At 62.4% G+C, this 115,343-nt stretch carries 94 protein-coding genes (1 of these 94 running past the window's edge); 60 read left to right on the forward strand and 34 right to left on the reverse strand.

What is annotated here, in order from left to right; translation table 11 throughout:
* Positions 1-329: 329 nt before the first annotated feature.
* Complete coding sequence (locus M2394_RS11500; protein WP_259172556.1) at positions 330-1,823, reverse strand: CoA-acylating methylmalonate-semialdehyde dehydrogenase; 1,494 nt, start codon at positions 1,821-1,823, stop codon at positions 330-332.
* Between the two features lie 39 nt (positions 1,824-1,862).
* The gene (locus M2394_RS11505; RefSeq protein ID WP_178918493.1) at positions 1,863-3,212 is read right to left on the reverse strand and encodes an aspartate aminotransferase family protein; all 1,350 of its coding nucleotides are present in this window, start codon (positions 3,210-3,212) and stop codon (positions 1,863-1,865) included.
* Positions 3,213-3,337: 125 nt separating this feature from the next.
* On the opposite strand from M2394_RS11505, the gene M2394_RS11510 reads away from it, so the two are divergent.
* The 4 genes from M2394_RS11510 (at position 3,338) to M2394_RS11525 (ending at position 7,074) form a co-directional block, all read left to right on the forward strand.
* Positions 3,338-4,258: a LysR family transcriptional regulator gene (locus M2394_RS11510; protein WP_159962882.1), complete on the forward strand. Its 921-nt coding sequence runs from the start codon at positions 3,338-3,340 to the stop codon at positions 4,256-4,258.
* Positions 4,259-4,338: 80 nt separating this feature from the next.
* The gene (locus M2394_RS11515) at positions 4,339-5,733 is read left to right on the forward strand and encodes a uracil-xanthine permease family protein (RefSeq protein WP_259172559.1); all 1,395 of its coding nucleotides are present in this window, start codon (positions 4,339-4,341) and stop codon (positions 5,731-5,733) included.
* A gap of 87 nt (positions 5,734-5,820) precedes the next feature.
* The gene (locus M2394_RS11520; protein WP_178918491.1) at positions 5,821-6,480 is read left to right on the forward strand and encodes a TetR/AcrR family transcriptional regulator; all 660 of its coding nucleotides are present in this window, start codon (positions 5,821-5,823) and stop codon (positions 6,478-6,480) included.
* Positions 6,481-6,492: 12 nt separating this feature from the next.
* On the forward strand, positions 6,493-7,074 hold the full coding sequence (locus M2394_RS11525; protein WP_259172561.1) for a YigZ family protein: 582 nt from the start codon (positions 6,493-6,495) through the stop codon (positions 7,072-7,074).
* A gap of 66 nt (positions 7,075-7,140) precedes the next feature.
* Here the strand turns inward: M2394_RS11525 and M2394_RS11530 are convergent, their stop codons facing one another.
* Positions 7,141-7,557, reverse strand: coding sequence for a hypothetical protein (locus M2394_RS11530; protein ID WP_178918489.1), 417 nt, complete (start codon positions 7,555-7,557; stop codon positions 7,141-7,143).
* An 83-nt stretch (positions 7,558-7,640) separates the two neighbouring features.
* On the opposite strand from M2394_RS11530, the gene M2394_RS11535 reads away from it, so the two are divergent.
* From M2394_RS11535 to M2394_RS11545, 3 genes are all read left to right on the forward strand, one after another.
* On the forward strand, positions 7,641-7,991 hold the full coding sequence (locus M2394_RS11535; RefSeq protein ID WP_178918488.1) for a MerR family transcriptional regulator: 351 nt from the start codon (positions 7,641-7,643) through the stop codon (positions 7,989-7,991).
* A gap of 25 nt (positions 7,992-8,016) precedes the next feature.
* Positions 8,017-8,703: an SDR family oxidoreductase gene (locus M2394_RS11540; protein ID WP_178918487.1), complete on the forward strand. Its 687-nt coding sequence runs from the start codon at positions 8,017-8,019 to the stop codon at positions 8,701-8,703.
* A 172-nt stretch (positions 8,704-8,875) separates the two neighbouring features.
* Positions 8,876-10,234 (forward strand): 8-oxoguanine deaminase, encoded by a 1,359-nt coding sequence (locus M2394_RS11545; RefSeq protein WP_178918486.1) that lies wholly within the window; start codon positions 8,876-8,878, stop codon positions 10,232-10,234.
* Positions 10,235-10,371: 137 nt separating this feature from the next.
* Here the strand turns inward: M2394_RS11545 and M2394_RS11550 are convergent, their stop codons facing one another.
* Positions 10,372-11,466 carry a calcium:proton antiporter gene (locus M2394_RS11550; protein WP_178918485.1) on the reverse strand — a complete coding sequence of 365 codons (1,095 nt, stop codon included), beginning with the start codon at positions 11,464-11,466 and terminating at the stop codon, positions 10,372-10,374.
* A gap of 194 nt (positions 11,467-11,660) precedes the next feature.
* Here M2394_RS11550 and M2394_RS11555 point away from each other — a divergent pair, with 194 nt between their 5' ends.
* Entirely contained in the window at positions 11,661-12,614 is a 954-nt protein-coding gene (locus M2394_RS11555; RefSeq protein WP_178918484.1) for an adenosine deaminase, read from the forward strand.
* Positions 12,615-12,746: 132 nt separating this feature from the next.
* Here M2394_RS11555 and M2394_RS11560 read toward each other — a convergent pair whose 3' ends face one another.
* From M2394_RS11560 to M2394_RS11570, 3 genes are all read right to left on the reverse strand, one after another.
* A complete protein-coding gene (locus M2394_RS11560) occupies positions 12,747-14,117 on the reverse strand; it encodes an MFS transporter (protein ID WP_259172563.1) in 1,371 nt (456 codons plus the stop codon).
* 47 nt (positions 14,118-14,164) lie between these two features.
* Positions 14,165-14,899 carry a helix-turn-helix transcriptional regulator gene (locus M2394_RS11565; RefSeq protein WP_178918482.1) on the reverse strand — a complete coding sequence of 245 codons (735 nt, stop codon included), beginning with the start codon at positions 14,897-14,899 and terminating at the stop codon, positions 14,165-14,167.
* A gap of 134 nt (positions 14,900-15,033) precedes the next feature.
* Positions 15,034-15,963 (reverse strand): LysR family transcriptional regulator, encoded by a 930-nt coding sequence (locus M2394_RS11570; RefSeq protein WP_259172564.1) that lies wholly within the window; start codon positions 15,961-15,963, stop codon positions 15,034-15,036.
* A gap of 118 nt (positions 15,964-16,081) precedes the next feature.
* Between M2394_RS11570 and M2394_RS11575 the strand changes: the two genes are divergently transcribed.
* From M2394_RS11575 to M2394_RS11585, 3 genes are all read left to right on the forward strand, one after another.
* The gene (locus M2394_RS11575; RefSeq protein WP_178918480.1) at positions 16,082-16,375 is read left to right on the forward strand and encodes a putative quinol monooxygenase; all 294 of its coding nucleotides are present in this window, start codon (positions 16,082-16,084) and stop codon (positions 16,373-16,375) included.
* Between the two features lie 22 nt (positions 16,376-16,397).
* On the forward strand, positions 16,398-17,411 hold the full coding sequence (locus tag M2394_RS11580; RefSeq protein WP_259172565.1) for a zinc-binding alcohol dehydrogenase family protein: 1,014 nt from the start codon (positions 16,398-16,400) through the stop codon (positions 17,409-17,411).
* A gap of 145 nt (positions 17,412-17,556) precedes the next feature.
* On the forward strand, positions 17,557-17,739 hold the full coding sequence (locus M2394_RS11585) for a hypothetical protein (protein ID WP_176999400.1): 183 nt from the start codon (positions 17,557-17,559) through the stop codon (positions 17,737-17,739).
* Between the two features lie 8 nt (positions 17,740-17,747).
* Here the strand turns inward: M2394_RS11585 and M2394_RS11590 are convergent, their stop codons facing one another.
* Both M2394_RS11590 and M2394_RS11595 read right to left on the reverse strand, forming a co-directional pair.
* On the reverse strand, positions 17,748-18,941 hold the full coding sequence (locus M2394_RS11590; RefSeq protein ID WP_259172566.1) for a multidrug effflux MFS transporter: 1,194 nt from the start codon (positions 18,939-18,941) through the stop codon (positions 17,748-17,750).
* An 87-nt stretch (positions 18,942-19,028) separates the two neighbouring features.
* On the reverse strand, positions 19,029-19,226 hold the full coding sequence (locus tag M2394_RS11595; protein WP_176999402.1) for a heavy-metal-associated domain-containing protein: 198 nt from the start codon (positions 19,224-19,226) through the stop codon (positions 19,029-19,031).
* A gap of 231 nt (positions 19,227-19,457) precedes the next feature.
* Here M2394_RS11595 and M2394_RS11600 point away from each other — a divergent pair, with 231 nt between their 5' ends.
* The 3 genes from M2394_RS11600 to cueR all read left to right on the forward strand — a co-directional run bounded on the left by M2394_RS11600 (position 19,458) and on the right by cueR (position 22,528).
* Positions 19,458-19,838, forward strand: a complete 381-nt coding sequence (locus tag M2394_RS11600) for a hypothetical protein (protein WP_176999403.1) — start codon at positions 19,458-19,460, stop codon at positions 19,836-19,838.
* 93 nt (positions 19,839-19,931) lie between these two features.
* Positions 19,932-22,133 carry a cation-translocating P-type ATPase gene (locus M2394_RS11605; protein WP_259172567.1) on the forward strand — a complete coding sequence of 734 codons (2,202 nt, stop codon included), beginning with the start codon at positions 19,932-19,934 and terminating at the stop codon, positions 22,131-22,133.
* Positions 22,130-22,528 carry a Cu(I)-responsive transcriptional regulator gene (cueR, locus tag M2394_RS11610; RefSeq protein ID WP_176999405.1) on the forward strand — a complete coding sequence of 133 codons (399 nt, stop codon included), beginning with the start codon at positions 22,130-22,132 and terminating at the stop codon, positions 22,526-22,528. Before M2394_RS11605 ends, cueR begins: the two co-directional genes overlap by 4 nt.
* A 124-nt stretch (positions 22,529-22,652) precedes the next feature.
* On the opposite strand, the gene M2394_RS11615 is transcribed toward cueR, so the two are convergent.
* Positions 22,653-23,552: a PA4780 family RIO1-like protein kinase gene (locus M2394_RS11615; protein ID WP_178918476.1), complete on the reverse strand. Its 900-nt coding sequence runs from the start codon at positions 23,550-23,552 to the stop codon at positions 22,653-22,655.
* A gap of 124 nt (positions 23,553-23,676) precedes the next feature.
* Positions 23,677-24,954 (reverse strand): acetyl-CoA C-acetyltransferase, encoded by a 1,278-nt coding sequence (locus M2394_RS11620; RefSeq protein WP_259172571.1) that lies wholly within the window; start codon positions 24,952-24,954, stop codon positions 23,677-23,679.
* 113 nt (positions 24,955-25,067) lie between these two features.
* Between M2394_RS11620 and M2394_RS11625 the strand changes: the two genes are divergently transcribed.
* The 4 genes from M2394_RS11625 to M2394_RS11640 all read left to right on the forward strand — a co-directional run bounded on the left by M2394_RS11625 (position 25,068) and on the right by M2394_RS11640 (position 30,996).
* On the forward strand, positions 25,068-26,411 hold the full coding sequence (locus tag M2394_RS11625; RefSeq protein ID WP_259172572.1) for a 3-oxoacyl-ACP reductase: 1,344 nt from the start codon (positions 25,068-25,070) through the stop codon (positions 26,409-26,411).
* A gap of 2 nt (positions 26,412-26,413) precedes the next feature.
* On the forward strand, positions 26,414-27,262 hold the full coding sequence (locus M2394_RS11630; RefSeq protein ID WP_259172573.1) for a MaoC/PaaZ C-terminal domain-containing protein: 849 nt from the start codon (positions 26,414-26,416) through the stop codon (positions 27,260-27,262).
* Between the two features lie 301 nt (positions 27,263-27,563).
* Positions 27,564-29,132, forward strand: coding sequence for a collagen-like triple helix repeat-containing protein (locus M2394_RS11635; RefSeq protein WP_259172574.1), 1,569 nt, complete (start codon positions 27,564-27,566; stop codon positions 29,130-29,132).
* Between the two features lie 181 nt (positions 29,133-29,313).
* Positions 29,314-30,996, forward strand: coding sequence for a ShlB/FhaC/HecB family hemolysin secretion/activation protein (locus tag M2394_RS11640; protein ID WP_178918471.1), 1,683 nt, complete (start codon positions 29,314-29,316; stop codon positions 30,994-30,996).
* A gap of 244 nt (positions 30,997-31,240) precedes the next feature.
* On the opposite strand, the gene M2394_RS11645 is transcribed toward M2394_RS11640, so the two are convergent.
* Entirely contained in the window at positions 31,241-31,645 is a 405-nt protein-coding gene (locus M2394_RS11645) for a response regulator (RefSeq protein ID WP_176999411.1), read from the reverse strand.
* A 59-nt stretch (positions 31,646-31,704) separates the two neighbouring features.
* Complete coding sequence (locus M2394_RS11650; protein WP_178918470.1) at positions 31,705-31,908, reverse strand: Flp family type IVb pilin; 204 nt, start codon at positions 31,906-31,908, stop codon at positions 31,705-31,707.
* A gap of 330 nt (positions 31,909-32,238) precedes the next feature.
* Between M2394_RS11650 and cpaB the strand changes: the two genes are divergently transcribed.
* Genes cpaB through M2394_RS11690 form a run of 8 tightly spaced genes read left to right on the forward strand, consistent with a single transcriptional unit; the run spans position 32,239 to position 39,675 of the window.
* Complete coding sequence (gene cpaB, locus M2394_RS11655; protein ID WP_259172577.1) at positions 32,239-33,174, forward strand: Flp pilus assembly protein CpaB; 936 nt, start codon at positions 32,239-32,241, stop codon at positions 33,172-33,174.
* Positions 33,175-33,193: 19 nt separating this feature from the next.
* Positions 33,194-34,411, forward strand: a complete 1,218-nt coding sequence (locus M2394_RS11660) for a type II and III secretion system protein family protein (RefSeq protein ID WP_178918468.1) — start codon at positions 33,194-33,196, stop codon at positions 34,409-34,411.
* Positions 34,408-35,601 (forward strand): pilus assembly protein, encoded by a 1,194-nt coding sequence (locus M2394_RS11665; RefSeq protein WP_178918467.1) that lies wholly within the window; start codon positions 34,408-34,410, stop codon positions 35,599-35,601. The genes M2394_RS11660 and M2394_RS11665 overlap by 4 nt, the downstream gene beginning before the upstream one ends.
* Positions 35,598-36,872 (forward strand): CpaF family protein, encoded by a 1,275-nt coding sequence (locus M2394_RS11670; protein WP_178918466.1) that lies wholly within the window; start codon positions 35,598-35,600, stop codon positions 36,870-36,872. The genes M2394_RS11665 and M2394_RS11670 overlap by 4 nt, the downstream gene beginning before the upstream one ends.
* 19 nt (positions 36,873-36,891) lie before the next feature.
* The gene (locus M2394_RS11675; RefSeq protein WP_259172579.1) at positions 36,892-37,773 is read left to right on the forward strand and encodes a type II secretion system F family protein; all 882 of its coding nucleotides are present in this window, start codon (positions 36,892-36,894) and stop codon (positions 37,771-37,773) included.
* A gap of 1 nt (position 37,774) precedes the next feature.
* Positions 37,775-38,662, forward strand: a complete 888-nt coding sequence (locus M2394_RS11680) for a type II secretion system F family protein (RefSeq protein ID WP_259172580.1) — start codon at positions 37,775-37,777, stop codon at positions 38,660-38,662.
* Positions 38,663-38,672: 10 nt separating this feature from the next.
* Positions 38,673-39,398: a tetratricopeptide repeat protein gene (locus M2394_RS11685; protein ID WP_178918463.1), complete on the forward strand. Its 726-nt coding sequence runs from the start codon at positions 38,673-38,675 to the stop codon at positions 39,396-39,398.
* 10 nt (positions 39,399-39,408) lie between these two features.
* A complete protein-coding gene (locus M2394_RS11690; RefSeq protein ID WP_178918462.1) occupies positions 39,409-39,675 on the forward strand; it encodes a DUF3613 domain-containing protein in 267 nt (88 codons plus the stop codon).
* Between the two features lie 41 nt (positions 39,676-39,716).
* Here the strand turns inward: M2394_RS11690 and M2394_RS11695 are convergent, their stop codons facing one another.
* On the reverse strand, positions 39,717-40,499 hold the full coding sequence (locus M2394_RS11695) for a response regulator transcription factor (protein ID WP_178918461.1): 783 nt from the start codon (positions 40,497-40,499) through the stop codon (positions 39,717-39,719).
* Positions 40,500-40,625: 126 nt separating this feature from the next.
* On the reverse strand, positions 40,626-41,075 hold the full coding sequence (locus tag M2394_RS11700; RefSeq protein ID WP_178918460.1) for a prepilin peptidase: 450 nt from the start codon (positions 41,073-41,075) through the stop codon (positions 40,626-40,628).
* Positions 41,076-41,147: 72 nt separating this feature from the next.
* Here M2394_RS11700 and M2394_RS11705 point away from each other — a divergent pair, with 72 nt between their 5' ends.
* Together M2394_RS11705 and M2394_RS11710 are read left to right on the forward strand one after the other, a co-directional pair.
* Positions 41,148-41,585: a TadE family protein gene (locus tag M2394_RS11705; protein ID WP_178918459.1), complete on the forward strand. Its 438-nt coding sequence runs from the start codon at positions 41,148-41,150 to the stop codon at positions 41,583-41,585.
* Positions 41,582-44,317, forward strand: a complete 2,736-nt coding sequence (locus M2394_RS11710; RefSeq protein ID WP_259172581.1) for a PAS domain-containing sensor histidine kinase — start codon at positions 41,582-41,584, stop codon at positions 44,315-44,317. The genes M2394_RS11705 and M2394_RS11710 overlap by 4 nt, the downstream gene beginning before the upstream one ends.
* On the opposite strand, the gene M2394_RS11715 is transcribed toward M2394_RS11710, so the two are convergent.
* The 6 genes from M2394_RS11715 to pbpC all read right to left on the reverse strand — a co-directional run bounded on the left by M2394_RS11715 (position 44,314) and on the right by pbpC (position 51,218).
* Positions 44,314-46,263: a pilus assembly protein TadG-related protein gene (locus M2394_RS11715; RefSeq protein ID WP_259172582.1), complete on the reverse strand. Its 1,950-nt coding sequence runs from the start codon at positions 46,261-46,263 to the stop codon at positions 44,314-44,316. The genes M2394_RS11710 and M2394_RS11715 overlap by 4 nt on opposite strands.
* A 213-nt stretch (positions 46,264-46,476) precedes the next feature.
* Positions 46,477-47,034, reverse strand: a complete 558-nt coding sequence (locus M2394_RS11720; RefSeq protein WP_259172583.1) for a DUF4136 domain-containing protein — start codon at positions 47,032-47,034, stop codon at positions 46,477-46,479.
* A 45-nt stretch (positions 47,035-47,079) separates the two neighbouring features.
* Positions 47,080-47,682, reverse strand: a complete 603-nt coding sequence (locus M2394_RS11725) for a DUF4136 domain-containing protein (RefSeq protein WP_176999427.1) — start codon at positions 47,680-47,682, stop codon at positions 47,080-47,082.
* Between the two features lie 24 nt (positions 47,683-47,706).
* Positions 47,707-48,456 (reverse strand): methyltransferase, encoded by a 750-nt coding sequence (locus M2394_RS11730; protein WP_176999428.1) that lies wholly within the window; start codon positions 48,454-48,456, stop codon positions 47,707-47,709.
* Entirely contained in the window at positions 48,449-48,757 is a 309-nt protein-coding gene (locus tag M2394_RS11735) for a MazG-like family protein (protein WP_176999429.1), read from the reverse strand. The genes M2394_RS11730 and M2394_RS11735 overlap by 8 nt, the downstream gene beginning before the upstream one ends.
* Positions 48,758-48,905: 148 nt before the next feature.
* On the reverse strand, positions 48,906-51,218 hold the full coding sequence (gene pbpC, locus M2394_RS11740) for a peptidoglycan glycosyltransferase PbpC (RefSeq protein ID WP_259172585.1): 2,313 nt from the start codon (positions 51,216-51,218) through the stop codon (positions 48,906-48,908).
* Positions 51,219-51,469: 251 nt separating this feature from the next.
* Between pbpC and M2394_RS11745 the strand changes: the two genes are divergently transcribed.
* A complete protein-coding gene (locus M2394_RS11745) occupies positions 51,470-51,763 on the forward strand; it encodes a hypothetical protein (protein ID WP_017527871.1) in 294 nt (97 codons plus the stop codon).
* 137 nt (positions 51,764-51,900) lie between these two features.
* On the opposite strand, the gene M2394_RS11750 is transcribed toward M2394_RS11745, so the two are convergent.
* Entirely contained in the window at positions 51,901-56,799 is a 4,899-nt protein-coding gene (locus M2394_RS11750) for an alpha-2-macroglobulin (protein WP_259172588.1), read from the reverse strand.
* Positions 56,800-57,095: 296 nt separating this feature from the next.
* Here M2394_RS11750 and M2394_RS11755 point away from each other — a divergent pair, with 296 nt between their 5' ends.
* Positions 57,096-58,433: an MATE family efflux transporter gene (locus M2394_RS11755; protein ID WP_178918453.1), complete on the forward strand. Its 1,338-nt coding sequence runs from the start codon at positions 57,096-57,098 to the stop codon at positions 58,431-58,433.
* On the opposite strand, the gene M2394_RS11760 is transcribed toward M2394_RS11755, so the two are convergent.
* The 5 genes from M2394_RS11760 to M2394_RS11780 form a co-directional block, all read right to left on the reverse strand.
* A complete protein-coding gene (locus M2394_RS11760; RefSeq protein WP_259172589.1) occupies positions 58,378-59,271 on the reverse strand; it encodes an alpha/beta hydrolase in 894 nt (297 codons plus the stop codon). The two genes, M2394_RS11755 and M2394_RS11760, sit on opposite strands and share 56 nt — an antisense overlap.
* Before the next feature lie 96 nt (positions 59,272-59,367).
* The gene (speA, locus tag M2394_RS11765; RefSeq protein ID WP_178918451.1) at positions 59,368-61,281 is read right to left on the reverse strand and encodes an arginine decarboxylase; all 1,914 of its coding nucleotides are present in this window, start codon (positions 61,279-61,281) and stop codon (positions 59,368-59,370) included.
* Between the two features lie 143 nt (positions 61,282-61,424).
* Positions 61,425-61,796 (reverse strand): translation initiation factor Sui1, encoded by a 372-nt coding sequence (locus M2394_RS11770; RefSeq protein ID WP_178918450.1) that lies wholly within the window; start codon positions 61,794-61,796, stop codon positions 61,425-61,427.
* A gap of 210 nt (positions 61,797-62,006) precedes the next feature.
* Positions 62,007-62,543, reverse strand: coding sequence for an NUDIX hydrolase (locus M2394_RS11775; protein ID WP_259172590.1), 537 nt, complete (start codon positions 62,541-62,543; stop codon positions 62,007-62,009).
* A 2-nt stretch (positions 62,544-62,545) separates the two neighbouring features.
* On the reverse strand, positions 62,546-63,613 hold the full coding sequence (locus M2394_RS11780) for a DUF2333 family protein (RefSeq protein WP_178918448.1): 1,068 nt from the start codon (positions 63,611-63,613) through the stop codon (positions 62,546-62,548).
* A gap of 299 nt (positions 63,614-63,912) precedes the next feature.
* Between M2394_RS11780 and M2394_RS11785 the strand changes: the two genes are divergently transcribed.
* From M2394_RS11785 to M2394_RS11845, 13 genes are all read left to right on the forward strand, one after another.
* The gene (locus M2394_RS11785) at positions 63,913-65,583 is read left to right on the forward strand and encodes a PleD family two-component system response regulator (protein ID WP_178918447.1); all 1,671 of its coding nucleotides are present in this window, start codon (positions 63,913-63,915) and stop codon (positions 65,581-65,583) included.
* A gap of 1,466 nt (positions 65,584-67,049) precedes the next feature.
* Positions 67,050-67,598, forward strand: a complete 549-nt coding sequence (locus tag M2394_RS30470) for a methyl-accepting chemotaxis protein (RefSeq protein ID WP_405046571.1) — start codon at positions 67,050-67,052, stop codon at positions 67,596-67,598.
* Positions 67,599-67,905: 307 nt separating this feature from the next.
* Positions 67,906-68,361 carry a type II 3-dehydroquinate dehydratase gene (aroQ, locus tag M2394_RS11795; RefSeq protein WP_056860456.1) on the forward strand — a complete coding sequence of 152 codons (456 nt, stop codon included), beginning with the start codon at positions 67,906-67,908 and terminating at the stop codon, positions 68,359-68,361.
* A gap of 24 nt (positions 68,362-68,385) precedes the next feature.
* A complete protein-coding gene (accB, locus tag M2394_RS11800) occupies positions 68,386-68,853 on the forward strand; it encodes an acetyl-CoA carboxylase biotin carboxyl carrier protein (protein ID WP_259172592.1) in 468 nt (155 codons plus the stop codon).
* 17 nt (positions 68,854-68,870) lie between these two features.
* Positions 68,871-70,232, forward strand: coding sequence for an acetyl-CoA carboxylase biotin carboxylase subunit (accC, locus tag M2394_RS11805; protein WP_178918445.1), 1,362 nt, complete (start codon positions 68,871-68,873; stop codon positions 70,230-70,232).
* Between the two features lie 176 nt (positions 70,233-70,408).
* Complete coding sequence (prmA, locus tag M2394_RS11810; protein WP_259172593.1) at positions 70,409-71,287, forward strand: 50S ribosomal protein L11 methyltransferase; 879 nt, start codon at positions 70,409-70,411, stop codon at positions 71,285-71,287.
* A gap of 30 nt (positions 71,288-71,317) precedes the next feature.
* Complete coding sequence (locus tag M2394_RS11815) at positions 71,318-72,586, forward strand: DUF3426 domain-containing protein (protein WP_259172594.1); 1,269 nt, start codon at positions 71,318-71,320, stop codon at positions 72,584-72,586.
* Positions 72,587-72,771: 185 nt separating this feature from the next.
* The gene (gene dusB / locus M2394_RS11820) at positions 72,772-73,785 is read left to right on the forward strand and encodes a tRNA dihydrouridine synthase DusB (protein WP_178918442.1); all 1,014 of its coding nucleotides are present in this window, start codon (positions 72,772-72,774) and stop codon (positions 73,783-73,785) included.
* Entirely contained in the window at positions 73,782-74,102 is a 321-nt protein-coding gene (fis, locus tag M2394_RS11825) for a DNA-binding transcriptional regulator Fis (protein WP_002555375.1), read from the forward strand. The genes dusB and fis overlap by 4 nt, the downstream gene beginning before the upstream one ends.
* Positions 74,103-74,184: 82 nt before the next feature.
* On the forward strand, positions 74,185-75,792 hold the full coding sequence (gene purH, locus M2394_RS11830) for a bifunctional phosphoribosylaminoimidazolecarboxamide formyltransferase/IMP cyclohydrolase (protein WP_178918441.1): 1,608 nt from the start codon (positions 74,185-74,187) through the stop codon (positions 75,790-75,792).
* 166 nt (positions 75,793-75,958) lie between these two features.
* Complete coding sequence (purD, locus tag M2394_RS11835) at positions 75,959-77,251, forward strand: phosphoribosylamine--glycine ligase (protein ID WP_178918440.1); 1,293 nt, start codon at positions 75,959-75,961, stop codon at positions 77,249-77,251.
* A 115-nt stretch (positions 77,252-77,366) separates the two neighbouring features.
* Positions 77,367-80,138 carry a hybrid sensor histidine kinase/response regulator gene (locus M2394_RS11840; protein ID WP_178918439.1) on the forward strand — a complete coding sequence of 924 codons (2,772 nt, stop codon included), beginning with the start codon at positions 77,367-77,369 and terminating at the stop codon, positions 80,136-80,138.
* A gap of 162 nt (positions 80,139-80,300) precedes the next feature.
* Positions 80,301-80,897 (forward strand): MarC family protein, encoded by a 597-nt coding sequence (locus M2394_RS11845; RefSeq protein WP_032890615.1) that lies wholly within the window; start codon positions 80,301-80,303, stop codon positions 80,895-80,897.
* Here M2394_RS11845 and M2394_RS11850 read toward each other — a convergent pair.
* The 5 genes from M2394_RS11850 to cobG all read right to left on the reverse strand — a co-directional run bounded on the left by M2394_RS11850 (position 80,894) and on the right by cobG (position 86,243).
* Entirely contained in the window at positions 80,894-81,673 is a 780-nt protein-coding gene (locus M2394_RS11850; protein ID WP_178918438.1) for a hypothetical protein, read from the reverse strand. The genes M2394_RS11845 and M2394_RS11850 overlap by 4 nt on opposite strands.
* A gap of 236 nt (positions 81,674-81,909) precedes the next feature.
* Positions 81,910-83,547: a precorrin-3B C(17)-methyltransferase gene (cobJ, locus tag M2394_RS11855; protein WP_259172613.1), complete on the reverse strand. Its 1,638-nt coding sequence runs from the start codon at positions 83,545-83,547 to the stop codon at positions 81,910-81,912.
* The gene (locus M2394_RS11860) at positions 83,547-84,278 is read right to left on the reverse strand and encodes a precorrin-2 C(20)-methyltransferase (RefSeq protein WP_178918436.1); all 732 of its coding nucleotides are present in this window, start codon (positions 84,276-84,278) and stop codon (positions 83,547-83,549) included. Before M2394_RS11860 ends, cobJ begins: the two co-directional genes overlap by 1 nt.
* Complete coding sequence (locus tag M2394_RS11865) at positions 84,278-84,904, reverse strand: precorrin-8X methylmutase (protein WP_016972527.1); 627 nt, start codon at positions 84,902-84,904, stop codon at positions 84,278-84,280. Before M2394_RS11865 ends, M2394_RS11860 begins: the two co-directional genes overlap by 1 nt.
* Positions 84,897-86,243 (reverse strand): precorrin-3B synthase, encoded by a 1,347-nt coding sequence (gene cobG / locus M2394_RS11870; RefSeq protein ID WP_259172614.1) that lies wholly within the window; start codon positions 86,241-86,243, stop codon positions 84,897-84,899. The genes M2394_RS11865 and cobG overlap by 8 nt, the downstream gene beginning before the upstream one ends.
* A 38-nt stretch (positions 86,244-86,281) precedes the next feature.
* On the opposite strand from cobG, the gene cbiE reads away from it, so the two are divergent.
* From cbiE to M2394_RS11925, 11 genes are all read left to right on the forward strand, one after another.
* Positions 86,282-87,487, forward strand: coding sequence for a precorrin-6y C5,15-methyltransferase (decarboxylating) subunit CbiE (gene cbiE, locus M2394_RS11875; RefSeq protein ID WP_178918434.1), 1,206 nt, complete (start codon positions 86,282-86,284; stop codon positions 87,485-87,487).
* Positions 87,484-88,203, forward strand: a complete 720-nt coding sequence (locus M2394_RS11880) for a cobalt-precorrin-6A reductase (protein ID WP_259172616.1) — start codon at positions 87,484-87,486, stop codon at positions 88,201-88,203. Before cbiE ends, M2394_RS11880 begins: the two co-directional genes overlap by 4 nt.
* Before the next feature lie 262 nt (positions 88,204-88,465).
* Positions 88,466-88,861, forward strand: a complete 396-nt coding sequence (locus M2394_RS11885) for a DUF2946 domain-containing protein (protein ID WP_178918431.1) — start codon at positions 88,466-88,468, stop codon at positions 88,859-88,861.
* A gap of 46 nt (positions 88,862-88,907) precedes the next feature.
* Positions 88,908-89,390, forward strand: a complete 483-nt coding sequence (locus tag M2394_RS11890; RefSeq protein ID WP_176997065.1) for a copper chaperone PCu(A)C — start codon at positions 88,908-88,910, stop codon at positions 89,388-89,390.
* Between the two features lie 11 nt (positions 89,391-89,401).
* A complete protein-coding gene (locus M2394_RS11895; protein ID WP_259172618.1) occupies positions 89,402-89,803 on the forward strand; it encodes a DUF2946 domain-containing protein in 402 nt (133 codons plus the stop codon).
* A 93-nt stretch (positions 89,804-89,896) separates the two neighbouring features.
* Positions 89,897-91,957, forward strand: a complete 2,061-nt coding sequence (locus M2394_RS11900) for a TonB-dependent copper receptor (protein ID WP_259172620.1) — start codon at positions 89,897-89,899, stop codon at positions 91,955-91,957.
* A 121-nt stretch (positions 91,958-92,078) separates the two neighbouring features.
* Positions 92,079-93,461, forward strand: coding sequence for a PepSY domain-containing protein (locus tag M2394_RS11905; protein WP_178918428.1), 1,383 nt, complete (start codon positions 92,079-92,081; stop codon positions 93,459-93,461).
* A gap of 149 nt (positions 93,462-93,610) precedes the next feature.
* Positions 93,611-95,719: a TonB-dependent siderophore receptor gene (locus M2394_RS11910; protein WP_259172621.1), complete on the forward strand. Its 2,109-nt coding sequence runs from the start codon at positions 93,611-93,613 to the stop codon at positions 95,717-95,719.
* A gap of 140 nt (positions 95,720-95,859) precedes the next feature.
* Positions 95,860-96,648, forward strand: coding sequence for an ABC transporter ATP-binding protein (locus M2394_RS11915; RefSeq protein ID WP_178918426.1), 789 nt, complete (start codon positions 95,860-95,862; stop codon positions 96,646-96,648).
* Positions 96,645-97,592 carry an ABC transporter substrate-binding protein gene (locus M2394_RS11920; protein ID WP_178918425.1) on the forward strand — a complete coding sequence of 316 codons (948 nt, stop codon included), beginning with the start codon at positions 96,645-96,647 and terminating at the stop codon, positions 97,590-97,592. The genes M2394_RS11915 and M2394_RS11920 overlap by 4 nt, the downstream gene beginning before the upstream one ends.
* Complete coding sequence (locus tag M2394_RS11925) at positions 97,589-98,599, forward strand: iron ABC transporter permease (RefSeq protein ID WP_259172623.1); 1,011 nt, start codon at positions 97,589-97,591, stop codon at positions 98,597-98,599. The genes M2394_RS11920 and M2394_RS11925 overlap by 4 nt, the downstream gene beginning before the upstream one ends.
* A 9-nt stretch (positions 98,600-98,608) precedes the next feature.
* Here the strand turns inward: M2394_RS11925 and M2394_RS11930 are convergent, their stop codons facing one another.
* Together M2394_RS11930 and M2394_RS11935 are read right to left on the reverse strand one after the other, a co-directional pair.
* A complete protein-coding gene (locus M2394_RS11930) occupies positions 98,609-103,135 on the reverse strand; it encodes a DUF4329 domain-containing protein (RefSeq protein ID WP_259172624.1) in 4,527 nt (1,508 codons plus the stop codon).
* A gap of 134 nt (positions 103,136-103,269) precedes the next feature.
* The gene (locus M2394_RS11935; protein WP_259172625.1) at positions 103,270-109,158 is read right to left on the reverse strand and encodes a DUF4329 domain-containing protein; all 5,889 of its coding nucleotides are present in this window, start codon (positions 109,156-109,158) and stop codon (positions 103,270-103,272) included.
* Positions 109,159-109,424: 266 nt separating this feature from the next.
* Here M2394_RS11935 and urtA point away from each other — a divergent pair, with 266 nt between their 5' ends.
* From urtA to M2394_RS11965, 6 genes are all read left to right on the forward strand, one after another.
* On the forward strand, positions 109,425-110,690 hold the full coding sequence (urtA, locus tag M2394_RS11940; RefSeq protein ID WP_176997074.1) for an urea ABC transporter substrate-binding protein: 1,266 nt from the start codon (positions 109,425-109,427) through the stop codon (positions 110,688-110,690).
* Between the two features lie 141 nt (positions 110,691-110,831).
* Positions 110,832-112,334: an urea ABC transporter permease subunit UrtB gene (urtB, locus tag M2394_RS11945; RefSeq protein ID WP_259172627.1), complete on the forward strand. Its 1,503-nt coding sequence runs from the start codon at positions 110,832-110,834 to the stop codon at positions 112,332-112,334.
* Complete coding sequence (gene urtC, locus M2394_RS11950; RefSeq protein ID WP_259172628.1) at positions 112,334-113,401, forward strand: urea ABC transporter permease subunit UrtC; 1,068 nt, start codon at positions 112,334-112,336, stop codon at positions 113,399-113,401. Before urtB ends, urtC begins: the two co-directional genes overlap by 1 nt.
* Before the next feature lie 8 nt (positions 113,402-113,409).
* Positions 113,410-114,231, forward strand: a complete 822-nt coding sequence (gene urtD, locus M2394_RS11955; RefSeq protein WP_178918420.1) for an urea ABC transporter ATP-binding protein UrtD — start codon at positions 113,410-113,412, stop codon at positions 114,229-114,231.
* A 133-nt stretch (positions 114,232-114,364) separates the two neighbouring features.
* Positions 114,365-115,063: an urea ABC transporter ATP-binding subunit UrtE gene (urtE, locus tag M2394_RS11960; protein WP_176997078.1), complete on the forward strand. Its 699-nt coding sequence runs from the start codon at positions 114,365-114,367 to the stop codon at positions 115,061-115,063.
* Positions 115,064-115,093: 30 nt separating this feature from the next.
* On the forward strand, positions 115,094-115,343 hold the start of the coding sequence (locus tag M2394_RS11965; protein ID WP_259172629.1) for an urease accessory protein UreD. The gene runs 590 nt beyond the window's last position; the window shows 250 of its 840 coding nt (coding positions 1-250); its start codon is at positions 115,094-115,096; its stop codon lies off the right edge, out of view.

A 115,343-nucleotide genomic window follows, 5' to 3' on the forward strand; every position in this document is an offset into this window, starting at 1 on the left:
AGCGGGAGGCGAATTCTACAGCGTTACACGCTGCTGTCAACACCTCTTTTTCTCCGCTTTCGACCGAGAAGATCGAAACGTTAATAGAGCCAAACAACACTGCTCCACTAACTCCTTCTGGGCCTCGATGAACTGAAGCGACCTGCTATCGAAACCTACTTAACTCATTGAAATCCAAGGAGTTTTCCGTTTCGACTGCGCCGGAAGTGGGGCGAATTATAGGCTTCCAGAATCTGCCGTCAACACCTTTCTTCATATTTCTGTCATATCGGTCAAAAAGCCCCAAAAAACGCGAAAGCCGGCCCCAAGGGGCCGGCTTTCACTGCTGCTTACAAGCTTGGGAACGCAAACTGCGACGCCTCATGACTGGCCCGCTGCGGCCAACGCTGGGTAATTGCCTTGCGACGCGTGTAGAAACGCACCCCATCCGGCCCATAGGCATGCAAGTCACCAAACAGCGACCGCTTCCAGCCGCCAAAGCTGTGATAAGCCACCGGCACCGGCAGCGGAACGTTAACCCCCACCATGCCCACTTCGATCTCATCGCAGAACAGACGTGCCGCTTCACCGTCACGGGTAAAGATGCACGTACCATTACCGTATTCATGGTCATTGATCAGCTGCATCGCCGCTTCCAGGCTATTCACCCGTACTACGCACAGCACCGGCCCAAAAATCTCTTCCTTATAGATGCGCATCTCAGGCGTCACACGATCAAACAGGCTGCCACCCAGGAAGAAACCTTCTTCATGGCCTGCCACGCTCAACCCGCGACCATCAACCACCAGCTTGGCGCCCGAAGAAACACCGTCTTCTATATAGCCACTGACCTTATCCCGCGCCTGGCCAGTCACCAACGGCCCCATGTCCAGACCACAAGACGTGCCCGCACCGATCTTCAAGGCCTTCACCTGCGGCACCAACTTGGCGATCAACGCGTCCGCCACTTGGTCCCCCACGCACACCGCCACCGAAATCGCCATGCAACGCTCGCCGCAAGAACCGTACGCAGCGCCCATCAGGGCACTGACCGCGTTGTCCAGGTCCGCATCCGGCATCAGCACCGCGTGGTTCTTCGCTCCACCCAGCGCCTGCACGCGCTTGCCGCGCTTGGTCGCCTCGGAATAGATGTACTCGGCAATCGGCGTCGAGCCCACAAAGCTCAGCGCCTTCACTTCCGGCGCCTCGATCAGGGCATCTACCGCGCCCTTGTCGCCGTGCACCACGCTCAGCACGCCCTTAGGAAGGCCGGCTTCCTGCAACAGTTGTGCAATCAACAGTGTGGAGCTTGGGTCACGCTCCGACGGCTTCAGGATGAAACAGTTACCGCAAACGATCGCCAGCGGATACATCCACAACGGCACCATCGCCGGGAAGTTGAACGGCGTAATACCAGCGACTACACCCAACGGCTGGAAATCCGACCATGCATCAATGTTCGGTCCTACGTTACGGCTGTATTCGCCCTTCAGAATCTCCGGCGCCGAGCACGCGTATTCCACGTTCTCGATCCCGCGCTTCAATTCACCGGCCGCATCTTCCAGCGTCTTGCCGTGCTCTTCACTGATCAGCTGGGAAATGCGCGCCTCGTTCTGCTCCAGCAATTGCTTGAAACGAAACATCACCTGAGCACGCTTGGCCGCTGGCGTATTACGCCAGGCCGGGAACGCCGCCTTGGCCGCGTCGATCGCCTGTTGAATAGTCTCGCGACTGGCCAACGCCACCTGGTGAATCACCTGGCCGGTGGACGGGTTGTACACGTCGGCGCTACGGCCGCTGTCATTGACCAACTCACCGTTGATCAAGTGCTGGATAAGGCTCATGCAGGGCTCCTGAAAAGTTGTTCTATATAGAAAGAGAAATCAGTCGATCTTGTTCAGCACTTCGCCGACGGCATCGAACAAGCGATCCAGGTCTTGCGGCTTGCTATTGAAGGTTGGCCCGAACTGCAAGGTGTCACCGCCAAAGCGCACGTAGAAGCCAGCTTTCCACAAGGCCATGCCGGCCTCGAATGGACGCACGATGGCATCACCGTCACGCGGGGCAATCTGGATCGCACCGGCCAGGCCGTAATTACGAATGTCGATCACGTTCTTGCTGCCCTTCAAACCGTGCAGCGCATTCTCAAAGTGCGGCGCGATTTCGGCCACGCTCTGCACCAGGTTTTCCTTCTGCAAGAGGTCCAATGCCGCCAAGCCCGCAGCACAGGCAACCGGGTGGGCCGAGTAGGTGTAGCCGTGTGGGAATTCCACCGCGTACTCGGGCGTCGCCTGGTTCATGAACGTCTGATAAATCTCGCTGCTGGCAATCACCGCGCCCATTGGGATGGCGCCGTTGGTGACTTGCTTGGCGATGCACATCAGGTCCGGTGTTACACCGAAGCTGTCGGCACCGAACATCGAGCCGGTACGGCCGAAACCAGTGATCACTTCGTCGAACACCAGCAGGATGTTGTGCTGGTCGCAAATTTCACGCAGGCGCTTGAGGTAACCCTGAGGCGGCACCAATACGCCAGCAGAACCGGCCATTGGCTCGACAAACACTGCAGCAATGTTCGACGCGTCGTGCAGTTCGATCAGCTTGAGCAATTCATCCGCCAACGCGATACCGCCCTGCTCCGGCATGCCACGGGAGAAGGCATTGCTCGCCAGCAAGGTGTGCGGCAGATGGTCAACGTCCATCAAGCCCTGACCAAAAATCTTACGGTTGCCGTTAACCCCACCCAGGCTGGTACCGGCAATGTTCACACCGTGATAACCACGGGCGCGGCCAATCATCTTGGTCTTGGTGGCCTGGCCTTTTAGGCGCCAGTACGCGCGCACCATCTTCACGGCGGTATCGGCACACTCGGAACCCGAGTCGGTGAAGAACACATGGTTCAGGTTGCCCGGCGTCAGGTCGGTGATTTTTTCCGCCAGTTGGAAGGACAGCGGATGACCGTATTGGAAGCCTGGCGAGTAGTCTAGGGTGCCCAGTTGCTTGGCCACCGCCTCCTGGATTTCCTTACGGGTGTGCCCGGCGCCGCAGGTCCACAGGCCCGACAGCGAGTCGTACACCTTGCGCCCCTTGTCATCGATCAACCAACTGCCTTCCGCACCGACGATCAGGCGCGGGTCACGTTGGAAGTTACGGTTGGCGGTGTAAGGCATCCAGTGAGCGTCCAACTTCAGTTGGCTGGCCAGGGACGATGGGGCGTTTTCAGGCATGTTCATCAGCAAAACCTCGCAAGGCAAAAGGCAGCGTCGGGATTGAAACGCGTTGTTGCAGCTAAATTGCCACGGCGATAAAGTCGGTGAAATTCAACTCTTCTAACCTTCAGTCAGGCCTTTACTAAACTATGAGCAGCCGTCGCCCCGACCCCCTCGCCCAAGTCAGCGACTTCGATATTCGTCTGCTGCGCATCTTCCGCAGCGTAGTGGAGTGCGGCGGCTTCTCGGCGGCGGAAACCGTGCTCGGCATCGGCCGTTCCGCCATCAGCCAGCAGATGAGTGACCTGGAGCAACGCCTCGGCTTGAGGCTTTGCCAACGCGGCCGCGCCGGTTTCTCCCTGACCGAAGAAGGCCGTGAGGTCTACCAGTCTGCCCTGCAGCTGTTGAGTGCCCTGGAAAGTTTTCGCACCGAGGTCAACGGCCTGCACCAGCATCTGCGTGGCGAACTGATCATCGGCCTCACCGACAACCTCGTCACCCTGCCCCACATGCGCATCACCCACGCCTTGGCACAGTTGAAGGAACGTGGCCCGGACGTGCAGATCCAGATTCGCATGATCGCGCCCAATGAAGTAGAACAAGGTGTGCTCGACGGCCGCCTGCACGTCGGCGTGGTGCCCCAGGCTAGCGCTCTGTCGGGGCTGGAGTACCAGCCGCTGTACAGCGAACGCTCGCTACTCTACTGCGCAGTCGGCCATCCGCTGTTCTACGCCGACGACAAACAACTGGACGACACGCGCATCGACAGCCAGGACGCCATCGCCCCCACCTTCCGCCTGCCCGCCGAGATCCAGGCCCATTACCAGGCACTCAACTGCACCGCCAGCGCGTCCGACCGCGAAGGCATGGCCTTCCTGATTCTCACCGGTCGCTACATCGGCTACCTGCCCGACCACTACGCCAGCCTCTGGGTGCAACAAGGCCGACTGCGCGCGCTGAAGCCGGCTACGCGTTTTTACGATTTGAGCCTGGCTTCGGTCACGCGCAAGGGCCGTCGCCCTCATTTGGTGCTGGAAAGCTTTCTCGAAAGCCTGGCCGCGACGCGCTAACTCGGGCCTAACGCAGAAAGCTGAGCAGTTGGACAGCTTTTTGCAGGAGCACAAGCACATAGACCTTGAGCTAGCCTGACATGCCTCCAGAATCCACCAGCCCCAGCGACCTGATCTACGGCCTCAACGACCGCCCCAAGCCAATTCCCGCAATGCTTGCCGCGTTGCAGCATGTGCTCGCGGCGTTCGTCGGCATCATCACACCGCCCCTGATCATCGGCTCCACCCTGGGCCTCACTGCCCACTTGCCCTACCTGATCAGCATGGCGCTGATGGTCTCCGGTGTCGGCACCTTCATCCAGGCGCGTAGGCCGTTTGGTATCGGCGCCGGGATGATCTGCCTGCAAGGCACCAGCTTTGCGTTTCTCGGCGCGGTGCTGTCGGCAGGGTTTCTGGTGAAGCAGCGCGGCGGCAGCCCGGAAGACATCATGGCGATGATCTTCGGCGTGTGCTTTTTCGGCGCCGCGGTGCAGATCGTACTGAGCCGCTTCATTGGCCAGTTGCGCCGCGTCATCACGCCATTGGTGACGGGCATTGTCATCACTCTGATCGGCATCAGCTTGATCAAAGTCGGCATCACCGACTTGGGCGGCGGTTTCAACGCCCCGGACTTCGGCGCCCCCACCAACCTGGCCCTGGGCCTGTTCGTGGTGTTGACCATCATTCTGCTCAACCGCTCGAATACGCCGTGGGTGCGCCTTTCAGCCATCATCATCGGCCTGGCCCTCGGCAGCCTGGCCGCCTGGGGCAGCGGCAAACTGGTGCCCCAGGCCTTGCCCGACCTGCCGTTGATCAGCGTGCCGATGCCCTTTCGCTTCGGCTTCACGTTCGACTGGAGCGCTTTCCTGCCGATCGCGCTGATTTATCTGATCAGCAGCATCGAAACCGTCGGTGACCTCACCGCCAACTGCATGATCGCCCGCCAGCCCATCAGCGGCCCCTCTTATATAAGCCGACTCAAAGGCGGCGTATTGGGCGACGGGGTCAGTTGCATGATCGCCGCCACCTTCAGCGCCTTTCCCAACACTACGTTTGCCCAGAACAACGGCGTGATCCAACTCACCGGCGTGGCCAGCCGCTACGTCGGTTTGTACATCGGCGTGCTGCTGTTTTGCCTGGGGTTGTTTCCGCTGATTGGTGCGGTGTTGCAGCAAATTCCAAAACCCGTATTGGGTGGTGCCACCCTGGTGATGTTCGGCAGCGTGGCCGCGGCCGGTGTGCGCATCCTGGCCCAGGCGCCGCTGGACCGACGCAGCATGCTGATCATTGCCACCTCCTTTGGCGTCGGCCTGGGCATCGCCGCCCAACCGAACCTGCTGCACTTGATGCCAGCGCTGGTGCAGAACCTGTTCGACTCGGCCATCACCAGCGGCGGGCTGACCGCCATCGTGTTGTGCCTGCTGTTGCCGGAAGCCAAAACGACCCACGCTGCCGCAAACCGCGCGCCAGAAAGCGACACGCTGGAACCGCTTTGACGGTTTTATTGCATCGGGACTTGTCTGAGGCTTGAGGGTGGGTTATCTGTGCACACGTCGTCTCTATCGATCAGCACGGAAACCTCCATGAGCCTCGAAGTTCCTGCCCACAGCAACCACGCCGGTAAACCCGCCAGCCGCATTCGGCAAAAGAACGAACAAGCGATTCTGCAGGCTGCTGAAGACGAGTTCGCGCGCCATGGCTACAAAGGCACCAGCATGAACACCATTGCGTCGAGTGCCGGGTTGCCCAAGGCCAACCTGCATTACTACTTCACCAACAAGCTGGGCCTGTACATCGCGGTGCTCAGCAACATCCTCGAACTGTGGGACAGCACCTTCAACGCGCTGACCGCCGAGGACGACCCGGCCGTGGCCCTCACTCGCTATATCCGCACCAAGATGGAATTCTCCCGGCGCCACCCGCAAGCCTCGCGGATCTTCGCCATGGAGATCATCAGCGGCGGCGAATGCCTCACCGAATATTTCAGCCAGGACTACCGCGCCTGGTTCAGCGGCCGGGCCGCAGTCTTCCAGGCCTGGATTGACGCCGGCAAGATGGACCCCATCGACCCCGTGCACCTGATCTTCCTGCTATGGGGCAGCACCCAGCACTACGCCGACTTCGCCACCCAGATCTGCCGCGTCACCGGTCGCACCAAACTGACCAAGCAAGACATGGAAGACGCCGGCACCAACCTGATCCACATCATCCTCAAAGGCTGTGGCGTCAAGCCGGCCCTATAAACGAAGCGACTTATGCCTTTCACGCTTACCGGCTTTTGCGAATTTCGTGAAGAAATCCGCAAGAGCCGCTTCATCACCCTCGCCGCGCCGATCACCAGCCCCCAGGACGCCCAGGCGTTTTTCGAGCAGTACAGCGACCTGAATGCCACACACAACTGCTGGGCTTGGAAGCTGGCGGACCAATACCGCAGCAATGATGACGGTGAGCCCGGCGGCACGGCCGGGCGGCCGATACTCGCGGCCATCGAAGCCCAAGGGTTTGATCAGGTCGCGGTGCTGGTGATTCGCTGGTACGGCGGCATCCAGTTGGGCACCGGTGGCCTGGCCCGCGCGTACGGCGGCGGGGCCAACAAATGCCTGCAGAACGCCGAACGTATTGAGTTGATCAGCCGCGTGCCGCTCAGTTGCGCCTGCGGATTCTCCGAGCTGAACCTGGTGAAATTGCGCGTCGCTGAGTTGGGCGGGCTGGTGGTGGAGGAAACCTTCACCGCCAACGGCGTCGAGCTGCAACTGGCGCTTGGCGAAGCGCACATCGACACGTTGCAAACCCAACTCGCCGACCTCAGCCGTGGGCGCATCCTGCTGCAACGCTGAAACTGCCCACATCTACTGTGCACCTGCCTGTGGATAACCTGAGCACATCCGCGTGTAGCCCTTCTGTCATATGGGCTGGCGAGCGTCGATCGTTTTTTGATCAGCGCGTACCGGCAAGATTTGCGCGATGCCCCACAGCACTTCAAATAACAGAATGCCCCACAGGATCGACGTGGCGCCCTGTGTCAGCGCATAGAGTTGCCACGTCGCAAACAGCGCACGGCCAGCGGCGTCGTACAACCCAAACGCACGTTGCGGATCGCGTATGCGCAGCACGGCCCAGACGCACACAATCGACCCGAGCAGGTTGGCCATCAGCACATGGGCGGGCGCGAACGCAGGAAACTCCCCCGGCAGGTTGAGGCTTTGCAACACGCTGTGCAGCGCCAGGAAACTCCAGGGCGTGACAAACGCCGCCGTGACGATCAGGTCGTACCAGGCGCTGGCACGCACCAGGGTTCGGTACTGGTCAATGCTCCACATATTCGCAAGCTCCTTCAATTCAAGAAGCCAGCAGGCTAAAGCCTGGAGTATGCTCCAAGGTCAAGCCCCCACGAGCACGCCCCATGCGTATCGGCGAATTAGCCCAGGCCAGCCAGGTCAGCCGCGACACCCTGCGCTTCTACGAGCAGCGCGGATTGATCGCCGCACAACGCAGCGCCAACGGTTACCGCGACTACCCAGCGGACATGGTGCAACTGGTGCTCTATATCAAGACCGCCCAGCGCCTGGGCTTCAGCCTTGGGGAAATCGGCAGCAGTGTCGCCGCCCTGTGGCAGGCACCGGACCCCGACAGCGCCGTCACGCAACTGCTGCAAGACAAGCTCAACCTGATCGAAAACCGCATCACCGAACTCGGCCAGCTGCGCAACGAGTTGCAGCAAAGGCTCGGGCAACGTTGTCCACTGAACCCGTGAACCTCCACTCCAAAGGAAGCCCTTCATGTCTACGCCAAAAACCGCACTGATCATCGGCGCCTCGCGCGGGCTGGGCCTGGGCCTGGTCAAGCAATTGCTCCAGGACGGTTGGGATGTGACCGCCACCGTGCGTGACCCGAACAAGGCCGACGCCCTGAAAGCCGTTGGCCCGGTGCACATCGAGAAACTCGACATGGACGATCAGCAAGCCGTGATCGCCCTGAGCCAGCGCCTCAAAGGCCAGACGTTCGACCTGCTGTTCGTCAACGCCGGCGTCAAGGGCCCGGCCAACCAGGAACCGGGCCACGCCACCCTCGCGGAAGTCGGCCAACTGTTCTTCACCAACGCCGTGGCGCCGATCAACCTCGCACAGCGCTTTGCCGGGCAGATCCGCAAGGACAGCGGCGTGCTGGCGTTCATGAGTTCGGTGCTGGGCAGCGTGACAATTCCCGACGGTTCGGACCTGGCGCTGTACAAAGCCAGCAAGGCCGCCCTCAACTCCATGACCAACAGCTTCATCACCCAATTGGGCGATCACACCCTCACCGTACTGTCGCTGCACCCGGGTTGGGTGAAGACCGACATGGGCGGCGAAAATGCGCACATTGATGTCGACACCAGCGTGCGTGGCCTGGTGGATCAGGTGAATGCGTTCACCGGCAAGGGCGGCCACCACTTCATCGACTACAAAGGCGACACCATCGCCTGGTAAATGTTGGGAATCAACAGGTGGGAGGGAGCTTGTCCCCCTCCCACATTGACCGCTGGACCCGCCTGCGAACTACACGTAATCTAGCGCATCGCCCTCACCGGCGACCCTGGATCAGCAGACAGGGCAACACTGAGCTGGCAAACCTGAACCCATCATTCAGAGGAGCCGGCCAATGCCTGCGACCCGTATCCTGTTAAAAAACCCCCTCGCGATTTTCACTGCCAATGGCCTCGACGCCCGTGGCGGCCTGGTGCTGCAAGACGGTGTGATCACCGAAGTGCTGTCCCTGGGCCAGGAACCTGCCCTCCCCTGTGACCAGGTGTTCGACGCCCGCGAACATGTGATCCTTCCCGGGTTGATCAACACCCACCACCACTTCTACCAAACCCTGACCCGCGCTTGGGCACCAGTGGTCAACCAGCCGTTGTTCCCGTGGCTGAAAACCCTGTACCCGGTCTGGGCGCGGCTCACTCCGGAAAAACTCGCACTGGCCACCAAAGTTGCCCTGGCCGAACTGCTGCTCTCGGGCTGCACCACGGCGGCGGATCACCACTACCTGTTCCCCGACGGTCTGGAAAACGCCATCGACGTGCAAGTGCAAAGCGTGCGCGAGCTGGGCATGCGCGCCATGCTCACCCGCGGTTCCATGAGCCTTGGCGAAGCCGACGGCGGCCTGCCTCCACAGCAAACCGTGCAACAAGGCCAGGTTATCCTGGACGACAGCCAACGCCTGATCCACACGTACCACCAGCGTGGCGACGGCGCGCAAATCCAGATCGCCCTGGCGCCCTGCTCGCCGTTCTCGGTCACCCCGGAAATCATGGAAGCCAGCGCCGAACTGGCCAACAGCCTCGACGTGCGCCTGCACACGCACTTGGCAGAAACCCTCGACGAAGAAGACTTCTGCCTGCAGCGTTTCGGCCTGCGCACCGTGGATTACCTCGACAGCGTCGGCTGGCTCGGCCCGCGCACCTGGTTGGCCCATGGCATCCACTTCAACCCGGATGAGATCGCCCGCCTCGGCGCGGCCGGCACCGGCATTTGCCATTGCCCAAGCTCGAACATGCGCCTGGCCTCCGGCATCTGCCCGACCCTGGACCTGATCGCTGCCGGCGCCCCCATCGGCCTCGGCGTGGATGGCTCGGCCTCCAACGACGCGTCGAACATGATCCTCGAAGCGCGCCAGGCCCTGTACATCCAGCGCCTGCGCTATGGCGCCGAGAAGATCACGCCCGAAGGCGTGCTGGGTTGGGCCACCCAAGGTTCGGCGCAGTTGTTGGGGCGTACGGATATTGGTGAACTGGCCGTGGGCAAACAGGCCGACCTGGCGTTGTTCAAGCTTGATGAGCTGCGCTTCTCCGGCAGCCACGACCCACTCTCGGCCCTGCTGCTGTGCGGCGCCGACCGTGCCGATCGGGTGATGGTGGCGGGTAAATGGCGAGTCATCGACGGCCAGGTCGAAGGCCTCGACCTCAAGGGTTTGATTGCCGATCACACCCAGGCCGCAAGAGCCTTGATCGCAGGAACGTGAGCCTGGCGCAGCTCTAAGTGTGGGAGCGGGCTTGCTCGCGAAGGCAGTGGTTCAGCCAACTCATGTGCTGACTGACACGCCGCTTTCGCGAGCAAGCCCGCTCCCACATTGGGACCTGTTGAGATCAATAAATGCGGTTACAAGCCCAGCAGCGACAGCATGATGAAGGTCGCAAACAACACAAAATGCGTCATCCCTTCGATGGCATTGGTTTCGCCATCGTTGAGGTTGATCGCGCTGACAATCAGCGTGATGAACACCATCACCGTCTGCACCGGCGTCATCGCCATCTGGAACGGCTGACCCGTGTAGAGCGCCATGGCCTCCATCACTGGCACCGTCAGGATCACTGTCGACAACGACGCCCCCAACGCAATGTTCACCACCGACTGCATGCGGTTGGCCAACGCCGCGCGCAATGCCGTCAAAATTTCCGGCGCCGCCGAGATCGCGGCCACCACGATCGCGGTGATCACCGGCGGTGCGCCCGTGCCTTCCAGCCCCAGGTCGAGGGTCTTGGACATCACCTCAGCCAACGCGCCAATCACAATCACCCCAAACACCAATGTCGCGATGGAGAACGCCAGGTTGATCGGCGGCTCCGGGTGTTCTTCTTCCGGCTGTTTTTTACGGCGTTTTTCCGGGTAGCTGTAGCTGAAGAAATAACTGTGCGGGCCCACCTGCATACGCAGGAACAGGGTGTAGAGCAGCACCATCGCGCCGATGGTGAAAGCCGAGTAGATTTTCCAGTCCGCCTCGGGGATAAATTCCGGCACCACCATCGACACCCCCATGGCCGTGAGGATCATCACGCTGTAGCTGCGCGCCGAGTCGTCATTGTAGGACTGTTCGCCATGCTTGATGCCGCCCATCAGCGCGGCCAGGCCGAGGATGCCGTTGATGTCGAGCATCACCGCCGAATAAATGGTGTCGCGCACCAAGGTCGGCGACGGCTCGTTGCTCATCATGATCGCCAGGATCACCACCTCCACCAGCACGGCGGCCAGGGTGAGGATCATGGTGCCGTAGGGGTCGCCGACCTTTTCCGCCAACTGTTCGGCGTGGTGGGCGACGCGCATTGATGCCACCACGATGAATGCAATCAGCACCACACCGCCGAGCAGCGCGACCATCTGCCCGCTGTGCAGCATCCAGTGTTCCAGCGGGTAGGCGGCGATGGCGGCAATCAGCGCCAGCAGCATGAATTTTTCTTGCTTGAGAGAGGAGAGCATTCCGGGCCTTTTCGCACAACAAATCAGTCATTGATGGGGTACAGACTACGGCAGCTTGCTAACGTTTCGTTACACCTTAGTTCACGCGGCCCTTGCGCAAACAGAAACGAAACTCTCCTGCTGGTCAGGTTTTACCGATTATTTCAGCCATGGCCTGTAGAATGCCGCCATTGCACCTGATGAGAAGTTTAGAAATGTACGATTGGCTCAACGCCCTGCCCAAGGCTGAATTGCACCTGCACCTGGAAGGCTCGCTGGAGCCGGAGTTGCTGTTCGCCCTGGCCGAACGCAACAAGATCGCGCTGCCGTGGAATGACGTTGAAACCCTGCGCAAGGCCTACGCCTTCAACAACCTGCAAGAGTTTCTCGACCTGTACTACCAGGGCGCTGACGTGCTGCGCACCTCCCAGGACTTCTACGACCTGACCTGGGCCTACCTGCTGCGCTGCAAAGCACAGAACGTGATCCACACCGAACCGTTCTTCGACCCGCAGACCCATACCGACCGTGGCATTCCATTCGAAGTGGTACTGAACGGCATCGCCGCTGCGCTGAAAGATGGCGAGCAGCAACTGGGCATCACCAGCGGTTTGATCTTGAGTTTCCTGCGCCATCTGAGCGAAGCCGAAGCCGAGAAAACCCTGGACCAGGCGCTACCGTTCCGTGACGCGTTCGTGGCCGTGGGCCTGGACAGTTCGGAAATGGGCCACCCGCCGAGCAAGTTCCAGCGCGTGTTCGACCGCGCCCGTCACGAAGGCTTCCTCACCGTGGCCCACGCCGGCGAAGAAGGCCCGCCCGAGTACATCTGGGAAGCCATCGACCTGCTGAAAATCCAGCGTATCGACCATGGCGTGCGCGCCATCGAAGACGAGCGCTTGATGCAGCGCATCATCGACGAGCAGATCCCATTGACCGTGTGCCCGTTGTCCAACACCAAGCTGTGCGTGTTCGACGACATGGCCCAGCACAACATCCTCGACATGCTCGAACGTGGCGTGAAAGTCACGGTGAACTCCGATGACCCGGCGTACTTCGGCGGCTACGTCACCGAGAACTTCCACGCGCTGCACACCGCACTGGGCATGACCCAGGACCAGGCCAAACGCCTGGCGCAGAACAGCCTGGATGCACGCCTGGTCAAACCCTAACTGACTGAATGAACGCAGTCTAAATGTGGGAGCGGGCTTGCTCGCGAAAGCAATGTTCCAGTCGCCGAATGTATTGGCTGGCACACCGCATTCGCGAGCAAGCCCGCTCCCACATTGGTTTTGTATTGGCCTTTAAATTTCGGTCAGTTCTTCCAGGGTCTTGCCCTTCGTCTCCATCCCGAACACCCACACCACCAACGCCGCCACCGCAAAACACAGCGCGCCCAGGGCAAACACCCCGCCCTGCCCAGTAATGGGGAATACCAACCCGGTCACCAACGGCCCCAGCAACGACCCCACTCGACCAATCGCTGACGCAAACCCGGACCCCGTCGCCCGTGCCGAGGTGGGATACAGCTCCGGCGTGTAGGTGTACAGCACCGCCCACATGCCAAACAGAAAGAACTGCATCAGCAAACCCGAGGTGATCAACAACGCCACGTTGCCGCCAAACACCGCGCTCTGCCCATACAGAAACGCCATCACCCCGCCGCCCAGCAACGTCACCACACACACCGGCTTGCGCCCCCAACTCTCCACCAGCCAGGCGGCCATCAGAAAGCCGGGAATCCCGCCCAGGGAAATGATCACCGTGTAATACACCGACTGGGTCACGGCAAAACCCGACTGCTGCAGCAACGCGCTCAGCCAGGACGTCAGCCCGTAGAACCCCAGCAAGGCAAAGAACCACACGCTCCAGATCATCAGCGTGCGCTGTCGATACTGTGCCGACCACAGTTGCTGGAAGGCCGAGAAAAACGTCCCCGGCGTGGTCTCCACCCGTGGCAGGCGAATCGGTTCCGGCAGATCGGCGCAGCCCAGCGAGTCGCGCACTTTTTGCTCGATCCCCTGCAACACCTTGTCCGCCGCCTCATGCCGCCCGGCCTGCTCCAGCCAGCGCGGCGATTCCGGGATAAAAAAGCGGATCGCCAATACAAATACGGCCGGCACCGCCAACACCAGGAAGATGTCGCGCCAGCCAATCACCGGCAGCAAAAAGTAAGACAGCACCCCCGCCGCCACAAAACCTAACGGCCAGAAGCCATCCATCAAGGCGATGTAGCGCCCGCGGCCCTTGGCCGGGATCAGCTCCGACAGCATCGACTGGGCAATCGGAAACTCCATGCCCATGCCGATCCCCAGCAGGATGCGAAACAGCGTCAGCGTCTCCACCGTCTGCGCCGTGGAGCACAGGTAACTGGCGATGCCCCACAACACGATGCTCCACTGGAACACCGGCTTGCGTCCGAAACGGTCCGCCAGCATGCCCGACAGGGAAGCGCCCACCACCATGCCGAAAAAGCTCGAGCTGGCGAGCAACCCGGCCTGTGCCGTACTCAAGCCGAACTCGGTTTTGATCGACCCCAACAGGAAGGTCATCATCGCCAGGTCCATGGAGTCGAAGAAAAACGCCAGGGCGATGATGATGAAGATGACCCGGTGGTAACCGCTGATGGGCAACCGTTCCAGCCGTTCTGCCGCGCTATAGCCTTGCCTGTCCATGCCGCCCCCCTGTATGAATAACCCCTCGGCGAGTGTGCGGCATCGTTTCAGCGACTTATTGCTGGATGCGACCTGATTGAAACTCTGAACGACGCCTCGGGCGTGACCAGCCGGTTGATTTCCGCCAGCCCCGCCTCTGACACAGCAACGGCGCGTGACTCGCCTGTCACGCTGACCCAATTGGACTGCAAGAACAGCTGCAACAACCCTGCGCCCAAGGCGCCCCCCAAGTGCGATTGCTGCTGGCTCCAGTCAAAACAATCGCAGGCCACCGGCGCTGCCAGCGCCTGGGTGAAAATGCCGCGAAGCGCCAGATGGTGCGCCCCCTTGGCCGTGACGTGGAGGCGTTGTTCATGGCGCTCAATCCATCCGGCGTCGAGCATTCGCTCATACAGCCCTGCCGCTATCTCGCCGCCTAAGTGGTCATGGCATAGCCGCGCTCGACACAACGTCTGCGGCACCACCAACGCAGGCGGCAAGAGGTCCGGTGCACTGCGCAACGCGCTGGCCACGGTGGTGCTGGCCAGCGCGTCGATAGCCGCACTGACATCGGCGGCGGCCAAGCGAAACAACCGCGCGCCACGCCGAACCTCGACCCGCAGCAACCCGCCTGCGGTCAACCGCCCCAGATGGGCATGGGCCGACGCCGGCGACAACCGGGCAAGCGTGGCGAGTTCTTCCGAAGATTTCGCTGAGCCGTCCATCAAGGACCACAGCATGGCGGTGCGTTTGGGCTCAGCGAGTAAGCTGGCGATCTGACTGATACAAAGTGCTTCTTGCATGTATTCACTCCCTGTTGAATCACTTGTCTACAGCGGTTGGCGCCAAAGTATAGGTGCGCACGCGGTCGGTTCCGCGCCGTCTGACAACGCGGAGTGGGACAGGGGCTGAGTGAAATTTCCTGCTGTGAGGGAGGTTATGACGTAGGGCACAAACGCTCCGGCCATTGCGCCGTCAATGTCGCACAACGGGCCACGAGCATTTCCCGCAGCAGGTTGATGGGTTTGCTCAATTGGGCACGGTGGGCGCACAGCAAGTTGAGCGGCGTGCGCTCGCCGCGCAGCTCCGGCAGGATCACGCGCAAACGCCCAGCCAGCACATCCGTACTCACGTCCAGCCAGGATTTGTAGGCAATGCCTACACCCGCCACTGCCCAACGGCGCACCACATCGGCGTCGTCGCTGAAGCGATCACCACTGACAGTGAGACTCACGTCGCGCTTGCCGTCGTGAAAGCTCCAGTGGTCATGCACCCGGCTGCCGAGCATATACAGCAGGCAGTTGTGCTGGGCCAGTTGCTCCAGGTTACGCGGTTCACCGTGACGGGCCAGGTAGCTGGGCGCCGCGCACAACACGCGTACGTTGTCGGGGGCGATGGGCAACGCGATCAGGCTGGAGTCTTCGGGCTCGCCGTAGCGCAGGGCGATATCCACCGGCTGGCGGAACAGGTCGGCGATGCGATCCCCCAGCAACAGCCGGACAGTGAGTTGCGGGTACTCATGCTGGAACGCGTCCAGCCACGGCAGCAACAGGTTGCGGCCCAGGTCCGACGGTGCCGAGAGTTGCAACACACCGCTGACGTGGTCCTGGCTGCTGGACAACAACCGTCGCCCCTCGTCCAGCGAACCCAGCGCCGCACGCGCATATTCGAGGAAACCCTCGCCTTCGGCGGTCAAGCGCAGGCTGCGGGTGGAACGCGCCAGTAAACGCGTGCCCAGTTGCTGCTCGAGGCGCTTGAGCGCCGCGCTGGCCACGGCGGGAGACAAGTCCATCACCCGCGCAGCGGCCGATAGGCTTCCCAGGTCGGCTGCGCGTACAAACAACTGCAAATCATCAAACCGCAGCATGCATTCCCACTCATTATCAAAATTTCATTGAAACAGACCTCTGTTTTAGCGGCTTTTATCTTTGTGGGAAATAGCCAATCATCTGGCCATCCCATTCATCAAGCGCCAGGAGTTGAAGATGTCCGCTGCCTTTAATGTCATTGCCACACTGATCGCCAAACCCGGCCAGGAAGCCACGCTGGAAACCCTGCTGCGTGGCCTGCTGGAGCCCACCCGCCTTGAAGCCGGTTGCGAGCAGTACGAACTCAACCAGGACCTGCAAAACCCCGGCACCTTCTACATGATCGAGCGCTGGAGCAGCGACGCTGCCCTGGCCGCCCACGACCAGAGCGCACATATCCAGAGCTTTCGCGCCAAGGCCGCCGATGTGATCGAACACTTCGACCTCAAGCGCCTGAAATTTCTTGCCTGATCAGCCCTATTCCGGAGTCCCCATGAAAGCTATTGCCTACTACGCATCCCTGCCGATCAACGACCCAAAATCCCTGCAAGACATCGAACTGCCCGCGCCGGTCGCCGGCCCACGCGACCTGCTGGTGGAAGTCAAAGCCATCTCGGTCAACCCGGTGGACACCAAGGTGCGCCAGAACGTAGCCCCCGAAAACGGCGCGGCCAAAGTGCTGGGCTGGGATGTGGCCGGTGTGGTCAAGGCCGTCGGCAGCGACGTCACGCTATTCAAGGCCGGTGACAAGGTGTTCTACGCCGGCTCGCTGGTTCGCCCCGGTGGCAACAGCGAACTGCATACCGTGGATGAGCGGATTGTCGGCCATATGCCCAAGAGCCTGGGCTTTGCCGAAGCCGCTGCACTGCCGCTGACCGCCATCACCGCGTGGGAGCTGCTGTTCGAGCGCCTGCAAGTGCGTGAAGGTAAAGAGGACGAAGGCCAAAGCCTGTTGATCGTCGGCGCATCCGGCGGCGTGGGTTCGATCCTGACCCAACTGGCCAGCCAGCTCACTGCGCTGAACGTCATCGGCACCGCTTCACGCCCAGAAACACAAGCGTGGGCCAAGGCGCTTGGCGCCGATCTGGTGATCGACCACAGCCAGCCGCTCAGCGAAGCACTGAAGAACGCCGGCCACCCGCAAGTGACTCACGTCGCCAGCCTGACCCAGACCGACCATCACCTGGACCAACTGGTGGAAGCCCTGCAACCGCAAGGCAAGCTGGCGTTGATCGACGATCCCAAGGCACTGGACGTCAGCAAGCTCAAGCGCAAGAGCCTGTCGCTGCACTGGGAGTTCATGTACACCCGCTCGATGTTCGAGACGCCCGACATGATCGAGCAGCATCACCTGCTCAACCGCGTGGCGGAACTGATCGACGCCGGCACCTTGAAAACCACGGTGGGTGAACACTTCGGCGTGATCAACGCCGAGAACCTGCGCCGTGCCCACACCCTGCTGGAAAGCGGCAAGGCCAAGGGCAAGATCGTGCTGGAAGGGTTCTAGGAAAGGATCATGGGTGCCGTCCGTTATTCACCGCAGTGATGGATGGCACCATTAGTCCGACAGTTGATCTTTGTCATATTTGCGAGCGTATTCGGGTTTATATTGGTCGCCTTTGCCACGATTCTTTTACGTGAGGAAGTCAGCAATGAAGATCCTGATAAAAGCGTTAGCAAAATCTGCAGGCAATAAATGGCAGGTGAGTCTCGACCGAGACGCCTTCACCTTCCGCAGCGAGGCCGAGGCCCGCGCCTTTGCCGACACCCTGCAAGCCCGTATCCAGGCGCCCCATCGCATTCCCCTCAGCCAGCAACGTTCCGCCGCTGGCTGACCTGCACTTCAGACCTGCGCCTGCGCGGCCCTCGCCCGTTGCAGGCGCTGGGTCGACACCGCAATCGTCACCGCCAATACGCCACACAAGCTGATGACCATGGCCATCGGCATTGCCGTGCCGTCGTGCAACACACCCACCAGTGAAGCGGCGCCCGCCGCCACCCCGAACTGGATGCAGCCGAGCAACGCCGACGCACTGCCCGCGCGTGCGCCCTGCCCGGCCATGGCACAGGCCGAGGTGTTGGGCAAAATGCAGCCCAGGCTGGCGATGCAGATAAACAGCGGCACCAGCAACGGCCACAGCGCTTCGGTACGCAAGGCGGCAATGCCCAGCAGCGTCAGGGCCGCCAGCACATAGACCCACACCGAGCGTGACAACAGGAAGGCCGGGCCACGCTTGGACAACAACCGCGCGTTCACTTGGGCGACCAGGATAAAACCGGCCGCGTTGGAGCCGAACAGCCAGCCGTAATGCTCGGCGGGCACGCCATAGAGTTTGATGAAGACGAAAGGCGAGCCGGCGATGTAGGCAAACATCCCGGCAATCGAGATACCGCCGGTCAGGGCATAGCCGAGATAGACGCGGTCGGACAACAAGCCGATATAGCGACGCAGCGACCCGGACAACGGCTGGCGCGGCTGATTGGCCGGCAGGGTCTCAGGCAGCCCGAACGCCACGGCGATGGCTGCCATGACGCTGAACACCGACAGCGCCAGGAAGATCGACTGCCAGCCCCACACGCCGACCATCACGCCGCCCGCCAGAGGCGCCAGGATCGGCGCCAGGCCGGTCACCAGCATCAGTTGCGAATACACCTTGGCCGACCCCACGGCATCACACTTGTCGCTGACCACCGCCCGCGAAATCACCATGCCCGCGCAACCGCCCAGAGCCTGCACAAAGCGCGCGCCAATCAGCCATTCCAGGGACGGCGCGTAGGCACACGCGAAGGACGCCAGGGTAAACAGGGTGACGCCGCTGAGCAGCGGGCCGCGTCGGCCAAAGCGGTCTGCCAACGGGCCGTAGATCAACTGCCCGATGGCCAGGCCGGCGAAATACACCGCCAGGGTCAACTGGATATGTTTTTCGTCAGTGGCAAACGCCGTGGCCATTGCCGGAAAACCCGGCAGGTAAAAATCGATCGCCAACGGCGCGAAGGCGCTCAGGGCGCCCAGGATCAGGATTATGCGGAGGTTCATCAGACACCCAAGTGAGTCGGCAGCCCGACAGTCTAGCCGCGCTTGGGTGCCGTGAACATTACGTTAGCTCGCTAACTATCAGAAAATTCACGCCAGCTTGGCGCTGTAGCCTTCTTCGGTGATCAGGCTGATGACCTGCTCGGCCGACAGTCGGCTTTCAACGCCGACTTCCTTAGCCGCCAGGTCAACCTTCACGCTCGCCGCCGGGTCCTGGCTTTGCACTGCCTGGGTCACCGCCCGAACGCAATGGCCGCAGGTCATTCCTTCAACATTGAATACTTGCATGACACAACTCCTCCAATAAGCCCGTAGTGAGCGGGCTTGCCCCGCGCCGCGGTGTACCAGATGCCCCACACCTATCTGTCACACCGCTGCGCGGAACAAGCCCATGCACACCAAGTGTCGAGCTTGCCATCATGGCAAGGTCAAGTTTCAAAAACATCGGCCGGGCTGGTATTCGGCCGCGGCCTCGGCCAAGCTTCATCCCTCTTAGCTATGAACCACGGAGCATTCGCCATGCGCTGGTCGTTTTTTGCCCTTGCCGGCCTGATGAGTTTGTCTGCGATCGCCCCCCAGGCCAGCGCCGATCAGGATTACGCGGTGTTGATCATTTCCCGGGAGCGCCTGGAAGTGCCGACCAACTGTGAGATCGGCCTCTACCTCAACGACCAACTGGCCGGCCGGCTGTTCCAGGAACAAGCCACCTCATTCAACCTACCGGCGGGCAACTTGTCGCTGCGCCTGAAGCTGCTGCCGGGTCAGTCGCCGGGCTGCCTGCCAGGCATGCTCGCGCCACCGGCGCAGAACATCACCCTCAAGGCCGGTGACGTGCGCAAGCTGCGGATCGCCCAGGGGCCGGACGGCATGTACCTGAAAGCGGCCGCCCTCGAATATTGATCCATTTGCCCGACTCCTACAGTAAATAGCCGCTTGACCTTCCCCACAGGTCAAGGTTGATCCTAGGGGCAACTTCTCCTGGAGGACTGCCCCATGAATGGATCCACCACCTTTGACCTGCCCATCAGCGGCATGACCTGCGCCAGCTGTGCTGGCCGCGTCGAGCGCGCGCTGGGCAAGGTGCCGGGGGTGCAAAGCGTCAGCGTCAACCTGGCCAACGAACGCGCCCATGTCGAGGTGCTGGGCCAGATGGACCCCGGCGTGCTGATCGCCGCCGTCGACAAGGCCGGCTACACCGCCACCCTGCCCCAGAGCGAAACGGCCACCGATGCCAATCAAGCCGAGCGCCTGCACCGCGAGCGCTGTTCATTGCTAGTGGCGATCGTGCTGGCCCTGCCGCTGGTGTTGCCGATGTTGGTGGAACCCTTCGGCCTGCACTGGATGCTGCCCGCGTGGGTGCAGTTCACCCTGGCCACCCCGGTGCAATTCATTCTCGGGGCGCGCTTCTACATTGCCGCCTGGAAAGCCGTGCGCGCCGGCGCCGGCAACATGGACCTGCTGGTGGCCATCGGCACCAGCGCTGGCTACGGCCTGAGCCTTTATGAATGGCTCACCACGCCTGCGGGCAGCATGCCGCACCTTTACTTCGAAGCCTCGGCAGTGGTGATCGCCCTGGTATTGCTCGGCAAATACCTGGAAAGCCGCGCCAAACGCCAGACCGCCAGCGCCATTCGCGCCCTTGAGGCCTTGCGTCCGGAACGGGCGATCCGCGTGCTGGACGGCCACGAAGAAGAGGTGGCGATCAACGCACTGCAGCTCAACGACCTGGTGCTGGTCAAACCCGGCGAACGCTTCCCGGTGGACGGCGAAGTGGTGGAAGGCCAGAGCCATGCCGATGAAGCCCTGATCAGCGGCGAGAGCCTGCCGGTGCCCAAACAACCGGGCGACAGCGTCACGGGCGGCGCCATCAACGGCGAAGGCCGTTTGCTGGTACGCACCCGGGCCATCGGCGCCGAGAGCGTACTGGCGCGAATCATCCGCCTGGTGGAAGACGCCCAGGCCGCCAAGGCGCCGATCCAGAAACTGGTAGATAAAGTCAGCCAGGTGTTCGTCCCGGCCGTGCTGGTACTGGCGTTGATCACGCTGGTGGGCTGGTGGCTGTACGGCGCCTCGCTAGAAACCGCGATCATCAATGCGGTGGCGGTGCTGGTGATCGCCTGCCCCTGCGCCCTGGGCCTGGCCACACCGACGGCGATCATGGCCGGCACCGGCGTCGCGGCGCGCTACGGCATCCTGATCAAGGACGCCGAAGCCCTGGAGCGTGCCCATGAGGTGAGCGCCGTGGTGTTCGATAAAACCGGCACCCTCACCTCCGGTGCGCCGAACATTGCGCACCTAGTGGCGGTGGACGGCAATGACGCCGCGATCCTGCAACAGGCTGGCGCGCTGCAACGCGGCAGCGAACACCCGCTGGCCAAGGCGGTGCTGGATACCTGCCGCGAACGGGGGCTGGTGGTCGCCGATGTAACGGCCAGCCAATCCCTGACCGGACGGGGCATCGCCGGCACCCTCGACGGCCGGCAGCTGGCCCTCGGTAATCGTCGCCTACTGGAAGAAAGCGGCCTCAGCGCCGGCGACCTGGCCACCCACGCCAGCGACTGGGAAGCCGAAGGTCGCACCTTGTCCTGGCTGATCGAGCAAGGCGCGCAACCCCGCGTGTTGGGGCTGTTCGCCTTTGGTGACACGCTCAAGCCGGGCGCGCTGGAGGCGGTGAACCGACTTAAAGCCCAACACATCAGCAGTCACCTGCTGACCGGCGACAATCGCGGCAGCGCCCGAGTGGTCGCCCAGGCCCTGGGCATCGACGATGTTCACGCCGAAGTGCTGCCCGCCGACAAAGCCGCCACCGTCACCGCGTTGAAAAAAACCGGCGTGGTCGCCATGGTCGGTGACGGTATCAACGACGCACCCGCCCTGGCCGCCGCCGATATCGGCATCGCCATGGGCGGTGGCACCGACGTGGCCATGCACGCGGCCGGCATCACCCTGATGCGCGGTGATCCACGCCTGGTGCCTGCGGCGCTGGAGATCAGCCGCAAGACCTACGCGAAAATCCGCCAGAACCTGTTCTGGGCCTTTGTGTATAACTTGATCGGTATTCCGCTGGCGGCCTTCGGCCTGCTCAACCCGGTACTGGCCGGCGCGGCCATGGCCTTGTCCAGCGTCAGCGTGGTGAGCAATGCGTTACTGTTGAAGACTTGGAAACCCAAGGACCTGGAGGATCAGCGCCCATGAACATCGGCCAAGCCGCTCGCGCCAGCGGGCTCAGCGCCAAGATGATTCGCTACTACGAATCCATCGGCCTGCTCAAAGCCGCCCACCGTACCGACAGCGGCTATCGCGTGTACGGCCCAGACGAGGTGCACACCCTGGCGTTTATCAAACGCTCGCGGGACCTGGGGTTTTCACTGGAAGAGGTCGGCAAACTGCTGGCCCTGTGGCAGGACCGGCAAAGGGCCAGCGCCGATGTGAAAGCCTTGGCGCGCCAGCACATCGAGGAGCTGAACCAGAAGATCCTGGAGCTGGGGCAACTGCGCGATACGCTGCAGGACCTAGTGGAACACTGCCAGGGCGATCACCGGCCCGATTGCCCGATTCTCAAGGAGTTGGCATCAGGCAATTGCTGCTGACACCCCACCTGTAGGAGCCGGCTTGCCGGCGATGACGACCTCAAGCCTTGCATTGAATCAAGGGCCTCATCGCCGGCAAGCCGGCTCCTACAGGGGGAACATTCCGAGTCAGTCGGAGTGTTTGTCATTGCATCCAAGGCGGCGGCGGTGGCTCGTCCGGCACCTTGCTCGGTGGCGCTTCATCCGCCGCGCGGATCGCCTGGCGACGCTCTTCGTCCAGCCGTGCCGCTTCAATCTCGCGCATCACACCGCCCACGTCCGCCAGCTCTTCCGGCTCATCAAACTCCCCGGTCAACACGCTGGCCGGGTGCAAGGTGCCGGCTTCGTAGAGCGCCCACATCTCCTTGGCGTACTTGGTCTTCTTCAACTCCGGGGCAAAGCGCCCGAAGTAGGAAGCCATGTTGCCCACGTCCCGCTCCAACATGTTGAACGCGTGGTTGTTGCCCGCCGCATCCACCGCCTGGGGCAGGTCGATGATCACCGGGCCCGTCGGCGTGAGCAGTACGTTGAACTCGGACAAGTCACCGTGCACCAGGCCGGTACACAGCATCAGCACGATCTGGGAGATCAGGAAGGCGTGGTATTCACGCGCCTGGTCCGGCTCCAGCACCACGTCGTTCAGGCGCGGCGCCGCATCGCCGTACTCGTCGGCCACCAACTCCATCAACAGCACGCCTTCGAGGAAGTCGAACGGCTGGGGCACGCGAACGCCCGCACCGGCCAGGCGGAACAACGCCGCCACTTCAGCGTTCTGCCAGGCATCTTCGGCTTCTTTCTTGCCGAACTTGGACCCCTTGGCCATGGCCCGGGCCTGACGACTGTTACGGACCTTGCGGCCCTCCTGGTATTCGGACGCTTGACGAAAACTTCGTTTGTTCGCCTCCTTGTAAACCTTGGCGCAACGCAATTCGTTGCCGCAGCGCACCACATAAACAGCTGCTTCTTTACCACTCATGAGTGGGCGCAGCACTTCGTCGACCAGACCGTCTTCGATCAGGGGTTCAATGCGTTTAGGAGTCTTCATCAGCTTTTATTGTGGGTCCTTTATTACCAAATACGCGTATGGCACTCGTTATACGGCAATCGGCTCGCCGGTGGGAGAGGCTACCGACCGTTGATCACTTAAGAATGCATCCAATATGCCAATTTCAGCGTTCAATGATCGCCGTAACCCCCTGCCCGCCTGCCGCACAGATGGAAATCAGCCCACGCCCCTTGCCCGCCGCGTCCAGCAACTTGGCCAGGTTGGCGACAATACGCCCGCCCGTGGCCGCAAACGGGTGCCCCGCCGCCAAGGAACTGCCCTTCACATTCAGCCGGCTGCGGTCGATGGACCCCAAGGGCGCGTCAAGCCCCAGGCGCGTCTTGCAGTAGTCGGCATCTTCCCAGGCCTTGAGCGTGCACAAAACCTGGGCAGCGAAGGCCTCGTGGATCTCGTAGTAATCGAAGTCCTGCAACGTCAGTCCATTCCTCGCCAGCAGACGCGGCACCGCATACACCGGCGCCATCAACAGACCTTCTGCGCCGTTGACGAAATCCACCGCCGCCGCTTCACCGTCGCGCCAGTAGGCCAGGATCGGCAGGCCACGTTCCTTGGCCCAGGCTTCGCTGCCCAGCAGCACCAATGAGGCGCCATCCGTCAGTGGCGTGGAGTTGCCCGCCGTGAGCGTGCCCTTTTCACTGCGCTCGAACACCGGCTTGAGGCTGGCGAGTTTTTCCAGGGTCAGGTCGGGGCGCAGGTTGTTGTCGCGGGTCAGGCCCAGGAACGGCGTGAGCAAATCGTTGTGCCAGCCTTCGGCGTAGGCGGCGGCCATTTTCTGATGGCTTTCCAGGGCCAACTGGTCCTGTTCGGCGCGGGGAATCTGCCAAGTCTGCGCCATCAACTCGCAATGCTCACCCATGGACAACCCGGTGCGCGGTTCGCCGTTGCGTGGCAGCTCGGGCTTGAGGTGATGGGGACGAAGTTGTAACAGGAGTTTTAATTTATCCCCCAACGATTTGCTGCGGTTGGCCTGCAGCAGGAGCTTGCGCAGCCCTTCATTCACGCCGATCGGCGCATCGGAGGTGGTGTCGACCCCACCCGCAATCCCGCATTCAATCTGGCCCAAGGCGATCTTGTTGGCCACCAGCAACGCCGCTTCCAGCCCCGTGCCGCAGGCCTGCTGAATGTCATAGGCCGGGGTTTGCGGCGACAGGCGCGAGCCAAGCACGCATTCGCGAGTAAGGTTGAAGTCCCGGGAGTGCTTGAGCACCGCGCCGGCAGCCACTTCGCCCAGGCGCAGGCCGTGCAGGTTGTAGCGTTCGATCAGGCCTTCCAGGGCTGCGGTCAGCATCGCCTGGTTGCTCGCCGTGGCGTACGGGCCATTGGAGCGAGCGAAAGGAATGCGGTTACCGCCAATGATCGCTACACGGCGCAATTGAGTCATGGAAAGCTCCCTGTGGGTTGTGGGTGTAATCATCCAGCCTAGCCTAGGCTGATCGAACGACTACCGCCCCGGGGTGGTCAACCCTTTGAACCCCAGCTTTCGGAGAGCGTTCCATGTCTGACCGTTATATCGACTTCGCCAACTCAAGCCTCGGTCATCGCCTGGTCGCTGCCCTTGGCCTGCCGTCACCGGTACGCCTGGAACGCTGGCAAGCCGGGCGCCTGCGCCCAGTTGAAGGTGCGCTGTTACTGGGCGGCGGTGAGCTGACGGCCAAGGTACAGGCGTTCGCCCACAAGCTGACCGACGCGACCTACACCTACGGCACCGAGACCTCGACGTGGATTCCCGGGCATGGTCCCAAGCTCAAGGCGGTGGTGTTCGACGCCAGCGACCTGCAACACACCGATCAGCTCAAGCAATTGCGCGAGTTCTTTCAGCCCCTCCTGAAGAACCTGGATAACAGCGCGCACCTGGTGATTCTCGGCCGCGCTCCGGAAACCCTCAGCGATCCTTTTGCCGCCAGCGCCCAACGTGCCCTCGAGGGGTTCAGCCGCTCACTCGCCAAGGAGCTGCGCAACGGCGGCGTGCTGCAATTGCTCTACGTCGGCGAGGGTGCCGAGGACCAACTGGAGGGCGCCCTGCGCTTCTTCCTTTCACCGAAAAGCGCCTACATCTCCGGCCAGGTCATTCGCCTGGCAGCGTGTGCCACCCCGGTCGAAGATTGGACGCGCCCCCTCGCCGGGCGCAAGGCGCTGGTCACGGGCGCTGCCCGGGGCATCGGTGCGTCCATCGCTGAAACCCTGGCCCGCGATGGCGCTGACGTCATTCTGCTCGACGTGCCCCAGGCCAAGGCTGACCTCGAAGCCCTCGCCGCGCGCCTGGGCGCACGCACGGTGGTGCTGGATATCTGCGCTGAAGATGCCGCCACGCGGTTGGTGGAACACCTGCCCGACGGCCTCGACATCCTGGTACATAACGCAGGTATCACCCGCGACAAGACCCTGGCCAACATGACCCCGGAATACTGGGACGCCGTGCTGGCCGTCAACCTCAACGCCCCGCAGGTGCTGACCCAGGCATTGCTCGACAGCGGCACCTTGCACGACAACGCCCGCGTGGTGTTGCTGGCCTCCATCAGCGGCATTGCCGGCAACCGTGGGCAAACTAACTATGCCGCGAGCAAGGCCGGCTTGATCGGGCTGGCCCAAGCCTGGGCGCCGCTGCTTCAAGCGCGGGGTATCAGCATCAATGCCGTCGCGCCCGGTTTTATCGAAACCCAGATGACCGCACATATCCCCTTCGCCTTGCGTGAAGCCGGGCGGCGCATGAGTTCGCTGGGCCAGGGCGGCCTGCCCCAGGACGTCGCCGAAGCCGTCGCCTGGCTCGGTCAGCCGGGCAGCGGCGCGGTCAGCGGGCAAGCGTTGCGGGTGTGTGGGCAAAGTCTTTTGGGAGCATAAACATGGATTGGCACACCTTAGGCAGCACACCCTTCTTGCCGCCGTTGTATTGGCGGGCGGCGCTCAAGCGCAAGATCACCGGCAGCACCTTGCCCGAACAGGGCTTGCGCTGCCGAGTGCGCATCAACCCCAATGACGTGGCGGCGTACCGCAAGGTCTGTGGTTTCGCCGACAGCCCGATCTTGCCGGCGACTTATCCGCATATCCTGGCGTTCGGCCTGCAGATGCAGTTGCTCACGGCGAAGGATTTTCCCTTTCCGTTACTGGGGTTGGTTCACCTGAGCAACCGCATCCGCATTCACCGCCCCTTGGGTGGCGTCAGTGAACTGACGATCAGCGTACAGGCCTGCAACCTCCAGCCCCACAGCAAAGGGGCGACCTTTGACTTACTGACCACCGCAGAGGATTCCCTCGGGCTGTTGTGGGAGGCCGAAAGCCGCATGCTGTGTCGGGGCGTCAAACTCGAAGGCGAAGCGCTGGATAATCCGTTGCCCACGCCCACCCAAGTCAGCGAACTGACGCGCTGGAAAGCCCCTGGCGATATCGGTCGCCGTTATGCGCGGGTCTCAGGCGACTACAACCCGATCCACCTCAGCGCCCTCACCGCCAAGCTGTTCGGGTTCCCACAAGCCATCGCCCACGGGTTGTGGAACAAAGCGCATACCCTGGCTGCGCTGGGTGAACATTTGCCCGCTGCCAATATTGAACTGCATGTCGAGTTCAACAAGCCCGTGCGCTTGCCCAGTGAAGTCACCCTGTATTGCAGTGCCCCAGGTTCCAGCGGCGAGTTGCTGTTGAAAGGTACGGGCGATCTACAACACATGGTAGGCAAGTGGCAGCCGATCGCGTAAAAATCACCGATTAATTGTATATATACATCCTAAGTTATAGCGGGCTTTTTTAAGCCCGCTATTTTATTTATGTCATTGATTTTTAAAATATATATATCTAGATACATCTACCCTTTATCGCTTTGGTATTAGTCATAAAGCCCTGACTTGAACCCAGTATATAAATCGTTAATACCAAGTTGAGCATTGTGAGAAAGAGTGCCCGGGACTGTTATAGCCACACGGACAAACGCATCGCTATCCAAGAAATAACGAGCGTTTGAAAACAACCCAAGGTTGTACAGGTGCAAGGAACTCAATCATGAACACTCAAACTCAAGTGGTGATCTGGAAAACAAGTACCGCGCTGGCCCTGGCAGTCGCATTGGCGCTCGGAGGCTGCAGCAGCGGTGGTGGTGGGCATCACAGTGGTGGTTCGGCTTCAACCGACTCGGCAGCCGGTGGCGGTACGGGCGGTGGTACAGGTGGCGGGACCGGTGGTGGCACTGGCGGCGGAACAGGTGGCGGAACAGGCGGTGGCACCGGTGGCGGTACCACCACACCGCTGGTGACCGCGACCGTGGTCGACACCCTGGGTGACACCGTGACCGGCGTCGGTGGCGCCGTCAAAAGCCTGGGCACCACCCTTGGCAGCTTGCCGATTGTCGGCGCAACCACGGGCGGCCTGGTGACCGCCACTGGCACCGCGGTCGGCAGCATCGGCGACGGCCTGTCCACGGGGCTCGGTACGATTGGTACCGACAGCAATGCACTGGGCAAAACACTGGCCGGTGTCGGCAAAGGCGTAGCCGACCTGGGCGATGGCGTCAGCACCACAGGCGGCAACGTGGCCACCCTGCTGGGGAACGTCCCGGTCGTTGCCGGCGCAGCCCCTGTCGTCGGGGGTGTAGTCGACAAGGTCGGCAATGTCGTGACCATGCTCGGCGACACCTTGAGCACGGCGAGCACCACCGGCCCTCTGGGTTCGGTCACCAATACCGTCGGCGGCAAGGTGTTGGTACCGGTGGTCTCACTGGTGGAAAAAACCACCGGCCAAGTCGGCACCGCGACCGGCCTGGATACGCCAGTCGGCGGCCTGTTGAAGAAAGTCGGCAGCACCGTCGACGGCTTGGGCGATAAAGTCGCCGACGCTGGCGGCACTGGCAACCCTGTGACCGGCATCGTGGGTAACGTACTCAATGGCGTAGGCACCGTGGTGGATAAAGCCAGCGGCTATGTCGACCCAGCCACCGGCACCGGCTCCGGCAGTGGTAGCGGCGGCGGCGGCGGCGCGGGTAACCTCGGCTTGCCAGAACTGATTGGCGGCATCATCGCCGGCGCCGGTAACGGCCTCGATGCAGGCAGCACCAACGGTGTGGTCAGCGCAGCAGGCGCTACCGGTGGCAAAGCGGGTGGCACCGTGGCATCCCTGGGCACTCTCCTCGGCGGCAGTGGCGTCCCCAACACCGCAGCGGGCGCACCGGTTGGGCAAGTGACCCAGGTGCTCGGAAATGCCCTTAACCCTGTGACCAACGGCGTCACCAGCCTGACCCAAAACATCGGCGGCGCAACCGGCCTGGGTGCACCGATCAACGGCCTGGTCACCAACGTAGGCGGCGCAGTCAGCAACCTGGGCGGTGCCCTCAGCGGCGCCAACGCCAACCCGGTCACCAACGCCTTGGGCGGCACCGTCAGCGCCGTCGGTGGCACCGTAGCGTCCATCGGTGGCCTGGTCACCGGGGGCACCAACGCCGGTGGTGGTTTGCTCGGTGGCGGCCTGAACCTGGGGGGTAGCGCATCTGCCTCCGCAGGGGCCAGTGCCGGCGCCAACGCCAACGCCAACGGTGGTCTGCTGGGCGGCCTGCTCGGTGGCCTGACCGGCAAAAAATAGAATTGCACCTGGCCGATTAGACGGCCTCCCCTACAGCGCCTACGCTTGGTTGAGACGAGAGACCTTATAAGCCTCTCGTCTTTTTTATGGGCAAATGAAATGTCCCGGAAGTACCCGAACCGCGCCCCCAGAGCCCGGCGGGAATCTGCGAAACGCTGCTGCTTTGACCATGGAGTGTCCTATGCGCGCCTTGACGCCGTTGTTGTTGCTCACCCTCAGTACCTACGCCTGCGCCGATACCCTACCCAGCTTCCTCAATAGCAACGACACCATCCGCAACCTGCCCGTGCCCAACCTGCCCGCCGACGCCTATCGTCCGGTCGCCCCGCAAACCCAACTGCCGACACCCGCCGCCACCGAAGCCCAACCCTTGTTGATGGACACCAAAGTGACCATTCGCAAACTGCAGATCGACGGCGGTACGATTTACCCGCTCAAGGAACTGGCCCAGGTCTTCGAGCCGCTGACTGGCCACGAGACCAACCTGGCCCAGTTGATCGAAGCCACGCGCGGTATCACCCGGCGCTATCAACAGGATGGCTACCTGCTGTCCTACGCGTTCCTGCCAGAACAGAGCTTCGACGACGGCCTGGTGCACGTGGTGGTGGTGGAGGGTTATATCCGCGACTACCAACTGCAAGGCGACGTCGGCCCGGTCTCGTCCTACATCGACAAACTGGCAGAAAAACTCAAGGCCGAACGCCCACTGACCCGCAAGACCTTCGAGCGCTACACCACCTTGATGAGCACCATTCCGGGCGTGACACTGCAAGCCCAAGTACCGCCACCCAGCACCACTGGCGGCGGCACGCATATGCAAATCACCGCCAGCCGCAAGCCGTTCACCACCAGCATGAGCCTCACCGAGGCCAGCCGGGGCGGCACCCAGGCGCTGCTCAGCGCCACCAGCAATTCGCAAACATCCATGGGCGAGCAATTGAGTGTCAGTGGCCTGTTCCCACCCGGGAACGACAAAGAGCATTACTACCGTGCGGCGTATAGCCAATTCATCAATGCCGAAGGCACGCAACTGGTGTTGTCGGGCGAACGCTATCGCGCCGACCCGCGTACCAACGTGCAACTGGGCGACGGCCTGGAGCTGAAGCCGCATCAGGAAATCGATCGTTACTCCATCGGTTTCACCCACCCCTTTATCGCCTCGCCCAGCGAGTCGTTGAGCCTGGGCACGCGCCTGTACGCCGTCGACCAGACCACCCGCTACAAACTGGAAGGTTTCCCGCAACGCTTTGACCTGAAAACCGACCTGCGCGCCGTCGCGGTTGAAGGCGACTGGCGTACGGCTGACACCACCCAACTGCGCATCCTCAGCGCCGGGTTGTATCAGGGCATCAACGGCATGGGCGCCAAGACCCACTCGGACTTCGGCGGCCTCACGCCAGACCTCGACTTCTTCCGCGTGCGCCTGTCCGGGGTGCAGAGCAACAAGCTGTTCGATAACTGGCAAGGCGTGCTGTCGGCGGCCGCTTACTGGACCAATGACACCCTGCCCGACAGCGAGCGCGCCACCTTTGGCGGGCAAAACTTCGGCCGTGGCTACCCCGATGACCAGGGGTCAGGCGACAAGGGCTGGGGCTTGGCGTACGAGGTCAATTACAGTTACAACCGCGCCGGCGACTGGGTGAGGATCCTGCAGCCGTACGTCGTGTTTGACCGCGCCAAGACTTGGTACAACGACCTGCCCATCCAGGGCAACGACATGTCATCAGCAGCGTTGGGCCTGCGTTTTGGCGACGCCAAGTACTACAACATCGCGCTGGAGGCGGCCAAGCCAATGTCGGAAGTGGCGTTCGACAACTATGACCGGCGGCCACGGTATTCGCTGAGTTTCAGCTACCAGCTTTGAAGGCCGACGTCGGGGCCGGGGTATAACACCGGTCCTGTAGTGAGCGGGTTTACCCCGCGCCAGCCCCACCACTAATCTCATGCCTCCAACCAAAACGCATCGACTGGTTTTGGGGCGGCTTCGCCACCCAGCGCGGGGTAAACCCGCTCACTACAAAGGCGCGGCTTTGCGTTGGGGGCGCGATCCTTCAATCGGGCTGTGTTGGTGTGGGGGCCTCGGCGCGGGGCAAGCCCGCTCACTACGATCAGAGGCGGGGTTTGGGTAGGGGGAACAGGCTGTTCAAGGTGTCGATCAGGCGCACCAGGTAGATCGGTTTGCGGAACAGGTCCAGCACCTGCAGCCGCAGCATGTCGCTGACGTCGTCCATTTCGGCATGGCCCGACATCACGATGACCGGCAGGTGTGAACGCGAGGTGTGTTCGCGCAGGCGCTTGATAAGGGAGATGCCACTCTCCTCGGGCATGCGCAGGTCGGTAATGACCAGGGCGATATCCGGATTGAGGGTCAGCTCCTGCAAAGCGAAGGTGACAGAAGTGGCGGTGAAGCACACGAATCCCTCATTTTCGAGGGATTCGGCAAGTTCGATCAGGGCGTCCTCTTCATCGTCCACCAATAGGATTTGCTGGCGGCGAGACGACGACGGTGTCATAGACGATACCCAGTGATTAATATTCGCCAACAAAGCGTTGCATGCAACTTAGTTAAAAATCAACTGCCACTACCCGCCGGTAACGCATTTGATACAGAAGTGAAGACGTTTTTGATTTTATCACCGAGCCCAGAACCTGCACCGATAATAACCAACGCGACGATAGCCACGATAATCACATACTCAATGGCCGACGCCCCATCCCTGCGCCTGAAGAACAGCTGGGTCTGGACATACGCCTTCAAGATCAAGTCAAGAATCATAATACTTCTCCCTAATGCGCCGCAGAGCGCCGGTACAGCTGGGTTGCACGATGATTGCCGTGTGCCATTAGAGCATTGTCAACAAACCCCAGCCTCACAACTGTAAGAACGAATTAATCACAAAGTATTAGTCGTAAAGTTGGCGTCATAAAACCGTGCTTTTCATGAAAGCTTTTTTAGTTCAGAGAAATTTTGCGGCGGGTAATGGCATTTCGTCCTAGCTGAACTACCTTCCAATAGCGAAATAGTTAGATGTTCATAGCAGCCAGTGTTGCGGATTAACCCGTTTGGATTAGCGGGCAGCGGTGCAACGGGATAAGGAGAGCCGTCATGAACAGTCGTTTCAGCATGATCCTGGCCGGCGTTCTTTTAATTGGAGCCTTGATCGCCGGCTATTGGGGGCTGGCGCTGAGCCGCGCACCGGAACCTGTTGCAGCACCTGTCATTTCCGTCGAAAACAGCGTCGCCGCCATCGAAGACAAAACCCGCCAGCCGGTGGTGGTGCTGGTGCATGACGTGCCCCCTTTCGTCCCCCTCGCCGCGACCGACCTGGTCATTGAAAACCTGCGCACCGTGCCCGCTGGCAGCCTCACCCGCCTCGACCAGGCTATCGGCCGCATCCCTTTGCGCACCCTGGGCGCCGGCAACTGGTTGAGCGAAGAAAGCTTCAGCGCGGGCGGCCCGCTGGCCCGCATGATCCGCCCGGATGAACGCGCCCTGGCAGTGGCGGTGGACGAGGTGATCGGCGCCGCCGGCCAACTGAGCCCCGGCGACTTCGTCGATATCCTGCTGTTCCTGCGCCAGGAGCCCGGCAACACCGAGCAGTCGGCACAGGTGGTAATCCCGGCCATGCGCCTGCTCAGTGTCGGCGACCAAGTGGGCCTGGCCAATGACGGCAAACCCGCCACCGTACCGCCCTCAACGCCCGAGGAAAAAGCCCAGGCCGCCCAACGCCGGGCCGGCGCGCGCACCGTGGTGCTGGCGGTTCCCGAACCCTTATTGAGCCGCCTGATGCTGGCGTCCCAGGCAGGCATTTTGCGCCTGGCCGTACGCAGCGCCGACGAACAACTGCTGAGCCGCTACTGGGCCGGCGAAAACGACTCGGTGGAAAAAGTGCAAAGCGCCGACCGCGATCTCTACCAATTCACCCAGTTGGCCATGGCGCCCCCGCCGAAAAGAACCGCACCGGTGGCAGCCGTCCAAGGCGGCCAACGCCGTGGCATTGAAGTGATCCGTGGTGCGCAAGCCGCCGAACAAACGCCCTGATTGAACAAGGAAGCCTTGAATGAGCCATCGCTACGCTCAAATGGCCTTGGTCCTGATGCTGTCGAGCCTGCCCGTGGGCTTGGCCTTCGCCGCGTCGGGTAGCTGCAGCGCCCTGGGCCAGTTGCCCGCCGTGGTTGAAGTGGGAGAAGGGTTGCAACAGGAGCTGCAATCGCCGGTCGCCATTACGCGACTGGCCATCGGCGACCCCAGGATTGCCGATGTGCGGATCAACGGCGACCGTAACTTCCTGCTCACCGGCGTGGGCGCCGGGACGACCAGCCTGATGGTCTGGACCGGCTGCTCGACCACGCCGCGCCAGAGCATGGTGTTCGTCAAAGGCAAGGCCACCGCAGCCCTGACGAGCCTGTCGCTGCCGCCGTCCGAAGACCCGACATTACCCAGCCAGGTGCAGACCGATATCCGTTTCGTCGAAGTCAGTCGCACCAAGCTCAAGGAGGCCAGCACCTCGTTGTTCGGCCAGGGCGGCAACTTCCTGTTCGGCAGCCCGGGCAACGGTTCCATTCCCGCCACCACCGCCAACAGTTTCCGTGGGCAGGCGGTGAACAACGGTTTCTTCAACATCGGTTTTGGTGGCGGGCGGATCTCGGCCATGATCAATGCCCTGGAACAAAGCGGCTTCGCCTACACCCTGTCACGTCCCAGCCTGGTAGCCCTCAGTGGGCAGAGCGCAACCTTCCTCGCCGGTGGCGAAGTGCCGATTCCGGTCCCCAGCAGTGGCAGCGACAGCATCTCCATCGAGTACAAGGAGTTCGGCATCCGCCTGACGCTCACGCCCACCGTCATCGACCGTAACCGCATCACCCTCAAGGTGGCGCCCGAAGTCAGTGAGCTGGACTACAGCAACGCGGTGCAGATCGAAGGCATCCAGGTGCCCGCCCTCACCGTGCGCCGTACCGACACCAGCGTGTCCCTGGCCGATGGCGAAAGCTTCGTGATCAGCGGCCTGATCAGCAGCACCAACCGCTCCACCATCAGCAAGTTCCCAGGCCTGGGTGACATCCCGATCCTGGGGGCGTTTTTCCGCGACTCCAATATCAGCCGTGAAGAAAAAGAGCTGTTGATGATCGTCACGCCGCACTTGGTACAACCGTTGGCGGCCAACGCCCAATTGCCCTCGTTGCCCGGCGAGAAACTGCGCAACTACGACCCGAACTGGTATCGGCTGTTCTTTCTGGAAAACGGCAACTTCGACCGTCGCAGTGGACTTTCCCAATGAGCGATAGCCTGAGCCAGACGTTTCTGGCAATCACACGCAACACCACCGACCTGGAGTGGCTGCAGGGTGCCCTTGCACCGTTGGGCCAGGTGGTCAGCGCCGGTGGCGGCAGCCTGGATGAACTGCTGGCGCTGGTGGACGTGACCTTCGCCAACCTGGTGTTCGTGGGCCTGGACCGCGAGCACGTGGTGGCCCAGAGCGCGTTGATCGAAGGCGCGCTGGAAGCCAAGCCGATGCTGGCGATCGTGGCGCTCGGCGACGGCATGGACAACCAGCTCGTGCTCAATGCCATGCGCGCCGGGGCGCGGGATTTTGTCGCCTACGGCTCACGCTCCAGCGAAGTGGCCGGGCTGGTGCGGCGCCTGAGCAAGCGCCTGCCGCCTGCCACGCCGAACACCCAGCTCGGCGGCCTCACCGTGCTCTACGGCACCCAGGGCAACGCCGACGGCGCCTTGCTGGCCAGCCACCTGGCCATGGTCGTGCAGAAGAGCGGGCAACACACGCTGTTGCTCGACCTGGGCCTGCCACGGGGCGACAGCCTGGCGCTGCTGGGCCTGGAAAGTACCTTCAACTTCGGCGACGCCCTGCGCCACCTGCGCCGCCTCGACACCACCCTGATCAACAGCGCCTTCGCGGCCAGCGAAGACGGCTTGCGCATCCTCGCCTATGCCCCCAGCGATGAGCCCCTGGAGCTGACCAGCGCCGCCGAGCTGTACATGCTGCTCAGCGCCCTGCGCCAGCACTTCCAGCACATCGTGGTGAACCTCACCGGCCAGCCCGACAGCGAGGCGCTGCGTACCTTTGTCAGCCATTGCGACAAGCTGCTGTGGTGCACCGACCAGAGCGTGCTCGACTGCCGGCGCAACCTGGCGGTGCTCAATCAATGGCGCGAAAAAGGCATGCGCCTGGACCACGCCAAGCTGCTGGTCGACCGCTACATCAAGGGCTGCGCCCCGGACACCGAGGCCCTCGGCAAAAGCTTCGGCCTGGAGGTGATTGCCGTGCTGCCGTTCAGCCCGGAGGTGCGCCTGAATGCCAAGAACCAGGGCCAGACCCTGTTCACCTTGTCGCCCCGCGAGAACCTGACCCACGCCCTGAAAGCCCTGGGCGAACGCCTGGCCAAACGCTCCGAAGGCCTGGCAAAACCGTCGATGAGCTGGTTCGAGCGCCTGATGGGAAGTGGTCGATGAACGGCGAAAAACTCTTCGGCGCCCCCGCCCGAGGCGTAGCGGGCCACAGCGATCACGACGGCCTGAAACTGGTGCTGCATCGCTACATCATCGATGCCATCGAAGAGTCGGGCAAAAACCTGCTGGAAGGCTCGCGTCAATCCCTCGCGCAGTTCGTGATCGACAAAGTGTCCGAGTACATCACGCGCATGCACCTGGCGATTTCCCGTTACGAAATGGAGCGGCTGGCCGAAGAGATTGTCGACGAGCTCACCGGCTTTGGTCCCTTGGAAGTGCTGCTGCGCGACACCTCGGTGACTGAAATCCTGGTCAACGGCCCGCACCGGGTGTTCATCGAGCGCGACGGTTTACTGCATCAGAGCGACCTGCGCTTTATCGACGCTCACCATGTGGAGCGGGTGATGCAGCGTATCCTCGCACCGCTGGGCCGGCGCCTGGATGAATCCTCGCCGATGGTGGACGCGCGCCTGCCCGATGGCAGCCGGGTCAACGCAATCATCCCGCCGATTGCCCTGGACGGCCCCTGCCTGTCGATTCGTAAGTTCCGCAAAGACATGCTCAAGAGCAGCGACCTGGTGGCGATGCAGACCATCGACCAAAGCATCTTCGAGTTCTTCCAGGAGGCGGTGGGCAAGCGCTGCAACGTTTTGATCAGCGGTGGTACGGGCACCGGCAAGACCACCTTGCTCAACATCCTCAGCCAGTTGATCAACCCTCACGAGCGCCTGGTGACCATCGAAGACGTGGCCGAACTGCAACTGGGCCACCCCCACGTGGTGCGCCTGGAAACCCGCCCGCCGAATGCCGAGGGCCACGGTGAAGTCAAGGCCAGTGACCTGATCCGCAACGCCCTGCGGATGCGCCCCGACCGCATCATCCTCGGCGAAATCCGTGGCGTGGAAGTGCTCGATGTGATGACCGCCATGAACACCGGTCACGACGGTTCCATGAGCACCGTGCACGCCAACAATGCCCAGGACGCGTTGCTGCGCCTGGAAACCCTGGTGGGCCTGACCGGTCGCGTGGTGGCGGAAAAAACCCTGCGACAGATGATCTGCGCGGCGCTGGACGTGGTGATCCAGCTGACCCGCCTGCCCGACGGCCGCCGCTGCGTGAGTGAGGTGGTGGAAGTGGTCGGGGTGCGCGACGACGTCTACGTCATCAATACCCTGTTCCGTCTCGACCGGCGCACCGGCTTCGGCTTCCTGCGTGAGGCGATCAACCCTGCGGGCGACAAGCTGCGCCACGAATCGGCATTGCCGCTGCCATAGTCAGAGGGAGAGAGGACGGATGACCGGGCCCATTCTGCTGCTGATCTGCATCATCCTGATCGGCCTGTCGTATCGCCTGTTTCAAAACGGCTTGCGCCAGGCCGGCAACGACCGCGTGCTGGAACGCCTCACCGACGGCCAGCCGGTGCAGGAAGCCCCGAATACCACCTGGAACGCACTGGAGCGCATGTTCCAACGCGCCGGCCTGGGCAAACCCACTGACCGCCTGTGGCTGTGGCTCACCGGTTGGGCATTGTGCGCCCTGCTCGGCTATTACCTCGCCCATTGGCTGGGGGCGCTGGCGATGCTGGTGTTACCGCCCCTGGCAATGCGCCTGTACATCGCCTGGCGCTATCAACGGCGCGTGCAGCGCATGATCGAGCAATTGCCGCAGTTGCTGGACCACAGCGTGCGCAGCCTCAAGTCCGGGCGCACCTTGGCAGACGCGGTACTGGGCGGTATCGAAAACACCGAAAACCCGCTCAAGTACGCGATGAGCCGCATCCAACGCAACGTGCAGATGGGTGTGAGCCTGCCGGATTCCGTCAGCGACTTTGCCGAGTTCTACGAGCAGGACGAGTTCCGCCTGTTTGCCCTGGGCTTGAAGGTCAATCATCGCTACGGCGGCAACGCCAGCGAGCTGCTGGAAAACCTGATCAAGATGATCCGCGAGCGCGAGCAAGGCAGCCGCCAGCTCAAGGCCATGACCGGCGAAACGCGCATGACCGCCTATGTGCTGGCGGGCCTGCCGGTGCTCATGGTCGGCTACTTCCTGATCATCAACCCCGGCTACCTGATGACCATGTGGAACGACGAAACCGGGAGCTATTTACTGTTCGGTGCCTTAGCGATGGACGTGACGGGCACCTTCGTCATGTGGCGCATGTTGCGGAGTATTTGAGATGGCGTTATTGGCCAGTGCCCTGTTGCTGCTCGCCGCCGTGGTGTTGATCACCGGCCACTGGCTGGAACAACGCCGGCGCCAGCGCCTGGTCACCCAGCGCCTGCAGGGCCAACTGAGCCGCGAAGACCGCTTCGGCAGCCTGCTGCGCCAATTGGGTGCCAGCCCCCTTGCCCAGCGCTCGGTGAGCCTGGACAACGAGACCCAGACCCTGCTCAACCGCATCGGCTGGCGCAAGGCCAACCAGCGCTCGCTGTTTGCTGCCTTCCAGATTGGCGTGCCCATCGTGTTGCTGGCGGTCTCAGTGGTCGGCCAGCGTTTGCTGTTTCCCCATGCCGAATCGCCGTGGATCGCGCCTGTTATCGCCTTGGGCATTGGCTACCTGTTGCCCAAGCGCATCCTGGCGGCGGCGGCGAAAGCCCGTCAGCAACGCATCGCCCGGGAGATATCTACGTTCATCCCGTTGCTGCGCATCCTCTTCGAGTCGGGCATGGCGGTCGAGCAGTCGTTGCGCGTGCTGGGCACCGAGGCCCAGCGCTTGTTGCCGGACCTTACCCAGGAACTGCGCCTGATCCTGGCGCGGGTCGACTCCGGCCTGGAGTTGGGCGAAGAACTGGGCAAGACCGCACGACTGCTGGCCGTGGATGAGTTCACCGACACCTGCGTGATCCTGCAGCAACTGATCCAGCAAGGCGGCGGCGCGATGAAATCGTTGCTGGCGCTCAAGCAATTGCTCGATGACCGGCGCCTGACCCGCTTGCAGGAATACATCTCGAAGATGTCGGCCAAGATGTCCGTGGTGATGATGGTGTTCCTGTTCCCGGCCCTGCTGACGGTGCTGGGCGGCCCGGCCTTCATCGCCATCGCCCGCGCCCTGAATAACTTTTAAGGAGCCTTTGATGAAACTACTGATCGGCGCACTGAGCCTGTTAATGCTCGGCGGCTGTGCCACCAACGGCCAGACACCCTGGGCCGTGCTGAGCGGTTCGAGCAGTTGCTCCAAGCCCAGCGCCGAGCAGGAACTGGCACTGAACCTGGCCGATGACATGGCCAACGAAGGCAAGCTGCACGCCAGCCTGGCCAACCTGCAGAGCCTGCCCGATGCGCTGCCCCAGGTGCGCCTGCGCAAGGCCCGGGCTGCGCGCCTGCTGGGCCGCAGCGAGGCCGAGCCGATGTACCGCAGCCTGGTGGGCACTTGCCTGGCAGCCGAAGGCGAGCATGGTCTGGGCCAGCTGGCGTCGGCCAGGGGCAACAACGACCAGGCCCTGGCCCACATGCAGCGTGCCGCCCAGTTGGCGCCTACCAACGAAAAAATCCGCAATGACCTGGGGGTCGTGTACCTCGATCAGTTGCGCCTGGAGGAGGCCCGCTTCGAATTCCTCACGGCCATGGAGCTCAAGCAGAGCGACCAACTGGCGGCCGTCAACATGGTGACCTTGCTGATCTACCAGGATAACTGGGGGCAAGCCGCGCAACTCGTCAGCCAACTGAGCCTGAGCCCGGAACAGGTGAACAATGCACAGGTTCGGGCCCAGAGGCTCAAGGCGTCGAGCAAGGCAGTGGCGCGTAAACCCAAGGACCAAGTGGCTGCCGTCAGCGATGCGCTGCCGGCCACCGTGAAATAGGGAGTTGATGATGAAAGCCCACTACCTCGCCTGCCTCGCCTTGCTACCGCTGATGGCCCAGGCCATCGAGCCCGGCCCCTCGTCCCCGCAGCAGGCCGAAACCGAAAACTGGCTGACGTTGCAGCTCAGCGGCCGCGTCGCCTCGACCACCCCGCAAACCGCCTCCCCGACCGAGCGCGACCAGGCGTTCAAGCGCTGGCTGGACAACAAGCACACGATTCCGGAGTTCTTTGATCCGGACGCGGGGGGCCAATCGGGAGGGGGCGCTAAAAAATGATGAGGTGAGGGAGCTGGCTCCCTCACCCTCAATGGCTCAGGTCAGTGAGCGGTGACCCGCTGGCGCATTGCCGAATTACTCGGTGACAGCGCCAATGCCAGCTGCGTGCGGTTATGCATGTGCGTCAGGCGCAGCACCTGGGACACGTAGAGTTTCACCGTGTTTTCGGTGATCCCCAGCTCGCAGGCGATCTGGTAGTTGGTCTGGCCCTTGCCCACCAGCCTGGCGACGTCCAGTTGCCGGGGTGACAACTGGTTGAAGATCGTCGGAATTTCCAGCGGCCCGGTATCGTCTGCCGAAATATCGCCATCGGTGTCCTGGGCCGGGCTGCGCCGCACTTTGTCGAGGTCCTGGTACAGGTCGTTGATGGACTCGGACAGGTACTGCAACTTCTGGTTCAAGTGCCCCAGTTGCAACTCCTTCTGCCGCTCCTCCAGAGCCGCCTCCTGGCGCTGCAAGCCTTCGAGCAGTTCGTCGAGGTTGATCGGCTTTTGGTAGTAATCGGAGATGCCCGCCCGCAAGGCCTTGATCACGTCCTGCTTGTCGGCGCGACCGGTGAGCATGATTGCCTCGAACGCGCGCTGCTTGCCGGCAACCCGCTGCAGCGCCTGCACCAGCTCTATACCGTCCATGTCCGGCATGTGCAGGTCGCACAGCACCAGGCCGATCTCAGTGTCCTCGCTGAAGCGCTTCAAGGCGTGCCGGCTGGACTCGCAAGGAACGCAGCGATAACCACTGCTTTCAAGAAACTCACAAAGCTCTTCGACGATCAACGGCTGGTCGTCGACCACGAGCACTTTCACTGCTGACGTAAGCTTGTTCACGCGCTACTCCATGCCTGGCAAGCCAAAAGTTTGACCTATCCCTTCTGACGAAGAATCCTATACATCGATGTAATAAACGTAGACCTACTTTCCGACTATGTACATAGCGATAGAGGCCTTCTGCGACTAATGGATCCAAAACCAGTACAAGGCAAAACCTGTCAGTAAATAGGGTGCAAACGGCTGCTTTGTTGGCGCCTGATCGGGCCCGGGCCCAACGCGTGCGCTAAGCCTTTGACCCACAAAGGCCCATGCTCCCATTACCACTGCGGCCCCGATCAGCGACCACAACAAATAGTCGGGGCTGGTCGCCAGCGCCAGGGTGGCCAGCAGCTTCACATCACCGGCGCCAAAGCGCCCCAGCACATAGCCCGGCAGGCCCAGCAGCAGCGCCAAGGCAAAGGCCCAGCCGCCCTCACCGGCGGGTGCGCCGATCCAGGTGACGCCCATCCACAGCAGGTAGATCAGCGCGAGCAGGCCGGCGCCCAGCGTCAACCCGTTGGCGATTTGTCGCTGACGCAGGTCCTGCACTGAGCACAGCACCAACCAGAACAGGATTACCAAGCCTTGGGTCACGTAAAAAACATCCCTTTTTGCTGATTGATTCTATGCTGATATCAAGTAGTAGCCGTCAGGGTAGACGCGGTCATGCAAACAAGCCTCCCCCGCAAGCAAAAAGGTGCCGCGGCGATAGAGTTCGCCCTGGTCTTCGTGATCTTTTTTGCCGTCTTCTACGGACTGGTCAGCTATAGCCTACCGTTGCTGCTGATGCAGTCATTCCACCAGGCGGCCGCCGAAGGTGTACGCCGCAGCGTGTCACTGGACCCTTCCACCGTCGGCTATTCAGGCCTGGTGACACAACGCGCCCAGGCCGCCGCCCTGGCGCAACTGAACTGGATTCCCGCTTCGTTCAAATTTCTCCCCAGCTACGTGAATGCGACCTACGTCGGCACCACCCTGACGGTGACGATCAGTTACCCCTCCTCCAGCCTCAAGTCCGTGCTGCCGGTGCTGGTGTTGCCAGGCATAGGCGCAGTGCCCAAATTGCCGACTTACCTCTCCGCCACGTCGAGCCTTCAGTTTTGACGCCGGGGGATAAGCTGCTTGGGCGTTTGCTGGGCCGCAGCAGCCCGCTGCCTTTCGATGCAACGCCCCCCGCGTTCAATGGCCTGCAACTGCAACTGGACGCTCAGGGCCATGTGCTGAGCATCACGGGCACGTTGCGCACGCAGCTTGCCCAACACCTGCTCCCCGACGCCACGCCGCCTCTGCACAGTTTGTTGCGCGCCAACAGCGCGCTGAGCATCGAAGGCCTGCCGAGCGACTGGCAACGCCATGGCCTGGACCTCGACTTCCAGGGCATCGCCGGCCAGACCCTGCACACCCGTGGCTGGATCGAGCCCGATGGCGAGCACTGGACCCTGCGCCTGCTGGACGTCAGCGACCTGTTGGCCGGCCGCCAGCTGGCCCAGCACCGCGAACAGAACCATCAGTTGGCCTGCCAGATGAGCGAACAACTGCGGGTGTGTACCCTCAGCCGCCTGCCGGAAGTGCTCAACGAACACTTGGCCAGCGTGGCCCAGCGCTGGCGCATCCCGTGCATTGCCCTGGCGCTGCTCGACGATGACGATCAGGGTTGGCGTATCTACGGCCAGTACGCCGCCCATGACGCCCCTGCGTTGTGGCAGACCGCGCAGCGCCTGGGCACCAGCCTGGACAGCGTCAACGGCAATGCCCCACTGAGCCTGGACATCGCCCGGGGCCACAACGACAACCCGCGCCTGCACAGCGTGTTCGGCAATGCCGACGGCTTTCTGGTGCCTTACCGTGACGGCCAGGGCGTGGCCGCCTGGTTGCTGTGCGGGTTCTACAACAGCCAATCCCAGACCAGCGAACGGGACTGGCTGAACCTCACCGCCGCCCTCGCCGCCCCCCTGCTGAGCCGTTTGCGTGAACAGCGTCATCATCAGCAACTGGAGCGCGTCGAAGCCCTGCAAGGTTTGCTCGGCACCGGTTGGTGGGAGCTGTTGCCGGCCACCCAGGAGATTCAACTGGCCCCGCAACTGCTGCGCAGCCTGAGCCTCGACGACGGCCCCACTCGCCAGCCCCTCGACTTATGGCTGGAACTGATCCACCCCGCCGACCGCCAGGAACTCGGCAGTCGCCTGCATGACCTGCAAGCCTTGGGCAAACCCTTGCTCACCAGCGTGCGCCTGCAACGCAGCGATACCGAGCACCCCATCTGGTACCGCGTGCAGGGCCAAGTGCTGGGGGTGGGCGACAACCGCCGCTGGATCGGCTTCATGCTCGACATCAGCGACATCAAGAACCAGCAACTGCACGCTGCTGCGGCCCATGCGCGTCTGGATAACCTGATCGCCAGCTCTCCCGCCGTGATCTATGTGCAGCGCTACGTCAACGGGGCGCTGCAACCGGTGTTCTTCAGCGACAGCCTGCTGCCGCTGCTGGGCTGGACGCTGGCCGAGTGCGACGGGGCCGCGCTGGCATTGCTGATCCACCCCGAAGACCGCGAGCTGTACTTCGAACGTACGCGCCAACTGCTGCGCGAAGGCACAGTGCGCAGTCGCTACCGGGTCCGCGACAAACAAGGTCACTACCACTGGCTGCTCGACGAAGCCAAGTTGCTGCGCGACGACCTCGGCCTGCCGGTGGAAGCGGTCGGCCTGTGGCTGGACGTCACCGAGGCGACCCTGGCGGCCGAGCAGGTCAGGCAGAGCGAGGAGCGCTACCGCATCCTCGTGGAAGACTCCCCGGCGATGATCTGCCGCTACCGGCCCGACCTGACGCTGACCTTCGGCAACACGCCCCTGGCCAATTACCTGGAATGCCTGCCCGCGCAACTGCCGGGGGTGAACCTGGGGGAATGGCTGTCGACCGAACAGCGCCACGCCTTTGTGCAGCGCATCGGCCAACTGACCCCGGAATTCCCCGTGAGCACCGCCGAAATCAGCCTGCAACTGCCGGGACGCGAGCACGCCTGGTGGGTGTGGTCAGACCGTGGGGTGTTCGATGACAGCGGCGCCTTAGTGGAAGTACAGGCCGTTGGCCGGGACAACACCGAAGTACGCCGCTCCCAGCAACAACTGACGCAAAGCGCCAAGATGGCCACCCTCGGCGAAATGGCCACCGGCCTGGCCCACGAGATCAACCAACCGTTGAACGTGATGCGCATGGCCATCGTCAACGTGCTCAAGCGCTTGAGCAATGGCGACGCCCAGATTGATTACCTCACGGAAAAACTCCAGCGCATTGATGCCCAGGTACAACGGGCGGCGAAGGTGGTGGACCACATGCGCGTGTTCGGCCGGCGCTCGGAAATCGAACAGCAGCCCTTTGACCCGGCGCAGGCCGTGGAAGGCACGCTGTCGCTGCTGAGTGAAGGCTTGCGTGGCAAGGGCGTGGAGGTGCGCCTGACGCCTGCGGACTTCTCAGTGAAGGTCATCGGTTACGCGGACCAACTTGAACAGGTGCTGATCAACCTGATGGTCAACGCCCGCGATGCGCTGCTGAGCCAGCGGGAAAAAAATCCCGGTTTGAACCCGTGGATTGCCGTGCACACTGAACATGACAGCCGCCATGTGCGCATCTGGGTCGAGGACAACGGCGGCGGCATCGACCCGCGCCTGCTGGAGCGAATTTTCGAACCGTTCTTTACCACCAAGCCGATTGGCGTGGGCACCGGATTGGGCTTGTCGGTGAGCTACGGCATCGTGGAAAACATGGGCGGGCGCCTGAGTGTCACCAACGGTGAGCACGGCGCCCGGTTCTGTGTGGAGCTGCCGATCATCACCGCCTAGATCACCAGGTAAGCGCGGCCCATGTGGCAGGTGAGGTTGGCACCCACTTCGGCGTTGCCCAGGCTGATACCCAAGGCCGACAGCAGGGTGTTGACGATGGGGTCGAGCACCGGCGACAGCACGTTCTGTATCAGCCCCACTACCGAAGAGATGATGGTGGTCAACGCGTTGGCGACCGTCGCGTTGCCACTGCTGGGCGTACTGCCGGTGGGCGGAACGTAGGTCACCTGCAGGCCCGACAACGTGGCGCCCAGACTTTTGATGATATCGGCCGTACCGGGAGGGCTCTGGTACGTCGGCGGCGCGTTCATTTCAGCTACCGGCAAAAACAGCAATGAACCGGTTTGCTGGCCGATGGTGGACAGCGCCTTCAAGTTCAAGCCGCCCCCCACTCCGGCCGTGCGCGGGCCGCAGATCAAGGTCAGCACGATGCAATAGTGCTCGCCAAAATCGATCAGCCTGACCGGCTGCACATTGACCGGCGCCGAGGAGGAAAACGCCGATACCGGGTCCACATAACCCACGCCCAACGTAGCGACAGCAGTGGTGGCCTGCACCGTCAGCGACTTGGTAGCCGGCGTTGCACAACTGAAGTCCGTCACGTGGCTCTCGGCGCTGGCGGCCTCGATGTAAATGGACAGGGACTGGGTGATATCCACGTCCGTGACATTGCACGCCACCAGGCACAGGACGCCCCCGACCACCGCAGGGATATTCAGGTTCAGCAGGCCACTCACCACCTTCGACACCGGCGTGGCAAGGCCGGTCAGGATCGAGGCCACGCCCGACACCAGCTTGAGCACCGGCGCCTGCACCACCACCAACGTTCGCACTTGCGCCGTGCGCACGAAGATCTGATCTGTCTGCGGCGTCTTCGCCAACCCCGCTTTGGCCAGCGCAGGGTTACCAATCGCCGACAGTTGCGGCGGCTCGATCACCTTGGTCTGGATCGACACATTGCCCACGAGGGGAATACTCAATTGAACCGCCGCGCTCACCGCACTTTTGCTGCTGGACAGTTGCGCCACCGCCTCCAGCAGTTGGAACAACTGCACGGTGGAGTTCAAGGCGGCAATTGGCGTGCCGGTCGCCACGTTCAGCAAATTGCCCACGGTCAGCAACTGCGTATTGGGGGCGATGGCTTCCAGCGCCAGCACGTTGTTAATAATCGCCGTGGCTACGTTGCCGTTCTTTTGCAGCAGCATTACTGCCGCGTGAATAAGATCGGTGGCGGAGGCCTTGGTGGTCAGCAGTGCGTTGTAGTCGCCCGCCGTCACCTTCAGGCGGATGGCCAACTGGTCCAGGTAGCCGAGCAAGTTGACGTTGGTGGACAGGATCCCGTTCCAGCCTGCGGCCGTCAGCGACAGGCTGCCGCCGAGCAAATTGCCGAAGGTGAAGTTAAGCAATGGCGACTTCGTGGAGTCGACCGTGGCAAGGCTGCTGCGGATGGTCAGTTGCGCGACCGGCGGTGCCTGGGCCGCCACGGCGGTAGCACTCAGGACGGTCTGTGCGTTGAACGCTTTACCGTGGAACAGGTTGAGGATGCCATTGGCGATGCTGGTCATCACCGTGCGCGAGGCCACCACCTGGATCGCATCGTTTTTGGTGGCATCGGCGGTAAACACGCGCAGGTTGCTGGCGTTGGTGGCGAGGGTGCCGCAGGTCACCACCAGCGTGCGGCTGTTGTCGCCGGCCACCAGGGTAAAACCGTTGCGCTTGGCATTTTGCACGGCATAGGCATTGGCGGTGGTGCTGCTGCCGCATTGCCCACCCAGCCCTGCTGCCTCAAGGGCCGACGTGTCGGCGATGGATTGCACCTTGCGTTTTTCGAGGTACAACCGCCCGCTGTCGACCGCCAGCAGCATGAATATCAAGGCAAGCGCCAAGGTACCCGCCGCCATCAGGCCGATCGCACCACGTTGCCTGGAACGAAGTCGGGGAGACATCGAGCACTCCTTTGGCGCTTACTCTCCGTAGGTGCAATGAAGTGTAGTCAAGGCTGGGCAGGGGTGATGACGATTTTGCAGACGCCAAAGCACCCTGTAGGAGCTGGCTTGCCAGCGATGGCATCACCCCGGTCTACCTGAAAGACTGAGGTGCCCGCATCGCAGGCAAGCCAGCGCCCACACAAGCCGGCGCCTACAAGGGACCTGCAGGTTTTAGTGGGGTGGGTAACTGGAGAGGATCCGGCTCACCGTGGTGCGAATGGCGTTGCTGCGGTCCTGAGGGTTCGGCGTGCTGCTCATCATCTGCTCGTCGCTGCCACGCCACACCAGCTTGCCGTCCTTGCCGTCGAGCAGGTCGATCTGGATGGTTGCCACCTTGTAGGTGATGTTGCGCGTTTCGTTGTACATCGGGCCACCCCAATAGCCGTTCCACGGGCCGCCCCAGGCGCCGCCGTAGTTGGTGGTGACCTGTTGCTGGCGGTCTTCAACGATCAGGTAGGCCTGCACGTTCACGTCAGGCTTGGTGCCCGGCGCGGCCGGGCGCAGGCCGCGCTGGTCGAGCTGCTCGCCCACGGCCTCGCGGATGCGTTGTTCGGTGAGGTCACTCTTGATTCGCGGGTCATCCGGGCGATATTGCAGCGCAGGGTCTTTCCAGGCCCAGCTGCGGTAGGCGCCGAAGTCGCGGCTGGCGTCAAAGTCGTGGTTAACCTGGCTGGTCTGGCAGCCGCCCAGCAATACAACGACAGCAAGTGCAGCAATGCGACGAAGCATGGTTGTTCTCCAAAAAACGAGACGTTCTTGAGATGAGAATAGCGGTTAACTGGGCGGGTAGGCCGTCATCGCCTTTTGCACCGCTTCGCGCAGGGAATCGGCGCGTTCGCTGAGGCTGCCCTGGCTGGTGGTTTCCGCGCTGGTGCTCCATACCGGCTGGCCGTTGCGTGCATCGAACAGGTTGACCCGCACCACCGCCACGGTCACTTCATAGGTGCGCACCACCGGCACCGAGTTGTACATGCCGTAGCCATTGCCATAGCGGTTATAGCCGCCGTACCCGTAGCCATAGTCGTCCTGGACTTGTTTGAGGCGCTTCTCCAAACGCACGTCGGCGCTGACCAACAGGTCCGGCGCACGTTTGTCATGCAGGGGGCGCAGGCCGCGTTGGTCCAGAGCGCCGCTGACCGCCTCGGCAATCTGCGCCGAGTCGGCCCAGGCCGAGCCCGCCGGCAGCTGACCGTTGAGCCAGGCCCAGTTGCGGTAGGCGCCGTAGTCACGCACCGGCGCAGGATACGCGCTGGCATCGAAGGTATTCGCCGCCTGGGCCGGCGCCGGGGGAATCGGCGCCGAAGCAGCGACATACGGGTTGGGGCTGGAACAGGCGCCCAACCCCAGGGACAACAGGATCAAACAGAGACGACGCATTTCGACCTCCGCAGACTGGGCCGCTTAAACCGGACGGCAGATCCAGTGCAAATAACGCCCAAGTCCGGCAAAGCTTGGGTGACGACGGTGAGCGAGTTCCATCTCCAAAAGGTCCTGCAAATCGGCGCGGGCCTGGAATTCCACCGGCATATAGTCGTGGAACACCCGCACGCCGCTTTGGCTTTCGACCTGCCAAAGCCCTTCGAGTTGCGCCGCCAGCTCACGTGGATCGAGCGGTTGTTGCGGCGTGAGGCTCTGCTTCTCGCCGGCCATATCGTTCTTGCGCATTTTGCGGAAGTGGCCTTTGAGCAGGTTGCGATAAATCAACGCATCACGGTTGTAGAACGCCAGCGACAGCCAGCCCCCGGGCACCGTGAGTTGGTGCAGCACCGGCAGGATCGCGTGGGGTTCGGCCAGCCACTCCAGCACGGCGTGGCACAGCACCAGGTCGTAGGGTTCGGTGAGTTGGCCGAGCAGGTCTTGCCAGGGTGCGTGGATAAAGGTGGCGGTCTGCCCGGCGTCGGCGAACCGTTGGCGCGCGCCTTCGAGCATCGGTTCGGCCGGCTCGGCCAGGGTCACCTGGTGGCCCTGCTGGGCCAGCCACAACGACATGTGCCCCAGGCCCGCGCCGATATCCAGCACACGCAATGGACGCGCCGGCAGCGCCTCGGTCAGGTCAGCCTGGAGCACCGCGAGGCGGATAGCCCCCTTGGCGCCGCCGTAGATCTTCTCGGCAAAACGCGTGGCCAACTGGTCGAAATGCCGATCACTCATGGGAGAACCGCCGCTCGCTGTCGGCCAACTTGGCGCGCACCACCTCATTCATGTCCAGGCCCAACTCACTGCACAGCAACAGCAGGTACAGCACGATGTCGCCAACTTCCTGACCGGCGTGGGCCAGTTTGTCAGCCGGCAACTGGCGCGACTGGTCTTCGGTCAGCCACTGGAAAATCTCCACCAGCTCGGCCATTTCCACACTGGCGGCCATGGCCAGGTTTTTCGGGCTGTGGAATGGCTTCCAGTCGTTGTTATCGCGGATGCGGTGCAGGCGTTCGGTGAGGTGTTCGAGGTTCATGCGGGGGCTCCTGAAGGTGTATAGCTTCGGGGGGATGGGCGTTGAAGGCAAGTGAACCTTTAGGCCGCCATCGCGGGCAAGCCCGCTCCCACATTTTGACCGTGTGAACCCAATCAACTGTGGGAGCTGGCTTGCCTGCGATGGCGATCTAATCGACGACGCTGAACTCCAGCCGGGCAGTTTGGCCAGCCTCATCCAGCACACTCAGTTGATAACGCCCCAATTGCTCGAAACTGGCGTTGATAAAATCCTGGTTAGCACTGTCCCCCAACGGCGCGCCATTGAGGAACCACCAACGCCGCCCACTGCCCCCCAGCGCGGAAAGCTTCAGGCGCAACGCCTGTTGGCTGCCCGCCGGCAAACGCAGTTGGTCACCTTCGCGTACGCCCACGATCGACAACGGTGAAGACGCCGCCAGCGCAGGCGGTGGGCAATCGGGATCAGCGGCCGGAATACGGGCTTCGCGACGTTCGATCCTGGGCAGCCAAGGTTCCAACGGCGCGGGCCAGAGGGCGATATTTTTGAGCGACGCGCCTGGGCAACGGGCATCAACCCGCAAGCCCTTGGCATTGACCCAGACACTTTCCATCAACCCCACACTCAGCGGTTGATCCAGCGCCTGCAGGGTCGGCGGTGTGGTGTTGTCCAGCGTCCATGCAAAGCGTTGGCGGCGGCAGTTGGGGTCGGAGCGGCTCATGGGCTGGCCCAGCGGCCAACAGATCGCCGCCACGCCCACATTGGCCGGCACCGGCTTCACCGGGGCACTGATGCCACGCTGGCTGTCGCGGTTGGTCAGCACGTCGTGTACCTGCAGCATCAACGGCGCGGCCGATGCCAGGCCGAATTGGCCAGGCACCGGCGTGCCGTCCGGACGGCCGATCCATACACCGATCAGGTAACGCGGCCCCACGCCAATCGCCCAGGCATCCCTGAAGCCATAGCTGGTGCCTGTTTTCCACGCCAGCACCGGGCGCTGCACCAGTTCGGCACGGGGATCGCGGTCGGGCCGGGCCTGGCCACTGAGGATGCGCCGCACAATCCACGCCGCCCCCGGTGAGAGCATCGGGCGCTCGCGCAGGACATCGTCGGGCTGCAAACGAATCGTCGCGCTCTTGCCGTCCCGCGCAAAGGCACTGTAGCCACTCACCAGGTCTTCCAGGCGGCTGCCGGCACCGCCGAGGATCAGCGCCAGGTTGGGCTCGGCCAGCGCCGGCAAGGCCAACGGCACGCCACCGATGCGCATCTGCGCGGCAAACCGCTTCGGCCCGTAGGCTTCCAGCAACTGCACGGCCGGCAGGTTCAGCGAACTGGACAATGCCGTACTCGCCGGCACCGCACCGCTGAAGCCCATGGAGAAGTTGCCCGGCCGGTAATCGCCATAGCGCCGGGGCACGTCCTGTAACAGGGATTCGGAGTGGATCAGCCCGTCGTCCAGGGCCATGCCGTACAGGAATGGCTTCAAGGTCGACCCAGGTGAGCGCAGGGCGCTGACCATGTCCACATGGCCAAAGCGCTTGGCGTCGTTGATATCCACCGAGCCCAGATAGGCGCGCACGGCCATGCTCTCTTCTTCCACCACCAGGATCGCGGCCGAAGTGTGCTCCGGTAAACGCGCGCGCCAGCCCAGCAGCAGGTCTTCAAGACGGCGTTGCAGGGTGGCGTCCAGGGTGGTGCGGATCAACGGCGGGCTGTCGGGGCGGTTCAAGCGTCGAGCCAGCAAAGGCGCCAGGCTCGGCTCCAGGCGCGGCGCGAGCAGCAGCGGTTCTTCCAGGGCTTCGTCGACGGCCGACTGCGGCCACACCTGGAATTCGGCGAGACGGCGCAGCACTTTGTCGCGGGCTTCCTGGGCGCGCTGGGGGTGACGGTCCGGGCGCAGGCGGCTGGGGCCTTGGGGCAATACGGCGAGCAAGGCGGCTTCGGCGTGGGTCAGTTGGGCCGGGGACTTGCCCAGGTAAGCCCAACTGGCCGCGGCCACGCCCTGCAAGGTGCCGCCGAACGGTGCACGATTGAGGTACAGGTTGAGGATCTCGTCCTTGGACAGGTGCCATTCCAACTGCGCGGTACGCCACAACTGGCGCAACTTGCCGTGAAAGGTGCGCGAATGCGGATCCAGCAGCCGCGCCACCTGCATCGACAACGTACTGCCGCCCGACACCACCCGCGCGCCGGTGAGGTTCTGCCACGTCGCCCGCACCAGCGCCAGCGGATTAACCCCGGGGTGCTGGTAGAACCAGCGGTCTTCGTAGGTCAGCAGCGCATCGAGGTAGTAAGGCGAGACTTCACGGCTTTGAATCGGGTAGCGCCATACGCCGTTGGCATCGGCGAAGCGCCATAACGGTGTGCCATCCTCGGCCAACACCACCCGGGCCAGGTCATCCTTGGGCAGGGGCAAGGGCCAGATGCGGTCGGCGAGCCATAGCAGGGCAACCAGCAGCAATACACTGCCCACCGCCCAACGCAATACCTGTAGGAGCCGGCTTGCCGGCGATAGCGATAGCGGTGGCGTTGAGACAGTTGGCAGATGTGTCACCGATCCACCGCCATCGCCGCGGTGCGACGTTTCGACAAGCCAGCTCCCACATTGAACCGAGTACACCCGTGATAAAGGAAACCCATGTTTAAACCGTCAAACCTCTATGCTGGTAGGGAACTAGCCTGTCGCATTAACAACCAAAGGCACAGATACGCCCACCTTCTCATCAGGACACACATATGCAGGTAGAAAGCTTCTTCGAATGGTTGGGCCAGGCGCTCGGTTCCGTCATCCGTTTTATCGTCGACGGGCTCAGCGGTTTGTTCGGTGCCTTGACCCACGCTGGCGGCAACTTTATCGAAGGCCTGTCGCGTACGTTGGGCATGGACACCTCGATCATCAGCATCCTTACACTGATCATCGGCCTGATGCTGCTGTACTCGGCCGTGCGCGCGTTCATGCGGGCTTCGATCATCATGGGGATCATCTGGTTGATGCTGGGGTTGTGGCTGCTGAGCTGGGTGGTGCACTAATCTCAAAACACCGCAATCCCCCTGTGGGAGCGGGCTTGCTCGCGAAAGCGGAGTGTCAGTCAGCTAATCTCATACTGACACACCGTCTTCGCGAGCAAGCCCGCTCCCACATTAAGGCCCATTTCAAATAGAGATCTTCATCGCCCTTTGATCACCAAGTCGGCCGGGGTTTCACCCACCGCCTGCCAGTTCGGCCGGTACATCGACTCCACCTGCGGCGGCGGCACCCGGTAAGTACCTGGCGTTACAGCCCGTGCCAGGTACAGCAGGTGGGTCGTGCCGGACTCTTCCAACTTCAGCGCCGCCACGTAGCGGTCATCGCGGAACTCCTGGTGCTTGAGGGCCGCATTCTGCATCGACTCGCGCCATTCCTTCACTTGGCTGCTGGCGTTTTCCAGGCTGGCGGCGCTTTGGGCGAGGTTCTGGTTTTCCAGCTCAAGGCCCGCCGGCAGCAGGTCTACCACCAAGGCATCCGGCACGCGCTGTTTGGCGCTCACCGCTAAATGCACCAGCACCAGGTCACCGCTGTTGAGGTTGCGCAGGTTCAACGGCTGGCCATTCATGCCCAGGTATTCACGACGGATGCTCAAGTTATCCCCACCCGCAGTCGGAGGCACTTGTGGATAACCCGAGATCGTCAGTTGTTGATACACCGGTGCTTCGCCTTTATTGCTCAGGCTCAGGTCGCCGGACAACAACTTGCCTTCCAGCTCCAGGGTCGATTGCTGGTTATTCAGCTCATGCACACCGCCGCTGCCGTCAAGCGTCACGCTCCAATTCGCGTCCGGCTTGGCAAACCCCAGGCGCCCAGCGAGGAACAGCGAATTACGCTCTTGGGTCGACAGGTATGGGCTGGCCGCCAGCAAATCCGAGAGCGTAAACAGGCGCTCCTCACGCTTGCCCTTGGCCAGGTCGTTCTCCTCCAGCAGCGCCAGGATCATCGCCTGGTCGCGCAAGGGGCTGCCGTAGTCGGCGAGCCATTCCTTGGCGTTGCGCTGCACCCCCAACCCGGCGAGCAAGGCTTGGTCGGCCCGTGGCTGATCACCCATTTTCTGCAGGGCAATCGACAGCTGTACCAGCGGCAAGCCTGAGCGTGCATCGCTGCGCCGTTCGAACAGGCTGCGCAATGCGCCCAGCGGCGCCTGCTGGCTGCGCGCCAGGACCATGCCGGCGTAAGCTTGCACGGCAAAGCGGGTGTGGTCGGCGTTGTCGCTGTAGTCGACTTCGATCAGGTTGCGTTCCTGCACATAACGCAGCAAGCGTTCGCTGGCCTTCTTCAAGGCCTCGGGCGGCACGGCAAAGCCCTGGTCGCGAGCGCGCAGCAAGAAGTCGGTGACATAGGCGGTCAACCAATATTCTTCTTCGCCATCGGCGCCCCACAAACCGAAGCTGCCGTTGTAGCGCTGCATACCCAGCAGGCGCTCAATGCCCAGCTCAATCTTGCGTTTGCGTTCAGTGTCCGACTCGCCTTTGATCGCCAGTTGCTTGAGCAACGCATTATCGGCATACAGCGAGGGGTACAAACCGCTGGCAGTCTGCTCCAGGCAGCCATAGGGGTACGCCTTGAGTGCACTGATCTGCGCGCCGAGGTTCAGCGGCGGCCGGCTCGAAAGGCTCAGCAGCGCCTCACGACCCGACGCATCGAATTGATCCAGGGTGCCGGCTGGCAGGTTCCAAGGCTGATCCTTGAGCACCGCACGGTAGTGCTTGAGCAACGCCGGATACGCCGGGCGCACGCCCAAGGTCCATTCGCGGCTGAACGGCGGCAGGTTTTCACCCGGCAGGTCCAGGCCATTCACACTGACCTTGACTTTGCCCTGCCCCAACCCGCCCCACGCCTTGACCGGGATGCGCAGCGTGGTGCGCTGGCCTTGTTTCAACTCCACGGTCTGCGCAGCACTGTTGACCAGCTCCAGCTGCCCTTCAGTCGTCAGTTGCACATCGAGCTTCTGTGCCTTGCCCGACAGGTTGGACAGGTCCAGCGCCAGAGTGGTCTGGTCGCCACCGGCCAGGAAACGTGGGGCCGACAGCTCGGCAATCAGCGGGGCGGCAATCACCGTCTTGGCTTCGGCCATGCCGTAGCGATCGTCGCTCCAGGCCTGGGCCATCAGGCGCAGTTCGCCGTTGAAGTCGGGGATGTTGACGCTGACGTCACCCTCGCCCTTGTCATTCAACGTCACCGGCGCGCTTTGCAGGGCGACGATGGTCACACTGGTGTCCGGGCGCTTGCCGCCCTTGGCCAAGGCGGCATCGCCGCCGAACGCCAGGCTGGCCAAACGGCCCTGGCCGGCTTCGATCAACTGGCCATAGATGTCGAACTGGTCCACGCCATAAGCCTTGCGGCCGAACAGGCTGGAATACGGGTCCGGTGTCGGGTATTCGGTGATGTTGAGGATGCCCACGTCCACCGCCGCCACCAGCACATGCACCTGTTTCGGCACGCTGCCATCGGCATTCCTGGCGGCGACCTTCACCGTCAGCGGTTGTTTGGGACGCATTTTTTCTGGCGCGGTGAGGGTCACGCCGAGCTTGCGCTGGGTGCGGTCCAACGGCAGGTGCAGCAGGCCCACGGCACGCTTCGGCGTGATATTGGCCTTGCGCTCACCGGGGCGGATGACCAGAGCACTCACATACAGGTCATGGCGTGACCATTTCGGGTCGAGCTTCACGGCAAAGCTTTTGCCTTCGGCCGGCACATCGATTTCCTGCCACCACAGCGGCCCTTCGGCAGACTCCACCAGCAGGTAGCCTTTGCCCGCCGCAGGCGGGGTGACGGTGACGTTGGCGGTGTCGCCGTCGCCATAGGCCGGTTTGTCCAGCGCCAGCTTGACCTGGTCGGGGCGTACGGCGCCGCCTTCGGTGTTGTCCTGGGCCTGGTAGCCGGCCCAGAAGCGCAGGCTGCTGATCAGCCCGGTCTGCGGATCTTCGACCTCTACACGGTACGGGCCCCACTCCACCTGGAAGCTGACCTTGGCGGTGTCTCCAGCCTTGATGTTCAGGGTCTGCTCATCAAGGTTGAGGAATTTCTCGTTGAAGTGGTAACTCCAGCCATCGTTGTCGGAGTAGTTCCAGTAGTAGTCGCGGCGCTCGCGCACCAGGCGCACCTTGAGGTTTTGTGCGGCGAGTTTCTGCCCCTCCTGGTTGGCCACCAGCACTTCGAATTCCGCCGGGCCATCGCCATTGGTTTCCTTGCCGTCAAACAGCCCACGCAGGCCCGGCAGTTGCTCGGCCGGCCAGATAGGCTGCACCAGGCGCCGGGTGATCGGCCGACCGCCCGACTCTTGCAAGCTGGCCTGTACGATCAATTGCAACGGCGATTTGACGTGGGCCCACTTGCTTTCCAGGGTCAGGTCTTCCTGGCCCTTGGCGTCGAGCACGCTTTCGTCCAGTTCGAAATCCTGGCTCAGTTCCTCTTCGGTGATGGAGCCGAACTGGTAACCCGGCAGCGCCTTGACCGCCTCGCGCAACGGCCGCACGTAAACCTGGCCGCTGACCCGGTTACCCGAGGCCGGCGCACCGTAGAGGTAGCGACCGTTGACATGAATCACCGGGTTGTCCGCCGGGCTCAAGGCGGTGTCACTCCCCTTGAGTTCCAATGCCAGGCGTTCGGGCAGGAAGTCTTCAACGAGGAATTCATACAACTGCGGTTTGCCGTCGCCCAGGTCGAACACCAGTTGCCAGCGCCCGGTCGGCGCTTCGCCCGCCAGTTGCAGTTGGTATTGATAGAGGCCGGAGGCATCGGAGTCCCACACGAACTTGCGGCTCACCTGCTCATCCGGGCGGCGCACTTCGACGCTCACCGGTTGCGGCTTGACGGCATTGCCGTCCTTGTCACGCAGCAAGGCGTTGAGCAGTACCGTTTCGCCGGGGCGATACAGGTCACGCGGCCCGAACACAAAGAACTGCAAGGGGTGGGAGGGCTGGCCGCCGATGTCGAACTCGGCGAGGTCCAGGGCAGCACTGTCGAGGCGCAGCATGCTGGTCTGCTCGCCCTGCTTGGCCAGCAGCACGCGCGCTTTTTTCGGCAACGGCAACTCGGCGTGGCCGCCTTTCTCGGTTTTGCCCTGGCCGAGTACACGGCCTTCGGAGTCGAGCACTTCGAGGTCAACGCCATCCAATGCCTTGCCGCCTTCCAACGCCTGGGTGAACACATCCAGGCGATTGGCGTAGCGGTGCACCGACAGGCCGATGTCACTCAAGGTGAACAGCGTGGCCGGCTGGGAATAGTTGTAGGTGCCGGAAGCGCGCATCACCGCCAGGTAGACACCCGGCTCCTGCAGTTGCTTGAGGCCGGCGATCGGCAGCAGCAGGGTTTCGCGCGTGTTGCGGGCCGGGTTCAGGTCGAAACGCCCGCCATAGACCAAGTCGGCCATCGGCAGCAGTTCACGGGCTTCATAACTTTGCAGGCTGGTGTTGCGCCCCCACTGCGCCAGGAACACCGGCAGGGAGCCGGGTTTGACGCGGAAGAATTCGACATCGATCTTGTCGACGTTCAGCGCGATCACCGGCAGGCCTTCGGCCAGGCGGGTCGGCAGCAGGGTGCCACGGCTGGCGAAGCCGACGGTGGCTTGCAGGTCACGGGTTTCCAGGCGGTCGTTGTAATCGGCGGCAAGGGTGTTGCCGTTGACCGCCTTGAGCCCGGCATCGACCGTGAGCACCAGTTTGCGCTGGGGCTCCAGGTGGCGCAGGCGCAGTTCCATGAGATTGTCGGAGACTTCCCAGGCGCCGTCGACCTTGCCGGACTTGCTGTCCACCAGATGGAGTTTGTCGGCGAATTTCTGATCGGGATCCAGGGGAATGGAAAAGCTCACGGAAAGGGTGCTGGCGCCGTCGAGCTGTACTTCGGACACATCCACCACGCTCAACTCACGCCCGGCGTAGCGCTGCTTCAGCGCCGCCACATCCACCGCCGCCTTGACGGGCGTGGGCGCAACGGTTACCGCCGCAGGCGCGGTCGGGGCAGCCGGTTTATCGGAAGAATCGCAGGCGCTCAGCAGGGCCAGCGCGCAGGCCAGGAACAATCCTTTGTTAAGCATGAGGCACTCGTAATGAGAGGGTCCGAGGGATGAACTATATATCAGCCCGTGGGCGGCCGATGTGGTGCTGGTCACATTGACCGACGGAGGGTGATTTGGTTCTTTGCAAGACGTAAAGCCAAGCCAAATCCCACAAGTAGTGAGGAGACCTGTGGGAGCTGGCTTGCCTGCGATGGCGGTCTTTCAGCCACATTTTTACTGGCTGGCCCACCGCCATCGCCGGCAAGCCGGCTCCTACATTGGTTCTGCGGTGTGATGGAGGGGCGGTTACAATGCCGCTCCACCGAGGAGCCTTGATGACTGCCCTGCTGAACGACTGGCGCCACCGCCCTACCCATCGCCGCGTCTGGGCCCTGGCCGCGCCGATGATCCTGTCGAACATCTCGGTGCCGTTGGTGGCGCTGGTGGACAGCATGGTCATCGGCCACCTGCCCCATGCCCATCAGCTGGGTGCGGTGGCGGTCGGCGCCAGCCTGTATACCTTCCTCGCCTGGGCCATGGGCTTCCTGCGCATGGGCTCCACCGGTTTTGCCGCCCAGGCCGCCGGGCGCAATGACGGCGCGGCGCTGCGGCAGATCCTGCTGCAAGGCCTGATTCTGGCGCTGGGGCTGGCGATGCTGTTGGGCACGGTGGGCATTCCCTTGAGCCACCTGGCACTGGAATGGATGCAGCCCTCCCCCGAACTCAACGCGCTTACCCGCGAATTCTTCCACACCCGCCTGTTCGGCCTGCCCGCCGCGCTGGCCAGCTATGCGTTGGTCGGCTGGTTCCTCGGCACGCAAAACGCCCGCGCACCGTTGGCGATTCTGCTGACCACCAACCTGGTGAATATCGCCCTGAACCTGTGGTTCGTCCTGGGACTGGACTGGGGCGTCGTCGGCTCGGCGCGTGCGTCGGTCGTGGCCGAATGGACCGGCGCCCTGCTCGGCCTGGCCCTCACGCAAAAGGCGCTGCGCGCCTACCCGGGGCATATCGCCTGGGCAGCGTTGAAAGTCTGGGAGAGTTGGCGCCCGCTGCTGGCGGTGAACCGCGACATCTTTATCCGCAGCCTGGCGCTGCAGTCGGTGTTTTTCATGATCACGGTGCAGGGCGCACGCTTGGGCGATGCCACCGTGGCGGCCAACGCGCTGCTGCTTAATGGCCTGCTGCTGACCGCCCACGCGCTGGACGGGCTGGCCCATGCCGTCGAAGCCTTGTGTGGCCACGCCATCGGCGCCCATGACCGCCAATCCCTGCGTCGTTCACTGGTAGTGGCCGGGGGTTGGTCGTTGATCGCCAGCCTCGGGTTTGCCTTGCTGTTCACCTTCGCCGGGCACCTGTTTATCGCCATGCAGACCGATATCCCTAGCGTGCGCGAAACGGCTGACATTTACCTGCCGTATCTAGCGGTGCTGCCGTTGATTGCGGTGTGGAGTTACCTGCTGGACGGCCTGTTCATTGGCGCGACCCGCGCGCGGGAGATGCGCAATGGCATGTTGCTCACCGTGGCCCTGACGCTGCCATTCGCCTGGGCGTTGCAGGGCTTGGGCAACCACGGGCTGTGGATCACCTTCCTGTTGTTCATGGCCCTGCGCAGTCTTACTTTGTGGGCGATTGCGTGGCGCTTGAACCGACAGGATCAGTGGCTTGGATAAACGCCGTAACGCGGTCCAGTACCGGCGCCAGCCAGCGTAACGGCCGGGAGATTGAAGCCACCAACGTCGCGTGGCTGGTCTTGGTGAAATAGGACACTTGGACTGGCACACCTGCGGCGCGCAACTTGCTCGCCAGGCCACCGGTGTTACGCGTTGGGTTGACCAGCTTGTCATCGGTTGACGCGAGCAACAGCGCAGGCGGCGTGCCGGCGCTCACATGGTTGATCGGCTGGGAGTCGGGCGGCGAGTTCGGGAAGAAGAACACCGGCCGCACGTCCCGGTTCTCAATCGGCAGGAAGTCATACGGCCCGGCCAGGCCGATCCAGCCTTTGAACACCGAAGGCGACAAGCCCACTTCATTCAGCCAGCGTGCATCCAACGCCAGCATCGAGGCGTTGTAGGCGCCGGAGCTGTGGCCCATCACGTAGAGCTGTGCTGGGTCGGCGCCGAACTCAGCGATGTGCTTGCAGGTCCAGGCCACCGCTTGGGCGCCGTCCTGGAGAAAGGCGGGGTAACGCACTTGCGGGTAGAGCCGGTAGTCGGCGATGACGACGACGATGCCGCGTGAGGCCAGGGCTTCACCGACGAAACCGTAGTCGTCCTTTGAGCCGCTGTTCCAACTGCCGCCATAGAAAAACACCACGACCGGGGCATTGGAGATCGCCGGGACGGGTCGGTAGATATCGAGTGTCTGCCGAGGATCAGCGCCGTAGGCGATGGCGGAGGTTTTGGTGAAGGTACTGGAGGGGGTGAGTGCATTGAGCACGTTGATGGGGGAGCAGGCCGCAAGGAATGCGGTGAGTGCCAGGGTGAATGCTTGCAGGCGTTTGCTCGACATCTTTCAACCCTCACACAGAAGGTACTACCAAGATGGAGATCCAAATGTGGGAGCTGGCTTGCCAACTCCCACAATTTAGATTTATGTCAGCTCAGATTATGAGGACAGGTACGACGAACGGGTCAGGCCCAGGCGCAGCGCGTCGAGGAACTGGGTACGCTCACTGGCACTGATCTTCGCGCTCGCACACTTGTCACGGTAGTGCGTCATCAACTCCTCCGGCGACAAGTGCACGTAGCGCAGCATGTCTTCGATGGTGTCGTGGGTCTCGATCCCGGCGCTGTACACCGAGCCATCTTCACGCTGGTAGATGTTCACCGAGTCGGTGTCACCAAACAGGTTGTGCATGTCGCCCAGAATTTCCTGGTAAGCCCCTACCAGGAAGATACCCAGCAAGTAGTCCTCGCCTTCGTTCAACGCGTGCACCGGCAGGCTGGTCTCGATGGACTGCTCGTCGACGTACTGCTTGATCTTGCCGTCGGAGTCGCAGGTCAGGTCTTGCAGTACGGCACGGCGCAGTGGCTCTTCGTCGAGGCGGTGCAGCGGCAGGATCGGCAATACCTGGCCGATGGCCCAGGTGTCCGGCAGGCTCTGGAACACCGAGAAGTTGCAGATGTACTTGTCGGCCAGCTTGTCATTGAGTTCGTCCAGCACCTGGCGGTGCGAGCGCTGGCGGGCTTTCAACGAGTTGTGCAGGCGGCGGCACACAGCGAAGTAGCACTGTTCGGCCAGGGCTTTTTCCGCCAGGGTCAGCTTGCCATCGGCGTACTGCGCGGCCACGTCGCTCATGTAGTGGGTGGCGCGCCAGTAGGTTTCGGTGACCATCTCGATGTCGGTCGGGCCGAGCAGGTCCACCAGCCATTGCACGGTTTCCGGCAAGGCTTCCTTGTTTTCGATTTCAGGCACGTCGTCGTTGTGTTTCTCGACGTCGGTGACTTGCACCACCAGCATGGCGTGGTGGGCGGTCAGGGAACGGCCGCTTTCGGAGAAGATGTTCGGGTGCGGCAGGCTCTGCGCGTCGCAGAATTCCTTGAGCATGCCCACGACCACGCCGGCGTAGTCGTCCATGTCGTAGTTGATGGAGCTGGCGTTACGCGAGTGCGTACCGTCGTAGTCCACGCCCAAGCCGCCGCCGACGTCGATGTGATCCACCGGCAGGCCGAGGTTGCGCAGTTCGCCGTAGTAACGGATGGCTTCCTTGAACCCGTGCTGGTAGTCCGCCAGGTTGGCGATCTGCGAGCCCATGTGGAAGTGCAGCAGGCGAATGCCCTGGTCCAGGCCAGCGGCGCGGAAGCGCTCGACCACGGACAACAGTTGCGCCGCCGACAGGCCGAACTTGGACTTCTCGCCACCGGTGTCTGCCCACTTGCTCGACGCCAGCGACGACAAACGCACGCGCAGGCCCACCTGTGGCTTGACCTTGAGGCTCGCCGCCTCTTCGATCACCAGGCCGACTTCGGATTCTTTCTCGATCACGATGAACACGTTGTGGCCCAGCTTCTGGCCCATCAGTGCCAGGCGGATGAACTCACGGTCCTTGTAGCCGTTGCACACGATGGTGCCGCCTTTCGGCGCCAGGGCCAGCACGGCCAGCAGCTCGGGCTTGGAGCCGGCTTCCAGGCCAATGGAAACGTTCTGGGTAGCGATGATGTTCTCGATCACCGCTTCCTGCTGGTTCACCTTGATCGGGTACAGCGCGGTGTACTTGCTCTGGTATTCCAGGCGCTCGATGTTCGCATCGAAGGCGCCGGTCAGCTGGCGTACACGGTCTTGCAGGATGTCGGGGAAGCGCACCAGCAGCGGCAACGACAGGCCGCTCTTGCGCAGCTCGTCGACTTGCTCGTACAGGTCGACGGGCGTGCTGTTCGGGCCGTTCGGACGGACTTCAACGCGACCGGCATCATTGATCGCGAAATACCCGGCCCCCCAATGGCGAATCCCGTAAACACTGCGGCTGTCCGCAACTGTCCATTGGCTGCCATCGTCTTTGCGTGTGCGTCGTACGGACATCGAAGTCCCCTATAAATGAAGTCGAAGGCACCGCCCCTCTCTGAGGCTGGCGCAGTCTAAAGAATGAAAATGACGATTTGCCTGCGTGGAAGGTAGGACCCCACACGCAGGACAGAGTTTAGACACAGGTCGGGAAGAGGCTTTCAGCCGCCGGACTTCTTGGCCTTGTACCCGAGCTTGATCAGCTCGGCCAACAGCAACTCGACGTGATCGCCCTGGATCTCGATGACGCCGTCTTTCAACGCACCACCGGTGCCACAGCGCTTTTTCAGCGACGTGGCCAGTTCTTTCAGGGCATCCTCGGCCAACGGCACGCCGGTGATGGTGGTCACCGTCTTGCCGCCACGGCCCTTGCTCTCGCGTCGCACGCGGGCAATACCGTCGCCTTGGGGGATCAGGGTCTGTTTACAGGTACACGAATCCACGGGCTGACGACAGTCCGGGCAGTGTCGACCTGCGTCGGTGGAAAATACCAGGCCACCAAGGGCGGCGAAGGATGCGGCTTTTTTGGCCACCGGCAATCCTCTTGGGAGGACAAAGACTGATCGGCCCCTGCGAAGAGGCGACCGACCGCGAAGCCCCACTCAGGCAGGGGCAGCGCTACCGTACCACCCGGCTCCCACAGTTATTACGGGGTGGCGCTGGGTGGTTCGGGTGAAAAGTCGCGCAGTGTAACGGCAAAAAGCCCAGTTGCTAAGAGCCAAATGGCGCCAATTTATGCAACTTTAGCGACGTGAGGCCAGATAGCGCCGCAACCCCTCTTGAGCGTCCGGGCAATAAGGCTTGTGTTCGGCCTCCTGCAGGACAATTTCAAGGGGTAGAAAGCGCGCTTCCATGACTTCTTCGGGCTGCAGGCGCAGGGGGCCATCCCAGACCGCCGAGTAGGATTTGCACCACAGCCGGCTGTCGCCATCCTCAAAATAGAAATGGTCGTGCTCGGTCAACGCCACCCCGCCGACGCCCAGCTCTTCTTCAAGCTCACGGGCTGCCGAATCCGCGTAGCTCTCGCCAGCCGCCACCATCCCGCCCGCCGCCGTGTCCCAGAACCCGGGGTACATGGCTTTGCTCAGGGTGCGCCGATGCACACACAGCTCACCGGCTGAATTGAACAGGAAGATAAAGGTGCAACGGCCGATCAGGCCGCGCTGGCGCAGGTCGGCGCGAACCAGGGCGCCGAGCAGGTGGTCCTGCTCGTCGACCCAGCAGATCAGTTCAGCATCGGAGGCTGCACGGTGCGCGGCCTCTTTTTGAGTGGCGTCCATCATCAACCCTGGTTGAGGAGCTGACGCAAATCGATCACTGCCGCGTTGGCCCGGGAAATGTAGTTAGCCATGACCAGCGAGTGGTTCGCCAGCACGCCGAAACCACTGCCGTTAAGAATCATGGGGCTCCACACCGGCTCCTGCGAGGCTTCCAGCTCACGAATGATCTGGCGCACGCTGACGGTGGCGTTTTTCTTGGCCAGTACATCGGCAAAGTCCACTTCAATGGCACGCAGCAAGTGAGACAAGGCCCACGCCTGGCCACGGGCCTCGTAGAACACGTTGTCGATCTGCATCCATGGGGTTTCGACCACTTCTTCATCGACCTGCGGCACTTCACCCGGGGCCAGGGCCTCGGTTTTCAGCGCCGTGTTCAACTTGACGCGGCCCACGCTGGCCGACAGGCGTTGCGACAGCGAACCCAGGCGCGTGGCGACATCACCCAACCAGTTGTTCAGGTTGTCGGCACGCGCATAGAACAATGCGCCCTTCTGGTTCGGGTCCGACAAACGCGCTTCGTAGCGGCTCAGGGAGTTGATGCCTTCCTGGTATTCCGACTCGCTGGATGGCAGCACCCAGCTCTTGTTGTCGAAGTTGAAACGCGGCTCGGCCTTCGCCAGGTCAGCGTCTTCAGCCGACTGCGACTGCGAACGGGCGAAGTCTTTGCGCAGGGCGCGGGTCAGGTCGCGCACCTGCACCAGCACCCCGTATTCCCAGCTTGGCATGTTGTCCATCCACAGGCCCGGCGGGAAACGGTCGTTGGAAATGTAGCCACCGGGTTTGTTCAGCAAGGTGCCGACCACGGTCTTGAGGGTTTCGACGGTGGTGAAACCCACCACCATCTGCTTACCGTCCTTCTCGGCGGCCAACTGGGCGTTCTGCTGGACCGGGAACAGCGCCGGTTCTTCGCTCCAGTACCAACCCAGGGCGCCGGTCACCAACAGGTACAAACCCAACACACTGAGCAAGGCCTTGCTCATCAGCAGGTTGCGAAAATAGCTGCGGTTGGCCGACTTGGGCTCGGGGGCGGGGCCTTTGGCAGTGCCTTCGCGGTTTTTCCAGTCCAGCATGGCGATATCCTTTCAATCACTTGAGTTCATGCACGTCAATGGTCCGGGTGCGTTCACACACTCGGACCACAACCCTACCCCATCGTGCCCATCGGTGCGGCGGTTTTAAACGAAAGTGGCATGGGGAAGAGGTTCGACTATAAAGGATGCACGCTTTTTACGCAGCGCGACCATGAGGTCAAAAACTGAATCACACAGACACGTACTTAATTGACGTATGACACTCATGTAACAGAAAAGAGGTGCTAGCATAGAGCCATCAGTCGACCTCAGCATGCACCCTAACTAGTAGTCAGGATATGACCGAGCCAGAAGACCCCAGCCGTGAGCGTCTCAAGCACCATTTTGCCCAGCGGGTAATTCATCAGGCACGTCAAATTCTTGAGATCTGGCAGCGCCTGCAACGCAGTGAATGGTCGAGCGCAGACCTGTCCGAACTCAGCGAAGCCAACCTGCGCCTGCTGCGCTTTGCCGAGCGCTTCGAACAACCGGAACACGGCCAGTTGGCGCGGCATATTGGCGAGTCCCTCAAGGCGGTGGATGAAAACCGCGGCCGCCTGAGCAGCCAGTTGATCACCGAACTCAACCGCTTGATGCAGCGCCTGTCCCGCACCGGCCTGCGCCAGGGCGACCAGCTGGAACAGACCTTCCTGCCGCCGATGCGCAAACCGATCTACGTGATGCTGGCCGATCACGACCGCGCCGAGCGCCTGGCCAAGCAACTGGAATTCTTTGGCATGAGCGCCCATTCCCTGGACAGCGTGGCGGCGTTCCGCGCGTCCATGGCCGAGCGCCTGCCTTCGGCGATTGTCATGGACGTGGACTTCTGCGGCGCCGGCCTGGGCCTCACACTGGCCGCCGAAGCTCAGGAAGGCCTGGAGCAGAAGCTGCCGCTGCTGTTCTTCAGCCTGCACGAAACCGACACCCCAACCCGCCTGGCCGCCGTGCGCGCCGGGGGACAGGAGTTCCTCACCGGCACGCTGGAAGCCTCAAGCCTGCTGGAAAAAATCGAAGTGCTGACCTGCGTCGCCCAGTACGAACCCTACAAAGTACTGATCATCGACGACTCCCGAGCCCAGGCCCTGCACACCGAGCGCCTGCTCAACAGCGCCGGCATTGTCACCCGCACCTTGATCGAGCCGATCCAGGCCATGGCCGAGCTGGCGGACTTCCAGCCCGACCTGATCATCCTCGACATGTATATGCCCGCCTGTACCGGCACCGAACTGGCCAAGGTGATCCGCCACAATGACCGTTATGTCAGCGTGCCGATCATCTACCTGTCGGCCGAGGACGACCTGGACAAGCAACTGGACGCCATGAGCGAAGGCGGCGACGACTTCCTCACCAAGCCGATCAAGCCGCGCCACCTGATCACCACCGTGCGCAACCGCGCCGCCCGTGCGCGCAACCTGAAAGCACGGATGGTGCGCGACAGCCTGACGGGCTTGTACAACCATACCCATATCCTGCAATTGCTCGAAGACTGCAGCTTCCGCGCACGCCGCGAGAATAAGCCGCTGAGCTTTGCCATGCTCGACATCGACCACTTCAAGCGGGTCAACGACAGCCACGGCCACCCCATGGGCGACCGCGTGATCAAGAGCCTGGCGCTGTTTCTCAAGCAGCGTTTGCGCAAGACCGACTATATCGGGCGCTACGGCGGTGAGGAGTTCGCCATCGTGATGCCCGACACCGACCTGGAATCGGCCTGCAAGGTGCTGGATGAAATTCGCGGGCGCTTTGCCGAAATCCACTACCCCGCCCAGCCGCAGGATTTGTGGTGCACCTTCAGTGCAGGCCTGGTGGAGCTGTGCGACGGCTCCGACAGCCTGATGATGGCGGCCCAGGCCGACGAGGCGCTGTACCGCGCCAAGGATGCCGGACGTAACCGCGTGCAAGCTGCGCGCACATCAAAGCAAAGTGCCACCTTTTCACCGGAATCCACTGATTCCGTCATAACCTTGTAATGAAAACGCAATAACTTCAGGCACTTATCTTTTGCTGTCGGTTGAAACCACGCATGCGCCTGAAGCTGCTGACCAATCTCAATACCCTCCTTCTAGTGGCCGTGTGCCTGGCACTTGGGGCGACACTCTGGTGGTCGCAACGGGCGCTGGAGCGGCCGTACCTGCTGATGGAACGCTACCTGGGCCTGTCCCAGAATTTTCAGAATCACGCCGCGCGCAACATCGACGACTACCTGGCCAGCGGTGACGCCCTGCGCTTGAGCAGTGCCAGTCAAAGCCTGGAAAACCTGTTGCAGCACCTGGACGATTTGCCGGCCGACCTGGCGCAAAGCCTGCGCCCTAGCCTGGTGGACCTCGATGGCTTCAGCAAAACCGACCTGCTGGCCGCCGGCAAGCTGGCGGGCGACCCGCAAGCCTTGTTGTTGCAGGCCGAACGTGAACTGGGGGCGAACCTGGAGCAACTGAGCCAGTACGCCATCGGCGTGAATACACCTGAAGCGGCGCGCTACCTGCCGCCGCTGTTGGCGGCCTCCCAGCATGTGGGCAAGTTGTCCCTGGCCCGCGACAAGCTGGTGAGCAGCGGGCGTGCCGAACTGGCCGATGACGTGGAACGCGAGATCACCAGCATCCGTGCCCAGGCCGACCTGCTGGCGCAGCTACCGCTGCTGGGGGTGACCGCCGCCGCCGAATCAAGCAGCGATGATTTCTCGGCCATGATGGGCCTGGAAAACAGCGAAAAAACCGTCGCCCAAGACACCGGCGTCGACCTCAAGCGTGAACTCAACAGCCTGTTGACCCGCTACCCCGCCGAACTCAAGCGCACCCGCGACCAGATCCAGCAACGGGCTGACCTGGCCACCGCCACGCACCTGAAAATCAAGGCCGTACAAGAAGCCATTGCCGGCCTGGAGCCCGTGGTGCGTGCCCAACACGGCAAGATCCAGGGCGAAGTGCGCCTGATGCAGGGTGTGATGATCGGCCTGATCCTGCTGATCGCACTGTTGATCGACACCCTGCAACGCCGCCTGGCCCGCGTGCTGACTAACCTGGCCCCAGCCCTGTCGACCTGGGCCGAAGGCGACTTCAGCCAGCCAATCGCCCTGGGCAAGACCAATCGCGAACTGCACGATATCGAAGCGTCGCTTAACCGCTTGCGTGCCTACCTGGTGGACCTGGTGGGCACCATTCGCGGCAATGCCGAAGAAGTCGCCGGCAGCAGCCACGCACTGGCCGAACTGAGCAGCGGCCTGCATGACGGTGCCGAACGCCAGGCCGGGGACACGGCACAGATCCGTGATTCCCTAGGGGAACTGGAAGCGACCATCCAACAGGTGGCCGGGGATGCCAGCCAGGCAGCCGATGCCAGCCGCAGCGCCGGCCAGGCGGTGGAACAAGGCCAGCGCGTCATCGGCCTGAGCCTGACCGGGTTGCATGCCCTGGTGGGTGAAGTGCAGCAAAATGCGCAGATGATCGAGAAACTTGCTGAAGAGTCCGCCACCATCGGCGGTGTGCTGACGGTGATCCGCTCGATTGCCGACCAGACCAACCTGCTGGCCCTCAACGCCGCCATCGAAGCCGCTCGCGCCGGTGAGGCCGGCCGTGGTTTCGCCGTGGTGGCCGACGAAGTGCGCTCCCTGGCCCAGCGTACCGCTGGCGCCACCGCCGAAATCCAGACCCTGATCGCCGGCCTGCAAAGCGCCGCCCACCAATCGGTGGAAGGCATGCGCGCCCAGGTTGAACACGCCGAAGCCACGGCCCAGCAGGCCCAGGCGGCCGACGGCGCGCTGGATGAAATCGTCGGCGCGATCCAGACCATCTCTGAAACCGCCGTGCGCATCGCCGATGTGACCGCGCAGCAGAGTGGTGCCGTCAGCGAGATCCGTGACAACAGTGAGCGAATTCACCAGTTGGGTGAGGACAACCTGCTGCGTATCGGGCAAGGGCGTAGCCAGGGTGAGCATTTGCTGGTGTTGGGTGGGCATCTCAACACGGCGGTGAAAGCCTTTCGCGTCTGATCTGCCTCACAACGATCTAAATTCATGTGGGGATCGAAATGTGGGAGCGGGCTTGCTCGCGAATGCGGCGGGTCAGTGACGGATGTGTTGACTGATACACCGCATTCGCGAGCAAGCCCGCTCCCACCTTTGGTCTCCGGCGTACTCGGAACCGTGTTTCCAATGACCGGATACGAGGCCACAGTCACAAATTTCGCGCTATCCTCGCTAATCGTGCTGCCTACTGCATAGAACTGGACAGTCACAAAGGCTTTGCGGCATAGTCGCCGGGTTCTGCCGTACCCACATCAATAACAAGGAACAGCCGATGGCGACCTTTCTGGTTCTACACGGACCCAACCTGAACCTGCTCGGCACCCGAGAACCGGGCGTCTACGGGGCAGTCACCCTGGAACAGATCAACCTCGATCTGGAACGCAGGGCCCGTGAAGCCGGCCACCATCTGCTCTACCTGCAAAGCAATGCCGAGTACGAATTGATTGATCGCATCCATGCTGCGCGTGGCGAAGGCGTGGACTTTATCCTGATCAATCCCGCCGCTTTTACGCATACAAGTGTTGCATTACGTGACGCGCTGCTGGCGGTGAGCATCCCATTCATCGAAGTGCATTTGTCGAACGTGCACAAACGCGAAGCTTTCCGCCATCACTCCTACTTCTCCGACGTTGCGGTAGGTGTGATCTGCGGCCTTGGCGCCAGCGGTTACCGACTGGCCCTGGAGGCCGCCCTGGAACAACTTGAACAACCGGCCAAGCGCCCCTGACCGACCCTTGGGAGTTGATGATTCATGGATATCCGTAAAGTTAAGAAACTGATCGAACTGCTGGAAGAATCCGGTATCGACGAGCTGGAAATCAAGGAAGGCGAAGAGTCCGTACGGATCAGCCGTCACAGCAAGACCCCGGCTCAACAGTTCTACGCACCGCAAATGCAAGCACCGGCGCCAGCCGCCGCTGCTCCGGCTGCCGCACCTGCCGCCGCCGCTGCTGCACCTGCTGCCCCGGCCGCGCCTGCGCTGAACGGTTTCGTGGTCAAGTCGCCAATGGTCGGTACCTTCTACCGCACCCCGGCTCCGACCTCGCCAGCCTTCGTTGAAGTCGGCGCAACCGTGAAAGTGGGCGACACCATCTGCATCGTTGAAGCGATGAAGATGATGAACCACATCACTGCTGAAAAAGCCGGCGTCATCGAATCCATCCTGGTAGAAAACGGTCAGCCGGTTGAGTACGACCAGCCGCTGTTCACCATCGTTTGAACCGCGGAGTGCCTTCGATGTTGAAACCTGCGAAGAAACTGGAAAAAGTCCTGATCGCCAACCGCGGTGAGATCGCCCTGCGAATCCTGCGCGCCTGTAAGGAACAAGGCATCAAGACCGTCGCTGTTTACTCGACGGCCGACTCGGAACTGATGCACGTGAAACTGGCGGACGAAAGCATCTGCATCGGCCCGCCACTGGCCACGAACTCGTACCTGAAAGTCCCAAGCATCATCGCCGCAGCAGAAGTGACCGGCGCTACCGCTATCCACCCAGGCTACGGTTTCCTCGCGGAAAACGCCGACTTCGTCGACCAGGTGGAAAAATCCGGCTTCACGTTCATCGGCCCCAAAGCCGAGACCATTCGCCTGATGGGCGACAAGGTCTCCGCCAAGGAAGCCATGATCGCGGCCGGCGTGCCAACCGTTCCTGGTTCCGACGGCCCACTGCCTGAAGACGAGGAAACCGCTCTGCGCATTGGTCGCGAAGTGGGTTACCCGGTGATCATCAAGGCCGCCGGTGGCGGTGGTGGTCGCGGCATGCGCGTGGTGCACAAGGAAGAAGACCTGATCGAAGCCGCCAAGCAGACCCGCTCTGAAGCAGGCGCCTGGTTCAACAACCCGATGGTCTACCTGGAAAAATACCTGACCAACCCACGTCACGTGGAAGTGCAGGTATTGTCCGACGGCCAGGGCCACGCCATTCACCTGGGTGACCGCGATTGCTCGCTGCAACGTCGCCACCAGAAGGTACTGGAGGAAGCCCCGGCACCAGGTTTGGACGAAAAAGCCCGCGAAGAAGTGTTGGCTCGCTGCGTCAAGGCGTGCATCGACATCAACTACCGTGGCGCCGGTACCTTCGAGTTCCTCTACGAGAACGGCCGCTTCTACTTCATCGAGATGAACACTCGCGTGCAGGTAGAGCACCCGGTTTCGGAGATGGTCACCGGTATCGACATCGTCAAGGAGATGCTGAGCATTGCCGCTGGCAACCCGCTGTCCTTCACCCAGGACGACGTGAAGATCCACGGCCACTCCCTGGAGTGCCGGATCAACGCCGAAGACCCGAAAACCTTTATCCCAAGCCCTGGCCTGGTCAAGCACTTCCACGCGCCCGGCGGCAACGGCGTACGTGTGGATTCTCACCTGTACAGCGGCTACAAGGTTCCGTCCAACTACGACTCGCTGATCGGCAAGCTGATCACCTGGGGCGCCACCCGCGACGAGGCCATGGCCCGTATGCGTAACGCCCTGGACGAAATCGTGGTCGACGGCATCAAGACCAACATCCCGCTGCACCGGGACCTGGTCCGCGATGAAGGCTTCTGCGAAGGTGGTGTGAACATTCACTACCTGGAACACAAACTGGCGAACCAGTAAGTGCTCTGAAACAACAAAGCCGCCTCCGGGCGGCTTTGTTGTTTCACCTGTAGTGAGCGGGCTTGCCCCGCTCACTACAAAAGCCTTGCTCGCCACAGCATCATGCTCTCGCGTAAACTTGCGCCCTTTCGCAGCCCCACTGCGCTGCACATTCAATTTTTTCAAAGGTGCCCGCCATGCCTTGGCTGCAAGTCCGTCTCGCCATCAGCCCAGAACAAGCCGAAACCTATGAAGACGCTTTCCTCGAAGTCGGCGCTGTATCGGTAACCTTCATGGACGCCGAAGACCAGCCGATCTTCGAGCCGGAACTCAACACCACCCCGCTGTGGTCCCACACCCATTTGCTGGCCCTGTTCGAGGACGGCACCGATGCCGCCAGCGTACTGACCCATATGGAACTGCTGACCGGCGGCCCATTGCCCGAGCATCACAGCGAAGTCATCGAAGACCAGGATTGGGAACGCAGCTGGATGGACAACTTCCAGCCCATGCGTTTCGGCCAGCGCCTGTGGATCGTACCGAGCTGGCACGCTGCGCCGGAACCGGATGCCGTCAACCTGCTGCTGGACCCGGGCCTGGCGTTCGGCACCGGCACTCACCCCACCACCGCATTGTGCCTGGAATGGCTGGACGGCCAGGACCTGACCGACAGCCACGTGCTGGACTTCGGCTGCGGTTCGGGCATCCTCGCGATTGCCGCGTTGTTGCTGGGCGCCAAAGAGGCGGTCGGCACCGACATCGACGTGCAGGCCCTGGAAGCCTCCCGCGATAACGCCGGGCGCAACCACATCCCTGAAGGCAAATTCCCGCTGTACCTGCCGGAGCAATTGCCGCAGGTGCAGGCCGACGTGCTGGTGGCCAACATCCTCGCCGGCCCGCTGGTGTCCCTGGCCCCGCAACTGTCGAGCCTGGTCAAGCCGGGCGGGCGCCTGGCACTGTCGGGCATCCTTGCCGAGCAAGGCGAAGACGTCGCCGCGGCCTACGCCAAGGATTTCGAGCTGGACCCGATCGCCAACCGTGATGGCTGGGTACGCATCAGCGGTCGTCGGCGCTAGAATGAGCGCTTGCCTGAATCGGATGGCCGCATGACCGACAGTTTCGTCACCCAGTGCCCGCATTGCCAGACCCGCTTTCGCGTCAGCCACGCCCAGTTGAGCGTGGCCCGTGGCGTGGTGCGCTGCGGCTCGTGCCTGCAAGTGTTCAACGCGGTTCGCCAGTTGCTGGAACAGCGCGCCGGCACATCGACCCCGGAAACACCAAAGCCGGTTGCCGCCGCACCTGTTCCCGAGATCGCGCCTGAGCCTGCCCCTCAGGCACCGCGAGCCATCAGCCAGAAGCAGTGGACGGCCGAAGAGCTGGACCTGGACAACCTGGACCTGGACGAAGAACTGGCCAAGCTGGAACGCCGCGAGATTCAGCACACCCTGCCCGTTGGCGCAGACCGGCGTCAGCCGGGCGCCGATCGTCGGCAAAAGCAAGAGCCCCTCAGCGCCAGCCGCGACTCGGTCAAGGCCGAAGAAGAGAAATGGGCTGCCAGCCTGTTCAGCGAACCGCCCGAAGAGCGCGCCGCCCACCCCGCGCTCGAACCTGAACCGGCCAAGGCACCTGCGGCCAAGCAGCGCACCGAACCGTCCATGTCGCTGCACATCGATGACCTCGACGATGAGCCTACCCTGCGCTCAACCGTGGATGACGAAGATATCGACCCGCCCTTCAGCCCCGTCGCCCACGACGAGGACGACGCCGAGCCCGAAGAGCACCCCCAGCCCCGTCGCAAGCAGCGGGCACGCAGCCCCGCCAGCGCTCACGACGATGTGCTGCAGGACCTCGAAGACGACCCCCTGCACCTGTACGCGCAAAAACGCCCGTCGGGCTGGGGCCGCCGCCTGATCTGGCTGCTGCTGGTGCTGATCGCTGCTGGCGGCCTCGCTGGCCAGTACATCGCCTATCAATTCGACGACCTGGCTCGCCAGGACGCCTATCGCCCGTGGTTCCAGGAACTGTGCCCGAAAGTGGGCTGTACGGTGCCGTCACGGGTGGACATTGCCCATATCAAGAGCAGCAACCTGGTGGTGCGCAGCCACCCCGACTTTGCCGGGGCGCTGGTAGTGGACGCCATCATCTATAACCGCGCCACGTTCTCCCAGCCGTTCCCGCTGCTGGAGCTGCGCTTTGCCGACCTGAACGGCAACCTGATTGCCAGTCGTCGCTTCAAGCCTGCCGAATACCTCAACGGTGAACTGGCCGGCGTGAGCGAAATGCCATCGCAGACACCGATCCACATCTCCCTCGATATCCTGGATCCAGGCAACAAAGCCGTGAATTACAGCCTGAGCTTCCACTCGCCCGAGTGAACCGGTTCATGCACGAAGGTTTGACGGCGGCATCTTGACTTTGCCGCGCTCGACCAAACCGACGGCGATAAAGAAATAACTGTTCAGATTTTATCCAATTCAGCCTTTATCCAGTCATCGAGAGCGGGTATCATGCCAACCCTTTTTCGAACTCTAATGATCCGGCCCCACAACAGGGAAGTCCTATGTCGGCGGTACGCATCGGCCCATACACATTGCAAAACGGCTTGATCCTCGCCCCGATGGCGGGTGTCACCGACCAGCCCTTTCGTCAGCTGTGCAAGCGTTTGGGCGCAGGTCTTGTAGTCTCGGAAATGGTCACCAGCGACATGAGCCTGTGGAACACCCGCAAATCGCGCATGCGCATGATCCACGAAGGTGATCCCGAGCCCCGCTCGGTGCAGATCGCCGGTGGTGATGCACAGATGCTGGCGGATGCGGCCCGGGCCAACGTGGAGCTGGGCGCACAGATCATCGATATCAACATGGGCTGCCCGGCCAAGAAGGTCTGCAACAAGGCCGCCGGTTCCGCCCTGTTGAAAGATGAGCAGTTGGTTGCCGAGATCCTGCAGGCCGTTGTCGCCGCAGTCGATGTACCGGTCACCCTGAAGATCCGTACCGGCTGGGACCGGGACAACAAGAACGGCCTGACGGTGGCGAAGATCGCCGAACAGGCAGGAATTACAGCGCTGGCAGTGCATGGCCGCACCCGCGCCGACCTTTACACCGGTGAAGCCGAGTACGACACCATCGCCGCGATCAAGCAGGCGGTGTCGATGCCGGTCTTTGCCAATGGCGATATCGACTCAGCCGAAAAAGCCCGGCGCGTACTCGACGCAACCGGTGCCGATGGTTTGTTGATAGGCCGGGCCGCCCAGGGGCGGCCGTGGATTTTCCGTGAGATCGAGCATTTTCTGCGTACCGGCGACGTCTTGCCGGCACCGGGGCTGATCGAGGTGGAACGTATTCTGCTAGAGCATCTGGCCGCCCTGCACGCCTTCTATGGGGACGTGATGGGAGTACGCATTGCTCGCAAGCATGTCGGCTGGTATCTCGCAACCCTGCCGGGCGCCAGGGAGTTTCGCGCCCACTTCAATCGTTTGGATGATACGGAAGCACAGTGCGCCAACGTTCGTGAGTTCTTCAGCGAACGTTACAAGAGCCTGGGGACAGGGGACGGAGAGGGGGTGGCCGCATGACGATGATGACCGAGACTTTAGTGAGTGGAACAACACCCGTGAGCGACAACGTCAATTTGAAACAGCACCTCAACACGCCGAGCGAAGAAGGCCAGACCCTTCGCGGGAGTGTCGAGAAGGCGCTGCACAATTATTTCGCCCACCTTGAGGGCGCTTCCGTCACGGACGTGTACAACCTGGTGCTCTCCGAAGTCGAGGCGCCGCTGCTCGAAAGCGTGATGAACTACGTCAAGGGCAACCAGACCAAAGCCAGTGAGCTGCTGGGCCTCAACCGTGGCACCTTGCGCAAAAAGCTCAAACAATACGATTTGCTGTAAGCATTCAATCAAACCAGAAAGGCGCCCGCGTAAAAAACGGTCGCCTTTTTTGCTGACTCCTTTGCTTTTGATGGAAATTGAAATGACCGACCAGACTACCCGCCTGCCGATCCGCCGCGCCTTGATCAGCGTTTCCGACAAGACCGGCATCCTCGAATTTGCCCGGGAGCTGGAAGCCCTTGGCGTGGAAATCCTCTCCACAGGCGGGACCTTCAAACTGCTGCAGGACAATGGCGTGGCCGCAGTAGAAGTGGCGGACTACACCGGTTTCGCAGAAATGATGGACGGTCGGGTCAAGACCCTGCACCCGAAAATCCACGGCGGCATCCTTGGCCGTCGTGGCACCGACGACGCCATCATGGCCGAGCACGGCATCAAGCCGATCGACCTGGTGGCCGTTAACCTGTACCCGTTCGAAGCCACCATCAACAAGCCAGGCTGCGACCTGCCGACGGCCATCGAGAACATCGATATCGGCGGCCCGACCATGGTTCGCTCGGCAGCCAAGAACCACAAAGATGTGGCCATCGTGGTCAACGCCAGCGACTACGCCAACGTGCTGGAAAGCCTGAAAGCCGGCGGCCTGACCTACGCCCAGCGTTTCGACCTGATGCTCAAGGCGTTCGAACACACCGCGGCCTACGACGGCATGATCGCCAACTACATGGGCACGGTTAACCAAGCCGCTGAAACCCTGTCGACCGAAGGCCGCAGCCAGTTCCCGCGTACCTTCAACAGCCAGTTCATCAAGGCCCAGGAAATGCGCTACGGCGAGAACCCGCACCAGAGCGCGGCGTTCTACGTTGAGGCCAAGCCCGCCGAAGTGGGCATCGCCACCGCGACCCAACTGCAAGGCAAAGAGCTGTCCTACAACAACGTGGCCGACACCGACGCCGCGCTGGAATGCGTGAAGAGCTTCGTCAAGCCGGCCTGCGTGATCGTCAAGCACGCCAACCCGTGCGGCGTGGCCGTGAGCCCGGACGCCGAAGGCGGTATCCGCCAGGCCTACGAACTGGCCTACGCCACCGACACCGAATCGGCCTTCGGCGGCATCATCGCGTTCAACCGTGAGCTGGACGCCGAGACCGCCAAAGCGATCGTCGACCGTCAGTTCGTTGAAGTGATCATCGCCCCAAGCGTGAGCGAAGAGGCCCGTGCCGTTGTGGCCGCCAAAGCCAACGTGCGCCTGCTGGCCTGTGGCGAGTGGTCGGCTGACCGCGCTGCGGCCTGGGACTACAAACGCGTCAACGGCGGCCTGCTGGTACAGAGCCGCGACATCGGCATGATCGGCAGCCAAGACCTGAAAGTCGTGACCAAACGCGCCCCGACCGAGCAAGAGATCAACGACCTGATCTTCGCCTGGAAAGTGGCCAAATACGTTAAATCCAATGCCATCGTCTACGCCAAGAACCGCCAGACCATCGGTGTCGGCGCGGGCCAGATGAGCCGCGTGAACTCGGCGCGTATCGCCGCGATCAAAGCCGAGCACGCCGGCTTGCAGGTGGTGGGTTCGGTCATGGCCTCCGATGCGTTCTTCCCGTTCCGCGACGGCCTGGACAATGCGGCAAAAGCCGGCGTGACCGCCGTGATCCAGCCAGGCGGCTCGATGCGCGACGCAGAAGTGATTGCTGCTGCAGATGAAGCCGGCATCGCCATGGTCTTCACCGGCATGCGCCACTTCCGTCACTGATCTAACTCGATAGAGATGTGAGAGCGGGCTTGTGTGGGAGCGGGCTTGCTCGCGAATGCGGTGTGTCAGTCGGCACATTCAACACTGACCCACCGCATTCGCGAGCAAGCCCGCTCCCACATTTAAAAGCGCTCCTGCAGCGCCTACAGAATTTGAGGTTTTTGAAATGAATGTTTTGATCATTGGCAGCGGTGGCCGTGAACACGCCCTGGCCTGGAAAGTTGCCCAGGACCCACGCGTCCAGAAAGTATTCGTTGCCCCGGGCAACGCCGGCACCGCCATTGAAGCCAAGTGCGAAAACGTCGCCATCGACGTCCTGGCCCTCGAACAACTGGCTGACTTTGCCGAGAAAAACGTCTCCCTGACCATCGTTGGTCCGGAAGTCCCGTTGGTTGCCGGCGTCGTGGACCTGTTCCGCAGCCGTGGCCTGGACTGCTTCGGCCCGACCGCAGGCGCTGCCCAACTGGAAGGCTCCAAGGCGTTCACCAAGGACTTCCTGGCGCGTCACAAGATCCCGACTGCCGACTACCAGAACTTCACCGAGATCGAGCCGGCCCTGGCTTACCTGCGTGAAAAAGGTGCGCCGATCGTGATCAAGGCCGACGGCCTGGCGGCCGGTAAAGGCGTGATCGTCGCCATGACCCTGCAGGAAGCCGAGGACGCCGTACGCGACATGCTCGCCGGCAACGCCTTTGGCGATGCGGGTTCGCGCGTGGTGATCGAGGAATTCCTCGACGGCGAAGAAGCCAGCTTCATCGTGATGGTCGACGGCAAGAACGTGCTGCCGATGGCCACCAGCCAGGACCACAAACGCGTCGGCGACGGCGACACCGGCCCGAACACCGGCGGCATGGGTGCTTACTCCCCTGCCCCAGTCGTGACCAGCGACGTGCACAAGCGCGTGATGGACCTGGTGATCTGGCCAACCGTGCGCGGCATGGCCGACGAAGGCAATGTGTACACCGGTTTCCTGTACGCCGGCCTGATGATCGACAAGGCTGGCAACCCGAAAGTCATCGAGTTCAACTGCCGCTTCGGCGACCCGGAAACCCAACCGGTGATGCTGCGCCTGCAATCGAGCCTGGTGCTGCTGGTGGAAGCCGCTCTCGCCCAGGCGCTGGACAAGGTCGAAGCGCAGTGGGACCCACGTCCGAGCGTCGGCATCGTGCTGGCCGCCGGCGGTTACCCGGCCGACTACGCCAAGGGCGATGTAATTGAAGGCCTGGACGCGGCTGCTAAGCTGGAAGGCAAGGTGTTCCATGCGGGCACCGCGCTCAAGGATGGCCAGGTGGTGACCGCCGGTGGCCGCGTGTTGTGCGCCACCGCGATGGGCGCCAGTGTCGACGCCGCGCAGCAACAGGCGTACAAACTGGCCGCAGCCATCGATTGGAACGGCTGCTTCTACCGCAAGGACATCGGCTACCGCGCCATTGCCCGTGAACGTGGCGAGAACAGCTGAACAGCTACACTTGAGTAGCTATCCGTTCGGTTAGGCAAGGGCCTCTGGCCCTTGCCGTACACATGTCGCCCCGCGCATAGTTAACCCGTGCATCAACCTACGAAGGGATTTCGCCGTGCGCTGGCTCAGGATCGCCATAGGTTTCACAGTCAGTCTGCTGACACTGCTCTGCTTGTTCCCGGCCCAGGCCGCCGCACAAGGCAGTGGTTGGGCAGTATTGCTTGATGAACAGGCCGACCTGCAACTGAGCGACATCCGTTCCGCCCGCTACACCAACCAATTCAGCCCCATCGAACTGGACCGCATTACCGCCGCGGAACCGGACGGCGCGTTGTGGGTACGTTTCAAACTGCAACCTGGCAAGCACGAGCAAGTGCTGCGGGTGTTCGCCCCGGACCTGTCCCACCTGAGCCTCTACGTGCTCGACGGCGACACCCTGGTGGAACAGCAAAGCACCGGCACCCGCCAGCCCCAGGCGGAACGCCCGCTGCCCAGCAGCGACTTCATGTTACCGATGCCCCAGAGCCAAAGGCCCCTCGAGGTCTACCTGCGCCTGGTCTCGGAGCACGAACTGCGCCCCTACATCACCCTGGAGCCCGCCGTACTGGCCGCTGCCGACCAGAACCAAACGTTGATCTACGGGCTGCTGTTTGGCGTCCTGTTGATGTTGATCCTGCACAACCTCACACGCTTCGCCTATCACCGCTCGCGCAGCAGCCTGTGGCTGGCGGCGTGCGAAGTGCTGTTGATGCTCAGCCTGGCGCTGCTGCTCAACCTGGTAGGCCCATGGCTGCCGAACTGGCACGCCGTGCAAACCCCAGGCGCCTACCTGGCCTTGTTGCTCACCGCACCGTGCGGGTTGATGTTCGCCTACCGCTTCTTCATGCCCCTGGGCCCTCATCCGCTGAACAAGCTGTTGATGGCCGACATCCTGTTTATCGTGCTGTGTGGCCTGCTGCTGTTGTTCGTCAACACCCTGCCACTGAACATCATCACCTATGCGCTGGTCGCCCTGGCCGGCTTGAGCATGCTGTTTGTGTCGGCCTATCACTGGCAAAAAGGCTACCGCCCGGCACGGCTGTTCGTGGCGGCGATGGTGGTGTTCAACATCGGCACGCTGATCATCCTGCCTGCGCTGCTCGGCCTTACGCTTGTCGCGCCGCAAGGCTTGATCGTGACCCTGCTCAGCTTCATCTGCCTCAGTGGCCTGCTGATGAGCCTGGCCCTGGGCGAACGCCAGCGCGCGATTGTCGAGGCGCGCTTCAGCCTCAGCCGTGACCTGGCCGCGAGCAATGCCGAGATCGCCGCCAAAGCCGAATTCCTGGCGAAGATCAGCCACGAGATCCGCACGCCCATGAACGGCGTGCTGGGCATGACCGAACTGCTGCTGGGCACGCCGCTGTCGGTGAAGCAGCGCGACTACGTGCAGACCATCCACAGCGCCGGCAACGAGCTGCTGACCCTGATCAACGAGATCCTCGACATCTCCAAGCTGGAATCCGGGCAGATCGAATTGGACGACGTGCAGTTCGACCTCAACGCGCTGATCGAAGATTGCCTGAGCATCTTCCGCGCCAAGGCCGAGCAGCAGAACGTCGAACTCATCAGCTTTATCCAGCCCCAGGTGCCCCGTGTCATCAGTGGCGACCCGACGCGCCTGCGCCAGGCGCTGTTGAGCCTGCTGGAAAACGCCCTGCAAAAAACCGATGAAGGCGAAGTGCTGATCGTTGTCGCCCTTGATGAACGCAGCACCAAGCCACGCCTGCGCATCGCCGTGCAGGACAGCGGCCTGCCGATGGAAACCGCCGAGCGCGAAGCGCTGTTACACAGTGAACTGCACAGCAAGAATTTCCTGTCGGCCACACGCCTGAGCGGTCACCTGGGCCTGGTGATCGCCCGTCAGCTGATCCTGTTGATGAACGGCGAGTTCGGCATCAAGAGCGGCAGCCACCAGGGCAGCACACTGTGGCTGACCCTGCCGCTGGACCCGGAACGCCTGGAGCACCCCACTTCCGACCTCGACGGCCCGCTCAAGGGTGCGCGCGTACTGGTGGTGGACGACAACGACACCTGCCGCAAGGTGCTGGTGCAGCAGTGCTCTGCCTGGGGCCTCAACGTCAGTGCCGTCCCCTCGGGCAAGGAAGCCTTGGCGCTGTTGCGCACCAAGGCGCACCTGCGCGACTACTTCGACGTGGTGTTGCTGGACCAGAACATGCCCGGCATGACCGGCATGCAACTGGCGGCGAAGATCAAGGAAGACCCGAGCCTGAACCACGACATCCTGTTGATCATGCTCACCGGCATCAGCAACGCGCCGAGCAAGATCATCGCGCGCAACTGCGGGATCAAGCGCATCCTCGCCAAACCGGTGGCCGGCTATACCCTCAAGACCACCCTGGCCGACGAACTGACCCAGCGTAGCAAAGGCAGCGTGCCCGTGCGCCCGGTGCTCAGCGCACCGGCAGCCGTCACCGTGCCCAGCGATTTCCGCATCCTGGTGGCCGAAGACAACAGCATTTCCACCAAGGTGATCCGTGGCATGCTCGGCAAGCTCAACCTCAACCCGGACACCGCCAGCAACGGCGAGGAAGCGTTGGAAGCGATGAAGGCCCAGCGTTACGACCTGGTGTTGATGGACTGTGAAATGCCGATCCTCGATGGCTTCTCGGCCACCCAACAGCTGCGCGCCTGGGAAGTCAGCCACCAGCGTATCCGCACCCCGGTGGTGGCTCTGACGGCGCACATCCTCTCGGAACACAAAGAACGCGCACGCCAGGCCGGGATGGACGGGCACATGGCCAAGCCGGTGGAACTGTCGCAGCTGCGCGAGTTGGTGGAGTTCTGGGTCGCGCAGCGCCAGCAGCGCCCCGAACACGCCCCCTCTTAACCTGAAACACAACCCCCATGTGGGAGCGGGCTTGCTCGCGAATGCGGTGGATCAGTTAAAAACGCATTGACTGACACACCGCATTCGCGAGCAAGCCCGCTCCCACATTTGATCGGTGTCGCCTGATAGACTCTCCACACTTATCCCCAACGAGCCGCCCCCATGCTCCACGTGTTATTCAGCGTCTACCTGAAAATGCTGGTGCTCTACAGCCCGTTCTTCGTGCTGTCCTGTTTTATCAGCCTCACCCGTGGTTACTCCAGCAAGGAGCGCCGGCGCCTGGCCTGGAAAGTCGCGTTGGCCACCCTGGTGTCGAGCGTGTTGCTCTACCTGTTCGGCCGGGTCATTTTCAGCGTGTTCGGGATCACCGTGGACGCGTTCCGCATCGGCGCCGGCAGCGTGCTGTTCATCTCGGCCCTGGGCATGGCCCAAGGCAAGTCAGCGGTACAAACCGACAACGTGCAGCAAGACGTGACCATCGTACCGCTGACCATCCCCCTTACCGTCGGCCCCGGCACCATCGGTGCACTGCTGGTGATGGGCGTGAGCCAGCCCCACTGGGATGACAAGATCACCGCCATCCTCAGCATCGCGCTCGCCAGCTTCACTGTGGGTGTAGTGCTGTACCTGTCCAACCGCATCGAACGCATTCTTGGCGACCAGGGCTTGCAGATCGTCAGCCGGCTGATGGGCCTGTTCGTCTGCGCCCTGGCCGCGCAAATTATCTTTACCGGGGTTCGCGGCTACCTGGTGCCCTAGATCCGGTATTGGGCGATTGCCAACTGCACCTTGTCGCCCGCACTCTCGCGCATCAGCCGGAGGGTTTTTTCATTGACCACCGAGGTATTCAGCACCAGGCAGGTCTGCCCGCTGAAGGCCTCGAACGAGGAACTGTCCCACTCCAAAAAGGGCAGGCCCACCTGTTTGCTCACGCCGTGGGAACTGTACGTCACCAGCACCATCGTCACTTCCCCTGCGGTTTCGGCACACGACGCCAGGCCGAAATCGCCGCCCTGCTGCACCGTGCTGTTACGCTTGAACAACTCGAACGAGGCCGGTTGCTGCTTCAGCGCTTCCAGCGCGTCAGCCGCCAATTTGGGCAGTGCTGCCAACAGCGGCCCGGCCAGAGAGGTCGAAGCCAGCAGCGCCGCAATCATGTTCAGGGCCGCCAGTTGCACCGTCAGGCCCTTGCCGGAACTCGAGACGCGCTCGAAGCGGCTTCGCACCGGCAGCCAGCCCAGGCTGATCATCACCTTGATAAATTCATCGTACCAATGCTCTGTACCGCGATGGACCTTCAACACATCGCTGACGTAGCTGCTGGCAAGCAGGTAGCTCTTGCGGATGTACTCGCGGTTGAGGGCAGACATGCCCTCGACAAACGAGATCACCCCATTGTTCACCACGGCTGCATTGCTATCGTCCTCGGTATCCAGCGCCATGGAAGCACTGGCTCCCGGTGCGCCGGGCAGTTTGTAGGCGGCAATCAGTTTGCGCCGCTTCGCACTGAAGGTCCTTTTGTGATGTCGCTCCATTTTCCATTCTCCACAAGCGCCCCACATGGGGCTTGTGTTCACACTAGTCCAGCGGCGGCCGGGCTTTCCACGCAACAAACATCCCTTGCCTGCGCACCTGAAACAGCATCGTCCAGCAATCCCGTGGCGTTCGCGCACGCCTTCCGGCTTTCATCGCGCAAAAAAAGAAAAAGCCCCGAATGACAGCAGGAAAATCCCTCAACCATTCGGAGCTTTCTGGCAGTGGCCGGAGCGTTTCAGGACGCCGGTTTTTCACCGTACCAACGCGGCGTGTATACCCACTCACCGCCACCGGCACGTGGAAACACGCAGGTGGTGGAGGAACCGATCAGCACCATGGTGCGCATGTCCACCTGTTCCGGGGTCAGCTGCCCCAGCGTGGTAACCCGCAGGGTCTGCCCCGGGCGGCCGATGTCGCGGCCCAGCACCACCGGCGTTTCAGGCGTGCGGTGCAGCGCGACGATTTCCAGGGCGCGGCCTAATTGCCACGGGCGCGAACGGGAGATGGGGTTGTAGAACGCCAGCGCCAGGTCGGCCTGGGACGCCAAATCCAAACGCTTTTCGATGATCGCCCATGGCTTGAGGTTGTCCGACAGTGACATCACGCAAAAGTCATGACCCAACGGCGCACCGGCCTGTGCAGCCGTGGCCAGGGACGCCGAAACACCCGGCAGGATTTCCAGGTCGACCTGGTGCCAGGCCGGGTCGCTGGATTCATGCAACGCCTCGATCACCGCAGCGGCCATGGCGAATACGCCTGGGTCGCCGGACGACACCACCACCACCGAACGGCCCTGGGCCGCCAGCTCGAAGGCGTGACGCGCACGCTGCATTTCTTCACGGTTATCGGTGCAGTGTTGCACCTGATCGTCACGGAACGGCCCGGCCATGCGCACATAGGTTTCGTAGCCCAGCACATCGGTGCAGCGCGCCAGTTCAGCCTTGACGGCCGGGACCATCAACTCGGCGGCGCCAGGGCCCAGGCCAATCACCGCAAGACGACCACGCACGCGACCGACTCGGGACAGGTCCAGCGGTTGCTCGGCAACATCAATGACGATATCGGCGTCTTGGCTGACGCTGGCAAAACGCAGCGGCACACCCAGTGCCAACGCCGCTTCATGCAACGACGCATCGGCCATCTGCGTATCGCTCGCCAATAGGCACGCCAGGGATTGCACCGCGATACCCGCGTCATGCAGCACCGCCCGCACGCGCTCTGCCAGTTGCGCGCCTGGCTTGCAGGTCACGCTCACATTCTTTGGATAGATCAGCAACTCGTTGGCCGCAGGCACGCGCTCGGCACTGCCCACATGGATCGCCAAACGTGCCTGTTGATCCTGTGGCAGGTTCGCCTGGTCCAGCCACGGCGCGGCGCCTTCGATCCGCACGCTTTCGCCGGCCAACAGGTCCGAGACAAACCGCTTGCCCAGTTCCAGGTCGGCCAACTCATAGCCACTTGGCGGGTTGAGCAGGCAGGTGCCGAAACGCAGCTCGCCACTGGTGGTGATTGCTGCGGCCACGTTCAACGCTGCAGCGATCTCCCGCGCCATGACATTCACACCGCCCAGGCCACCGAGCAACGGCACCACGGCGCTGCCGTCTTCGGCCACAGCCAGCACGGCAGGCTCTTCGCCTTTTTCCAGCAACAGCGGCGCCAGGGTACGAATCACGATGCCGGCCGCGCACAGCGCAATCAACGGCGTGCCTTGCTGATAAAGCTGGCGCAGGGTCGCACCGAATTCGCCATAGACCTGGTCTGCGCCCTCGACACGGCCCGCCAGGCCATGGATCAGTGCGCCCGGGTAAACCTGCTGGATCTTGCGCGCAGTGGCCAGGCTGCCCTGGCCCAAAATAACAATCGCCGGGCTCATCAACCTTGCCACCGTTCACCGGGCACGATGATCAGCGAGAAGTAAGGCGACGACGACGGATCGACCTGATCCAGCGGCACGATCTTCTGATTGGCCATGGTGGCGCGCTCCACATACAGCGCACGCCCGGCCAGGCCGAGCTCTTCCAGCACTTGGCGCACCTTGGGAAAGTTGCGCCCGAGCTTCATGATCACCGCCGCATCGGCGTCTGCCAGGCGGCGCTTGAGGTCGTCATGGGGCAGCACGCCCGAGAGCACCGACAGGCTCTGGTTGCGGTACACCAGCGGCGCACCCAGCACCGAAGCGCCGCCGAGCATCGAGCACACGCCCGGAATGACCTGCGCTTCATAGCGCTCGGCGAGGCGGTCGTGCAGGTACATGTAGGAGCCGTAGAAGAACGGGTCACCTTCACAGATCACCGCCACGTCGCGGCCGGCGTCCAGGTGCGCTGCCACGTCGACGCTGGCCGCGTCGTAGAAATCGCTGATCACTTGCTCATAGGACATCGGCGCGGGCAGCACTTCGGTGGTCACCGGGTACACCAGCGGCATCAGGGTCTGCTGGGGCACCAGGTGATCCTCGATGATGCCGAAGGCGTTGCCCTTCTTGCCCTTGGCCACGAAGTACGCCACCACCGGCGACTCACGCAGCAGGCGCAGGGCCTTGAGGGTGATCAGTTCCGGGTCGCCAGGGCCCACGCCCAGGCCGATCAAACGTCCGCGTGCCTGCATTATTCGACCTCCGTGGCCAGAGCATTCACCGCAGCGGCGGCCATGGCACTACCGCCCAGGCGGCCCTGCATGATCACGAACGGCACGCCACGGCTGTCGGCCGCCAGCATCGCCTTGGATTCAGCGGCGCCGACAAACCCGACCGGGAAGCCGAGGATCAACGCCGGTTTCGGTGCGCCGGCGTCGAGCATTTCCAGCAGGTAGAACAAGGCGGTTGGCGCGTTGCCGATCACCACCACGCTGCCTTCCAGGTGCGGGCGCCACAGTTCCAGGGCGGCGGCGGAGCGGGTGTTGCCCAGCTCACGCGCCAGCTCCGGCACGCTGTCGTCGCGCAGGGTGCAGATCACCGCGTTGTTGGCGGGCAGGCGCGCACGGGTCACGCCTTCGGAGACCATCCGCGCATCGCACAGGATCGGCGCGCCGGCCGCCAGCGCATCGCGCCCGGCCTTGCCTGCGCCTTCGGAGAATTGCAGGCCGTCGATGGCCTCGACCATGCCGCAGGCATGGATCACCCGCACCGCGAGTTTTTCCAAATCGGCCGGGATACGGTCCAACTTGGCTTCCGCGCGAATAATGGCGAAGGAGTTGCGATAGATCTCCTGACCGTCGCGGATGTAATCAATCATCGGTGTTGCTCCGTGGGCGGGCGCGCAGCAAGGCGCCCGTCGCTTCAATAGAAAGGGTGCGCGCGTGCAGCCGGCCAAAGCCTGGGTAGGCGGCATCGCGAAAATAGAGGTCGTAGTGGCCAGGGCTCACGGCCAGCAGGGTCACCGGCGCGGTGTGTGCGGCGGCGCAGGAACGGAGGCAGCCAGACAGGTGCACGTCGTGCCCGGTGTCCAGGGCGGCGAGTTGCATGGCGTCAGCCTTGGTGTCGGCCTGTGCCTTGCCGCAGCCGCTGGAGCCAGTGCAGGCGGTCATGCGCGCCAGAGGTTGGTCGACTGAACAGAGGAAGCCCAGTTGCGCCAGGCGTTCGGTCACGGCCTGCGGTTTTTCGACATTGGGCAGCAGCACGCCCTGCCAAGGGGTGAAGCGCAGGGTGCCGTCGCCGTATTCGTTGGCCAGTTGTGCGGCGCCGTTGAGCATCGTCGAATCCAGGCGGCCCAAGGGCGCGATGGTCGCGACGTAGAACAGATTCTTTTGCGCTTGTGGATAAGTGCCGAGGTGCAGCGAAGCGCTGCTGGACGGGCGTTTGAAGCCATCCGGCGGCAGCAACGGCAGATTGAGGAGGCTCAATAACTTATCCACAGCCAGATGACGCATGCGGGTTTGCTCGGGCGTGGCGAGGTCGAGAAACGCTTCCAGCACAGCCACCACCAGAGCATGCCCTTGATCTAACGGCACGGCGGCCACCGGCGCATCCAGCCCCGGGCAACCGGCCAGGCCAAACGCGAGCAGCGTGTGGCCATCGCGCACGAACGCCGACAGCCACAGGTCATGGTGATGTTCGAGCATCGCCAGGGCTTCGCCGCCATCCAGTTGCACGGCGAACTTGGCCGACAGCTCGTGAAAACGCGGGTGGTTCTGCAGGGTATTCAGGATCTGTTCGGCCAGCGGGCGCGTGTCGAACAGCATCTGCGGGTCGATGCCGGCGCTGGGGCTGAGCATCAGGTTGCGCACATCGTCGCCGGCGGCGTTATTGGGCCCCAGGCCTGCGGCCAACAGCATCGCGATCAAGGCGTCTTCTTCGGCGCCAATCCCGCGGATCTGCAAGTTGGCGCGGTTGGTGGCCTCGATCACCCCGCCCGCATAGGCCTGCGCCGCGTCCGCCACCGCGTGGGCTTGGGCGGCGGTGATGGAACCACCGGCCAATTTGATCCGGCAAATGCCGCCGTCCAACGCCTGGACAATACGCAGCAACCCCGGACAAGCCGAGGGGCGCAAGGTATTCACAGCGGGCGTCTGGTTCACGGGGCTACCGGTTGACGGGTAAAGGCGCGGTATTATGCCTGCTTTGTCCGGCGGCATGAAAAGCCTGCCCGTCGGATGTCGTTCAAGGAATTCATATGTCGCCCTGGCTGACGGTTGTAGGCATCGGTGAAGACGGCTTCAAGGGGCTGGGCAGGAATGCCCGGCATGCCCTGCTGCGCGCCACGCGGATTATAGGTGCTCAGCGCCAGTTGGACCTGTTGCCGGTGTGTATTCGCGGCGAGCGTGAGGTGTGGCCGAGCCCTTTCTCCCTGGAACCGGTACTGGCGCGGCGCGGGGAACCGGTGTGTGTGCTGGCCAGCGGCGATCCGATGTTCTATGGCGTGGGCGCGAGCCTGGCGCGGCAGGTGGCGGCGGATGAGTTGCTGATCTTGCCGGCGCCGTCGTCGGTATCGCTGGCAGCGGCGCGGTTGGGTTGGCCGTTGCAGGACGTGGTGACGTTGTCTGTGGTGGCTCGGCCGTTGGCGGCGCTGAATGCGCACCTGGCCAGTGGCGTGCGGTTGTTGGTGTTGAGCAATGACGGTCGCAGCCCGGCGTTGATTGCCGCTTTGTTGGCTTCGTGCGGATTTGGGCCGAGCCGCATTTCTGTGTTTGAACACCTGGGCGGCGCGAATGAGCGGCGTCTCGATGGGCAGGCTGCAGATTGGCAACACGCTTGCGTCGCCGATTTGAACCTGGTTGCGATCGACTGCGTGGCTGACCCGCAGGTTGTGCGCCTGTCACGTCTGGCCGGTTTGCCGGATTCGGCCTTCAAACACGACGGCCAACTGACCAAACGCGACGTACGCGCCATGACCCTCGCCCGCCTCGCGCCAATGCCCGGCGAATTGCTGTGGGATGTGGGCGCGGGCAGTGGCTCCATCGGCATTGAATGGATGCGCACTCACCCCAGTTGCCGCGCAGTGGCGATTGAAGCCGATGAAGGTCGCCAAGGTTTGATCGAACACAACCGCGATGCGCTGGGTGTGCCCGGGCTGCAGCTGGTTCGCGGCAAGGCGCCGGACGCGCTGCAAGGTTTGGAAGCACCGGATGCCATCTTCATCGGCGGTGGCGTCACCCGCGACGGCGTGCTCGACACCTGCTGGCAACAGCTGCGACCAGGCGGACGGTTGGTTGCCAATGCTGTAACCCTGCAAAGTGAAATGGCCTTGATGGAATGGCGCGCCCGGCATGGCGGCGAACTGACGCGCATCCACGTGGCCCAGGCGCAGCCGCTGGGGGAGTTTGATACGTGGCGGCAGGCGTTGCCGATCACCTTGCTGGACGTGGTCAAGCCGCTATGAAGCGCATTCTGTTGCTGGGTGGCGTGACTGAGGCCTTGGCCATTGCCCGCACTTTGGGCCCGGAACATATCTACAGCCTGGCCGGCGTTGGGCGCGTGCCGACCGATCTGAACTGCCAAGTGCGGGTCGGTGGTTATGGTGGCGCCGAGGGCTTGGCGCAGTTTGTTCGGGATGAGGGGGTTGGCCTGATTCTCGATGCAACTCATCCGTATGCGGCGCAGATCAGCCGCAATGCGGCCGAAGCTGCGCAACTGGGTGGCGTGCCTTGTTGGGCATTGCGACGCCCGGCGTGGCAGCCGCAGGCAGGAGATGATTGGCGAGAGGTCAGTGATTGGGCTTCGTTGATCGAATCGCTCAAACCTTTCAAGCGCCCGCTGTTCACGCTGGGGCGCGAGCCGTTGCAGCACCTCGACGAAATCCCCGTCGAACAGTTTTGGACGCTGCGCGCACTGGATGTGTACCCCGGGAATGACCGGTGTGAAGTGATCGGCGCGCGCGGGCCGTTTCTGATCGAGGACGAGCGTGCGTTGTTTGAGCGACGCGGCATTGATGTGTTGATCAGCAAGAACAGCGGCAGCACCGCGACGGAGCCGAAGCTGGAAGTGGCGCGAGAGCTTGGAATACCGGTGCTTGTCTTGAAGCGGCCGGTGTTGGCAGCGGTGGATCGGGAGTTCACCAACGTGGCTGCGGTGCTGCAGGCAATCACCACGCTGTAAACACCACTGAAATCCCCTGTGGGAGCGGGCTTGCCCGCGATAGCGTCCTGTCAGCCAACTCATCTATAACTGATGTACCGCAATCGCGGGCAAGCCCGCTCCCACATTTAGAGCTGCGTTGCCTTTGAGATCGGCAACCTCTCAGTTCCCGTCTATCCTGAAACCAGCAGCTGCGACACCAAACCACACCGCCCCTTTTTACTTATCCCCTACGATCAGGCTAAATACCCGCCTGATCGTTTAACCCTACGGATTGTCCGCCATGGCCCGTCAACGCTTTGCAATTGTGTGGATCGCCTGCTTTGCAGTGCTGTTCAACGCCTTTGCCATGCCGATGGCCGGGGCGATGCAGCAGTCCCAGGACCCGGTGCAGCAATTGCTGTGGGGCAGTTTCTGCTCCTCCAATGGGGCGAGTTTCAAGACGATTGCCCTGGGCAAGCTGGAGATCCCGGCGCCGCAGCAGGACGACCACTCCACCATGCAGCATTGCTGGTGTTGCTCGGGCTCGGCGCCGTTGGTGGCGCTGCCGGGGCATGTGCCGCAGTTGTACCTCACCCAATTCAACACCTCACAGAGCTTGCCGCCGCCCCGGCTGCTAAGCCCGACCCCGCGCCAGCAATGGCCGAGCCTCAACCCGCGCGCCTCTCCAACGGTCTGATTTCTTCGCAAGTGAACTGCGTTTAGAACCGTTCTGGAGAACTGCCATGCTCAAATCTTCCCTGCTTCTGGCTGCGATGTTGTTGCCGGTGTTCAGTGCTGCCAATGCCGATGACTACAAGGCCGGCGACCTGGTGGTCAGCGAGCCCTGGTCCCAGGAGTTGCCGCCCAACGCGCCCACCGTCGCGGCGTATTTCGTGATTCACAACACCGGCGCAACGCCGGACCGCCTGCTCAGCGTCGAGACGCCGGTGGCGGACAAGGCCGAGCTGCACGAACACGTCATGCAGGGCGACCTGATGAAGATGCAGCAAGTGCCCAGCGTCGCCGTGCCGGCCAAGGGTGACCTGACCTTCGCACCCATGGCGTATCACGTGATGCTGCTGGGCCTCAAAGACCGCAGCCTGTTGGCCGACGGCAAACAATTCCCGCTGACCCTGACCTTCGAAAAAGCCGGCAAGGTCGAGGTGGAAGTGTCGGTACAGAAAGTACCCCCGATGGCCGGCCACGCGCACAAGCACCCGCAATAGGCTGAGATTCGATGGGCGCCCCCCGCGCCAGGTTCTCTCCACACGCCCGTGTAAGACGCGGCGGGTGGATCAGCCTGTTCGCCATGCTGATGATCTTTATCGGTCCGCTGATTTCCCAAGCGATGCCGATGGATCATCACGCCGGTATGTCGATGAGCATGTCCATGGACATGCCGATGGACCATGGCAACACCCATCACCCCAAAGCCCCTGACGAACACCACGCCCTCTGGTCCAAGTGTGGCTATTGCGACCTGCTCTACAGTTGCCCCGCGCTGCCCGGCGGCACGTCAATGTTCACCCTGGGCAGCCCGCCGCCCGCCAACGCCCTCACCCCCGCAACGCGCCTGGGCCATGCCCGGCAGAGCATCTTCCCCGGCGCCCGCAGTCGCGCCCCGCCCATCAACGCGTAAGCACTTCACAGCGTTACTTCACCCCGGCCGACTTTAGACAGACAGCCGCAGGCTGCTGGCCGTGTTGTTTACGATTGATTGATGGAATTTGTCATGTCCAGGTTTTCTGCTGACACCCGTTTGGGAAGCACTCCCGTGGTCGCCGTACTGTGCGGCGCCCTTTTGGCACCACAGGTGTATGCCGACGAACACGAACTGAGCCCTACCGTGATCACGGCGATCGCCCCCAGCTCACCGCTCACCGTGGTCACCCACCCGAAAGACCCGCGCCAGCCGGTGCCCGCCAGCGATGGCGGCGACTACCTCAAAACCATCCCCGGCTTTGCCCTGGTGCGCAACGGCGGCACCAATGGCGACCCGGTACTGCGCGGCATGTTCGGTTCACGCCTGAACATCCTCACCAACGGCAGCATGATGCTCGGCGCCTGCCCGGGCCGGATGGATGCGCCCACCTCGTACATTTCCCCGGAAACCTACGACAAGCTCACCGTGATCAAAGGCCCGCAAACCGTGTTGTGGGGCCCCGGTGCGTCAGCTGGCACCATCCTGTTCGAGCGTGAGCCGGAGCAGTTCGGCGAGCTGGGCACGCGCCTCAACGCCAGTGTGCTGGCCGGTTCCAACGGGCGCTTTGACAAGGTGATCGATGCCGCGGCCGGCGGCCCGTTGGGTTATGTGCGCGTGATCGGCAACCAGGCCCATGCCGACGATTACAAGGACGGCAACAACGACACCGTCGCCTCGCGCTATGACAAATGGAACGGCGACGTCGCCGTCGGCTTCACCCCCGACGCCGACACCTTGCTGGAACTCACGGCCGGCCGTGGCGATGGCGAAGCCCGTTACGCCGGGCGCGGCATGGACGGCTCGCAGTTTCTGCGCGAGAGCCTCGGGCTGCGCTTTGAGAAGTCCAACCTCGGCGAGGTGCTGGATAAGGTCGAAGCCCAGGTCTACTACAACTACGCCGACCACGTGATGGACAACTACAGCCTGCGCGTTCCGTCCGGCACCGGGATGATGGCGGGGCCGATGGCGTCCAACGTCGACCGGCGCACCCTCGGCGCTCGCATCAAGGCCACCTGGCGTTGGGCCGATGTGCAGCTGATCGGCGGCCTGGATGCCCAGACCAACGAACACCGCCAGCGCAGCAGCATGGGCATCGACACCTACAAGGACCTGCCCCGGGTCAAGGACGCCAACTTCCACAACTACGGCGTGTTCGGCGAACTCACCTGGTACGCCGCCGACCGCGAGCGCCTGATCACCGGTGCCCGACTGGACCGCGCCTCGGCCAAGGACTTCCGGCAGACCACCGGTTCCGGCATGAGCGCCCGCCCCAACCCGACGGCCGACAACACCCGCGCCGACACCCTGCCCTCGGGCTTCGTGCGCTACGAGCACGACCTGGCCGACAGCCCTACCACGCTCTACGCGGGCCTGGGCCACTCGGAGCGCTTCCCGGATTACTGGGAGCTGTTTTCGCCCAATACCGGCGCGGTCGGTTCGGTGAATGCGTTCGATGGCGTGAAACCGGAAAAAACCACCCAACTCGACGTTGGCGCGCAATACAAAGCCGAAGCGCTTGAAGCCTGGGCTTCGGGCTATATCGGCCGTGTGCAGGACTTCATCCTGTTCGACTACCGGCCCGGGATGATGGGCACCACCTCCCAGGCGCGCAATGTCGACGCGCGCATCATGGGCGGCGAACTGGGCGCGGCGTACAAGCTGACGCGCCACTGGAAAGCCGACGCCACCCTCGCCTACGCCTGGGGCAAGAACAGCAGTGACGGCAAGGCGCTGCCGCAAATGCCGCCGCTGGACGCGCGCCTGGGCCTCACCTACAGCGAAGACGACTGGAGCGCCGGCGCCTTGTGGCGGGTGGTCGCGGCGCAACACCGCATTGATCAGAACAAGGGCAACGTGGTCGGCAAGGACTTCGACAAGAGTGCGGGGTTTGGCGTGTTCTCGCTGAACGCGGCGTACCGCATCAATAAACATTTCAAGGTCAGCACCGGCGTCGACAACCTGTTCGGCAAGGCCTATGCCGAGCACTTGAACCTGGCCGGCAACGCCGGGTTCGGCTACCCGGCCAGTGACCCGCAAGCCATCAAGGAGCCAGGGCGCACGCTCTGGACCAAGGTGGATATGAGCTTCTAAGAGCATCGCAGGCAAGCCAGCTCCCACCTTTGATTTGTGAATACATTCAAAGGTGGGAGCGGGCTTGCCCGCGATGGCGGCATAACTGACAACAATTTTTAAAGCCTTGCGGAGCACCCTGATGACCACTCAAAAAGTTTCCTTCTACAACCTGGCCTGGCGCTGGCATTTCTACGCTGGGCTATTCGTTGCCCCCTTCATGGTGCTGCTGGCCCTGACCGGCATCATCTACCTGTTCAAACCCCAGCTCGACCCGCTGATGTACGGCGACCTGCTCAAGGTCCAAACCGCTGAACATGCCCTGACCGCCGACGAGCAACTGGCACGCGCCAAAGCGGCCTACCCCAACGCCGCCATCAGCAAATACCTGCCACCGGCCGACGCCACCGCCAGCGCGCAGTTCGTGATGCACAAGGAAGGCCGCGAAGTGACAGTGTTCGTCGACCCTTATCGCGGCACGGTACTCGGCGAGCAGGATTCGAAGTACAACCTGCAAGCCATCGCCCGCGCCCTGCACGGCGAGTTGATGATCGGCACCGTTGGCGATCGTCTGGTGGAGCTCGCTGCCGGCTGGGGTGTGATGCTGGTGGTGTCGGGCGTGTACCTGTGGTGGCCGCGTGGCAAGTCGTCGGCAGGCGTGCTGTGGCCTCGTTTCAGTAGCCGCGGCCGCGTGTTCTGGCGTGACCTGCACGCCGTCGCCGGCTTCTGGGGCGCCGCGTTCCTGCTGGTGATGCTGCTCAGTGGCATGACCTGGACCGGCTTCTGGGGCAAGCAGTACGCCGACCTGTGGAACACCTTCCCGGCGGCGATGTGGAACAACGTGCCGCAGTCCGACCAGCAGGCGCGCATCCTCAATACTGCCAGCCAACAGACCGTGCCGTGGGCCTTGGAAAACACGCCGATGCCGATGTCCGGCGACCACGCCGAGCACATGAACCACGGCGCCATGCACTCAGGTCCGGCCGCGCCGACCGTGCGCCTGCAACAGGTGGTCGACCTGGCCAACGCACGCAAGGTCGAGCCGGGCTACAGCATCACCTTCCCGACCACCGCCACCGGTGTGTTCACCGTCGCGGTGTTCGCCAACGACCCACGCAACGACGCCACCCTGCACGTGGACCAGTACACCGGCAAGGTGCTGGCCGATGTGCGCTGGGAGCACTACAACACGGTCGCCCGTGCAACGGAAACCGGCGTGATGCTGCACGAAGGCAAGATGTTCGGCTGGGTCAATCAGCTGATCGTGCTGTTGATTTGCCTGATGATTCTGCTCAGCGCGGTCAGCGGTGTGGTGATCTGGTGGAAGCGTCGCCCGGCCGGCGGCTTGGGTGTTCCACCGCTGCGCCATGACCTGCCGAAATGGAAAACCGCGATGGTGATCATGCTGGCGCTGGCGATTGTTTTCCCGCTGGTGGGCGCCTCGTTGATCGTGGTGTGGGCACTGGATCGCCTAGTGCTGTCACGCTTCTTCGGCCAACATGAATCTGCCTCAGGTTCTGCATGAACCCTGCGAGATGCCCATGGCAGAGGCCTTCTGTAGCCTTGCGCGACTTTTGTCCCGCAGCCAATAAGTGTTAACTTATAACACTTTCTGCGTTATCGTTGCTCGCCGCGCCTCGCGGCGAGCATCCCTCCAAGAAGACTGATCGACCGATGAACAAGTACCTTGCGTCCGGCGTGTGCCTGCTCGCCCTGCATAACAGCGCCCAGGCCCTGACCCTGCCCGTCAGCCCCATCACCGCGCCGGCCGTCGATGAAGAACGCATCGACCTGGACACCCCGACCACCGCCGGTTCACGCCTGAACCTCACGGCACGGCAAACCCCGGGCAGCGTCGAAAGCCAGACCGGTGAAAAGATCCGCGAGCGCGGCGATGCCAGCGTGCAGGACGCCATCTCCCGCGCCACCGGTATCACCCGCACCGGCACGCCGGGCGACGGCGGCACCTCGTTGCAGGCCCGCGGGTTTACCGGGCAAAGCTCGGTGCTGCAGCTGTACGACGGCCAGCGCATGTTCGACGGCGCCGGCACCTCCACCTTCCCGGTGGACACCTGGTCGGTGGAACGGGTGGACGTGCTGCGCGGCCCCGCCTCAGTGATGTACGGCCAGGGCGCCACCGGTGCGGTGATCAATACCATCGCGAAAAAGCCGTTTGAAGGCGAGATCGAAAACCACGTCCGCCTGGGCTACGGCTCCTACGATCGCCAACAGCAAGCCCTCGACAGTGGCGGCTCGCTGACCGACACCCTGAGCTATCGCCTGAACGTCAACCGCCTGCGCAGCAACGGCTTCATCGACCGGGGCGACTCGTCCAGCGACTTCGTCAGCGGTGCCCTGCGCTGGCAACCGGCCGACAATTTGAGCTTTACCCTGGCCCACGACTACGGCGACCAGACCCCGCAGAACGACTACGGCACGCCGCTGATCAACGGCCAGTTGCACAAAGGCCTGCGGGACAAGAACTACAACGTCAGCGACGCCATCCAGCACTACAACGACCAGTGGACGCGCCTGACCAGCGAGTGGCAGATCAACGACAACGTCACCGCCACCAACGAGCTGTCGTACCTGAAAAACCAGCGTCGCTGGCAGAACGCCGAGAGCTACAACTACGTCGACGGCGGCCTGGTGCGACAGAGCTACCTGGGCATCAAGCACAACCAGGAACAGGTCGGCGACCGCCAGACTTTCACCTTTAAACACACCCTGTTCGGCCTCGACAGCCAGACCGTGGTCGGTGCCGAGTACAACCGCATTCGCTTCCGCCTGGCGAGCAACGCGCCGTTCGATGACGCCACCGCAAGCGGCCAGCCGGTGGACATCAACCACCCGGTGCCACAGCCTTTCGAAAGCGCCGACCCGTTCATCCCGCAGTCGGTCAGCACCACCAAACAGCTGGCGGGCTTTGCCGAGAACCGCCTGCAACTCACCGACAAGCTGTCGCTGATCACCGGTGTGCGCCGTGACTATCTGCACATCGACAATCAGGACCTGACTCCCGAGCACAACGACGCCAACAAGACCCTCACCGGCAACAACTGGAAGGCCGGCCTGGTCTATGCGCTCACCCCCGACACCTCGGTCTACGGCCAGTACGCCACCAGCACCGACGGCGTCGGCAGCCTGATCACCCTGAGCCCGAGCCAGCAGCAATTCGGCCTGTCCACTGCCAAACAGGCCGAGGTCGGCCTCAAGCAATCCTTCTGGGACCAGCGCGGAGAATGGACCCTGGCGGCCTATCACATCGTGAAGAAGAAACTGCTGGTGAGCATCCCCGGCACGAACCTCAAGGAACAGGTCGGCCAGCAATCGTCCAACGGCCTGGAAGCCAGCCTCGACCTGCAACTGCCAGACGCCTGGCAACTGCAAGCCAACGCGGCCATCGTGCGCGCGCAATACGATGACTTCTCCGAAGTGGTCGACGGCCAGTCGGTGTCGCGCAACGGCAACCGCCCCACCGACGTGCCGCGCCGCACCGCCAACCTGTGGTTGAGCAAGGCCGTGACCGACGACGTGCGCGCCGGCGCCGGCGTGCGCTACGTGGATTCGCGTTTCGCCGACACCGCCAACACCAACGAAATACCGAGCTACACCGTGGTCGACGCGACGGTGTCGTGGAGGGCCCTGCGCAACACCACCCTGGGCCTGCAATTGAACAACCTGTTCAACCGCACCTACGCCGTCAGCCAATACAACGAAGGCCAGCAGTGGATCCTGGGCGAGCCGCGCTCCTTCTTCGTCACGGCGGATTACACCTTCTAACTGAATACACACAAACCCAATGTGGGAGCTGGCTTGCCTGCGATGGCGGTCTCTGCGGCAAAGGTGTCTTGCCTGACACACCGCTATCGCAGGCAAGCCAGCTCCCACACTTTTGAACGGTGTTTACCCAGAGCGCATTGATGACTTCTCTCACCCTCACCCGCCTCACCTGGACACCCCAGGCTCACGGCCACTGTCGGCACTCGTTCCACTTGTGTGACGCCAGCCTGCAGGTCGGCGAAGGTGAGTTCGTGGGATTGATCGGCCCCAATGGCAGCGGCAAGACCAGCCTGCTGCGCTGCGCCTATCGGTTCACCAGGCCGGATCAGGGTGACGTGTCGCTCGCCCACCAGAACGTTTGGAAACACAGCGCCAAATGGTGCGCGCAACGCGTCGCCGTGGTGCTGCAGGAATTCCCCGATGCGTTCGGCCTGCGGGTGGACGAGGTGGTCGCCATGGGCCGTACGCCACACAAAGGGCTGTTCGACAGCGACACGCTGCAGGATCAACAGCTGATCCAACAGGCGCTGGAATCCGTCGGCATGCGGGGCTTCGAAGACCATGCCTTTGCGACCCTCTCGGGCGGTGAAAAACAACGCGTGATCCTCGCCCGCGCCCTCGCCCAGCAGCCGCAGTTGCTGATCCTCGACGAACCCACCAACCACCTCGACCCGCGCTATCAGCTGGAACTGCTGCGGCTGGTCAAGCGCCTGAACATCGGCACGCTCGCCAGTATCCACGACCTGAACCTGGCCGCCGCGTTCTGCGACCGCCTGTACGTGATCAACCACGGGCGCATCGTCGCCAGCGGCACGCCCCACGAAGTACTGACCGTCGAACTGCTGCGCGACGTATTCGGCGTCGAGGCACTGATCGACACCCACCCCTTGTCCGGCTACCCCCGAATCACCTGGATAACCCAACCATGACCCTGCGCACCCTGCTCGCCGTTGCCCTGTTGTTCGGCGCTTCGCACGCCGTTGCCGAAGCCACTCACTACCCGGTGACCATCAAGAGTTGCAACCGTGACGTGACCTTCCAGGAAGCGCCGAAACACGCGGTCAGCCACGACATCAACATGACCCAGATGATGCTCGCCCTGGGCCTCAAGTCGCACATGGCCGGCTACAGCGGCGTGACCGGCTGGAAGTCGGTCACCCCCGAAATGGCCGAGATTCTCGACGGCCTGCCGGAGTTGGCGAGCAAATACCCGTCGGTGGAAACCCTGCTCAACGCCAACGTGGATTTCTTCTTCGCCGGCTGGGATTACGGCATGCGCGTGGGCGGTGACCTCACCCCCAGTACCCTGCAACCGCTGGGCATCAACGTGTACGAGCTGACCGAGTCCTGCGCGTTCGTGATGAAGCGCCCAGCCGCCACGCTGGACGACACCTATAACGACCTGCGCAACCTGGGCAAGATCTTCGACGTGCAAGACCGCGCCAACGCGCTGATCGCACAGATGCAGGCGCAGGTGGCCAACGTGCAAAGCGACCTGCCTGCCGACAAGCCACGCGTCTTCCTGTATGACAGCGGAGAAGACCGCGCCATGACCTCCGGCCGCCTGGGCATGCCCCAGGCGCTGATCGAGGCGGCGGGTGGGCGCAATATTCTCGATGACATCGACGCCAGCTGGACCCGGGTCAACTGGGAAACCGTGGTGGAACGCAACCCGCAGGTGATCGTGATCGTCGACTACAGCGAAATCACTGCCGAGCAGAAGGAGCAGTTCCTGCTCAACAACCCAGCGCTGCAAGCGGTGGACGCGATCAGGAACCAGCGGTTTATCGTGATCCCTTACGTGCAGGCCACGCCAGGCATCGACAACGTGCTGGCGGTGGAAACCCTGGCCAAGGGGTTTCACGGCGAATGATCACCCGTCGCTACGCCTTGTTGCTCGCCACGCTGGCTGCGGTGCTGCTGGTGTCTTGTGTGATCTCCCTGGGCTTCGGCCCGGCGCGGGTGCCAGTGGAAGTGGTGTGGCGCATCGTGCTGTTCAAAGCCTTTGGCGTGGGTGAGGTGAACTGGCCGGCCGGGCAGGAACATATTGTGTGGTTGATCCGCGTGCCACGCATGTTGCTGGGCGCGCTGGTGGGGGCCGGGCTGGCCTTGATCGGGGCCGTGTTGCAGGCGGTCACGCGCAACCCGCTGGCTGACCCGCACCTGCTGGGCGTCACCTCCGGCGCCACCCTCGGCGCGGTGATCGTGGTGCTGCATGTAGGTGAAATTGTCGGCCTGCTGACCCTGCCCATCGCCGCCTTTATCGGCGCGCTGCTGAGCATGCTGGTGGTGCTGGCGGTGGCCAGTCGCAATGGGCGGCTGGAGAGCGATCGCCTGCTGCTGTGCGGCGTGGCGGTGTCGTTCGTGATGATGGCGACGGCCAACCTGCTGCTGTTCATGGGCGACCATCGCGCCGCGTCGGCGGTGATGTTCTGGATGCTGGGCGGCCTGGGCCTGGCACGCTGGGAGCTGTTGGCGATTCCTGCCGTTACCGTGCTGATGGGCTTGCTGGTATTGGCAGGCATGGCCCGGCCGTTGAACGCGCTGATGGCCGGCGAACAGACAGCCGTGACCCTGGGCCTGAACGCGCGCAACGTGCGCTTGAAGGTGTTTCTGGTGGCGTCCTTGATGACCGGTGTGCTGGTGTCCATCAGCGGCTCTATCGGCTTCGTCGGGCTGATGGTGCCGCACATCGCCCGGCGCCTGATCGGCGCCGAGCATCGCCGGTTACTGCCGGTGTGTGCGCTGCTGGGCAGCCTGTTCCTCGTGTGGGTGGACGTGGCCGCACGCACCTTGATCGCCCCCGAGGATTTGCCGATTGGCGTGGCCACGGCGGCGATTGGCGGATTGTTTTTTATCGGTTTGATGCGCAAACGTTAGACCGATGACTCACAACTCATCCCGATCCGGCCGGTAGGTCGTGTTGCCTGGCAGCCTCAGGTCGCTGCCCACCAGGGTGCGCAGGGTCCAGAAACTGCCACGGCGCAGCACCCGGAACTGACCGAGTCGCGCCAGTTCCGACAGCGCGTGTGAAGGCGTCGGGGCGAAGCCCGTGTAACCCCCTTCAGCGGTCCACTTACCATTTACAGCCAACAAGTTGGCTTCATCCTGGCCGAACGTCGGGGTGTAGCTCAACAAGGCCCCGTCACGGGCCGTCAGGTAAAAGCCGGTGATGGGTAACCTGCGTTTTTTCAGTTCATACAGGTAAAACCCCAGCTCGCGCCATGAAACGAAATACTCAGCGTAGGAACGTTCAACGCCTACGCTCACCTGGTCCAGGCCCGCGTGAAACAGCAGGTGCGCGGCACTGACCTGATAGCCGTCCGGCCAAACAGAATCAGGCTTGAACAGGCTCACGGCGACCGTTGATGGGAATCCGTTATCAGGCGTTGGCAGTATCGGCACATGATTGCTGGCCACGGTTTTCTCCAGCAACGCACCGATTGCCGGTTGACCGGCATAGCGCCCCGCCCGGTCGTGCACGAAACCGGCGGCATCATCGCGATGAACATGCACGGGGCCCAATGCCCATGAGGTCTGGTCAGCCGGCAACACGCCCTGTGAGCGACCCGGCTGCCACTGCGCATCCACTACACCCACACCCGGCCAATTGTCACTGGGCACCAGGATGCGCAACTCTCCAGCCGCCGCCGTACGCCGGATGTACTCACGGGGGCTGAGCAGGCGCAGTTTCAACTTGAGGTCGTCCTGATAGTCGACAAAGCGGTCATTACGCACGGTGAACTTCAGCAAGGCGCCATCGGCGCACGACAAATAAACAGGAAACGCCGCGCGGCTCGCCATCGCGCGTACCTGATACATCGCCGATATCAACCGCGACGGGGAGATCAGCCCCCGATAAATGGAGTCCAGCGTCATGATCTCGCCGACGGGTTGAATGTCGCCCCATTGCAACCCACACAGATACAGCCCGGCCATTTGATAGCGATAGGGATAACCGGCATCGGCAAAAACCCGACGATGAGCCAGGTCCGACCCACTGTCGGTGACGGGCAACGTGGTCACAAAATGCCCGTTGACGGTGGATTGGAGCACATAGCCAAACTGTGCTTCATCCCTCGACCCGGCATGTTCATGGGCATAGCGCGCCGCATCATCGGCACGGCTGTGCAGCGGGCTGAATGCAGGGTCGACCCTCGCCTCAAGGTAGCGCCGGCCACGCAAGTCCACGCCGGCAAACGGGCGCCAACTGTCAACCGGTCCAGGCATCCCCCACATCGCACTGCCAGTCACTACCTGCAGTTCGAACGCTTGGCTCACACGGTTCACATACGCCGCAGGGGCCAACTCCCCCTTGCGTATCTGCTGTTCAAGCGACCCGCTCAGCCAGTCGTTACGATTACGCGGTCGTGTGACGAGCACGGCTGCCGAAATGGGCGTGTATTTCAATTCCGGGCGCGGCTTCAAGCGGATCAAGGCACCGTCGGGCGCCAGCAAGTAGTGGCTGTGACGCGCTAGAGCAGCGGACAGCGACTGCGCCAACACACGTGTGGAAAACATGTTGCCGTACACCGCCGACTGGGCCGGCGCGAGCAGAAACGGCCATTGCGTCGCCGGCCGTGAGTGGTAGCTGGCAACCACCGTTGTGCGAGGTGGGTACAGGCCACGTGTGACCATTTCATCAGGGAAGATGCTTTTGACATCGAATACTTCATCCGACACCCGAAGCGGTTCAGTGGCAACGAACCCGCCATCGTCACGACGCAGGATAATGCCGCCATAGGATCGGTCGAGGCTCGGCAAGACACGACGACGGATATACCGCGCCGCGTCATCCATCGACACAAACGCCGGGCTGAGCCGGCGCCGCTGCAGGTTTTCATAAGGGACCCACAGCCCATTCACATCGCCGGCGATGCTCCAGCAATCACTGGGCTGGATGACCTGCAAGCGGCCGGAAGCTGCTACCTGTCGTACAAACTGAATCGGTTGCAGCGTGCCAATGTCCAGCTTGGCCCGCACGGTCTCAAGAGGGTCCGCATCGCTGCGCGCCTCGAACATGGCAAAGGTGGAAGGTGACTGGTAGCGCAACAGGGCCCCCTCCGGTGTGGCTATAAACACCGGGGCGCCGTAGGGCGGCTGCATCGACTGGAGACGCGCCTGCACAATGGCCTCACTCAAGTCCTCGGGTTCGATAAACACCCGTTTCAACCAGGCTGCCGAGCCATTGCCGACAAACTGGTTGGCGTAATACAGGCTGTGGCAATCGAAACCGTCGGGCAATGTCGTGCCATACAGGCTGGCGAGAGACAGCAGCGGCGATTGGCGGGTGACCGGGATCAACTCGCTGGCAACGTATTCTTCCCGGCGTTCGTGCTTGAGAATGAACGCAAAGTAGAGGCTGGCATACGGTTGTGCATAGTCCTGTGGGTCACGTCGAAAAAGATCGCTGGCAGCGTCGTTGGCGTTGCCGAATAGAGGCCCGTGGCTCACCGTCGCCGGTCGTTGGAACTGCAACGTGCGCATCCCCGGGCCCCAGTCCAGCTCGACAAAGTCGGCCGGCCCCCACAACGCGTTGCCGATGACCACCCGCAACGTGCCCGCCTCGGCGAGGGTGCGCACCACATCCGCGGGTTTGATCACACCGTCGGCAAAGCGTTTTCCAATCGCACTCTCGCCATTGGCCGTTTCAGGCACCCATTGCTTGCGCCAATCCGAGGTCGTGATAGACGGGCTGTAGAGGATCAGGCTGTCCTGGGATCCCGACAGGTAGCCGGGAAGCCCGGACGCCAGGAGGTCGGCGACGTCTGCGGGGTGAAACATTTGCCCTCCCAATTCAGCCTCCTGGCGGGTCCACTTGAGGCGGGCAACAAGTACCGGGTCAGTGGTCGACAGCGCAGCACGCGTGCCATAGCGCGCATGCAGGCGATAACCCGCGTTCAGGATAATGGGCGAGTGCTGGCGATCAACCGGGTAAAGGCCTTCAAAAGCAAAGGGCCTCGGCCCCGTGGGCACGGGCTGCGTCACCACAAAGCGGCCATCGGGTCGTTGGAGAATCATCCCGCCGAGTACCTGCTCGCGACGCCCATTGAGGGTGCCATGGACAAAGCGGGCTGCGTCGTCGGCCGACAAAAAAGCAATACTCAGGGGCGACAGCGGGAACTGCGAATAGGGGACCCACTGCGCATCCACCACGCCACTGCGGTCCCACAGCGCACTGGTTTTCTCCACGCTCAGTTCACCCGCCTCTGCCACTTTTCGGACAAAGTCGCGGGTCAGCAATGAACCGTCCAGGAGTGCGGCTTGCCAGCCGTTATCGATCACCTGACCGTCTGGCGCATAGGCAAACAACTGGGACTCAAGCGCCGAGCCGGAAAAGCGATAGCGCAAGATGGCGTCGTCCCGTAGCCGGATATACAACGACGCACCCAGCGTGGATTGCGCGCCCTGGCTGTACTGACGAAACCGCACAATGTGCTGCGCAAGCTCCAGTGGGCTGATGAAGTTTTTGAACAGCCAGCTTTCCAGCGTCGGGTATTGGGCGGGTAATGGCCTTGAATTAATGCAAATCCCATGCAGGTGATAGCCAACAGGCAACGGGGGCAACTCGCTCGCCAGCCCCTCGATGGGATCCGGATCGCGCGCCACATACTCCGAAAGCGTATCGGACTGCAGAATCAATACCTGTTGCCGAATGTTGGGTTTACGCCGCATCTGTATCGTGGCCTGCGCCAACGCCTGCTGCGTGTCTGCAAATACCGGCCAGGGCTTGTAAGGCTCCCAATTGGCCGGAACCTGGCCCACCGAACCACCCCAGTAAGGGCTGGATATCAGAAAGGTCAACCGCCCGACTGAGGCGACTTTCTTGTAATACCCTTCAATGGTCCCGTCAAAGGCATGCGGCGATTCGAACGGCCCTCGAGTGGTAATCCAGTGAGCAAAGCCAAGCGCCGCCGGGGTTTCATCAAACTGGTATTTGATCAGCGTGCCGTCCGGCCCAGAGAGGTAAGCCTCCCTGAATTTTGGCCGGTTCTGGTGGTTGAAGATGATGTCCGGCTCTGAGTAAAACCCCTGGTAAGCCGTGATCTGGTGCGCGCTCCACGCAGGATTTTCACGCGCAACCCACGCCGTCGTATTGGGGTGCGTGTGCCAGCTTGCGACAATGTGGTACCCCTCCGGGTCCAGGTAAGCCGTGTTGGCCGGGTTGCTGTCCAGCAAGAGGCTGAAATTGAACGTGGTGGGCCGGTCCGAAATCGGCTCGCTGCCAACAAAAAGACCGTCCGCCAAACGCCGCAGAATGACGCTGCCGAACTCCACCTGCAAATTGAGCCCCACGCGCCCATGGAGATAGCGTGCCACCTCATCGGCACTGGAAAAGGCCGGGCTGAGGGTGCCCAGTTTGGCGTGGCCTTGGGGGAGGGTCGCGCGCGTGTTGCGAAGCTTGTATTCATCCATGATGAGTGCCTGCTGATCAAGAGTTGATAAATCAGGCCTGCCTCCACAGGGCAGGCACTGAACGTTTCATCATCTTGTAAGCGGCGCTCCGACTGGGGGCGCTACATAAAGCAAGGGCCGTAGACAGATGCCACCTACGCTTGAGCGGTCTTGCGCAACTCCATCAACAACCTGACCCCCACTTGCCCGCGAGGCTGCCAGAACCCATCTGGCTCAAGGATGTACAGCTTGCCGGAGTTAGCCAGCGTGGTAATCGCGTGGCTGGGCTTGTCGGCAAGGTGGTACGGCCAGTCTTCACGCAGCAGCTTGCCTTCAGCCTCCAGATAGCTGGGTAAGTACATCAACAGCGCCCCATTACGTGGCGTGAAGTAATAACGAGCACCCTTCACGTTATCGGTCTTGAACATCTCAACAAAAAACCGTATTTCCTTTCGCGCCATGAAGTTACTGGCGAGCGCCTCCTCATGCCTGTCCGCAAGTTGCTCGAGGGTGTCGTCCACCTTGTACAACTGCTGTATCCCCATCAGTCGGTAGCCTGCAGGATATTTGGGCGACACCTTCGGCTCTCGCTGGTTTACGACGCCTCTCAGAAGACGATTGAACGCCGATGTGGACATACGCGCCCCCACTTCCACAGTCGGCCCACTGTCATCCACGGGATCAGTCACCAGAAACGTGCTGGCAGTACTGCTTTCGATCAGGGCGGCCATCCAAGCCTTACCCGGCGTTGGACTTACGCCGCGCCATAGGTAGCGGGCCGCATCGTCGGCATGGGAAAACAGCGGTCCCAAGGCAATTCGTTCATCTTCGCGCGGGGTGTAGACACGGGCGTCGTACGCCGTCCAGCGTTGCGATACCCGCCCTTGTGTTGCCCATATCTCCCCAGTGACCAATACCTCAAGCGTTCCATGGCGAGCAACGTCGCGGATATAGTCAGCAGCGTTATAGGGTCCGTTGAGCTTTTTCACATAAGCCTGCAAACCGGTGTAAGTCGTCCAGTCGACAATCAAGCCCGAAGCACTGTATTTGAGCAAGGCGCTGTCGGCGCACGACAGGTACAGCGGCAGGAATGTATCGACGCCCTCCGCTACTTGGCGCACGGCAGTCAATGCGGCAAGCAACAGTGTCGGATTGACGAAGCTGCGATAGATCGGCGACGCACCCAGCTCATCCGGTTGACGCGCTGGCGCACAGACATAGAGCCCTTGCACGCTGCACCCAAGCGGTAACTGTCCGCGCAGCCATACACGGGCCTTGGGAAATTGCAGGTCTTCACCCTTGACCGGCAGGGTTGCCATCCAGTGTCCGTTAGCGGCCTTGAGGATAAAGCCGAAGGTCAACGCGCTGCGATCACCGGCCTGCCCATGAATATGACGGGCCACGTCGTCAATATGGCTGAACACCGGTCCGCAGGCGCGATCAGCCAACGCATAATTGTTCTCCTCAGGCTCGACGTAGCCGTGAGCAATGCGCCACCCCAAGGATAACGCTTGCGCGCTGCCCCAAACGTCACTGCCCTGTATCACCTGCATCGACGCTGCTTTAAGTACCTGATTAACATACTCGGTTGGGGTTGTGCTGCCGTCGCGCAGTTGCTGCTCTGCCAGGTTGCTGTGCGGGTCGTGGGGCGTTTGGCCAGAGGGCACCAGGTTCTGTTGCAGCGTCTGACGATCAAGGGCAATACGAGCTTTCTGCTGCGGGCTCAGCACGTCTGTGCCGATGTCACTGCAACTGAAACCAATCAACGAGCCGTCGAGCCCGAGCAGGTATTCATGGCTCCACAGGTGAGTGCTAGCAAATGCCTTGGCCAATACCTCGGTGGAAAACATGCTGCGGTACACGGCCAATTCTTCAGTATCAAGCAGGAACGCAGGCAGCGTGTCGCACCGTGAACGATAGCGCGCTACCAGTTTCATACTGGGCGCCAGCCGGTCCTGCAACACGTCGTCGGATGGCAGAATCCACTGGGGGTCGAAGTTTTCCGAAGGCACAAGCATCGGCTCAGTCGCCACGAATAGGCCGTCCACACGCCTCAGAATCAGCCCTCCAAATACGTCTTCACGCTGGACGCCCAACCGCGCCTGCGCGTAGCGGACAGCGTCAGCCTGGCTGAAAAACGCCGGGCTGAGCGCTCGACGATTGAAATCCGCATAGGGCAGCCAGTCCACGCTGAGTTTTCCGGTTTCATCCCAGCAGTCATTGCCGATGATCACCGTCAGCCAGCTCTGGGTACACACCTGGGTGACGAAACCCTGGGCGGTCAATTGGCCGCTGGCCAACAACGTATGCACATCTTCAAAATTGCCGGGCGCTTGTTTCACCGCGTCGAACAGCCGGGTCGATACCGGGGTCTGGTACTTGAGCAACGCGTTATCCAGGGTCGAGATATACACCGGTAACGTAATCAGGCTGCCTGCTGACCGCCAGCGCCTGGCAGCCTCAAACCCACTGTACAAATCGGCGGAGGAGAGAAAATGCCTAGCCAGCCATTGCTGATCACTTGGCAATAATTCCGGCATCCAGCGCCGCGCATAAAACAAACCGTGCAACCCGAATCCGGACGGGTACACATAGGCTCCCTCGTCATCGTTCACGAACAGGCTCGCCAAGCTGAACAGGGGGATTCCCTGCTCACCCGGGACAGTCTCGGACACTAGGTATTCATCTTTCTGCGCATGCTTGAGCACGAACGCAAAGCAGGTTTGCGCCGAACCATAACCACGGGAAACACGAGAGTGCGCATGCCGGGCGGCCTCGTCCGCGCTGCTGAATACAGCCCCGTACCCGACCTGCTCAGGAGCCTGGTGGTCCTGGATGGCAGGAAAGGCACGCCAGTGCTCTGTCACCACACCGGCAGTGCCCCACAAAGGGCTGCCCAGCACGATACGCAACCCTGTGGTCGCCAACGTCCGAACCATCGCTTCAGGCGGGACCTCACCACGCCCGCGCCGCTGCTCCATCACGCTACCCTGGGTGCCCGGTTCAAGTGACTTGAGCAGCGCCAACTCGGCTTCTGAACCGCTCAAGTCATAGGCGATCAAGGCGTTTTCGGCGCACGACAGGTAAGCCACCGAGACCTTGTGGCGGTTGCCGATCAGACTGCGCAAATCCGCGTCGGTGAACAGTTGCCAGTCGACATACGCTTGATCGCGCGACCATCCGTAGCGGCTCATGCGCGACCGCTCCAACAACGCTGCCGCTTTGCAGGACGCATATTGCCCATGCAGTGTGTAGGAGGTCGGCACGATGAGGGTGCCACTGTGATCGACAGGCAACAGCGAGTCAGCGGCGAACCTGCCGCCGGCACGGCAAGGCCAAGGCAGCGTGGCGACATATCGTTGATCGGCCGTCTGCAGGATGACCCCACAGAACTCTACGTCACGCTGGTTGCCGACCTGGTCATGGGCGAAACGTGCAGCATCGTCGGCGCTGAGGAAGGGCGGGCTCAACACCGGTGATGGATAACGCGCATGCGGTCGCCATAACGCCCGCACCACACCTTCGACGTCCCACATCGTACCGGTGCGCAGCACAAATAACTCACCAGCCGCCGCCACTTTCAATACGAACTGTTGGGGGGTGAGTTGGCCTGCAATCAATGCCGCGAGTTGGCCGTTGTCAGTGACAGTGCCCGTCGGGGCTATGCCATAGAGTTGGTTTTCTTGAGGAGTGCCAGAGAACGTGTATTTGAGCCGGGCGCCGTCTCGGGTATTGAGGTAGAGCACCCGCAACGGGCTATTCACCAGACGAGACCGCGCAATCGCGGCGGCGAGGTCGCCCGATGAAATGAAACTCTCTAACAGCCAATGCTGCACGATCTTCAAGCCCAGCGGTGGGCGCGGTAAAAAGCAAACGCCGTACAGATCATAGCCAGCCGGAAGCTCATCCATGACCTGCTGCGTGGAAAAGACCGGCAGGCCAGGGCGCAGCGCCGCTGGCCGAGTGACCACATAGGCCTCGGCCTGTTGGGACTTGATAATAAATGCGAGCGGGTTGCCACTCGTTGACTGCTGGTCCTGGCCGTATTGCGCTGCAGCTTGCGCGTCAGCAAACACCCAGCTATACGCAGGAGCAATGGCGCCGGCGGCCACAAAGGATTGATACGGTGCCCACACACCCGGAACTCTGCCGAGAGAGTTGCCCCACACCGAGCTCGACTCGAGCACATGGAATTCGCCCAACCGCACCAGCTTCCTGACCATTTCGACGCAAGTACCGTCGAAACCATCCAGTTGAGGCTTGATCGCAAACAGGCGTAAGCCTTCCTTCAGAAAAGCGCTGAAATTGCGCTCGGCCTCAGAGCCGCTGCGAACATATTTGATCAGCGAATTGAACGGGCTGGCGTAATAAAGCGCAGCAATCGTTTGGTGCGCAGCGGTGATACTCACGGTATACGCATAATTAGGGACGGCGGTGTACAGGAGCGCTTCGTCATCCAGGGACAGTTCACCCTGGACATTCGTGCGCAGAGGCAACTTGCGCTTCACCTGCTCGATCTGATTTGCCAGGGCGACGAAAAAACCAACCACACGATAGCCTGACGGCAAGACTAGGTTGGTCGAAATCGCCCCGTCATACGCTAGTCCCAACTGCGTACTCAACGCCGACTCACGCAGAGGCGCAGTGGAGACAAATCGCCCATCATCACGTTCCAGAACAAGACCGAGTTGATCCTCGTCGCGGCTGGAAATGCGTTCGTGCAGATAGCGGGCGGCGTCATCGGCCGTGATGAACGCCGGGCTCATGGTTTTCATCAACTGCTCGAAAGGCGGTTCTTCCGGTTGGAACCGCCCGATTTCACGCCACTCGGTGCCCGCCTGTACGATATCCAACTCGCCAATGGCTGCCAGGCGCTCGACGAATTGGCGCGGCGTCATTGTGCGTGCTTTCAATTGTGCTTCAACGCGGGCGCCCCCCGTTCCCAACAAACCCGCTTCGCCGTCCGTAGCTGAAAAACGATAAGCCAGCAACGCGCCATCATCGCTGCGCATCACCAGGCTCAGGCGTTGATCTCGGTCGTATAGCTCGGGGGCCACGCGTAGTTGTTCAGCAGCAGCGGCCAACAACGTAGGCGTAAAAAAATACGGATGCTGCCAGGTTTCGGGGGGTGGGGGGCGGCAATAGATCGCGTTGATACGAAAATTCGACGCAAGCCGAACACCACCGTCCGCGCGTTGCGGGAATAGTTGGGCCGGTGGAGTGAGTTCGCCGCGCTCCCAGCCTTGGGTGGGAACGAGATACTCGTCTTTTTTGCCAACCGCCTTTAACTGGTAGCCGAACACCACTGCCGCGTTCGCTGGCAACAGGTGCTGGAACCCCTGCTCGGGCAAGACTTTTCTGAACAACGGTTGCATCGCGCCGGAGCTCAATACCGTGCCCTGCTTCCAGCTTTTGTCGACGCGCCCACGCGCGTCCCCCCAGGCGCGGTTGGCCACGATCACCCAGAGTTCACCCGCCTCGGCCATCAGTGGGATGTAGTCGTCAAACACATCGAGCGTGCTGCGCTGATCAGGTGAGATACGCTGCAGAAATTCGCGCTCGTTCTTCGTGCCACTGGTCACGTATTTGATCAGCGATCCGTCTGGCCCGCACAGATAATGCGCTGCGGCGAGTTGACGAAACTGGATGATTATTTCGATATCGTAGAACGAGAACATGCCACGCACGATGGCACGCTGATCTTCGGTGAGGCGAGTGTTCCTAAATTTTTCGTCATTGGCCGGATGGGAGTGATAGAACGCGTGACAGCTATAACCGGGAGGCAGAATCAGCTTGCCGTCATCGCCAATGTCTATCACATCGCTAGGGGCGAAGCCGCCTACTTCACCCATGATTGGCGATGAGGCATAAAAGCGACCACCCTTTTGCAGAATTGCGCCGCCGTATTCGACATCGTGTTTGTCGATGCGCTTGTGTGCCCAGAAAGCCGCGTCATCGGCACTGATAAAAGGGCCTTCGAGGGCAAGCTTTTCTTCCAGCGAAGGCGCGGGCGTATCGGATGAGTACAGGTCGTCCCCGTTCATCATGTGCTCCAGTGAGGGTGGTGGCTGAGGTTTCCTTCATCCTCGGTCGATCACAGCCCGTAGGTGCGCTACATAATATTGGCAAGCACCACAACGGCACATCGGCGTGCACGCTCCCCCTCATCAGGCGCCACATTGGTGCGTGACGTTACCTGTGAATTCCTGTGGTGATCCGCCCCAGCAAGGCTTTTTCAACTTCGGCACAGCCCTTGCTATCTCCTGTTCTAACAGTCATCCAAGAAAAAATCGGTCACGGAGATCGCACCATGAAGCGTCGCAGCTTGATCAAGGCTTTCACTCTTTCGGCATCCATTGCCGCCATGGGCATGACCTGGACCGTGCAGGCCGCCGAGACCATCAAGGTCGGCATCCTGCACTCGTTGTCCGGGACCATGGCCATCTCCGAAACGTCGCTCAAAGACATGGCGCTGATGACCATCGACGAGATCAACGCCAAGGGCGGGGTGAACGGCAAGATGCTCGAACCGGTGGTCGTGGACCCCGCGTCCAACTGGCCGCTGTTCGCCGAGAAAGGCCGGCAGTTGCTGACCCAGGACAAGGTGGCCGTGGTGTTCGGTTGCTGGACCTCGGTGTCGCGCAAGTCCGTGCTGCCGGTGTTTGAAGAACTCAACGGCCTGCTGTTCTACCCGGTGCAGTACGAAGGCGAAGAGATGTCGCCGAACGTGTTCTACACCGGTGCCGCGCCGAACCAGCAAGCCATCCCCGCCGTGGAATACCTGATGAGCGAAGAAGGCGGCGGCGCCAAGCGCTTCTTCCTGCTGGGTACCGACTACGTGTACCCGCGCACCACCAACAAGATCCTGCGCTCGTTCCTGCACTCCAAAGGCGTAGCGGATAAAGACATCGAAGAGGTCTACACCCCGTTCGGCCACGCCGATTACCAGACCATTGTCGCCAACATCAAGAAGTTCTCCGCTGGCGGCAAGACCGCTGTGATCTCCACGGTGAACGGCGACTCCAACGTGCCGTTCTACAAAGAGTTGGCCAACCAAGGCCTGAAGGCCACCGACGTACCGGTGGTGGCGTTCTCGGTGGGTGAAGAAGAACTGCGCGGCATCGACACCAAGCCGCTGGTGGGCAACCTTGCCGCCTGGAACTACTTCCAGTCGGTGGAGAACCCGGTGAACAAGAAATTCGTCGCCGACTGGAAGGCCTATGCCAAGGCCCACAACCTGCCGGGCGCAGACAAGGCCGTGACCAACGACCCGATGGAAGCCACCTACGTGGGCATCCACATGTGGGCGCAAGCGGCAGAGAAAGCCAAGTCCACCGACGTCGACAAAGTGCGTGAAGCCCTGGCCGGCCAGACCTTCGCCGCGCCGTCCGGCTTCACCCTGACCATGGACAAGACCAACCACCACCTGCACAAGCCGGTGATGATCGGCGAGATCCAGGCTGACGGGCAGTTCTCGGTGGTGTGGCAGACCGACAAGCCAATCCGCGCCCAGCCGTGGAGCCCTTACATCCCGGGCAATGACAAGAAGCCGGATTACGCGGTGAAAAGTAACTAAAGCCCGACTCGGTCAAAAACTGTGGGAGCGGGCTTGCTCGCGAATGCGGTGGATCAGCAAGAAATGCATTGACTGACACACCGCATTCGCGAGCAAGCCCGCTCCCACAGTTTGAACCGTGCATGATCAGGACACTTTGTTATGCCCACTGCCCTGTACCGCTTCATCCTCACGGCCCTGCTTGTGCTGCCCTTCGCAGCACACGCCAGCGACGCCGACGACTTCCTCGCCGCCAACCCCAGCCAACAAGCCAAACTGCTCCAGGACTGGGCTGCCCAGCCGGATCCAGCGCGCATCGAGCTGGTGGACGCTCTGCAACAAGGCCAACTCACGGTCAACGGTGAAACCAAAACCGTGCGCCTGAACAACCGCCTGCGCAGCCTGATCGACAACGTACAAGCCAGCCAGCAATTGCTCGCCGCCGACCCCAAGGTGCGCCTGGCCGCCGCAGTAACCCTGCAAAAAAGCGCACAGCCTGCGCAGCTCAAATTCCTCGACCAGCAGGTCGCCGCCGAGACAAACGAGGACGTGCACACCGCCCTCAGCCTGGCCCTGGCCAACCTGCAACTGGTCGACCCTGACCCCGTGGTGCGCCTCGCCGCCGTGCGTCTGCTCGGCAGCACCGGCGACCCGCTGGCGCGCACGCGCCTTGAAGCGCTGCTCGCCCCTGGCGTCGAAGCCAACGCCGCCGTGCACACCGCCGCCGAGACCAGCCTGGCCCAGGTCAAGCGCAAACTGATGTTCGGCGAAATCCTCGGCCAGGCCTTCAGCGGCATGTCCCTGGGTTCGATCCTGCTGCTGGCGGCCCTGGGCCTGGCGATCACCTTCGGCCTGCTCGGCGTGATCAACATGGCCCATGGCGAGATGCTGATGCTCGGCGCCTACTCCACCTATGGGGTGCAGTTGTTGATGCAGCGCTATGTGCCTGCCGCCATCGAGTTCTACCCACTGATCGCACTGCCGGTGGCGTTTTTTGTCACGGCCGCCATCGGCATGGCGTTGGAACGCACGGTGATTCGCCACCTGTATGGCCGGCCGCTGGAAACCCTGCTGGCCACCTGGGGCATCAGCCTGATGCTGATCCAGTTGGTGCGCCTGGTGTTCGGTGCGCAGAACGTCGAAGTGTCCAACCCCGAATGGCTGTCCGGTGGCATCCAGGTGCTGCCCAACCTGGTGCTGCCGTACAACCGCATCGTGATCATCGCCTTCGCACTGTGCGTGGTGGTGCTGACCTGGCTGCTGCTGAACAAGACGCGCCTGGGCCTGAACGTGCGGGCCGTGACCCAGAACCGCAACATGGCCGCCTGCTGCGGCGTGCCCACTGGCCGCGTGGACATGCTCGCGTTCGGCCTGGGTTCCGGCATCGCGGGCTTGGGCGGCGTGGCGCTGAGCCAGATCGGCAACGTCGGCCCGGACCTGGGCCAGAGCTACATCATCGACTCGTTTCTCGTCGTGGTGCTTGGCGGTGTCGGCCAGTTGGCGGGGAGCGTCATGGCCGCCTTCGGGCTGGGCATCGCCAACAAGATTCTGGAACCGCAGATCGGCGCCGTGCTCGGCAAGATCCTGATCCTCGCGCTGATCATTCTGTTTATCCAGAAACGCCCGCAGGGACTCTTCGCACTGAAAGGACGGGTGATCGACTGATGAACCAGCCATTGATGCTCACGGCCACGCAAAAGGCCGGCCCCAAGGTGACGATTGCGGTGGGCGTGATGATTCTCGCCGTGCTGCTGGCCCTGCCGCTGTTGTCGTTGTTACCCGCAGAAAATGCCCTTCATATCTCGGCCTACACCCTGACCCTGGTGGGCAAGATCCTCTGCTACGCCATTGTCGCCCTGGCCCTGGACCTGGTGTGGGGCTACGCCGGCATGCTGTCCCTCGGCCACGGCCTGTTCTTCGCCCTTGGCGGCTATGCGATGGGCATGTACCTGATGCGCCAGGCCTCCGGCGATGAGCTGCCGGCGTTCATGACCTTCCTCTCCTGGACCGAACTGCCGTGGTACTGGGTGGGCACCGAACACTTCCTCTGGGCGATGTGCCTGGTGGTGTTGGCGCCGGGTCTGCTGGCGCTGGTGTTCGGCTTCTTCGCCTTCCGCTCGCGGATCAAGGGCGTGTATTTCTCTATCATGACCCAGGCCCTGACCTTTGCCGGGATGCTGCTGTTCTTTCGCAACGAGACCGGTTTTGGCGGCAACAATGGCTTTACCAACTTTCGCAGCATCCTCGGCTTTGGCATCACTGAACCGGGCACGCGGGCAGTGCTGTTCGTGGCCACGGTGTTGCTGCTGGTGGCGAGCCTGTTCATCGGCTGGCGCCTGGCGCGCAGCAAGTTCGGTCGGGTGCTGACCGCCCTGCGTGACGCAGAAAACCGCCTGATGTTCTGCGGCTACGACCCACGCGGCTTCAAGCTGTTCGTGTGGGTATTGAGCGCGGTGCTGTGCGGCTTGGCCGGGGCGTTGTATGTGCCGCAGGTGGGCATCATCAACCCCAGCGAAATGTCGCCGACCAACTCCATCGAAGCCGCCGTGTGGGTAGCCCTGGGCGGGCGCGGCACCTTGATCGGCCCGCTGCTTGGCGCCGGCGTGGTCAATGGCATGAAGAGCTGGTTCACCGTGGCCTTCCCGGAATACTGGCTGTTCTTCCTCGGCGCGCTGTTCATCATCGTCACCCTGTACCTGCCCAAGGGCGTGATCGGGCTGCTGAAGAAGTGAGAAACGTGATGCTCGAACCTATTCTCGACGCCGGCACCGGCCGCGATGCCATCGGTATCGGCCAGGCGGCAGGCCCAGGCCTGAACACCCGGCACGGCACCATCCTGAGCCTGGAAGACATCAGCGTCAGCTTCGACGGCTTCAAGGCGCTCAACAACTTGAACCTGTACATCGGCGTGGGTGAGTTGCGCTGCATCATCGGCCCCAACGGCGCGGGCAAGACCACGCTGATGGACGTGATCACCGGCAAGACCCGCCCCAGCCATGGCACGGCCTGGTTTGGCGAACACCTTGACCTGACCCGCCTGAGCGAAGTGCAGATCGCCCAGGCCGGCATCGGCCGCAAGTTCCAGAAACCCACGGTGTTCGAAGCCCTGAGCGTGTTCGAGAACCTGGAACTGGCGCAGAAGACCGATAAATCGGTGTGGGCCAGCCTGCGCGCACGCTTGAGCGGCGAACAGAAAGACCGTATCGAGGAAGTGCTCGACACCATCCGCCTCACCGCCTCGGCGCAGCGCCCGGCCGGGTTGCTGTCCCATGGCCAGAAGCAGTTCCTGGAAATCGGCATGCTGCTGATGCAAGACCCGCAGCTGTTGCTGCTGGACGAACCAGTGGCGGGTATGACCGACGCCGAAACCGAGTTCACCGCCGAACTGTTCAAGCGCCTGGCGGGCAAGCACTCGCTGATGGTGGTGGAGCACGACATGGGCTTTGTCGGCTCGATTGCCGACCACGTCACCGTGTTGCACCAGGGCAGCGTGCTGGCCGAAGGCTCGCTGGAACAGGTGCAGGACAACGAACGGGTGATCGAGGTTTACCTCGGCCGCTAACCCGGACACGGACTGCTTTATGTGGGAGCTGACTTGCCTGCGATAACGATGTTGACTGACACACCGCCATCGCAGGCAAGCCAGCTCCCACAGTTGATCCGGTTCCAATCAGGGAACCGAGGAGAATGTGAAAATGCTGCAAGTCGACAAGCTGCACCAGTATTACGGCGGTAGCCACATCCTGCGCGGGCTGTCTTTTGACGTGAAGGTCGGCGAAGTCACCTGCCTGCTCGGGCGTAACGGCGTGGGCAAGACCACCTTGCTCAAATGCCTGATGGGCCTGCTGCCGTCCAAGGAAGGCGCAGTGACCTGGGAAGGCAAGGCCATCACCGGCTTCAAGCCGCACCAGCGTGTGCACGCCGGCATCGCCTACGTGCCCCAGGGCCGGGAGATTTTCGGGCGCCTGACCGTGGAAGAAAACCTGCTGATGGGCCTGGCACGGTTCCCCGGCTCCGAGGCCAAGGAAGTGCCGGCGTTTATCTACGAGCTGTTCCCGGTGCTGCTGCAGATGAAGCATCGCCGTGGCGGCGACCTGTCGGGCGGCCAGCAACAGCAACTGGCGATCGGCCGCGCTTTGGCCAGCCGACCGCGCCTGCTGATCCTCGACGAACCCACCGAAGGCATCCAGCCGTCGGTAATCAAGGAGATCGGCGCGGTGATCAAGAAGCTCGCGGCCCGTGGCGACATGGCGATCCTGCTGGTGGAGCAGTTCTACGACTTTGCCGCCGAATTGGCCGACCAATACCTGGTGATGTCCCGTGGCGAAATCGTGCAGCAGGGCCTGGGTGAAAATATGGAAGCCGAGGGTGTACGCGGGCTCGTAACGATCTAATCTGTAGCGTCCTGACGATAAGCACACACCATGAACCTGCCCGTTACCCCTGCCCTGTTCACCCCCAGTTGGCACGCCGAGCTGGAGCTCGGTTATGCGCGTTTCGGCGACACCACGCGCCCGGTGATGCGCCGCCACCTTGGGCCGCTGCGGGTGCAAAAGCACCTCTACGCCGAAGGCCCCGAGGTGTGCCAGCACATCATCGTGCACCCGCCCGGCGGCATTGCCGGCGGTGACCGCCTGGACATCAGCGCCCGCATCGGCGCGGAGGCCTGGGCGC

The organism is Pseudomonas sp. BIGb0164 (assembly GCF_024810135.1).
Taxonomy (GTDB): Bacteria; Pseudomonadota; Gammaproteobacteria; order Pseudomonadales; family Pseudomonadaceae; genus Aquipseudomonas.

Excerpts from the sequence above, each read along its gene's own strand:
- M2394_RS11660 (WP_178918468.1), top strand. The coding sequence starts at position 33,194 with ATGAGCCATCGCTACGCTCAAATGGCCTTGGTCCTGATGCTGTCGAGC.
- M2394_RS11620 (WP_259172571.1), bottom strand. The coding sequence starts at position 24,954 with ATGACTCAATTGCGCCGTGTAGCGATCATTGGCGGTAACCGCATTCCT.
- M2394_RS11760 (WP_259172589.1), bottom strand. The coding sequence starts at position 59,271 with ATGTCGAGCAAACGCCTGCAAGCATTCACCCTGGCACTCACCGCATTC.
- cobG (WP_259172614.1), bottom strand. The coding sequence starts at position 86,243 with ATGCCGCCGGACAAAGCAGGCATAATACCGCGCCTTTACCCGTCAACC.
- urtD (WP_178918420.1), top strand. The coding sequence starts at position 113,410 with ATGCTCGAACCTATTCTCGACGCCGGCACCGGCCGCGATGCCATCGGT.
- M2394_RS11625 (WP_259172572.1), top strand. The coding sequence starts at position 25,068 with ATGTCTGACCGTTATATCGACTTCGCCAACTCAAGCCTCGGTCATCGC.
- M2394_RS11640 (WP_178918471.1), top strand. The coding sequence starts at position 29,314 with ATGCGCGCCTTGACGCCGTTGTTGTTGCTCACCCTCAGTACCTACGCC.
- speA (WP_178918451.1), bottom strand. The coding sequence starts at position 61,281 with ATGTCCGTACGACGCACACGCAAAGACGATGGCAGCCAATGGACAGTT.
- M2394_RS11850 (WP_178918438.1), bottom strand. The coding sequence starts at position 81,673 with ATGGAGCGACATCACAAAAGGACCTTCAGTGCGAAGCGGCGCAAACTG.
- cueR (WP_176999405.1), top strand. The coding sequence starts at position 22,130 with ATGAACATCGGCCAAGCCGCTCGCGCCAGCGGGCTCAGCGCCAAGATG.
- M2394_RS11845 (WP_032890615.1), top strand. The coding sequence starts at position 80,301 with ATGCTCCACGTGTTATTCAGCGTCTACCTGAAAATGCTGGTGCTCTAC.
- M2394_RS30470 (WP_405046571.1), top strand. The coding sequence starts at position 67,050 with ATGATCGAGAAACTTGCTGAAGAGTCCGCCACCATCGGCGGTGTGCTG.
- M2394_RS11535 (WP_178918488.1), top strand. The coding sequence starts at position 7,641 with ATGCGTATCGGCGAATTAGCCCAGGCCAGCCAGGTCAGCCGCGACACC.
- M2394_RS11745 (WP_017527871.1), top strand. The coding sequence starts at position 51,470 with ATGCAGGTAGAAAGCTTCTTCGAATGGTTGGGCCAGGCGCTCGGTTCC.
- M2394_RS11785 (WP_178918447.1), top strand. The coding sequence starts at position 63,913 with ATGACCGAGCCAGAAGACCCCAGCCGTGAGCGTCTCAAGCACCATTTT.
- M2394_RS11665 (WP_178918467.1), top strand. The coding sequence starts at position 34,408 with ATGAGCGATAGCCTGAGCCAGACGTTTCTGGCAATCACACGCAACACC.
- purD (WP_178918440.1), top strand. The coding sequence starts at position 75,959 with ATGAATGTTTTGATCATTGGCAGCGGTGGCCGTGAACACGCCCTGGCC.
- M2394_RS11635 (WP_259172574.1), top strand. The coding sequence starts at position 27,564 with ATGAACACTCAAACTCAAGTGGTGATCTGGAAAACAAGTACCGCGCTG.
- M2394_RS11780 (WP_178918448.1), bottom strand. The coding sequence starts at position 63,613 with ATGCTGGACTGGAAAAACCGCGAAGGCACTGCCAAAGGCCCCGCCCCC.
- M2394_RS11910 (WP_259172621.1), top strand. The coding sequence starts at position 93,611 with ATGAACAAGTACCTTGCGTCCGGCGTGTGCCTGCTCGCCCTGCATAAC.
- M2394_RS11680 (WP_259172580.1), top strand. The coding sequence starts at position 37,775 with ATGGCGTTATTGGCCAGTGCCCTGTTGCTGCTCGCCGCCGTGGTGTTG.
- M2394_RS11600 (WP_176999403.1), top strand. The coding sequence starts at position 19,458 with ATGCGCTGGTCGTTTTTTGCCCTTGCCGGCCTGATGAGTTTGTCTGCG.
- M2394_RS11500 (WP_259172556.1), bottom strand. The coding sequence starts at position 1,823 with ATGAGCCTTATCCAGCACTTGATCAACGGTGAGTTGGTCAATGACAGC.
- M2394_RS11715 (WP_259172582.1), bottom strand. The coding sequence starts at position 46,263 with ATGTCTCCCCGACTTCGTTCCAGGCAACGTGGTGCGATCGGCCTGATG.
- dusB (WP_178918442.1), top strand. The coding sequence starts at position 72,772 with ATGTCGGCGGTACGCATCGGCCCATACACATTGCAAAACGGCTTGATC.
- M2394_RS11720 (WP_259172583.1), bottom strand. The coding sequence starts at position 47,034 with ATGCTTCGTCGCATTGCTGCACTTGCTGTCGTTGTATTGCTGGGCGGC.
- urtC (WP_259172628.1), top strand. The coding sequence starts at position 112,334 with ATGAACCAGCCATTGATGCTCACGGCCACGCAAAAGGCCGGCCCCAAG.
- M2394_RS11560 (WP_259172563.1), bottom strand. The coding sequence starts at position 14,117 with ATGGACAGGCAAGGCTATAGCGCGGCAGAACGGCTGGAACGGTTGCCC.
- M2394_RS11645 (WP_176999411.1), bottom strand. The coding sequence starts at position 31,645 with ATGACACCGTCGTCGTCTCGCCGCCAGCAAATCCTATTGGTGGACGAT.
- M2394_RS11520 (WP_178918491.1), top strand. The coding sequence starts at position 5,821 with ATGAGCCTCGAAGTTCCTGCCCACAGCAACCACGCCGGTAAACCCGCC.
- M2394_RS11935 (WP_259172625.1), bottom strand. The coding sequence starts at position 109,158 with ATGAACGGGGACGACCTGTACTCATCCGATACGCCCGCGCCTTCGCTG.
- M2394_RS11540 (WP_178918487.1), top strand. The coding sequence starts at position 8,017 with ATGTCTACGCCAAAAACCGCACTGATCATCGGCGCCTCGCGCGGGCTG.
- M2394_RS11580 (WP_259172565.1), top strand. The coding sequence starts at position 16,398 with ATGAAAGCTATTGCCTACTACGCATCCCTGCCGATCAACGACCCAAAA.
- M2394_RS11550 (WP_178918485.1), bottom strand. The coding sequence starts at position 11,466 with ATGCTCTCCTCTCTCAAGCAAGAAAAATTCATGCTGCTGGCGCTGATT.
- M2394_RS11605 (WP_259172567.1), top strand. The coding sequence starts at position 19,932 with ATGAATGGATCCACCACCTTTGACCTGCCCATCAGCGGCATGACCTGC.
- M2394_RS11920 (WP_178918425.1), top strand. The coding sequence starts at position 96,645 with ATGACCCTGCGCACCCTGCTCGCCGTTGCCCTGTTGTTCGGCGCTTCG.
- M2394_RS11705 (WP_178918459.1), top strand. The coding sequence starts at position 41,148 with ATGCAAACAAGCCTCCCCCGCAAGCAAAAAGGTGCCGCGGCGATAGAG.
- M2394_RS11755 (WP_178918453.1), top strand. The coding sequence starts at position 57,096 with ATGACTGCCCTGCTGAACGACTGGCGCCACCGCCCTACCCATCGCCGC.
- M2394_RS11575 (WP_178918480.1), top strand. The coding sequence starts at position 16,082 with ATGTCCGCTGCCTTTAATGTCATTGCCACACTGATCGCCAAACCCGGC.
- cobJ (WP_259172613.1), bottom strand. The coding sequence starts at position 83,547 with ATGAGCCCGGCGATTGTTATTTTGGGCCAGGGCAGCCTGGCCACTGCG.
- M2394_RS11900 (WP_259172620.1), top strand. The coding sequence starts at position 89,897 with ATGTCCAGGTTTTCTGCTGACACCCGTTTGGGAAGCACTCCCGTGGTC.
- M2394_RS11595 (WP_176999402.1), bottom strand. The coding sequence starts at position 19,226 with ATGCAAGTATTCAATGTTGAAGGAATGACCTGCGGCCATTGCGTTCGG.
- M2394_RS11515 (WP_259172559.1), top strand. The coding sequence starts at position 4,339 with ATGCCTCCAGAATCCACCAGCCCCAGCGACCTGATCTACGGCCTCAAC.
- M2394_RS11690 (WP_178918462.1), top strand. The coding sequence starts at position 39,409 with ATGAAAGCCCACTACCTCGCCTGCCTCGCCTTGCTACCGCTGATGGCC.
- cpaB (WP_259172577.1), top strand. The coding sequence starts at position 32,239 with ATGAACAGTCGTTTCAGCATGATCCTGGCCGGCGTTCTTTTAATTGGA.
- M2394_RS11905 (WP_178918428.1), top strand. The coding sequence starts at position 92,079 with ATGACCACTCAAAAAGTTTCCTTCTACAACCTGGCCTGGCGCTGGCAT.
- urtA (WP_176997074.1), top strand. The coding sequence starts at position 109,425 with ATGAAGCGTCGCAGCTTGATCAAGGCTTTCACTCTTTCGGCATCCATT.
- M2394_RS11650 (WP_178918470.1), bottom strand. The coding sequence starts at position 31,908 with ATGATTCTTGACTTGATCTTGAAGGCGTATGTCCAGACCCAGCTGTTC.
- M2394_RS11525 (WP_259172561.1), top strand. The coding sequence starts at position 6,493 with ATGCCTTTCACGCTTACCGGCTTTTGCGAATTTCGTGAAGAAATCCGC.
- M2394_RS11730 (WP_176999428.1), bottom strand. The coding sequence starts at position 48,456 with ATGAGTGATCGGCATTTCGACCAGTTGGCCACGCGTTTTGCCGAGAAG.
- M2394_RS11555 (WP_178918484.1), top strand. The coding sequence starts at position 11,661 with ATGTACGATTGGCTCAACGCCCTGCCCAAGGCTGAATTGCACCTGCAC.
- M2394_RS11590 (WP_259172566.1), bottom strand. The coding sequence starts at position 18,941 with ATGAACCTCCGCATAATCCTGATCCTGGGCGCCCTGAGCGCCTTCGCG.
- M2394_RS11675 (WP_259172579.1), top strand. The coding sequence starts at position 36,892 with ATGACCGGGCCCATTCTGCTGCTGATCTGCATCATCCTGATCGGCCTG.
- M2394_RS11510 (WP_159962882.1), top strand. The coding sequence starts at position 3,338 with ATGAGCAGCCGTCGCCCCGACCCCCTCGCCCAAGTCAGCGACTTCGAT.
- M2394_RS11565 (WP_178918482.1), bottom strand. The coding sequence starts at position 14,899 with ATGCAAGAAGCACTTTGTATCAGTCAGATCGCCAGCTTACTCGCTGAG.
- M2394_RS11880 (WP_259172616.1), top strand. The coding sequence starts at position 87,484 with ATGAAGCGCATTCTGTTGCTGGGTGGCGTGACTGAGGCCTTGGCCATT.
- prmA (WP_259172593.1), top strand. The coding sequence starts at position 70,409 with ATGCCTTGGCTGCAAGTCCGTCTCGCCATCAGCCCAGAACAAGCCGAA.
- M2394_RS11930 (WP_259172624.1), bottom strand. The coding sequence starts at position 103,135 with ATGGATGAATACAAGCTTCGCAACACGCGCGCGACCCTCCCCCAAGGC.
- M2394_RS11735 (WP_176999429.1), bottom strand. The coding sequence starts at position 48,757 with ATGAACCTCGAACACCTCACCGAACGCCTGCACCGCATCCGCGATAAC.
- accC (WP_178918445.1), top strand. The coding sequence starts at position 68,871 with ATGTTGAAACCTGCGAAGAAACTGGAAAAAGTCCTGATCGCCAACCGC.
- M2394_RS11585 (WP_176999400.1), top strand. The coding sequence starts at position 17,557 with ATGAAGATCCTGATAAAAGCGTTAGCAAAATCTGCAGGCAATAAATGG.
- M2394_RS11615 (WP_178918476.1), bottom strand. The coding sequence starts at position 23,552 with ATGAAGACTCCTAAACGCATTGAACCCCTGATCGAAGACGGTCTGGTC.
- aroQ (WP_056860456.1), top strand. The coding sequence starts at position 67,906 with ATGGCGACCTTTCTGGTTCTACACGGACCCAACCTGAACCTGCTCGGC.
- M2394_RS11545 (WP_178918486.1), top strand. The coding sequence starts at position 8,876 with ATGCCTGCGACCCGTATCCTGTTAAAAAACCCCCTCGCGATTTTCACT.
- urtE (WP_176997078.1), top strand. The coding sequence starts at position 114,365 with ATGCTGCAAGTCGACAAGCTGCACCAGTATTACGGCGGTAGCCACATC.
- M2394_RS11725 (WP_176999427.1), bottom strand. The coding sequence starts at position 47,682 with ATGCGTCGTCTCTGTTTGATCCTGTTGTCCCTGGGGTTGGGCGCCTGT.
- M2394_RS11860 (WP_178918436.1), bottom strand. The coding sequence starts at position 84,278 with ATGCAGGCACGCGGACGTTTGATCGGCCTGGGCGTGGGCCCTGGCGAC.
- M2394_RS11670 (WP_178918466.1), top strand. The coding sequence starts at position 35,598 with ATGAACGGCGAAAAACTCTTCGGCGCCCCCGCCCGAGGCGTAGCGGGC.
- M2394_RS11750 (WP_259172588.1), bottom strand. The coding sequence starts at position 56,799 with ATGCTTAACAAAGGATTGTTCCTGGCCTGCGCGCTGGCCCTGCTGAGC.
- purH (WP_178918441.1), top strand. The coding sequence starts at position 74,185 with ATGACCGACCAGACTACCCGCCTGCCGATCCGCCGCGCCTTGATCAGC.
- M2394_RS11775 (WP_259172590.1), bottom strand. The coding sequence starts at position 62,543 with ATGGACGCCACTCAAAAAGAGGCCGCGCACCGTGCAGCCTCCGATGCT.
- urtB (WP_259172627.1), top strand. The coding sequence starts at position 110,832 with ATGCCCACTGCCCTGTACCGCTTCATCCTCACGGCCCTGCTTGTGCTG.
- M2394_RS11530 (WP_178918489.1), bottom strand. The coding sequence starts at position 7,557 with ATGTGGAGCATTGACCAGTACCGAACCCTGGTGCGTGCCAGCGCCTGG.
- M2394_RS11815 (WP_259172594.1), top strand. The coding sequence starts at position 71,318 with ATGACCGACAGTTTCGTCACCCAGTGCCCGCATTGCCAGACCCGCTTT.
- accB (WP_259172592.1), top strand. The coding sequence starts at position 68,386 with ATGGATATCCGTAAAGTTAAGAAACTGATCGAACTGCTGGAAGAATCC.
- M2394_RS11925 (WP_259172623.1), top strand. The coding sequence starts at position 97,589 with ATGATCACCCGTCGCTACGCCTTGTTGCTCGCCACGCTGGCTGCGGTG.
- M2394_RS11685 (WP_178918463.1), top strand. The coding sequence starts at position 38,673 with ATGAAACTACTGATCGGCGCACTGAGCCTGTTAATGCTCGGCGGCTGT.
- M2394_RS11895 (WP_259172618.1), top strand. The coding sequence starts at position 89,402 with ATGGGCGCCCCCCGCGCCAGGTTCTCTCCACACGCCCGTGTAAGACGC.
- M2394_RS11570 (WP_259172564.1), bottom strand. The coding sequence starts at position 15,963 with ATGCTGCGGTTTGATGATTTGCAGTTGTTTGTACGCGCAGCCGACCTG.
- cbiE (WP_178918434.1), top strand. The coding sequence starts at position 86,282 with ATGTCGCCCTGGCTGACGGTTGTAGGCATCGGTGAAGACGGCTTCAAG.
- M2394_RS11865 (WP_016972527.1), bottom strand. The coding sequence starts at position 84,904 with ATGATTGATTACATCCGCGACGGTCAGGAGATCTATCGCAACTCCTTC.
- M2394_RS11885 (WP_178918431.1), top strand. The coding sequence starts at position 88,466 with ATGGCCCGTCAACGCTTTGCAATTGTGTGGATCGCCTGCTTTGCAGTG.
- fis (WP_002555375.1), top strand. The coding sequence starts at position 73,782 with ATGACGATGATGACCGAGACTTTAGTGAGTGGAACAACACCCGTGAGC.
- M2394_RS11915 (WP_178918426.1), top strand. The coding sequence starts at position 95,860 with ATGACTTCTCTCACCCTCACCCGCCTCACCTGGACACCCCAGGCTCAC.
- M2394_RS11630 (WP_259172573.1), top strand. The coding sequence starts at position 26,414 with ATGGATTGGCACACCTTAGGCAGCACACCCTTCTTGCCGCCGTTGTAT.
- M2394_RS11890 (WP_176997065.1), top strand. The coding sequence starts at position 88,908 with ATGCTCAAATCTTCCCTGCTTCTGGCTGCGATGTTGTTGCCGGTGTTC.
- M2394_RS11505 (WP_178918493.1), bottom strand. The coding sequence starts at position 3,212 with ATGAACATGCCTGAAAACGCCCCATCGTCCCTGGCCAGCCAACTGAAG.